Annotated in this window: 129 protein-coding genes and 1 pseudogene (1 of these 130 only partly in view); 57 read left to right on the top strand and 73 right to left on the bottom strand. The window is 50.9% G+C overall.

Going from position 1 to position 112467, the window contains the following annotated elements; translation table 11 throughout:
• Window positions 1–291: 291 nt before the first annotated feature.
• A complete protein-coding gene (locus BMX55_RS10690) occupies window positions 292–513 on the bottom strand; it encodes a hypothetical protein (protein ID WP_091457313.1) in 222 nt (73 codons plus the stop codon).
• A 2638-nt stretch (window positions 514–3151) separates the two neighbouring features.
• On the opposite strand from BMX55_RS10690, the gene BMX55_RS16440 reads away from it, so the two are divergent.
• The 3 genes from BMX55_RS16440 to BMX55_RS10700 are packed head-to-tail and all read left to right on the top strand — an operon-like array spanning window position 3152 to window position 5215.
• A complete protein-coding gene (locus BMX55_RS16440) occupies window positions 3152–3379 on the top strand; it encodes a hypothetical protein (protein WP_177172873.1) in 228 nt (75 codons plus the stop codon).
• An 8-nt stretch (window positions 3380–3387) separates the two neighbouring features.
• Entirely contained in the window at window positions 3388–3942 is a 555-nt protein-coding gene (locus BMX55_RS10695) for a nucleoside monophosphate kinase (RefSeq protein WP_177172874.1), read from the top strand.
• Between the two features lie 37 nt (window positions 3943–3979).
• On the top strand, window positions 3980–5215 hold the full coding sequence (locus BMX55_RS10700; RefSeq protein ID WP_245751401.1) for a Rha family transcriptional regulator: 1236 nt from the start codon (window positions 3980–3982) through the stop codon (window positions 5213–5215).
• Between the two features lie 475 nt (window positions 5216–5690).
• Here the strand turns inward: BMX55_RS10700 and BMX55_RS10705 are convergent, their stop codons facing one another.
• The 3 genes from BMX55_RS10705 to BMX55_RS16445 form a co-directional block, all read right to left on the bottom strand.
• Window positions 5691–6341, bottom strand: a complete 651-nt coding sequence (locus BMX55_RS10705; RefSeq protein WP_091457320.1) for a DUF6927 domain-containing protein — start codon at window positions 6339–6341, stop codon at window positions 5691–5693.
• A 44-nt stretch (window positions 6342–6385) separates the two neighbouring features.
• Window positions 6386–7810 (bottom strand): recombination directionality factor, encoded by a 1425-nt coding sequence (locus tag BMX55_RS10710; RefSeq protein ID WP_091457323.1) that lies wholly within the window; start codon window positions 7808–7810, stop codon window positions 6386–6388.
• A gap of 318 nt (window positions 7811–8128) precedes the next feature.
• Window positions 8129–8659: a hypothetical protein gene (locus BMX55_RS16445; protein ID WP_177172875.1), complete on the bottom strand. Its 531-nt coding sequence runs from the start codon at window positions 8657–8659 to the stop codon at window positions 8129–8131.
• On the opposite strand from BMX55_RS16445, the gene BMX55_RS10715 reads away from it, so the two are divergent.
• Window positions 8640–9998, top strand: a complete 1359-nt coding sequence (locus tag BMX55_RS10715; protein WP_177172876.1) for a DEAD/DEAH box helicase — start codon at window positions 8640–8642, stop codon at window positions 9996–9998. The genes BMX55_RS16445 and BMX55_RS10715 overlap by 20 nt on opposite strands.
• A 42-nt stretch (window positions 9999–10040) precedes the next feature.
• Here the strand turns inward: BMX55_RS10715 and BMX55_RS16145 are convergent, their stop codons facing one another.
• The 6 genes from BMX55_RS16145 to BMX55_RS10745 all read right to left on the bottom strand — a co-directional run bounded on the left by BMX55_RS16145 (window position 10041) and on the right by BMX55_RS10745 (window position 18640).
• Window positions 10041–10283 (bottom strand): hypothetical protein, encoded by a 243-nt coding sequence (locus BMX55_RS16145; protein ID WP_143059619.1) that lies wholly within the window; start codon window positions 10281–10283, stop codon window positions 10041–10043.
• 11 nt (window positions 10284–10294) lie between these two features.
• A complete protein-coding gene (locus BMX55_RS10720; protein ID WP_143059620.1) occupies window positions 10295–10690 on the bottom strand; it encodes a hypothetical protein in 396 nt (131 codons plus the stop codon).
• 196 nt (window positions 10691–10886) lie between these two features.
• Window positions 10887–15872, bottom strand: a complete 4986-nt coding sequence (locus BMX55_RS10730; protein WP_143059621.1) for a DEAD/DEAH box helicase — start codon at window positions 15870–15872, stop codon at window positions 10887–10889.
• A gap of 239 nt (window positions 15873–16111) precedes the next feature.
• Complete coding sequence (locus BMX55_RS10735; protein ID WP_245751403.1) at window positions 16112–17083, bottom strand: DUF932 domain-containing protein; 972 nt, start codon at window positions 17081–17083, stop codon at window positions 16112–16114.
• Window positions 17084–17248: 165 nt separating this feature from the next.
• Window positions 17249–17521 carry a hypothetical protein gene (locus BMX55_RS10740; RefSeq protein WP_091457337.1) on the bottom strand — a complete coding sequence of 91 codons (273 nt, stop codon included), beginning with the start codon at window positions 17519–17521 and terminating at the stop codon, window positions 17249–17251.
• A gap of 570 nt (window positions 17522–18091) precedes the next feature.
• A complete protein-coding gene (locus BMX55_RS10745; protein WP_091457340.1) occupies window positions 18092–18640 on the bottom strand; it encodes a YcbK family protein in 549 nt (182 codons plus the stop codon).
• Between the two features lie 274 nt (window positions 18641–18914).
• Here BMX55_RS10745 and BMX55_RS10750 point away from each other — a divergent pair, with 274 nt between their 5' ends.
• Window positions 18915–19418: a hypothetical protein gene (locus BMX55_RS10750; RefSeq protein ID WP_143059622.1), complete on the top strand. Its 504-nt coding sequence runs from the start codon at window positions 18915–18917 to the stop codon at window positions 19416–19418.
• 60 nt (window positions 19419–19478) lie between these two features.
• Here the strand turns inward: BMX55_RS10750 and BMX55_RS10755 are convergent, their stop codons facing one another.
• Genes BMX55_RS10755 through BMX55_RS10775 form a run of 5 tightly spaced genes read right to left on the bottom strand, consistent with a single transcriptional unit; the run spans window position 19479 to window position 23601 of the window.
• Window positions 19479–20456, bottom strand: a complete 978-nt coding sequence (locus tag BMX55_RS10755) for a phage integrase N-terminal domain-containing protein (protein WP_091457348.1) — start codon at window positions 20454–20456, stop codon at window positions 19479–19481.
• Window positions 20453–20803 carry a hypothetical protein gene (locus tag BMX55_RS16150; protein ID WP_143059623.1) on the bottom strand — a complete coding sequence of 117 codons (351 nt, stop codon included), beginning with the start codon at window positions 20801–20803 and terminating at the stop codon, window positions 20453–20455. Before BMX55_RS16150 ends, BMX55_RS10755 begins: the two co-directional genes overlap by 4 nt.
• 3 nt (window positions 20804–20806) lie before the next feature.
• Window positions 20807–22084, bottom strand: a complete 1278-nt coding sequence (locus BMX55_RS10765) for a TraB/TrbI/VirB10 family type IV secretion system protein (RefSeq protein WP_091457355.1) — start codon at window positions 22082–22084, stop codon at window positions 20807–20809.
• Window positions 22085–22097: 13 nt separating this feature from the next.
• Window positions 22098–22907: a TrbG/VirB9 family P-type conjugative transfer protein gene (locus BMX55_RS10770; protein WP_091457358.1), complete on the bottom strand. Its 810-nt coding sequence runs from the start codon at window positions 22905–22907 to the stop codon at window positions 22098–22100.
• A 1-nt stretch (window position 22908) separates the two neighbouring features.
• Window positions 22909–23601: a VirB8 family type IV secretion system protein gene (locus BMX55_RS10775; RefSeq protein WP_091457361.1), complete on the bottom strand. Its 693-nt coding sequence runs from the start codon at window positions 23599–23601 to the stop codon at window positions 22909–22911.
• 129 nt (window positions 23602–23730) lie between these two features.
• On the opposite strand from BMX55_RS10775, the gene BMX55_RS10780 reads away from it, so the two are divergent.
• The 4 genes from BMX55_RS10780 (at window position 23731) to BMX55_RS10790 (ending at window position 27623) form a co-directional block, all read left to right on the top strand.
• Window positions 23731–24474, top strand: coding sequence for a DsbC family protein (locus BMX55_RS10780; protein WP_091457365.1), 744 nt, complete (start codon window positions 23731–23733; stop codon window positions 24472–24474).
• Between the two features lie 280 nt (window positions 24475–24754).
• A complete protein-coding gene (locus BMX55_RS16155) occupies window positions 24755–25360 on the top strand; it encodes a hypothetical protein (RefSeq protein ID WP_143059624.1) in 606 nt (201 codons plus the stop codon).
• A 75-nt stretch (window positions 25361–25435) separates the two neighbouring features.
• Complete coding sequence (locus BMX55_RS16160; protein WP_281242836.1) at window positions 25436–25798, top strand: type II toxin-antitoxin system YafO family toxin; 363 nt, start codon at window positions 25436–25438, stop codon at window positions 25796–25798.
• Between the two features lie 211 nt (window positions 25799–26009).
• On the top strand, window positions 26010–27623 hold the full coding sequence (locus BMX55_RS10790; protein ID WP_091457372.1) for a CAP domain-containing protein: 1614 nt from the start codon (window positions 26010–26012) through the stop codon (window positions 27621–27623).
• 2118 nt (window positions 27624–29741) lie between these two features.
• On the opposite strand, the gene BMX55_RS10805 is transcribed toward BMX55_RS10790, so the two are convergent.
• On the bottom strand, window positions 29742–30068 hold the full coding sequence (locus tag BMX55_RS10805) for a type II toxin-antitoxin system PemK/MazF family toxin (RefSeq protein ID WP_091457381.1): 327 nt from the start codon (window positions 30066–30068) through the stop codon (window positions 29742–29744).
• Entirely contained in the window at window positions 30065–30322 is a 258-nt protein-coding gene (locus BMX55_RS10810) for an AbrB/MazE/SpoVT family DNA-binding domain-containing protein (RefSeq protein WP_091457384.1), read from the bottom strand. The genes BMX55_RS10805 and BMX55_RS10810 overlap by 4 nt, the downstream gene beginning before the upstream one ends.
• Window positions 30323–30375: 53 nt before the next feature.
• Between BMX55_RS10810 and BMX55_RS10815 the strand changes: the two genes are divergently transcribed.
• Complete coding sequence (locus tag BMX55_RS10815; RefSeq protein WP_091457388.1) at window positions 30376–31320, top strand: Rpn family recombination-promoting nuclease/putative transposase; 945 nt, start codon at window positions 30376–30378, stop codon at window positions 31318–31320.
• 72 nt (window positions 31321–31392) lie between these two features.
• On the opposite strand, the gene BMX55_RS10820 is transcribed toward BMX55_RS10815, so the two are convergent.
• The 17 genes from BMX55_RS10820 to BMX55_RS10895 form a co-directional block, all read right to left on the bottom strand.
• Window positions 31393–32643 carry a hypothetical protein gene (locus tag BMX55_RS10820; RefSeq protein WP_143059626.1) on the bottom strand — a complete coding sequence of 417 codons (1251 nt, stop codon included), beginning with the start codon at window positions 32641–32643 and terminating at the stop codon, window positions 31393–31395.
• A gap of 69 nt (window positions 32644–32712) precedes the next feature.
• A complete protein-coding gene (locus BMX55_RS10825) occupies window positions 32713–33810 on the bottom strand; it encodes a hypothetical protein (RefSeq protein ID WP_091457393.1) in 1098 nt (365 codons plus the stop codon).
• An 80-nt stretch (window positions 33811–33890) separates the two neighbouring features.
• Window positions 33891–34475: a type 4 pilus major pilin gene (locus BMX55_RS10830; RefSeq protein ID WP_091457396.1), complete on the bottom strand. Its 585-nt coding sequence runs from the start codon at window positions 34473–34475 to the stop codon at window positions 33891–33893.
• A 502-nt stretch (window positions 34476–34977) separates the two neighbouring features.
• The gene (locus BMX55_RS10835) at window positions 34978–36210 is read right to left on the bottom strand and encodes a type II secretion system F family protein (protein WP_143059627.1); all 1233 of its coding nucleotides are present in this window, start codon (window positions 36208–36210) and stop codon (window positions 34978–34980) included.
• Window positions 36207–38039: a GspE/PulE family protein gene (locus BMX55_RS10840; RefSeq protein WP_091457403.1), complete on the bottom strand. Its 1833-nt coding sequence runs from the start codon at window positions 38037–38039 to the stop codon at window positions 36207–36209. Before BMX55_RS10840 ends, BMX55_RS10835 begins: the two co-directional genes overlap by 4 nt.
• A gap of 9 nt (window positions 38040–38048) precedes the next feature.
• Window positions 38049–38648 (bottom strand): hypothetical protein, encoded by a 600-nt coding sequence (locus BMX55_RS10845; RefSeq protein WP_091457407.1) that lies wholly within the window; start codon window positions 38646–38648, stop codon window positions 38049–38051.
• The gene (locus BMX55_RS10850; RefSeq protein ID WP_091457410.1) at window positions 38638–39930 is read right to left on the bottom strand and encodes a type IV pilus inner membrane component PilO; all 1293 of its coding nucleotides are present in this window, start codon (window positions 39928–39930) and stop codon (window positions 38638–38640) included. The genes BMX55_RS10845 and BMX55_RS10850 overlap by 11 nt, the downstream gene beginning before the upstream one ends.
• Window positions 39931–39941: 11 nt before the next feature.
• Complete coding sequence (locus BMX55_RS10855; RefSeq protein WP_143059628.1) at window positions 39942–41675, bottom strand: hypothetical protein; 1734 nt, start codon at window positions 41673–41675, stop codon at window positions 39942–39944.
• A gap of 4 nt (window positions 41676–41679) precedes the next feature.
• Complete coding sequence (locus BMX55_RS10860) at window positions 41680–42438, bottom strand: TcpQ domain-containing protein (RefSeq protein ID WP_091457416.1); 759 nt, start codon at window positions 42436–42438, stop codon at window positions 41680–41682.
• Complete coding sequence (locus tag BMX55_RS10865; RefSeq protein ID WP_091457419.1) at window positions 42432–43151, bottom strand: lysozyme family protein; 720 nt, start codon at window positions 43149–43151, stop codon at window positions 42432–42434. The genes BMX55_RS10860 and BMX55_RS10865 overlap by 7 nt, the downstream gene beginning before the upstream one ends.
• A 267-nt stretch (window positions 43152–43418) precedes the next feature.
• Window positions 43419–44027 carry a hypothetical protein gene (locus BMX55_RS10870; protein ID WP_091457421.1) on the bottom strand — a complete coding sequence of 203 codons (609 nt, stop codon included), beginning with the start codon at window positions 44025–44027 and terminating at the stop codon, window positions 43419–43421.
• 31 nt (window positions 44028–44058) lie between these two features.
• Window positions 44059–45240, bottom strand: a complete 1182-nt coding sequence (locus tag BMX55_RS10875; protein ID WP_143059629.1) for a type IV secretion system protein — start codon at window positions 45238–45240, stop codon at window positions 44059–44061.
• Window positions 45241–45306: 66 nt separating this feature from the next.
• A complete protein-coding gene (locus BMX55_RS10880) occupies window positions 45307–46062 on the bottom strand; it encodes a TrbJ/VirB5 family protein (protein WP_091457427.1) in 756 nt (251 codons plus the stop codon).
• Window positions 46059–48545 (bottom strand): VirB4 family type IV secretion system protein, encoded by a 2487-nt coding sequence (locus tag BMX55_RS10885; protein ID WP_245751405.1) that lies wholly within the window; start codon window positions 48543–48545, stop codon window positions 46059–46061. The genes BMX55_RS10880 and BMX55_RS10885 overlap by 4 nt, the downstream gene beginning before the upstream one ends.
• Window positions 48542–48859, bottom strand: coding sequence for a hypothetical protein (locus BMX55_RS16170; RefSeq protein ID WP_143059630.1), 318 nt, complete (start codon window positions 48857–48859; stop codon window positions 48542–48544). Before BMX55_RS16170 ends, BMX55_RS10885 begins: the two co-directional genes overlap by 4 nt.
• A complete protein-coding gene (locus BMX55_RS10890) occupies window positions 48856–49206 on the bottom strand; it encodes a TrbC/VirB2 family protein (protein ID WP_177172877.1) in 351 nt (116 codons plus the stop codon). The genes BMX55_RS16170 and BMX55_RS10890 overlap by 4 nt, the downstream gene beginning before the upstream one ends.
• On the bottom strand, window positions 49184–50185 hold the full coding sequence (locus BMX55_RS10895; RefSeq protein WP_091457781.1) for an ATPase, T2SS/T4P/T4SS family: 1002 nt from the start codon (window positions 50183–50185) through the stop codon (window positions 49184–49186). The genes BMX55_RS10890 and BMX55_RS10895 overlap by 23 nt, the downstream gene beginning before the upstream one ends.
• Window positions 50186–50354: 169 nt before the next feature.
• Here BMX55_RS10895 and BMX55_RS10900 point away from each other — a divergent pair, with 169 nt between their 5' ends.
• A complete protein-coding gene (locus tag BMX55_RS10900; protein ID WP_091457432.1) occupies window positions 50355–51041 on the top strand; it encodes a nuclease-related domain-containing protein in 687 nt (228 codons plus the stop codon).
• A gap of 96 nt (window positions 51042–51137) precedes the next feature.
• On the opposite strand, the gene BMX55_RS10905 is transcribed toward BMX55_RS10900, so the two are convergent.
• From BMX55_RS10905 to BMX55_RS11000, 25 genes are all read right to left on the bottom strand, one after another.
• Window positions 51138–52085: a ParB/RepB/Spo0J family partition protein gene (locus tag BMX55_RS10905; protein WP_091457435.1), complete on the bottom strand. Its 948-nt coding sequence runs from the start codon at window positions 52083–52085 to the stop codon at window positions 51138–51140.
• A gap of 189 nt (window positions 52086–52274) precedes the next feature.
• Window positions 52275–52658, bottom strand: coding sequence for a DUF7007 domain-containing protein (locus BMX55_RS10910; protein ID WP_091457439.1), 384 nt, complete (start codon window positions 52656–52658; stop codon window positions 52275–52277).
• A 186-nt stretch (window positions 52659–52844) separates the two neighbouring features.
• The gene (locus BMX55_RS10915; RefSeq protein ID WP_091457442.1) at window positions 52845–53738 is read right to left on the bottom strand and encodes a TRM11 family methyltransferase; all 894 of its coding nucleotides are present in this window, start codon (window positions 53736–53738) and stop codon (window positions 52845–52847) included.
• Between the two features lie 100 nt (window positions 53739–53838).
• Complete coding sequence (locus BMX55_RS16175) at window positions 53839–54048, bottom strand: hypothetical protein (protein WP_143059632.1); 210 nt, start codon at window positions 54046–54048, stop codon at window positions 53839–53841.
• A complete protein-coding gene (locus BMX55_RS10920) occupies window positions 54045–54410 on the bottom strand; it encodes a hypothetical protein (RefSeq protein WP_091457445.1) in 366 nt (121 codons plus the stop codon). Before BMX55_RS10920 ends, BMX55_RS16175 begins: the two co-directional genes overlap by 4 nt.
• Before the next feature lie 109 nt (window positions 54411–54519).
• Window positions 54520–54969 (bottom strand): hypothetical protein, encoded by a 450-nt coding sequence (locus BMX55_RS10925; protein WP_091457448.1) that lies wholly within the window; start codon window positions 54967–54969, stop codon window positions 54520–54522.
• Window positions 54970–55066: 97 nt separating this feature from the next.
• Window positions 55067–55324, bottom strand: coding sequence for a hypothetical protein (locus BMX55_RS10930; RefSeq protein ID WP_091457452.1), 258 nt, complete (start codon window positions 55322–55324; stop codon window positions 55067–55069).
• Window positions 55325–55327: 3 nt separating this feature from the next.
• The gene (locus BMX55_RS16450) at window positions 55328–55483 is read right to left on the bottom strand and encodes a hypothetical protein (protein WP_177172879.1); all 156 of its coding nucleotides are present in this window, start codon (window positions 55481–55483) and stop codon (window positions 55328–55330) included.
• A gap of 103 nt (window positions 55484–55586) precedes the next feature.
• On the bottom strand, window positions 55587–55748 hold the full coding sequence (locus BMX55_RS16455; protein ID WP_177172880.1) for a hypothetical protein: 162 nt from the start codon (window positions 55746–55748) through the stop codon (window positions 55587–55589).
• A gap of 24 nt (window positions 55749–55772) precedes the next feature.
• Window positions 55773–56114 carry a hypothetical protein gene (locus BMX55_RS10935; protein WP_091457456.1) on the bottom strand — a complete coding sequence of 114 codons (342 nt, stop codon included), beginning with the start codon at window positions 56112–56114 and terminating at the stop codon, window positions 55773–55775.
• Window positions 56115–56270: 156 nt separating this feature from the next.
• Window positions 56271–56531, bottom strand: coding sequence for a hypothetical protein (locus tag BMX55_RS10940; protein WP_143059633.1), 261 nt, complete (start codon window positions 56529–56531; stop codon window positions 56271–56273).
• Window positions 56532–56544: 13 nt separating this feature from the next.
• Entirely contained in the window at window positions 56545–56985 is a 441-nt protein-coding gene (locus tag BMX55_RS10945) for a JAB domain-containing protein (RefSeq protein ID WP_091457461.1), read from the bottom strand.
• Between the two features lie 239 nt (window positions 56986–57224).
• On the bottom strand, window positions 57225–57560 hold the full coding sequence (locus BMX55_RS10950; protein ID WP_091457787.1) for a helix-turn-helix domain-containing protein: 336 nt from the start codon (window positions 57558–57560) through the stop codon (window positions 57225–57227).
• Entirely contained in the window at window positions 57560–57907 is a 348-nt protein-coding gene (locus tag BMX55_RS10955; protein ID WP_091457784.1) for a type II toxin-antitoxin system RelE/ParE family toxin, read from the bottom strand. The genes BMX55_RS10950 and BMX55_RS10955 overlap by 1 nt, the downstream gene beginning before the upstream one ends.
• A gap of 73 nt (window positions 57908–57980) precedes the next feature.
• Window positions 57981–58436: a hypothetical protein gene (locus tag BMX55_RS10960; protein WP_143059634.1), complete on the bottom strand. Its 456-nt coding sequence runs from the start codon at window positions 58434–58436 to the stop codon at window positions 57981–57983.
• Entirely contained in the window at window positions 58402–58599 is a 198-nt protein-coding gene (locus tag BMX55_RS16180; RefSeq protein ID WP_143059635.1) for a hypothetical protein, read from the bottom strand. Before BMX55_RS16180 ends, BMX55_RS10960 begins: the two co-directional genes overlap by 35 nt.
• A 106-nt stretch (window positions 58600–58705) precedes the next feature.
• The gene (locus BMX55_RS10965) at window positions 58706–58942 is read right to left on the bottom strand and encodes a hypothetical protein (RefSeq protein ID WP_091457469.1); all 237 of its coding nucleotides are present in this window, start codon (window positions 58940–58942) and stop codon (window positions 58706–58708) included.
• Window positions 58926–59189, bottom strand: a complete 264-nt coding sequence (locus BMX55_RS16185; protein ID WP_143059636.1) for a hypothetical protein — start codon at window positions 59187–59189, stop codon at window positions 58926–58928. Before BMX55_RS16185 ends, BMX55_RS10965 begins: the two co-directional genes overlap by 17 nt.
• A gap of 110 nt (window positions 59190–59299) precedes the next feature.
• Window positions 59300–59494 carry a hypothetical protein gene (locus tag BMX55_RS10970; RefSeq protein ID WP_091457472.1) on the bottom strand — a complete coding sequence of 65 codons (195 nt, stop codon included), beginning with the start codon at window positions 59492–59494 and terminating at the stop codon, window positions 59300–59302.
• A 150-nt stretch (window positions 59495–59644) separates the two neighbouring features.
• Entirely contained in the window at window positions 59645–59908 is a 264-nt protein-coding gene (locus tag BMX55_RS10975; RefSeq protein ID WP_091457475.1) for a hypothetical protein, read from the bottom strand.
• A 91-nt stretch (window positions 59909–59999) separates the two neighbouring features.
• Entirely contained in the window at window positions 60000–61118 is a 1119-nt protein-coding gene (locus BMX55_RS10980) for a DNA polymerase III subunit beta family protein (protein ID WP_091457479.1), read from the bottom strand.
• A gap of 138 nt (window positions 61119–61256) precedes the next feature.
• Window positions 61257–61553, bottom strand: coding sequence for a hypothetical protein (locus tag BMX55_RS10985; protein WP_091457482.1), 297 nt, complete (start codon window positions 61551–61553; stop codon window positions 61257–61259).
• Between the two features lie 8 nt (window positions 61554–61561).
• Window positions 61562–61897: a hypothetical protein gene (locus tag BMX55_RS10990; RefSeq protein ID WP_091457486.1), complete on the bottom strand. Its 336-nt coding sequence runs from the start codon at window positions 61895–61897 to the stop codon at window positions 61562–61564.
• A gap of 149 nt (window positions 61898–62046) precedes the next feature.
• Complete coding sequence (locus BMX55_RS10995) at window positions 62047–62226, bottom strand: hypothetical protein (protein ID WP_091457489.1); 180 nt, start codon at window positions 62224–62226, stop codon at window positions 62047–62049.
• 112 nt (window positions 62227–62338) lie between these two features.
• Window positions 62339–62527 carry a hypothetical protein gene (locus BMX55_RS11000; protein ID WP_143059637.1) on the bottom strand — a complete coding sequence of 63 codons (189 nt, stop codon included), beginning with the start codon at window positions 62525–62527 and terminating at the stop codon, window positions 62339–62341.
• A gap of 313 nt (window positions 62528–62840) precedes the next feature.
• On the opposite strand from BMX55_RS11000, the gene BMX55_RS11005 reads away from it, so the two are divergent.
• The 22 genes from BMX55_RS11005 to BMX55_RS11100 all read left to right on the top strand — a co-directional run bounded on the left by BMX55_RS11005 (window position 62841) and on the right by BMX55_RS11100 (window position 74575).
• Window positions 62841–63524, top strand: coding sequence for a phosphatase PAP2 family protein (locus BMX55_RS11005; protein WP_091457496.1), 684 nt, complete (start codon window positions 62841–62843; stop codon window positions 63522–63524).
• Between the two features lie 84 nt (window positions 63525–63608).
• Window positions 63609–64133, top strand: coding sequence for a hypothetical protein (locus BMX55_RS11010; protein ID WP_091457500.1), 525 nt, complete (start codon window positions 63609–63611; stop codon window positions 64131–64133).
• A gap of 67 nt (window positions 64134–64200) precedes the next feature.
• Window positions 64201–64947: a hypothetical protein gene (locus tag BMX55_RS11015; RefSeq protein ID WP_091457503.1), complete on the top strand. Its 747-nt coding sequence runs from the start codon at window positions 64201–64203 to the stop codon at window positions 64945–64947.
• Window positions 64948–65127: 180 nt separating this feature from the next.
• Window positions 65128–65559, top strand: coding sequence for a hypothetical protein (locus BMX55_RS16460; protein WP_177172881.1), 432 nt, complete (start codon window positions 65128–65130; stop codon window positions 65557–65559).
• Between the two features lie 22 nt (window positions 65560–65581).
• Window positions 65582–66004, top strand: coding sequence for a hypothetical protein (locus BMX55_RS16190; RefSeq protein WP_143059638.1), 423 nt, complete (start codon window positions 65582–65584; stop codon window positions 66002–66004).
• Between the two features lie 66 nt (window positions 66005–66070).
• Window positions 66071–66562, top strand: coding sequence for a hypothetical protein (locus tag BMX55_RS11025; RefSeq protein WP_091457506.1), 492 nt, complete (start codon window positions 66071–66073; stop codon window positions 66560–66562).
• 25 nt (window positions 66563–66587) lie between these two features.
• Window positions 66588–66821 carry a ubiquitin family protein gene (locus BMX55_RS16195; protein WP_143059639.1) on the top strand — a complete coding sequence of 78 codons (234 nt, stop codon included), beginning with the start codon at window positions 66588–66590 and terminating at the stop codon, window positions 66819–66821.
• A gap of 12 nt (window positions 66822–66833) precedes the next feature.
• Window positions 66834–67211 carry a hypothetical protein gene (locus BMX55_RS11030; protein ID WP_143059640.1) on the top strand — a complete coding sequence of 126 codons (378 nt, stop codon included), beginning with the start codon at window positions 66834–66836 and terminating at the stop codon, window positions 67209–67211.
• 39 nt (window positions 67212–67250) lie between these two features.
• The gene (locus tag BMX55_RS11035) at window positions 67251–68135 is read left to right on the top strand and encodes a recombination-associated protein RdgC (RefSeq protein WP_091457513.1); all 885 of its coding nucleotides are present in this window, start codon (window positions 67251–67253) and stop codon (window positions 68133–68135) included.
• 68 nt (window positions 68136–68203) lie between these two features.
• The gene (locus tag BMX55_RS16200) at window positions 68204–68872 is read left to right on the top strand and encodes a hypothetical protein (protein ID WP_143059641.1); all 669 of its coding nucleotides are present in this window, start codon (window positions 68204–68206) and stop codon (window positions 68870–68872) included.
• A 29-nt stretch (window positions 68873–68901) separates the two neighbouring features.
• The gene (locus tag BMX55_RS11050) at window positions 68902–69153 is read left to right on the top strand and encodes a hypothetical protein (RefSeq protein WP_091457521.1); all 252 of its coding nucleotides are present in this window, start codon (window positions 68902–68904) and stop codon (window positions 69151–69153) included.
• Window positions 69153–69281, top strand: coding sequence for a hypothetical protein (locus tag BMX55_RS16860; RefSeq protein ID WP_281242835.1), 129 nt, complete (start codon window positions 69153–69155; stop codon window positions 69279–69281). Before BMX55_RS11050 ends, BMX55_RS16860 begins: the two co-directional genes overlap by 1 nt.
• Window positions 69282–69371: 90 nt before the next feature.
• A complete protein-coding gene (locus BMX55_RS11055) occupies window positions 69372–70028 on the top strand; it encodes a DUF7168 domain-containing protein (RefSeq protein ID WP_091457524.1) in 657 nt (218 codons plus the stop codon).
• A gap of 73 nt (window positions 70029–70101) precedes the next feature.
• The gene (locus BMX55_RS11060) at window positions 70102–70887 is read left to right on the top strand and encodes a DNA cytosine methyltransferase (RefSeq protein WP_091457528.1); all 786 of its coding nucleotides are present in this window, start codon (window positions 70102–70104) and stop codon (window positions 70885–70887) included.
• Between the two features lie 84 nt (window positions 70888–70971).
• Entirely contained in the window at window positions 70972–71484 is a 513-nt protein-coding gene (locus BMX55_RS11065; protein ID WP_091457530.1) for a hypothetical protein, read from the top strand.
• A 322-nt stretch (window positions 71485–71806) separates the two neighbouring features.
• The gene (locus tag BMX55_RS11075; RefSeq protein ID WP_091457536.1) at window positions 71807–72070 is read left to right on the top strand and encodes a hypothetical protein; all 264 of its coding nucleotides are present in this window, start codon (window positions 71807–71809) and stop codon (window positions 72068–72070) included.
• 3 nt (window positions 72071–72073) lie between these two features.
• A complete protein-coding gene (locus tag BMX55_RS16940; protein WP_091457539.1) occupies window positions 72074–72505 on the top strand; it encodes a beta barrel domain-containing protein in 432 nt (143 codons plus the stop codon).
• A complete protein-coding gene (locus BMX55_RS11085; protein ID WP_091457542.1) occupies window positions 72493–72762 on the top strand; it encodes a hypothetical protein in 270 nt (89 codons plus the stop codon). The genes BMX55_RS16940 and BMX55_RS11085 overlap by 13 nt, the downstream gene beginning before the upstream one ends.
• A gap of 137 nt (window positions 72763–72899) precedes the next feature.
• Window positions 72900–73253 carry a hypothetical protein gene (locus BMX55_RS11090; RefSeq protein ID WP_143059642.1) on the top strand — a complete coding sequence of 118 codons (354 nt, stop codon included), beginning with the start codon at window positions 72900–72902 and terminating at the stop codon, window positions 73251–73253.
• Window positions 73254–73492: 239 nt separating this feature from the next.
• On the top strand, window positions 73493–73957 hold the full coding sequence (locus BMX55_RS11095; RefSeq protein WP_091457550.1) for a hypothetical protein: 465 nt from the start codon (window positions 73493–73495) through the stop codon (window positions 73955–73957).
• A 19-nt stretch (window positions 73958–73976) separates the two neighbouring features.
• Window positions 73977–74165: a hypothetical protein gene (locus BMX55_RS16205; protein ID WP_143059643.1), complete on the top strand. Its 189-nt coding sequence runs from the start codon at window positions 73977–73979 to the stop codon at window positions 74163–74165.
• A 137-nt stretch (window positions 74166–74302) separates the two neighbouring features.
• Window positions 74303–74575, top strand: a complete 273-nt coding sequence (locus BMX55_RS11100; protein WP_143059644.1) for a hypothetical protein — start codon at window positions 74303–74305, stop codon at window positions 74573–74575.
• A 304-nt stretch (window positions 74576–74879) separates the two neighbouring features.
• On the opposite strand, the gene BMX55_RS11110 is transcribed toward BMX55_RS11100, so the two are convergent.
• From BMX55_RS11110 to BMX55_RS11140, 7 genes are all read right to left on the bottom strand, one after another.
• On the bottom strand, window positions 74880–76034 hold the full coding sequence (locus BMX55_RS11110; RefSeq protein WP_091457559.1) for a DUF7146 domain-containing protein: 1155 nt from the start codon (window positions 76032–76034) through the stop codon (window positions 74880–74882).
• Between the two features lie 44 nt (window positions 76035–76078).
• Entirely contained in the window at window positions 76079–76555 is a 477-nt protein-coding gene (gene ssb / locus BMX55_RS11115) for a single-stranded DNA-binding protein (protein ID WP_091457561.1), read from the bottom strand.
• A gap of 72 nt (window positions 76556–76627) precedes the next feature.
• Window positions 76628–77479: a hypothetical protein gene (locus BMX55_RS11120; RefSeq protein ID WP_091457564.1), complete on the bottom strand. Its 852-nt coding sequence runs from the start codon at window positions 77477–77479 to the stop codon at window positions 76628–76630.
• 88 nt (window positions 77480–77567) lie between these two features.
• Window positions 77568–77753, bottom strand: coding sequence for a hypothetical protein (locus BMX55_RS11125; protein ID WP_091457567.1), 186 nt, complete (start codon window positions 77751–77753; stop codon window positions 77568–77570).
• Between the two features lie 16 nt (window positions 77754–77769).
• Window positions 77770–78174: a hypothetical protein gene (locus tag BMX55_RS11130; protein ID WP_091457569.1), complete on the bottom strand. Its 405-nt coding sequence runs from the start codon at window positions 78172–78174 to the stop codon at window positions 77770–77772.
• Window positions 78175–78267: 93 nt separating this feature from the next.
• Complete coding sequence (locus tag BMX55_RS11135) at window positions 78268–80700, bottom strand: AAA family ATPase (RefSeq protein WP_091457572.1); 2433 nt, start codon at window positions 80698–80700, stop codon at window positions 78268–78270.
• A 118-nt stretch (window positions 80701–80818) separates the two neighbouring features.
• Entirely contained in the window at window positions 80819–82123 is a 1305-nt protein-coding gene (locus BMX55_RS11140; protein ID WP_091457575.1) for a metallophosphoesterase family protein, read from the bottom strand.
• A 133-nt stretch (window positions 82124–82256) separates the two neighbouring features.
• On the opposite strand from BMX55_RS11140, the gene BMX55_RS11145 reads away from it, so the two are divergent.
• From BMX55_RS11145 to BMX55_RS11190, 8 genes are all read left to right on the top strand, one after another.
• Window positions 82257–82940 (top strand): hypothetical protein, encoded by a 684-nt coding sequence (locus BMX55_RS11145; protein WP_143059646.1) that lies wholly within the window; start codon window positions 82257–82259, stop codon window positions 82938–82940.
• 173 nt (window positions 82941–83113) lie between these two features.
• The gene (locus BMX55_RS11150; protein ID WP_143059647.1) at window positions 83114–83623 is read left to right on the top strand and encodes a hypothetical protein; all 510 of its coding nucleotides are present in this window, start codon (window positions 83114–83116) and stop codon (window positions 83621–83623) included.
• An 18-nt stretch (window positions 83624–83641) separates the two neighbouring features.
• Complete coding sequence (locus tag BMX55_RS11155; protein WP_091457578.1) at window positions 83642–83932, top strand: hypothetical protein; 291 nt, start codon at window positions 83642–83644, stop codon at window positions 83930–83932.
• Window positions 83933–84262: 330 nt separating this feature from the next.
• Window positions 84263–84481, top strand: coding sequence for a hypothetical protein (locus BMX55_RS11165; protein ID WP_091457580.1), 219 nt, complete (start codon window positions 84263–84265; stop codon window positions 84479–84481).
• Window positions 84482–84661, top strand: coding sequence for a hypothetical protein (locus BMX55_RS11170; RefSeq protein WP_091457581.1), 180 nt, complete (start codon window positions 84482–84484; stop codon window positions 84659–84661).
• 16 nt (window positions 84662–84677) lie between these two features.
• Complete coding sequence (locus BMX55_RS11175) at window positions 84678–85103, top strand: hypothetical protein (protein WP_091457585.1); 426 nt, start codon at window positions 84678–84680, stop codon at window positions 85101–85103.
• 98 nt (window positions 85104–85201) lie between these two features.
• Window positions 85202–85498, top strand: coding sequence for a hypothetical protein (locus BMX55_RS11180; RefSeq protein WP_091457588.1), 297 nt, complete (start codon window positions 85202–85204; stop codon window positions 85496–85498).
• A gap of 655 nt (window positions 85499–86153) precedes the next feature.
• Window positions 86154–86522, top strand: a complete 369-nt coding sequence (locus tag BMX55_RS11190) for a hypothetical protein (protein ID WP_091457595.1) — start codon at window positions 86154–86156, stop codon at window positions 86520–86522.
• Between the two features lie 76 nt (window positions 86523–86598).
• Here BMX55_RS11190 and BMX55_RS11195 read toward each other — a convergent pair whose 3' ends face one another.
• The 3 genes from BMX55_RS11195 to BMX55_RS11205 form a co-directional block, all read right to left on the bottom strand.
• Window positions 86599–87225, bottom strand: a complete 627-nt coding sequence (locus tag BMX55_RS11195) for an IncC plasmid conjugative DNA transfer DtrJ family protein (RefSeq protein WP_091457599.1) — start codon at window positions 87223–87225, stop codon at window positions 86599–86601.
• On the bottom strand, window positions 87222–90047 hold the full coding sequence (gene traD / locus BMX55_RS16210) for a conjugative transfer system coupling protein TraD (protein WP_143059648.1): 2826 nt from the start codon (window positions 90045–90047) through the stop codon (window positions 87222–87224). The genes BMX55_RS11195 and traD overlap by 4 nt, the downstream gene beginning before the upstream one ends.
• Window positions 90048–90116: 69 nt before the next feature.
• Window positions 90117–91388, bottom strand: a complete 1272-nt coding sequence (locus BMX55_RS11205; protein ID WP_091457601.1) for a TraI domain-containing protein — start codon at window positions 91386–91388, stop codon at window positions 90117–90119.
• Window positions 91389–91909: 521 nt separating this feature from the next.
• On the opposite strand from BMX55_RS11205, the gene BMX55_RS11210 reads away from it, so the two are divergent.
• The 10 genes from BMX55_RS11210 (at window position 91910) to BMX55_RS11250 (ending at window position 100040) form a co-directional block, all read left to right on the top strand.
• Window positions 91910–92989: a hypothetical protein gene (locus tag BMX55_RS11210; RefSeq protein ID WP_143059649.1), complete on the top strand. Its 1080-nt coding sequence runs from the start codon at window positions 91910–91912 to the stop codon at window positions 92987–92989.
• A gap of 29 nt (window positions 92990–93018) precedes the next feature.
• Complete coding sequence (locus tag BMX55_RS16470) at window positions 93019–93420, top strand: hypothetical protein (protein ID WP_177172882.1); 402 nt, start codon at window positions 93019–93021, stop codon at window positions 93418–93420.
• Entirely contained in the window at window positions 93417–93980 is a 564-nt protein-coding gene (locus tag BMX55_RS11215) for a FlhC family transcriptional regulator (protein ID WP_177172883.1), read from the top strand. Before BMX55_RS16470 ends, BMX55_RS11215 begins: the two co-directional genes overlap by 4 nt.
• Window positions 93981–94114: 134 nt before the next feature.
• The gene (locus BMX55_RS11220; protein WP_091457609.1) at window positions 94115–94330 is read left to right on the top strand and encodes a hypothetical protein; all 216 of its coding nucleotides are present in this window, start codon (window positions 94115–94117) and stop codon (window positions 94328–94330) included.
• Window positions 94331–94472: 142 nt separating this feature from the next.
• The gene (locus BMX55_RS11225; protein WP_091457612.1) at window positions 94473–94871 is read left to right on the top strand and encodes a hypothetical protein; all 399 of its coding nucleotides are present in this window, start codon (window positions 94473–94475) and stop codon (window positions 94869–94871) included.
• A 17-nt stretch (window positions 94872–94888) separates the two neighbouring features.
• Entirely contained in the window at window positions 94889–95485 is a 597-nt protein-coding gene (locus BMX55_RS11230; RefSeq protein WP_091457616.1) for a hypothetical protein, read from the top strand.
• A gap of 45 nt (window positions 95486–95530) precedes the next feature.
• Window positions 95531–95728 carry a hypothetical protein gene (locus BMX55_RS11235; protein WP_091457620.1) on the top strand — a complete coding sequence of 66 codons (198 nt, stop codon included), beginning with the start codon at window positions 95531–95533 and terminating at the stop codon, window positions 95726–95728.
• Between the two features lie 200 nt (window positions 95729–95928).
• The gene (locus tag BMX55_RS11240; protein ID WP_218144478.1) at window positions 95929–97098 is read left to right on the top strand and encodes a ParA family protein; all 1170 of its coding nucleotides are present in this window, start codon (window positions 95929–95931) and stop codon (window positions 97096–97098) included.
• A gap of 18 nt (window positions 97099–97116) precedes the next feature.
• Window positions 97117–98028 (top strand): ParB/RepB/Spo0J family partition protein, encoded by a 912-nt coding sequence (locus BMX55_RS11245; RefSeq protein WP_091457627.1) that lies wholly within the window; start codon window positions 97117–97119, stop codon window positions 98026–98028.
• Window positions 98029–98426: 398 nt separating this feature from the next.
• Window positions 98427–100040: a hypothetical protein gene (locus tag BMX55_RS11250; RefSeq protein WP_091457631.1), complete on the top strand. Its 1614-nt coding sequence runs from the start codon at window positions 98427–98429 to the stop codon at window positions 100038–100040.
• A gap of 678 nt (window positions 100041–100718) precedes the next feature.
• Here BMX55_RS11250 and BMX55_RS11255 read toward each other — a convergent pair.
• Entirely contained in the window at window positions 100719–102470 is a 1752-nt protein-coding gene (locus BMX55_RS11255) for a tyrosine-type recombinase/integrase (RefSeq protein ID WP_091457634.1), read from the bottom strand.
• Between the two features lie 762 nt (window positions 102471–103232).
• On the opposite strand from BMX55_RS11255, the gene BMX55_RS11260 reads away from it, so the two are divergent.
• The gene (locus BMX55_RS11260; RefSeq protein WP_143059650.1) at window positions 103233–104123 is read left to right on the top strand and encodes a DUF6236 family protein; all 891 of its coding nucleotides are present in this window, start codon (window positions 103233–103235) and stop codon (window positions 104121–104123) included.
• A gap of 274 nt (window positions 104124–104397) precedes the next feature.
• A pseudogene (gene tnpC, locus BMX55_RS11265) lies at window positions 104398–105477 on the top strand (IS66 family transposase); the annotation flags it as partial.
• On the opposite strand, the gene BMX55_RS16215 reads toward tnpC, so the two are convergent.
• From BMX55_RS16215 to tnpA, 3 genes are read right to left on the bottom strand one after another with little or no spacing between them, the layout of a single operon-like run.
• A complete protein-coding gene (locus BMX55_RS16215) occupies window positions 105396–105782 on the bottom strand; it encodes a hypothetical protein (protein ID WP_143059651.1) in 387 nt (128 codons plus the stop codon). The pseudogene tnpC and the gene BMX55_RS16215 sit on opposite strands and share 82 nt — an antisense overlap.
• A 34-nt stretch (window positions 105783–105816) precedes the next feature.
• The gene (gene tnpB, locus BMX55_RS11270) at window positions 105817–106152 is read right to left on the bottom strand and encodes an IS66 family insertion sequence element accessory protein TnpB (protein WP_091457643.1); all 336 of its coding nucleotides are present in this window, start codon (window positions 106150–106152) and stop codon (window positions 105817–105819) included.
• Window positions 106149–106532, bottom strand: a complete 384-nt coding sequence (gene tnpA, locus BMX55_RS11275; RefSeq protein WP_091457646.1) for an IS66-like element accessory protein TnpA — start codon at window positions 106530–106532, stop codon at window positions 106149–106151. The genes tnpB and tnpA overlap by 4 nt, the downstream gene beginning before the upstream one ends.
• A 635-nt stretch (window positions 106533–107167) precedes the next feature.
• Between tnpA and BMX55_RS11285 the strand changes: the two genes are divergently transcribed.
• The 4 genes in view from BMX55_RS11285 to BMX55_RS11300 are tightly spaced (at most 7 nt apart) and all read left to right on the top strand, a layout consistent with a single transcriptional unit that may run on beyond the window.
• Window positions 107168–108460: a GTPase-associated system all-helical protein GASH gene (locus BMX55_RS11285; RefSeq protein WP_091457651.1), complete on the top strand. Its 1293-nt coding sequence runs from the start codon at window positions 107168–107170 to the stop codon at window positions 108458–108460.
• A 7-nt stretch (window positions 108461–108467) separates the two neighbouring features.
• Window positions 108468–109421, top strand: coding sequence for a TRAFAC clade GTPase domain-containing protein (locus BMX55_RS11290; protein ID WP_218144480.1), 954 nt, complete (start codon window positions 108468–108470; stop codon window positions 109419–109421).
• A gap of 3 nt (window positions 109422–109424) precedes the next feature.
• Entirely contained in the window at window positions 109425–110261 is an 837-nt protein-coding gene (locus BMX55_RS11295; RefSeq protein WP_091457653.1) for a TRAFAC clade GTPase domain-containing protein, read from the top strand.
• A gap of 1 nt (window position 110262) precedes the next feature.
• A protein-coding gene (locus BMX55_RS11300; protein ID WP_245751408.1) for a GAP1-N1 domain-containing protein crosses the window boundary here: on the top strand, window positions 110263–112467 show its 5' portion. Its footprint extends 282 nt past the window's final position; the window shows 2205 of its 2487 coding nt (coding positions 1–2205); its start codon is at window positions 110263–110265; the stop codon falls past the right edge of the window.

Raw genomic sequence — 112467 nt, forward strand, 5'->3', positions numbered from 1 at the left:
ACCTTGACGCGCCACGGCTACCGCATCAAGGACTTGGTGGAGCAGTTCAACGCCAAGCCGGCTGAAATCAAAGCCCTGTTCGCCAACCAGCTCGATCCCACACGCACAGCCGAGCTGCGTGCAGAGCTTCAGATGGCTGGACTGCCGATTTAAAGGAGGCGTTCAAGGCGGGTTGGTGAAGGCTCGGTAGTTGCACTTAATGTTGGCCGGCGGCCATGCAATGCAGGCCTGCGCCGTCAAACGCAAGTTCAGTTGCACTTAATGCTGGCCTGAGGGCGCTGATAGACGCAGTTAATGTTGGCCCAGAAATGCGCTGAATGCAGGCCTGACGCTTTTCAAATGCAAGTCCCTACAGGTAACGGTCGTGCTTTGCGTTGTATCTACCGCTAACGCAGCCGCAACAACAGGATTGCTGGCAGATTGAACGGACAGGGCGAGGTCTGCAACCGCTTGAAGTTCTTCCATATCAGTGGCAGCCTGATTCAGTTCTGAGGTAGCAGTAGGGTCATTCATATCTCTTGGCCAAAAAATGTTGAGGTAAATTCATTTTGTGGGGAAAATCTTTTCATTGCCAACCGAAAAAATAGGAAAAAGCGGAAACATTTGGAAAAATCAAGAAATGATTATTGAGTAGCTCACTGCACGCCCATTTAATTATTCGCAAATCTGCCGTAGCTTTCGGACTACTGGCGGGTGTCACCTCGCAGCATCGCTCCGCCTGTGTAAGCGCTCAGGACTTTTTTGTAGCGGCTCTGGCTTGCTGCTGGTCGGCGAGGAAGGCCCCAAATAAGGGCTTTGGCAGCGAGGGTAGGGCTTGGCCTCAATTGCCAATGTGTCGCCCGTTTTAGGGCCGTTCTAGCCCTTCTTTTGGGGGGCTGCCCCAGTTTCTTTTCCAGTGCTTCTATGCGTGCGTTGAGCTTAATGCCTTGGGTTTCCAAATCGGATGTGCAATCCCCGCGCAGAGGATTGCAGCCGCCGCAAACTCGCAGAAAAAATCTGCGGAACTGGCGTTGCACCAGCATTTTTTGTGGTAGATTCCCGCCCCAATGGTGCCATGTTGCTTTGGGCGCATGAACTGAAAAGTCGCGTAGCGGCTGCTAGGTTCCCCGGAGCAAGATAAACGCTAGTTAGTTGCCAGAGGCTTAGGCCCACAACAGCAACAGACGGCGGCGCGGTTTTGCTTATGCGTCATAGAGTGGAAAGCCGCTCTATCCCGATTCGGCAAGGCTAGTACCAGCAGTGCGAGAATGGGAACCCTTGGTAGCACTGGCCCAATCCTAAGTCGAGACGGGCAGGGGGCGGCGATGGAGCCGTGAACTCGATAACAGTTGCCATCCATCTGTGCGACTGGGCCTTGAAGCGACTTCCGTAGTCCAAAAAAGCAAGGTTGAAAGGCTGTAAACCTGCGTTCAAGCGGGTAGGGTCTCCTTTCGGCCTTTCGCTCCTAGCCGAATCCAAACCTGCTGACTAGCCTTAAATTCAACCCTTTTATAAGAAATTCTTATGTATTAAGACGCGCCCGTGTGAGCGCGTTTTTTTTGGAATTTTTTTAAGAATACGGAATTTTTTTCGGACAAGGTAAACCTTGGCCTCAAAAAATTGGCTCAGTTTTAGAGATTTTGAATCTTTAAAAAAGCGGTTAATTTTTTAAGATTTTTTGGCTTTTCCGCTGAGGATGATCTAAGAAGACCGTTTTTTATTCAAAGAGCGTGCGCGTCTCAAAGGTTTTTCGCGTGCGCGAGCGTGTGCGCGCGTAGGCGCGAGCATCGTAGCCCGCGATCAACTCTAGCTTCCGACCGGCCAAATTTGGCCGGTGGTTCTTAGAGGCACGATCTCCAAACCTTCACCTACGGAAAAGCCAAAAATCTTTAATAAGTAAAGAGTCGTTAATAAATAAAGAGGCTTAAAAAAAGAAAAAGAAAATTCGTTTTTAATTGAAAATTAAAAACAACTTTTTATAAAATAAAGCATCAAAAATTTTTAAGAAACAAAAAATTTTTAGAATTTTTGTTCTTTTAATTTTAATGAGTTTGTAAAATCAGTCCATAAAAAAGAATTTCTTATAAAACAAAGTCTTTTTCGAAAATTTCTTTTCGGTGATTAGATTTTTTTAGATTGCGATCTAAAAAATCATCTATCTCCGATTCGATTTTTTCTAATTCCGAGATTGGCATATCCGGGCTGCGCGTGAATGGGTAGGGCTGGCGCACTGCTCCACGACCGGCCAAATTTGGCCGGTGGCTTATCCGGGATCGCGTGAGCTAGATACGCGCCCGACACCAACCCTCTGCTATCGACCGACTTGCGACCGGCCAAATTTGGCCGGTGTTTTTGGAGGAGAGATCGCATGAGCGCGCATTGCCCGCCAAGGCCCATCCCAAAGTTCTGTCTGTTCGCCACCGCTCCACGACCGGCCAAATTTGGCCGGTACTGCCACTAGGATCGGTATGGAAACTCTCTGTTGGAGCATGGCAGGCCGCTAGGATTGAGCAATTTCTAGTGGGCTAGAAGGCCACAAATCGATCAAGGCAAGGGCTATATAGCCCGAACCCCTTAAAACGGCTCTAAAGCCCGCTAATCGCGTCCAACGCAAAAAATGAGGGTTCTTGGCGACCCAGCCTTGCCGATCCAGCGACCGGCCAAATTTGGCCGGTGTTTTCCAAGGATCGAAAAGACTCGGAAAGCACAAAAACGACACTATCGTGAGACAGTGCCGCAATGTAGAGAAGCTATGCAAACGCAAAAAGCCTCAAAGCATCAAAGAGCCAGACCAGCAGCGCGGATAAAGCCAACGCAACTTTTATTATCGCGCAATAAAGCCCCTAACGCGGATTTAGCAGATTCTTACGAATTGCGCTTCCAGCAGTGAGCGGTGCGATGACGTACCAACCCTTCCTCATCCTCTCCATCATTGTCAGATCAGATGGTGCAATCCTAACACAGCAAAAACGCAATTTTTCGGAAAAAGTGAATTTTTCTGATTTTTTAGCAATTTCCGCGAACAAACCCCGTGCAGCCGCCGCACGAACTCGAAAACTCAGTTCTTAACGCGAGCTTTCGACATCGAAGCACCGAAGCTACAAATTCTAATCGGAGCAAGCAGTCTCTTACCAAAATTTGATTTGTTCGCTTTGAGTGCGACCATTTTTGCATGGAAGACCTCATCGAGCAACTCAAACAAACAGTCCCTCCTATCGAGGGCAAGTGCTGTGGCACTCAGCTAGAGCTTTCACGGGCAATCGGCTTTTTGGGCCGTGCAATCAAAGAAGCTGCAATAGAAGAATGCCGCAGCCACGAAGCATTGCGCCGAGAACTCAGTGCCATGTGCGAATCACTGGAGCTGTGGCGGCAGTTTATCGCTATCGAAAGAATTCACTAAAGGAAAAAATGCAAAATCCGGTCATCTTTCTCATTGGCCTGCATGGCGTAGGAAAGTCCACCATCGGCAAGATTTTGGCTGCCAAGCAAGGCTTCAAACACATCAGCATTGGTGATCTTGGCCGACTGCTGCGCAAGAATAAAATTCCCAAAGGGTATAGCTTGCGCTTTTTACGCCTGTTGGCCAAGCACGAGCGCGGCGAGCGCATGGCCCCTGAGCTGGTCAATGCGCTAATGGAAGAAATCCGGGCTGTGGTGCATCTGCGCGGCGTAGTAGTCGATGGCTTCCCAGCCGAGCCTATGCACGTTCTATCGCTGCCCACGGGTAGCACAGTGGTGCATCTGACCTGCCCGGAACAAGAGCGCGTGCAGCGACTGGCACACCGGAGCGAATGCACAGCACGCAAGTGGCACTGTGGCATCGAAAGCCGCCGCGACGAGCAAGTTGAGGCCGTCTTCAGTGTGGCCCAAGAAAGCCGCATTTTGCGTACACAAGTGATTGCCAGCGAGGGTGATCCGCAAGCCATCGCTGGACAAGTGTTGGCAGCCAGCTTCCCCATCTAAACCACAGATATTCACCCCCCCAACCAGGGAGCATCCTATGTCCACCACCCTCGAAACAACATCAATCAGCAGCTTGGAGCTAATCCGCTTAGTCAACCAATGCCGCGAGCGCCAAGCCCATGCCAGTGGCGTTTCTTTCCCGTCCCAGACCTTCCAGCGCATTGAGCATACGGACATCGAGAAGAAGGTGAAGGAATTGCTGGAAGGCTTTTCCGATAGCAGTATCTACATCTTCTCGCAACGCCAAGCGCACATGGTGTCCGCTGGCTATGGCCCGTTTGTTCAGGATGCTTTATTCGACTTTTTCGAGCAGCGTGCAACCATGCCCACGGTTGTTGAAAGTAGCGCTAATGGTCTTGTAGGCAAAGCCAAAATCCAGCTACCTGTTGGGGGCGGTGATAGCGTGAGCATGAGTAGCTTGGAAATTTCTGAGTTGACTGAATCACGCCACGACAACGTGAAAGTGACGATTGATCGACTGGCTAAGAAGGGCGTAATTGTCCAACCTGCAATGCAGGATGAACAAACTACAGACAAAATGGGCCGCCCTCGCACCACCTCGGCCTATGTGTTCAGCGGTGACAAAGGCCGCCGCGACAGCATCATTGTGGTTGCCCAGCTTTGCCCCGAGTTCACTGCCACTATCGTTGATCGCTGGCAAGAACTGGAGACGCTGTACCAGCAGCAGGCACAGGCCACTACACCCTACGGCCAGATGCCTGTGCCCATGTCCCAGATGTTCGCCATGTTCTCTGAGCAATATGGGAAGCTGGAGCAAGAGTTGCAGCGCCAAGCTCAAAAAATTGATTCCCTCAGCGCCGCAATGCAGCTACTGCAACGCCCGACACCGAAGCAGCGCACGAAAGACCCTCACCGCATTCCTGGCCCTCAAGACTGGCAGACTGCAAGAATAATCGATTCGATTCGCTTTACTTTCTCTATTGGCCCGCACGAGATCGGCCTTGAGCGCTTCTACCTGTACTTGCACAGCCTTGATTCGGACGTTGCGCGACGCGAAGCACTACGCCAAGCACTGCACTTCGGCATCGCGCTAGACGCATCAATGCCAGCGAATTTTCCAACCGATGCAAAGACAATCACGTTCAAGTTCACGATTAGCGAGAAAGATTCGGGTCTAAAAGACGCACTGGACATGCTGCTGGTATTGCCTGACGACAAACAGCGCCGCACTGCCATCAAACGTCACTTGGTAGCCAAATCGCAGGCAGTGAACGTGTCGGTTTCGCTTGTGCAGCAGCCAGCACTGTTCTAGCGGAGTCCAAGGCGGCACAGAAAGCCTCAGCATCGCTGGGGCTTTTTGTTGGGCCAGCCATTTTGGAGCGGCCAAATTTGGCCGGTCGTCCAAAAGTCCGCTCCAGCCAGCGCACTTGTACTGTAGCAAGCAAGATGGAAGCCGGGCTGTTTTCCAGTGGCAATTAATGTGCCAGTGACTATGAGTGGACGGGGAGCTTTACGAAAATTTTGTAGAGGCCCCCAAGACAGCCACGACAGGCCACATCCCAGCTTTTGCCTTCGCGGTTTCGGCAACATCAGCCGCCGCCAGCACCAGCCGCCACCCCGGTCAGCCCTATCTGTTCTGAACCAAACCCCTGCTCTACGCGAACCGCCTTCGGGCGGTTTTTTTTGCCGCCGCTACCGGCCAAATTTGGCCGGTCGTACTCAGCAGCGCGAACGCACAAAAAAAGCCCCCCAACCGAAAGGCTGGAGGGCTTGTGCTTCTTGGTTTTTTAGGCGGCAGCAAAAAGATCGAGAGTTTCCTGCACAGGGATAGGTGCTGGTGCAGCCACCCGCTCAGAAAGGATGGTCAAATCCTTCAATCCCTCTCTTGGCAGTCGAAACAGCTTGTCTGTCTCGACATTCCGAATAACCCATTGCCTGTTCTGCTTTCCAACCAGTCGGAATTTTGCTCCCCAAAGGGAGATCAACACATCTGGCCGAAGGTTCTTCTTTAGCTCCTTTTTGCGCGCATCGAATTGAAGCACTTTTTCACGCCACTCCCGCGCACACTCAGTCTGCGGCGGGTCACACTGTTCGATAAATGCAATTGGGCAGTCAAATTCGCCGGGGTAATAATCCTCATCTACGCCTTTGTACCCCCAGCCCTCGTCACTTCTTCCTCCTGGCTGTAGCAAATACAGCCCAATGGATTTGCTTCCATCTGGACGGGAAAAAGTATGCCAAAGGTGGTTGCCAACGACTTTATGTTCGAGAAACTTATAGCCGCTCGACAACTCGCTACCGATTAGCCGTTCGACTAGCTGCTTTTTATCTTCATTCCAACTAAAACTCCATCCCATTTTTTTACTCCTTAAATTTGCCAAAACAATGGCGTTAAAAACCAAGGAGACAGGTTTTCTTATGCCTTTAGTGTGTGGCATAAGAAAACCCGCCGAAGCGGGCCTTGTTTCATGAAATTGTGAAATTATGGAATTTCATTTTTCATTACCGAAATGGCAGAGTCTGCGCCTTGTTCAAGCAGTTCATCCAGATGATTCAGTATCTGGTGCAAGGTTTCACCAGTACCAAACCCACCGAATTTATGCTTGATGTAGGGCAGGGCCACATCTTGATAGGGAATGCCTTTGTCCTGTACCAGAATCTGCAAATCAAGGAACTGTGCAGTATTGACACTGAACTTGGCCTCGATTGCAAAGAAGTTCTCACAGACCAAATTCACCTTGTCAGAAGCATTCCAGCCTTCACCGTAGCGCATGGTGGCCCATTCCTCCACCTTGCGGCGGATTCCGTACACATCAGCGCGTTCATTCAGGCGGTCAAGATCACTAAGCGGCTTCTTGGGTGGAGCAATCTCTGGGGCATTTTCCAGCATGAACGCCGGGGCTGCACCATAGACCTGCCCACCCGCATCATCGTAGTCCTCATCATCGCTTTGCAGCCACGACGAAGGAAGCACGACTTTTTGCGGAGCCTTTGGAGCAGCCAATAGCCGCCGCTCTTGTTGTTGTCGCACCTTGGTCAGATCGATCTCAGTTTCCAGCACCACCACCCACTGGTCGCCTTGCTTTTTTACCCCATTTTCATCGTAATGCACGCGAGGCTTTTTGGCCTTGGTGATGTAGAAAACGGGGCTACCATCAGGCGTGAAGTTGGGCAGTCTGCCGCATTCTTGCAAGATGGACGTGAGGCGCAGGTAGATTTCCGATGCAGCTTGGGTACTTCCTGTTTCCAGAGAGAACACGCCAGCACCAGACATACCGGGGATGTAGAAACGCAGGGTTCCCGCAAAGCGGCAAGCTCCCGTAGCGTATTCCACACACTTTTCAGTGTCGCAAACGCTACGAATGACGAATTGACGACGAACGAATTGCTTGCGCTTGGTGTCTGCATTGGGCACTACAGGCGGGAGGTAAACGCAGCTACGAACACCATCATCACTGTATTGACTGCGATAGCCAATCATGCCGGGGCCACGCACTGCAAGACCCGATCCGAGGATCGTATCAATGCCATTGCGACCCACATCAGGAAACACTACTGGGAAGCGGTAGAGACGCGGCTCTTGATCGTTATCCCGCTTTTCGCCATACAGTTTCATCAGCTTATCTGAGGCAATTTTTCCACTTTCCATATCCCACGGATGGGCATGAAAATGCGGGGTATTGCGCGGATAAAAAGGGTTACTGATCCCAGTTTTCTGTTTGATTTCATTAGCAGCTTGCTGAAAAGACATTTTGCCTTCTTGCACTTTGCGAAAAATCTCTACAGCTTGGGCGTTTTCCAATGTTGCCTTCGTTGGTGCCTTGAATCCAGCGCGAATTTTCCCAGAAACAGAAAAACCAGCGGCCACGTTATTTTGCGCGACCACTTCAGCCAAAAAGGATGCCATTTTTTCTCCTTGAGCAGTTACCCGCTCAACAAAGTTATCCCAGCCAGAAGTTGGCTGTGATCTTCTCTTGCCACATGCGCGGCGTTGAAGTCAGTAAGTGAGGAACGGAGATGATTCCTCTCTACAGGTGTGCCCTTTTTCCCTTGCACCCCTATAGCGCCACGAACCAAACCAAGGGAGAAGGGCACACCTGTAGCTACTGACCAGCCGTAACGATACAGCGAAATGTTGTCTCCTAGGTGATCGAAAGATTGCGATTTTTGCCAATCTTTTGAGTCAGTGGATAATCGGTTAAATTGCTTTAATCTTGGGCATGATTCAAAAAACTAATGAAATCTTTGCGAGTCTTGCTTCACTGGGTTGTGATAGTGCAGCGACAGCACTGTTAGCGCTTCCGAGAGGGTTCGTTGATAAATCTAGGTTCATCAGCGCCATAGCATCCGCACCCACCGAAGAAGTTGTGCTTTTCCGTACAACCTTGAGTTCGTTCAAAATGATTGATCGCTCAGGTAACGAAACCAAAAATCCGAAATCAGACATTGCAAGTTTGAGCATCAATTTTGCCGATGTGAAGGGCTTGCAGATACGACTATTCGGAGTCAACTTGGATGAGATGCAAAAGCTTCGTGGGGGCGAAATTTTCATCCAAGGTCTTTTGCGGATGACAGGCAAAGGCCCGTTGATTTTCAACTCAGCACTTTCTGATTTCACGGGGAGAGTAGAGCCGCAGTATTCGGGAGTGCCCGGACAGGTTGCCGGAGAAAAAATCCAGCGCGCCATCCAAGCGGCATTAGACGAACCGGATGCGATAGAAGAAGCGGCAAAGATCGTGGCGAGCACCCAGCCCATTGCGGAGCTGCTGCAAGCCCACGGCATCACCCCCAGCCAGCTCATCCGAGATTTGCACGCGCCCAGCACACTGGCGGCTGGCAATACGGCTTTGGCAATCGCCCGAAAATCCGTGGTGGCCGAGGTACGCCATGCGGCAAAGAACGGCACCGAACAAGGCCCAGACGAGCCAGCGCGCTACAACGTAGACACGCACCTGATCGCAGCAGTGAAGGCGCAAAAGGAAACACTCAGCCCGGATCAGCGAAAAGCCCTCAATGCCATCAGACTCGAATTGAACCGCAAGTCCGGGGTACGGATTCTGCTCAATGGAGATGTTGGCACTGGCAAGACGCTGGTGTTCTTGCTGGCAATCGCTGCCGTGGCCCGCACCAGCCGCAATCCTGTGGCTGTGGTTGTCCCCAGCGACTTGGTGGCAAGGCAAATCCACGATCAAGCCCAAGCGCGCTTTCCCGACCTCAAGCCCGGCCTCATTGTCTCAGGGGCGGCAGCGCCTGACACGCACTCCAAAATGCTCATCGGCACACAGGCCATGTTCAGTTCGCCAGCCATAAAAAAACTGGAAGCACTGGTGATTGATGAGCAGCACAAATTTTCTGTGGAGCAGCGGCAGATGCTGGCGCACGCGCAGACCCACGTTATTGAGGCCAGCGCCACGCCCATCCCGCGCTCACTGGCGTTGGCCATCTTTGATGGCTGGAAGCAAATCAAGCTCATCAATGGCCCGGTGCCCAAGCAAATTCGCTCTTGCATTGCTACACCAGCCAATCGGAGCGGCGTGGTGGGACTGGTTCGCCAGCACCTCAAGGCAGGCAAAAAAATAATCTTCCTCTACCACCGGGTCACAGGCGCGGGTGCGTCTGTGAAAGATGCTGGCCAGCGTTTGTCAGAGCATTTTCCGGGCCTTGTCAGCATCCTGCACGGCAAACTCAAGCCAACAGACAAGCAAAAGGCGCTGACCGCTTTTGCCACAGGCGAGCAGCCCATCATCGTAGCCAGCACAGCGGTAGAAGTGGGGGTGGACGTGCCCGATATTGGCCTGATGGTGGTGTCCAACGCCGACAGGTTTGGGGTGGCCCAGTTGCACCAGTTGCGTGGGCGCTTGGCCCGAAATGGCGGGGCGGCAGACTTTGTGATGATGGTGGATAAAGAGCTTAAAGGCGACACCCGCGAACGCTTGCAGGCTTTGTGCTGCCATGCTGATGGTTTCTCCCTAGCCGAGCGGGATATGGAGATTCGAGGCTTTGGTGATGTTCTTGGCGAATTCCAAAGTGGGAAATTTATCGGGACATTTAAGCTATCTAGGCTGGACGTTGCAGATTTTATTCCCGAAAAATAAAAAAGGGTGGCTGCCGCAGCAACCACCCTTTCTATCCGAAGCTCAGGTACTAAATTTCTCAGCCTTGCTAGAGTTTAGTAAGATATCCAAGACTTCATTGCAGTTTTTGGAAGTCACATTTTTTTCCAAGAACTCAAGCCAGTTTTTTTCCAAATCATTTGTGTTTGTAAAAAAGCCTAAATCTTTAGCCACCGACACCATGCCTGACTGCCGGTATCCAACGGATCGGCAGTTCATCATTGCAGCCAATTTGATTCGGCAGATTATTATTGCGGTATTGCTCATCGCTTGTTGCCTCAGTTATTTTCTACCAAGCCCAACTCTGCCAAGGCTTCCTGATCCCAATTTTCCAGCACGTTTTTAGCATCGCCTTCAATTTTGGAAATCCAGTCGTAAATAGCCTTTGCCTGTGTCCATTCGTGAATACAGGCAACCACTTCATAGTAGCGGCCAAAGTCATGGCTGAATCGCTTGGGTTTTAGAGTGCCAAACTTACTGGGGGCAGGGTAGTGGCGCAGGATTTGGTTAATGAAGGCACGGCACTCAGCAAGGGCACGAGCGCTGTAGTTTTCTTCGCCAACTTGCGCGCATTCCTCACCCCAAGGGCTGGGGCCAATTTCATAGTATTCCATCGGTATTTCCTTCTTAAATTCCCGCAAGCGCGGTGTTGAAAAAAGGAAAGGCGCTTTCAAAAGGCAGGCGCTGGCCTTTTGAAAAATCTATCCGCTTGTCAATTTCCCGCAAAAATTTGGCGCATTCTTTCCAGAATTTGGTAGGTTTCCGCCAAAATTTGGCGGATTTTTGATAAGTCTGGCGGGTTTCTGCCAAAATTTGGCAGGTTTTGGAAAGATTCGCACACCCACCCCTTTCGGGGCAGGCGTTGCGTTTTTAGTCCTCAGTCATCGTGACCAAAGACATATCTTGCGAGTCGATTTCCAGACTTGCATCAATTTCCTCTTGACGGGCCAGTGCTGCATTCAAGGCATTTTCATGCTCGAACTCCACAGCGCATTGCACCGTCAGCGTTTGGATAGTGCTCTTTCCATCTTCGATAGCCACCAGATTTTTTTCTGCAATTTCTTGCAGTTGTTTTTCTAGTGTTTTATCGGTCAGGTAGTAAGCAATACTTTCTGCACCGTAAGGGAGCTTAACTTCGTAGCGTCGATTGTTGATGCGAACTTGCGTGCGCTTGAACCCAAAATTAACAATTTCCAGTGCGGCATTGCCAATTTTGCAGATACCCATAGACGCATTTTTTTCCTCCTTCATGATTTCTGAAATAACAGCGAGGCGCTGCATAATCAGCTTTCCAGCTTGGACTGCATCTTGTGGATCGACACCATTAACGATCACTTTCGTGGTATCGCCAAGAGTATCAATATCAGCAACCAAGTTACGACCGAGATTTTCCCGGTAATCGAGAGTTTTCTTTTCATAGTGCAGATCACTCGAATACTTCCGCTGCGCGTTCTTATGCACACTTTTCAGTGCCAACAAGCGCGTAACTTCGGCATCGATACCAGCTTTCTCAATCACCAATGGGTTCCCGGAAGCCAAGGCTTTCACCTCTGCAAACGAAAGTGCCTGACTGGTGACATCCTCGACCGACCGTGCATCGCCGGAGTGCTCCATCACTTGCGAGATGAAGCCCGCCTTGCGCTCTAGGGTCTGCCACATATAGGCATCGAAGGTCTGCTCAGTAACGTAGCGGTAAATCCAAACTACTTCGTTTTTGTTGCCTTGACGAATGATCCGGCCATCACGTTGCTCCACATCACGGGGCCGCCAAGGAGCGTCCAAGTCATGCTTTGCGATCAGGCGGTCTTGCACATTGGTGCCAAAGCCCATCAGTTCCGTAGAACCAATCAGCACACGCACCATCCCTTGTCGCACCTTGCGGTGTAGCTCGGCCTTGGCTTTGTCAGTAGAGTAGTCTTGCGCGAACGCAATTTCCGCCGCTGGCACGCCACGCTCCATCAGCTTTTGCCGAATGTCGGTATAGACCGAAAACCCGGTATTGCTTGGCACGCTCAGATCAGAGAACACCAGTTGCGTCAGACGCTCCTGTTGCCCTTCTTTCCAATGCTCAAACACTTTTTCGACACAGGCATTCACCTTGCCGAACGGGTTATCAAAGGCCATCGGGTTCATGCAGCGCATATCCAAGGCAGCCTTGCGGCCATCGTTGGTTATACAGAGCATGTTGTCCTCGTTGGGCTTGACTTGGCCGGAGCGGATCAACTCTGCACGTTCGACCAGACTTTGCACAAACTGCTTTTGCGCGTCCGAAGCCGCAACAGAAACCAGCGTATGCTTGCCACCAGCCAGAATGGGATCAGGCAGGGCCAGGTCTTTCTTGGTACGAATCTCGGCAATTTCGCGGAACAACAGCATCAGCTCAGGCACGTTCACAAACCGGGCGAACCGGGTGTGCATACGGAAACCCGAACCTTCAGGCTTGACCTCGATGGAAGTGATCTCCCGTGCGAAGTTGGCAGCCCAAGCATCGAAGCTATCGATCCCTTTTTTCTCCAGAGTGAATGGTTGCAGATAGGTTTGCATAATGAACATCTCAGCGATGGTGTTAGCAATAGGCGTAGCCGTTGCGAACATCAAGCCGAAGCCGTCAAAATTACGCCGTTGAAAAATCATGCGCGACTTCAAATACAAGTCCAAGGCACGCCCAGAACAAGTATTCGACAGGCCAGCAACACGAGTTTTTTTAGTGTGGAACCACAGGTTCTTAAACAGGTCAGCCTCATCCACGCACAGCAGGTCAACGCCCAACTGCTCGAAGGTCAGCATCCCAGCATCTTTTTCGCCTTCACTCATTTTCTTGAGCTTTTCCTCAATGAGTTTTTTCTGGCGCATGGCGTCACGAACTGCGTTGTCGTCAGTCGCTCCCATGATGGATTCTTCCACTTTGCCTGCCATTTCTTTGCAGAACTGATCCAGTGCCTTCGTCCCTACCGACAAGCGCCCGAAGGAGCTATGGGTAATGATGATGCAGTCCCAGTCGTGCGTTGCCGCACGCATCAGCAAAGTTTTGCGACGATCTCCTTGTAAGTCTTCCTTGCTTGCGGCAAGGATTTTTGCTCGCGGAAAGGCCCGCAGATATTCACCGGCAAAAGCCTCTAGCATGTGATTTGGCACCACTAGCATCGGCTTGTTGGCAATACCTAGACGTTTTGATTCGTGCGCGACACAAATTTGGATAAGTGTCTTGCCACCACCAACCGCCAAGGCATAGAGCGTGTTACCGCTCACCAGACCACGCCAGATGGAGTCTTTTTGCGCTGCACGTAGCTTGATCGCCGGATTTAACCCCGGAATGACCAAGTGGCTACCGTCATAGCTGCGATTGACCCGACCGTTGTAGGTTCGGTTGTAGATGTCTTCCAGTTCGCCAACTCGTTTTTCGTCCTCGAAAACCCATTCGGCAAAAGCCGTTTGGATTTTTTCAGCCTTTTCTCTGGCAGCCAGAGTTTCATCAGCGTTCAGAACCATCTTGACCTTGCCATCTTCCAAAATCAACTTGTCGTGAACTTCTGTTGTCTTCTGATTCAATAAATCCTCAAGAAGCGCAACAAAACTTCTACGGGTGGTTCCCCACTTCGTATTAACGTCCAAGTCTTTTTTGGCATAGCCACTCACCGTCCAGCTTGCAGCGCTAGGCAAGTGCGTAATAGAAATGCGCGATTTTCCAACGCCGATCACCTCAAGGACAAATTCCTCAAGCATCTCAGCACGAATCCACGACACCCCCAAGCGCACAGCGATAGCACGCAACGGAATCCGGGTGGGCACTACAGCCTGCAATGCGGTTACATTGCGCTCAAAACGGGAGTCCCCCATCTGAGCAGCCTTGGCCACATCCAGTTTTTCGTACACGTCACCACTCAAGTAGCTTTCTTTGTCTTCCCATTGCAGCGTCAGCGGATTTAGGTAAACCCGATCTTCAGCAATCAATTCCTCCAAAATGCTTTCAATGCTACGACCCAATGCTTTCGCAATGAATTTCACATCAAATCTAGCGAACTTGTTGTAGGACAGGGCAATTGCTTCCCCCATCGTTTCAGCGCGTTCTGCCAAGATGGCGTGAGAGACAGTAGATTTAGAAAAAATATCTGCCTTGACAGCAGTTTCTTTTTCTTCGTCATACATTTCCAACGACCACAGCAAAGGCGAGTGCGTATCAGCAGAAAACAGACGACGATTGTGTGATGTCATCAAGAAGCCGTGGCGCTTCACAAACGAGTCGTAGTACCGATTGAGTTTTTCCCGCTTCGCAGCAGCACTTTCGCACTGCATAGAATCGGCCTCCAATACCTCCAACACCGCATTGCGAATATGCGTCATACCTTCCAAGCGCAGCAGCGTACCAGTAGGCAAATAGCTCAAGGTTTTCACCTCGGAGCATTCATCCAACTGCATGAGCTGACCGTCATCATCGAAGAAGTAACCATAGGCCACCCCGGTTTTGATCCCGGTTTTGTCCCTAGCTACATTTCTTTGCTTCTCAATACGAACATTCAAGGCTGGGTCAAAGCGTCCAGCAAGCTCCTGCTGGTGGGCAAGAACATCGCTAAGTTGCTGTTGCCAGTCCTGATGAGGCACCACGCCCACAGTTTGACCGTACCGGGCTACCAAGTGTTGCAGCTTGCCCAAGACGTTCTGCGGGTGATTCACGAAATAGCTATTGACCGGAATTCTTGCGTATGCGGTCTGTAGTATTGCGGGCGTTGCCTGTGTCAGGTGTTGAAAATTGGATTTTTTAACAGTGGGGTCATACTCTTTCTTTTGGAAAACAAGAATGTCTGCGACAACATCTGTCGAACCAAGGCGCTTAAAGGAACCAGTGGGTAAACGGATAGCTGTGAGCAGGTTTGCACGTTGCGCCAGATATTCACGAAATTTTGCTTCGTCTTTATCCAGCGTTCCGGTAGATGTGATCAAACACATGATGCCACCCACCCGCAAGGCACTCAGACACTTCGCAAAGAAGTAGTCGTGAATTACCAAACGCAAGTGGTCAAAATTCCGATCTGTTACTCGGTAGTTGCCAAACGGCACATTCCCAACGACCAAATCGAAACTATCAGGCTGGATAGGCGCATTTTGCAGGCCGGTGTGGTACACCAGTGTCTGTTCATCGGCATAAACGGTACGCGCAATGGCAGCCGTTGTGTCATCAATTTCCACCATCGAGATATGCGATTCTTGGCGCAGGTCTTGGGGCATGGCACCAACGAAGTGGCCTACACCGCAAGATGGTTCCAGAACGCGACCGCCTGTGAACCCCATGTGCCGAATCATTTTCCAGATGGCCCGCACCACAGCAGGCTCGGTGTAATAAGCCGATAGAACCGACTCCATTGCACTGGCATAAGCATCTTCACCCAAAAGCGCACGCAAGCGTTGCTGCTCCACAGGGAAGTCGGTGTTTTTGGCAAACACATTGGATAAGCCACCCCAGCCGCTATACGCAACCAGTGCCGCTTTTTCTTCCACGCTTTTTGCCGAAGTACCAGACTGCAAGATTTCGATGGCCCGGATGTTGGCACGCACCTTGGTGCGATCAGAACCCAAGCACATCAGATGCGAATCCAGCAACTCGAACAGTTCGCGCTTGCTTTTCACTTCCTCCTCAAATGCCTGCTCAATGCGCTCTACCACCTCCTTCTTTTCGGAGATGATTTTGGGCACTACCACAGGGGCATCGATCACTGCAAAGTCGCCGCCGAATAAATCCAGTTGCAAGGCGCTCAGGCTAGTTTTCTTTTTCATGATAAACCTTTCCAAAAAATGGTTAAAAAGGCTTTTGTTTTTGCACCAAGGAACAAAAGCAAAAGCCGCCATCAGGCCCACTTGCATCGATTTGGCTTCAGAACGGATCAATCTACGTCTGGCAGGTTCTGTCCAAAATTTGGCTGGTTTCGGCCAAAATTTGGCTACTTCTTGAAAGGTTTGGCAACTTCCTACCAAAAATTGGAAGGTTTCTCCAAAATTTAGGAAACTTCCCGCCAAAGTTTGCCCAGCATCACGCTGGGCTACCCCCTTACATGGAAAAACCCACCGAAGTGGGTTTTTGTTTTGCAGTTAGCGGTTAGCGGTTAGATAATCATTTCGCACAGCAATTGTTCGGTGGTCTCTTTCAGCAATGCGCCTTTACCGAACCATTGATTATGGAGTCGGTTTTCAGAATTGTGAGCGCGGGCATGATGATCAACATACTCGGTCATTGCATTGAGAAGACCCCAAGCCGTTCCTTGAATACCGGGCAAGGTTGAACCTTTACCAGTGCCATTGAACAGGCTCATGATCTGAACAAAGCCTTTGGATTGCGTGATTTCTTTCTCGCCAGCAGGCTTCGGAAGAAGCGAGCCAACAATGCTGATGGCATCGCTTTGCGTGATTTTCACTTTCGTCAAATCGCGCATTTTTCCGAGGAAGTTCTCAAAGGCTTTCGCACCGATCAGTCCCATTTGGCCTTTCACCGCATCAGGGTCAAATACAGTGTTGTGCCGTACCTTGACTTCTTTACCGCCTTCACCCAGAGCAATAGCCTGCGTATTCCAGCAGACGACGCGAACGCTGGTAAATTTGGCTGTAGTAGCCAAAGAACCATCGCAGGAGGTAATCAGAAGGACATAAGCCTTGAGACGATCACTTCCAACGACATCGTTTTGGATATTGGTATTAGCCAATGCCCAGATACGACGGCCTTCTTTCAGGGTGCCAATCGTTTCGATGTTGAACCCTTCGTTTTCCACAAGGGAGCGGAAGAAATCAATCATGTCCTTGGGCTGGACAACCTTGTAGCGATCAGAGACAACCGATAAGGCTTTCCCGTTGTCGCTGCGATAGAGAACGTGACTATCAGGATACTCGCACATCAAATCAGAATTTGCATTCTTGAATTGAACGGGTGCGCGATTGATACTCCAGTTCATGCGTGCTGCATCCATCCATTCCTCCAAACTTGCGTTCGGATTCACTTCCTGACCAAAGCCGTGCCAAGGCTTTGCACCAATGTAGGCCATTTCAGCTTCACCAGCACCATTAAAAGACAGTTCGTGTGCCATAAAAAACTCCTAAAAAATCCCCAAAATAGGGTGTTAAAAAAGGAGTGGCCGATAGGCTTTCTAATGCCGTGAAGCATTAGAAAACTCACCGAAGTGAGTTTTTAATTCATCGTTTATTTTCGATTGAAGTCGATCCTTTCAATAAGTGAGTTTTCAAATTGCTGATCACTTGCGATTGAAGTCGATGCCTTCAATGCCTGTTTCGGTGCCTACATAGTTGCGACCAACCATGCGAGCGGTGCCCATGTTGCTAGTGCGGGTAGCATCAGCAACATAAACAGCATGAACGATGTTCTTTTTAACAGCGTTTTTTTCTTGAATAGCAACAGCTTTACTGATACCGGGTTGAACAATGATGCCATTATTTTTTTGAGCAACTTGTGCGTTAGCAACAGAAGCGAAAGCAATAGCGGCAACGATAGCGATAGTCTTGAACATGATGAAACTCCTAAAAAATCCCGCATTCGCGGTGTTGAAAAAGGAGTAGGCCGATAGGCTTTCTAATGTGCAGCGACATTAGAAAACCCACCGAAGTGGATTTTCAATTTTTATTTAACTCAGTTCATGAATCGAGTCGAAATAAGACCCAAGATGAACATTACAACAACCCAAGCTGGTGCAGACCAACGAAGGATGCTGTAACGAGAAAAGGAAGACTTTTTCTGTTGATACGACGAGTAAGAGCGCATGGTTTAAGCCTTAAAAATTGCCAGATTCCCGGCGTAGAAAAGGCTTTGAGCAATTTGCTCTGCAAATTCTCATTTGCACAGCAAACATATCCGTGGCTCGTCCTCAAACAGCAAGCGTAAGGCGCAAGGCTGCTCGCTTTGTGTGTCAGTTCCGCAGTTGCGGTGTGGTAGAGGTATTTCAGCATAAAAAATGCTGTATTTGCACATCGAATGAATGCCTGTTTGGGGCAGCTTTCGCAATCCAGCCCCATCAGGGCCACCAGCCGCCAAAAAAAGACCGGCCAAATTTGGCCGGTCGCAGTTTGCCGCCGAATCGCCGTCAGCCACGCCAAAACCGCAATCGCCCGTCATCAATGTGAATGAAGCCCCGCCCCTTGTAGAGTCCCACGCCGCCACCTTGCAGGTACAGGGCTATCTGAGCCATAACATCGCCGGAAACCCCCGGCATCCGCCCATCCCAAGCCCTACCGTGCATGTGCATACTGTTCCGAGAGGCCCCTTCCGTGGCAGCGTTTGTAGCGGGGCTTCTGTAGCCCGATGTTGTGACCAGTGGGATGCTGTAGCCATGCGCCCCAAGAAAGCCCTGTATGCCGCAGAGAATGTCCAGCAGGACTGGCGACATTTGCACGGCCTGACCAGCTCGCACATCCCGCAGCAACCGACAGGCTTGCACATACCCATCAGGGATGATGCGCCCATCAGCAAAGTAGATGTTCCTTACTTCCTCCTTTCCATTGCTGGTTTGCCTCTGAAGCCAAATTCCACGGGGTTGTGACCAGTAATCGGATTGCGCCCAAGCACTGGAGATGCCTGAGAAAAATGCGGGTGCAATGGTGGCTGCTGATTGAAGAAATTTGCGTCGATCCATCCCTAAATTGTTGAGACTGGCAAGGCAATATAGATGGCAAAAACTACTAGAAAATTGCAATCTTTTGTCTGGAATTCTGATTGCACCAAATTATCATAGTGCAATGGATGTAAATTCTTCAACAATCAAGTTGCTTACCAAAAATAAACAAAAGCTCATAGTACGCCTGCACAAAAATGAATCCATAAATTCATTGCTCACTGCTACAGCAAAGCACTGGCGACTACCTGTAAAACGAGAAATCACTTTCAAAAATAAAAAAACTGAGAAATAAATGCTTTTGCTAAATTCTTATCCCCATCAGGATTTTTTATTAACTATCAATAAGCCTCTAACTTTGTGGATTGGAACCCACGAAGCCATTGTTAAAGTGAGAGGAAAAAACCTCAACTACGTTATTTTTTCACCAATCACTGCCGATCCAAACTCTGAAATTCTGGTTGACAAGGCCAAGCAAATTTTCTGGAGAAATCAGTTTAGTGCGCTGGGGTGGTTTCCTGCTCGGATTTACAACATTGCTTTGAATCCTAGCCGTTATACAACGGTTGCCCCTGAAAGCGACGAATCGACGCTATGGCGGGTGATGCCGTTTGAGTATTGCTTGTCTAATGGGTTGATTTTGCAGAAAAAACGACCAGCATACCATCAGGTGGTTTATGCCAAGAGAACCATGATGGCACCGGATCAGTGTGAGCGTTTGATGGAATCTGCTGATTTACTCACCACGCCCAATGCGCCACAGGAATTGCAGTGGCTTAAGCAATCGGAATTCGATTGAAGCACAATCTCCGCCAATAAAAAACCGCCTTAGCTGGCGGTTTTTTATTGGGCCGAAGGCTTATTTTTTCGGTCTGAAGGAGCCGTAGTAAGCGCCTGTTACTTCGGGCCGATGGTGCCCCATGTTTTGGGAAACGATGGCCTGAATTGCCAACCGTGCCTCTTTCTCCATCTGGTTCGGCCTCCCGCCCAAGACAGGCGGCACCAAACCATTCATCAGTGAGATGTTCTCGGCATACTCAGCACGCAGGCCATGCCCAACGCAGCCACTCTCACGCGCAGATATGCCAACTTTCCGCATCAGGTAGTTGTAGTGGTCAACATTCTGCTCATAAGTTCGACCGGGCCAACCCAGATGCTCCCCGCCTTTCACAATGCGCTTGGCATGTTCCAAGCACACGCGCTGGAAAGGATGCTCTACGGGGATCATGCGATCCTTGCCCGATTTTGCCATGTTGCTGTTGATGAGCAGCACGCTACCCCCATCCATAGCGTAGGGCTTTGACCGAAGCTGCTCTTTACGCCGCAGCCCGAAGGCCAAGCCCAGCCGTAGCATGGCCCCAAATCGGGCATCGATCTTGTCCGCTTGGAGTATTTTCTCCAATACGTTGACGCCATTCTCAGTCCAGCTTTTCGAGTTTTCAGCCACCGTCTTCACCCGTAGCTCCCCAGCATCAGCGTCAGGGAACATCTGATCCAATAGGCCATGTGGAATCATGCCGGGCTTGCCAATCCACTCTGCGACCCGTCGCAAGCGACTGACATGGTTTTGTATTGTTTTGATAGCGTAGTTATTTGCGCGCCAATCTTTAATCAAGCCCTCCACATGGCGCAGCTTCAAATCGTGAATGTCCCGAATTTGAAAACCCAATGTCCAAAGGCGCTCACAGCAACTCATGAGGACTTCATGCGTGAGCTTCTTTGTGCGATCAGAGGCAATAGCTCCGTTGATGCGGAACCCGCCATGCTTTTCCACTAAGGCACTGGCTGATTTTTTCAAAATGGCCAAATGCCTGCGGCCAACATCTTGTTCTCTCAATTTTTCTCCTTCGGCAAAACCAGCTTTGACCAACGGCCATCAGCTTTTACTTCCAAATTGCGGAAGCCAGCCCGCACCAGTAGGTAAGAACCGTGTGCAGACCACGGCACAAGCTGGCTGCCATTACTGCGGATGCCCTCAATGAGATAGCCCCGCTTAGGCACCAGCCACACTTGCCCCTGTGCATCGCGCCATGCCACGGAAATGCTTTCCGGCATTTCCTCTACGAATTCCAAGTTGTGATTGCTTGAGAAGCTAGGAAGCCAGTTTGCAATCACCCCGCACCCAGAAAGCCCAGATACAGCCAGCAAGGCCGCAGCAAGTTTCAAGATCAGTTTGCTAGGCACGGATTACCTCCCGGTATAGGGTTCCATCTCCACGTCGCGGGAAATGGTGAGTGTGAAGGGGGTTCCAATTTCAACCGTGCCTGTAGGCGGGATGCGTGCGTTGCGCTGCAAAATGGTTGTGATGGTGTCGTGCAACGCCGTGCCCAGAATTGACCCGCCCTTTTCCTGCGAACCGTTGGATGAAGAAACGGTGATGCGCTGATCTTTGTCGGGCAACAACAGCGATGCAGCCCCCAGCATGAGGGATGTGCCAAACATCTTGAAAAAGTGGTTATTCACGTCCGCTGGGAGACCCGAAGCGCCCTGCATATCGCTGGCAGGAGTGGACATGAGGGAAAAGCTCTTTCCGTTGGGCAGACGCAGGCGCTCGCAGGCCGCCAATACAACCTCTTGGCCCACCAGCAGCTCGGACTGATAACGGCACGTTACTTCGGAGCCGCGAGGGATGAGCATGGTTTGCATCGTCACGCTGTCATAAACATCGCTCATGACCTTGGCTGTCACCACACCCGGTAGATCGGTTTGCACCTTGCGGGTCAGCACGGTACGAATCAGGGTGCCCTCATAGATCGTGTTGGGTTTACGCGCATCCACCATGCCTATGGGAGCCTCAATGCCCTTCGACTCTTTCAAGAAGGCAGCATGTAGGCTATCGGGCTTCTTCTTTGCGCCATCAGACTCGGCTGCGGCTATCGCTGCCATCATTCGCTCTTGCTGTCGCATTGCGTCTTCCGCAATTTTGCTGCTATCAAAATTGGGCAGCGCATCAGCAGGGGGTGCCTTTTCCTTGCTGGTTTTGCTGCTACTGGACAACTGCACATCCGTTCCCATAGGAGAAGCAAGGATGAGGGCCATCTTCTCGTCATCCCTGTTGGTTGCAGGCTCAGTCGCCATCTTCACTATCGGCGGTGGCGAGGGTGGTTGAGGGACTACGGTTTCTTCTAGCACCGTCACCACTGGCTTGGATCGCTCCAATTCGTCGGCGATGCTGGCCTCTGACTGCTGCTTGGTCGTCACCGCCTTATCTTTGCTGCCCTGAGACTGGGGCCACAGCATGGAACCAGCTACAGCTAAACCCAAAATTCCAATGGCCCAGTTTTTGAGATTACGCCCCGGCATACCTCTCTGAACAGAATTATCATGTTCATCGTGGGGCAAATCTTCCTCTGGGGGGCGAGCCGTCTTCTGCTTCGATTTTTTATATTGAGCAGGAGACTTAGGCAATTCGTCCAAATCATCCAGCGGATTCATGGACGGATGTGGCATGTTATTTTCTTGCATGGCACACCCTTCTTTAATCGCGCACTAGGCGAACTTCCACGGATTTTCCAATACGCAAAATCCAATAAGGAGCAAAGCGATCAATAATGATGACATCGCGGTCGCGGAGATTGGCGCGATCCGCCACCGTGTAGTTCACCGGCATGAGATTTTCCTTATCGCGCTCATCACGTTCAACCATAAAAACGGCAGGGAGGTCTTGAATACCGGGTGGCAGGCGAATCCATGTTTTCAAACCATCAGAGTAAGCATGGACTCGCTTGTAATCTTCATTTTTCGTGTGAATAGAATAAAAAGACAGCAGCGAAGAATCAATCGGCTTGGGCGCAAGATTCTGTGCATTCAGATGCTGTTCATGTGCTTTTTGTTCGTTCTGTGTTTCTTCAATTCGGTTACGCCAAGCCATTTTGATGCCCGCTTCTTCATCAGGGTAGGTGAACTGCGCTTTCTGGATGCGCTCACTCGACTTGGTAGTGGAAACCAGCTCGAATTGATAGACCCGCTTGTTGGTCACTAGCGACAACGATGTACGCACATCCGGTTGTAGGGCCTTGATGTAGAGGTTTTTTTCGTTGCCCTCAATGCGCCAGCGCACCTTTTCACCAATGCGCGGGGTTTCAATCAATTCCTCACCCGGCCCCATAGGAATGTGGGTGTGCATACCCACCGTCACTGGCAAGCGGAAAACCACATCAGGCGTGTAGGCGAAAGTGACAATGCGCGAATCCAGATTGCCCGGAATGGGTACAGAGATTTCCGGCGTGGCCTGCGCCGCACCCAAACTGCACATCATCAGCAGTGAAGCTAAAATTTTCTTGCTCATCTTAATTGCCTTTATCTTCGGAAATACTAAAGTTCAATGCTGCCAGCCCTTCCGGGTTTTTGAAAACATCGTCCCGTGTTTTATGACCAATGTTGGTCAGCGAAATCGACATGGAGTACGATTTCTTTTCTGGCTGTGCATTCGGAACGATTCGAGAAATTAACTCGTAGCGAATCAAGTAAGTGTTATTCGCAATCTTGTTGATCGACTTGCGCTTGAACTCACGAACATATAATTCGTTTTTGCTCAATAGCCCCGCAGGATTGCTGGTGGGCTGCTGTAAATACGCACGAACCTGATCTTGCGAAATCCCAACGGACAAGCTCATGGTGCGATCTACGTTGCGCCGCCAGATAGCAGGTGTAATTTCTGTGAGCGTTTGTGCGTAGTTCAAGGCCCAAGCCATCTGGGCTTCCTCGTCAGCCTCAAACTTGCTTGCCACTCCACCCACCTGAAGCTGGCCAGAGGCATCTTTGCTCACCTGCATCACATAGATGTCCTGCCTAGATGCCATGACGACGATCCCAGCCGAAAGCATCATGACCGTGAGTAGCGCACCAATAGCCGTGACGCGCCATCGGTTTCCATCCACTGCCTGCTTCGAGCCGCGCTCATAGTAGGCGCGGACAGCAGCTTCTTCCATTGGGCCAGGTACATGATCGGATGGTGGGGTCTTCTTGGGCGATGATTTCATGCCCTCATTTTTGCCAACTCTATCCAGACATTTTTATCAAATGCTGCATCAAATCATGCACATTTCCCGCTCAGATTGCTTTCACGGAATGCGATATTTAGCTTCTCTATTTATTCGAAGCTATCGCACATGCACTTCCTCCGTACCCCCAAGCCTGCCAGCCTGTATTTGGCCTTCTCCTTCGTTGCGTGTTTCGCAGGGCCAGTAGTCGCCCAAGCAGCAACACCGGCAACTGCCCCCACACCAGAAGCGGTATCCAAGCAGTTACCCAATAATCCGAAAATTGAGGAGGTTCGTGCCTTGCCGAATTCCAATCTGCTAGAGCTTCGTATGGGCAAAAGCGAGCTTTATTATGCGGACGCCAGCTTGAAATATCTGATCAAAGGCGAAGTGATGGAATTGCCCAATGGCAAAAATCTCACGCAAGAGCGGATTGCTGCGCTGGAGGCTATTCCATTCAAAAGCCTCCCGCTGGCAGATTCATTCACTATCGTGAAAGGCAAGGGCGAGCGTGAATTCGCAACCTTTGAAGACCCTAATTGCGGTTTCTGCAAGAAGCTGACCAAATCGCTGCTTGACCTCGATAACGTCAAGATTCACGTTTTCCTCTACCCGATCCTTGGCCCTGATTCGGTGAAAAAGAGCCAGAACGTCTGGTGCGCCAAGGACAAGGCCGCAACTTACGAGGCGTGGATGCTCAAGGGCGTGATCCCGCCTGACGCCACCTGCGACACATCAGCCCTTGATCGCAACAAGCAGTTCGGCTTGCAGTCCTCTATCCGGGGCACGCCCGCCATCGTGTTCAAGAGCGGCAAGCGCATCAACGGCTTCATGGAAGCGCCCCAGATTGATGCGGTCTTAGCCAAGCCCTGATCAGCCCCCTCCCCGCGCACAACGACCGGCCAAATTTGGCCGGTCTTTTTTTGGCAATTGCCGGTCAGGGCCGTGCTAGGGCCGAACGCTGGAGAGATGCCAAAGCTCCTACTTTCTTGGCACAATGCGCGCGTACTCTTGTACGAGACATCGTTATGTGTTAAAAGCGGCAGCAGTTGTGAGTGGCAATCAACTGTTGGCATGTCCACACACATCTGCGATGTGTACCCAGTGCTCTAACCGATGCGTAGAGAAAAAGGTAACACCAAAAGGAAAAAAAGTGGCCTATCCAGAAACCCTATTGGACTCTGTTCGATCAGAGGCAGCTAAAGATTTTGAGACGCAGGCTTCTGCCGTGAGTCAGTCTGTGATTACATTTACTCACGAATTATTGCTGCGAATAAAACAAAATACATCCAAAAAAAATGGCAGCACTTTAATTAAAAACGGCTCCCATTTAATTCTAACGCTGAATAGTGTTCTAATTAAACTGAAATCAATTAGCGTTAATGAAAAAATTTCAATTTCTTCAAATCTTACTCCGATTGGGAAAATAATAATCAGTTCGTTGAATGAGCTAGATAGTGTTTTTTCTGAATTAGAAATTCTATATGAATCTAGTTCAAGAGAAGAACGTCGAGCAAGAAGCAAAGACCATAAAGAAATAAAGACTGTTATGTTGTATGTCGATAAAATTAGAGACATCACGTTAGATATTTTAGATGAGCTGGCAATAAAAGATAGCCATGACAATTTAATATTTTTTAAGGGTGTAGCTGATCGCCACGGACTTAATGCTGAAAGCGTTGTTCATTGTCTTCAAGAAATATCTTTATCGAATAATTTTTCGTTAGAAAATTTCAAGAGCCGTCATAACTTGCAATGACGGGGATTATTTTGATGAACTTAATTTTCAGTGATTCACTAAAAAATCAGCTATCAGATAATACAAAAAAATATAATAAAAGAAGAATTTTTATGGTGGAAGTCGGATAAAAGAAACGAATTCATCAGTGAAATTTTTGGTAAAGATTCTGCACTTATAACACCAAAAATTAATGGTAAACCGTATGTTTTGCGGCATTGTCATTTGCCTCCATTAAACGATAAAAAAGCCCTTGCGAAGTGGAAACAGTGCCACAGACTTGGCTCAAGAAAAGTGAGCGACAGGGTTTTGATCTATGCCGAAAATAATAGTGACTACTATTTAATCGATATTCTTGATGATCCTGGAGCTCATGAAATTATGAAGATGAAGGATGTAAAAGGTCGTTCATTCATGCTCAAATGTGCTGAAGAAGCAGATATTTTTCTCAACAAATGATCAGAAATCCTGTGCAAACCTCGCCGTTCACAGAATATATAGACCTAGCGAAATCGCTGAGAAGCACAAAAAACAATCGGATTTTCCGTACAAGCATCTTAGAAACCGCCTCCGGGCGGTTTTTCTTGGCGTAACTTTTTGTTCGCACATTTGACCGGGGAGAGGCACCTGCTACGATCAAGCAAAGGAAACCAAAAATAGGAACTTTCCAATGCTTACCACCTTCGCTCCCCGCTCACTTTCTATTCTCGCCCTTGCTTGCTACGCCAGCATTGCGTCTGCCCAGTCCACGCCTGTCGTGCCTACAGACCTAGTGTTGTCCAAGCCCAGTTGGACGACTGAGACCGAAGACCCCAAGTTCTTTCTGCACCAAGGCTATGCGGGCGCTATTGAAGCTATCGACATGGCTGGTTGCGTATTCAGCCAGCCCAAGGTGCTCAAGTTTTCCACTGCCACGCCGCCAGTGACTAACTACGGCTTGGTGCTGATCGACCCCAGCGAGGCCCGCAAGCTGCCTCGTGGCGAGAATAGCATCACAATTGATTGTGCTGGAAAAAAAACTAGCTTTGTCGTGAATAACAGCTATCCAGATTTAACAAAAACCGTAGCCCGTTTTGATGATAGTGATCGGCAGGCCATGAAACTCATAGTCACGCGCCCCCCAGCAGAGGTATCGGCCAGCCTTCGTGGCGTTACTTTCTGGGTTGCAGCATCCGTCCCCGGTAGTGTTTTTGGTGTCCCCGATCAGCAACTGTTTTTTTTGGTGCCAAAGGCTGGCGGCGGCACTGAGTGGCGGCAGTTGACCAGCGATGTGCTGTCCGTGGCCTTCGCAAAAAACCAAAGTGCGGCAAATCCTTCGCACGAATTCCCAGTGAATTTCGGCTTCACCAAAGAAGAAATGGCCGCGATCAATGCCAAGGTGCTTTTTGCCTACCAGATCGACGGTAGTGATATTAAAGTTCTCGACTATTCTTACGACCCAAAGATCGAAACCATGATTGCTGGGAAATATGCAGAACCGGGGCGACTCCACGCTTACGAAACACTGAACAGAGTTCGGGCTATTACTGGACTTGGTTATTTTGAGCAAGATGTAGCTCTTGATAAAGCGGCGCAGGCTCATGCAGATTACGTTAAGATTAATGGTGGCGGTCAGTATTATAGCCATGATGAAGTCCCCGGTCTTCCGGGTTTCAGTGGAATTAGTCCAAGCGATAGAGCCTTGAGCGCTGGATATTCCAGCACATTTGCAGTTGGCGAAGTTATGAGTGGAAGCAATGGCGGTAGTAATTCGTCGGTTTGGGAATTGCTCGGTGGCCCATACCACGCCTTTATTATTTTGGATAAATTTCGGTATTATGGCATTGGTTTTAATGACAATGTTTACGTTACCGATTTTGCAAACAAACCCAATAACCCTCAAAAAGTTATCGACAAAAGCACTGTTGCTATTTACCCATGTAACGACATCGTTGTCAACGTGCAATCGCAAGGATACGAAATTCCAAGTCCATCAGTATTGAATGAAAAACAAGATTTTGGTTATAGCAGTACGGCGATTGTGTCCATCGGGCAAAAGATCACAGTTGATTCTTGGGAGTTGCGTGACGCCAGTAAAAAAATTATTCCTACTGTTGTCATGACAAAAGATAACGACACAAGAAATCTAACGAGAGAATACTTTGCCTCGCTAATTCCACTTAATCCACTTCCTCGCGTCGAGACAAGTTATACCAGCGTGCTGAAAGGTAAAAATAACGGCATTCCATTTGAGAAAACCTGCACTTGGCGCACAACGGCGTTCAGGAATTTTTGGGCGAACTAAGCACTTTTGAAATAGAAAAACCGCCCGAAGGCGGTTTTTCTATTGGACATTGAGGCTGGAAATAATGCTAACCGCCGACGCATGCGCCCAAAGAAATATACGACGATTCATAGCACGTTGGCCCAGAATCCTCTGGGTATTGGATGCAATATCCCGGTACCAACTGATAACCGCTGGTGGCGGTGATGCTGTAACAAGTCGCGCCAGCGGCGGCGGCGGCAGCTTCTGCACCAGATACTGTAATGCTGCCACAGCCTATAGTGATCGGCACGCACGTTGCCGCGATAGGCGTAGGCGTCGAACAAGTAGCACTGGCAGGAATCACCGAGCCATCAAGACAAGTTTTGGTTGCTGCTGCTGGAGGCGGTGTCCAGCAGGCAGCGCTGGCGGGAATCACCGAGCCATCTGGGCAGATCTGGGTAGGTGGTGGCAGCGTTGGGCAAGTATCAGTAGCCAGAACGACCGAGCCGTCAGCACAAATCTTAGTTGGTGGTGGCAGCGCTGGGCAGGGCTGGGAAAGTGGCACTACCGAGCTGTCAGGGCAAGTTTTTGTAGGCTGCGGGCAAATTCCGCTTAGGGGCATCTCGGTTATACCGTCTGGGCAAATCTGGGTAGGATTTGGCACAATCGGGCAGGCTTGTCCAGCAGGTACCACCTTGCCATCGGGGCAAACCGTGGGCGGAGGTGCTGCGGGCGTGCAGGAAGCAACGACATTGACCCACGCCCCGTCATTACACGTTGCAGACAGCGTACCCGACACGCCGTTGTTCGATGCAACCGAAGCTGTGCCATTGTGGGCGACACTGCCCCAGACGAAATTGCACGACTGATAGGGAGTGCTACCAGCGGGGCAACTCAATTTGGGCGGTGTTGGCGTCGTCGGTGGCGTTGGTGTTGTCGGCAGCGTCGGCGGCGCTGGTGGCGTTGGTAATGTGGGTGGCGTGGGCAGCGTCGGTGGTTTTGGCGGCGTCGGCAGCGATGGGGGCGCTGGCGTCTGCGGGGGAGCCGTGGGTGGACTATCGGCTACACACACCGTGTTCCCAAGCGAATCAGTGCTGCACTGCGGCGGGCAGGCTTGGCTAAAGAGAATGCGCGAGCCGTCCCAACAAGTTTTCAAACATAACCCGCCCTCGGGGTGGGCACCGCTGCTAACGCAAATCAAATCTTCTGGATCGCGGCAGCCGTTGCCGCCCGAAATGCCGCTGGGGTCGCCGCGTGGTTCGCGGCGGCAGTACGGGACGAAGATGCAAGCATCGACGCCGTTCGTGCCCTCCGCAAGGCAATGAGGGGGTGGGCCGCACCAAAATGGCGCTGAATCGCCTTCGTCGCGGTCGGTAATACGGGTGAGGCCCCCCGGCGCGTTGCAGCCTTCAATTGGCTTCATCTCACGCAGATCACGCATCCCTTGAGTGGAGGGATCATATGACCAACCACCATTCGGCTGTGAAGTTGGATTGAAAATGGTAGCGGGCATCGCTTGAGCGACAGCGTTGCCCGCTGTGACAAGCTGCGCGACGAGCGCAACGCTTGCAGCGAGTTTTCGTAGAAAACGCATGATTTTATCCTCCAGAATTAGATTTCTAATCATGCCTTTTTTTTCTGGGAAATTGGAATCGAAAGATTCACTAAAAATGTTAGGAATCGAAAAGAAAAAACCGCCCGGAGGCGGTTTCTCTTTCTAAGCTGCCTACACGGCAGGTAACACGGGGGCGCTGGCGTTTGCGGTGGCGCTGTCTTTCTAAGCTGCCTACACGGCAGAGAAGTGCGCGACTTACGCGAACTGAAGCCAATCGAATTTCTAAGCTGCCTACACGGCAGGTAACTCGGTGGCGTTGGCAACGCTGGCGGCGAGGGTTTTCTAAGCTGCCTACACGGCAGGTAACTAGACTTTTTCGAGTCTAAGCCTATGTTTTTGAAGTAATTTTTTGCTATTCCGTGTTTTTACCCTTTTGTTTGAGCCACAGCTACCTGAGCGGCGGTGACTCCGGTTGATGAAATTTCCGCAGTTGCGGTGAAGATGGGTAGATTAGAGCACACGGGGGTTTTAGTTATCAATCGAAAGATGCACGAAAAAAGCGAGGAATCGAAAAGAAAAACCGCCCGAAGGCGGTTTGGTTTCTACTCAAAAATTGTTGATACTTTTGCCAGTACCTCGTCCATTATGGAATCTGGTAGCGACTCAATCTTTCTTCCATTACGCGCAGCTAAATCAAGCACTCGTGGTTGATCGCAGCGAATAATTCCTGTAGTCTTTGTTCCTTCTAACGAAACAAAAAATCCTAACCGACGAGCAAAATCGCCACCATTGGTAATTGGCAAAACCACAGGCAATTTTGTGGCTTGGTTAAATGCTCCGGGTGATACAACTAATACGGGGCGACTACCACTTTGCTCATGCCCAGCAGTCGGATCAAGCGACACTAAATATATGTCGCCGCGCTTCATAATAACTCGCCCCCGGCAGCGGGAGCATCGACCCATTCACGCTGATCTTCTGGTTGCGGCTGTGTATAGTCCGATCCAGCCAGCAGTTGTGCCATTGTGTAGCGCGGACGGGGTTTGGGCTTGACCAAAAGGCAGCCATGATCGACGGTCAAGCCCACCGTTGTACCGACTTGCAGATGAAGCTGCTCAAGGAGCAAAGGCGGTACGGCCAGCATGATTGAGCCGCCAACTTTGCGCAAACTGGTTGTATGCATAGGGCACCCCCATTGAATTTGTTATATTTAAGTATAACAGATACAATCGAGCCATGTCCAAAGACAACGATGCCTCATACAAGCTACTTTTCTCATCGCCCGAACTGGTGCGCGACTTGGTTCTGGGTTTTATCCCCGACGACTGGCTGCACAGCCTAGACTACAGCACGTTGGAAAAAATGCCCGGCAGCTACGTCACCGACGACCTGCGCCACCGCGCCGACGATGTGGTTTGGCGCGTCAAGGTCGGACAGGAATGGGTCTATCTCTACATCTTGATCGAGTTTCAGAGCAAAGTCGATCCGTGGATGGCCGTGCGCATGATGAGCTATGTGGGCCTGCTGTACCAAGACCTCATCAAGGCCAAGCAGGTGCTGCCCCATCGCAAACTGCCGCCCGTGCTACCCATCGTGCTCTACAACGGCGACGCGCCGTGGACAGCGGCCACCAACATTGCCGATTTGATTCCGAAGGTGCCGGGCTTAGTAGCGCAGTTCTTGCCCAGCATGGAGTACCTGCTGATCGCAGAAAACCACTACACTCAGGCGCACTTGGCCAAGATGCACAATCTGGTGGCGGCAGTGATGCGCTTGCAACGCCCAGACAACCAAGCGGCGGTGCTGGAACTGATCGATCATCTGAACGATTGGCTGGCCGACAACCCCGAACTGATGCGAATTTTTGCCATCTGGATACGCGCGGTACTGTTGCGACAAAGCAAAAACGAATTGGTCTTGCCAAAGATACAAGATTTGAAGGAGTTGAAAATGACACTGGCTGCACGCTTTGAAGAATGGGCACTTGAGTCTGAGCAAAAAGGCCGCAAAGAGGGCGAAGCTCGCATCCTGCAACGCCTGCTAGTCGCCCGCTTTGGCCCGCTCTCGCAGGAAACCATTGCCACCATCGAAGGTGCCAGCACGGTGCAATTAGAGGCTTGGACGGATCGTTTTCTTGCCGCCAAAACTTTGGCGGAGGTGTTTGCTGTTCCAGCGGACTAAGCCTTCCCAGCACCACGGCAAAAAGCAAAAAGCGGCCCAATTGGGCCGCTCGTCGTTTCGGGCACAGCTTGCTCAAGGATTGCAAAAAGCCAGCACCAGAGCCATTGCACTGCTGCCCGCAGGTTGCCCGCTAGAGCCAGTGATCGTCACGCGCCAAGAGGAATCGATGGATGCTTGGAAGCTGCCCGAATTGTTGCCGGGGTTATTCGATCCAATGATGCTGCTTGCCGATACGGCGGCAACCACGGCTGATGGCGTAAGTCCCGGCGTACAGGCTGGAGTAGGCACAACACTACCGTTCTGATAATAAGATGCCGTGCGCAAGCCGCTGCGTGCCTGCGAGACCCACTTGTTGTTGGAGCAGACCAAGGCCACGTTGGTAGTAGTGATCGCAAAATCCCGATCCTGCGAACAAGCTGCGCCTTCGGTGGCGTAGGTCAGGCCATTGCCCGGTTCCCATTTACCTGCCTTGCATTGCAGCCATACAGGGTTGCCTTCAAAGTTCCCCCACATGGCCATGCCATCAGTTGGGCAGGCAGCGCCATAGGTTGCCGTCGATTTCACATGCAAGCCACCCTTGAGGGTGACGTTGTTCATAAAATTGGGATCGCGGCTATCGCGCACGCGCAGAAAATTCCAGTATTCAGCGACACCGAAACCGAAGCGGGCGCAAACAACCCCCGCTGGAGTACCGGGAATCGGGTTCGGCGCTTTCCAGCTTGCGCCCGTGCTGACGATTTCCCCGGTGCCCCCCAGCATACTAGCCCCAGCATTGCCGCCGATACGCGAGAGCATCTTGCCAATGCCGAAGCCATCAACCTCCCCCGCAGGAGCACCAAAATCCTGCACGGGCCTGTCGGTGCAGACTAGCCCAGTGATATTGCAATCGACCCCAGAGGGAGAGGTTTCGCAGCCAGCGGGGGTTCGATTGACGGTGATGCTGTAGCCGCCTTGGGTGAGAGATTTGTAACTGCCCACATCAGATGCGCCTTCAATGCCCAAGTTCATTTGCCTCAGTTGCGCTACCGTTGGCCGCAACGCCTGCCCCGGCGAATTACCAAATGACAACGTGGTTCCGCCACGGGTGATAGGCACGCCCTCTTGGTAGTCAACGTAGTGCTCAAAGACAAGAATTTCTGCGGCGGTACGAATAGCTGAGAGTGCATCCGCTTGGGCCACGGCGCGCTCACCCATGTCTTTCTGGGCCTGTTCGCGGAAGGCATACAGAGACATGATAGAGGCGATGACCAGTGCCATTGAGGCCGACAACATCAGCCAGCCGCCTTGTTTTTTCTTGGGCGTTGCATTTTGGCGCAGCAGCATGATTTTCTCCAAAAAAAGCGCCTTGGCTTGGATGGCCAAGGCGCGGTTGTTACACCAAGCAGGGCAAAATTAGTTGCTACCGACAGGGTTGACCCGCAATGGGACGAAAGAAGTTTTGCTTTCGGTGTAGGTGCCGGATTTCACCGTGGCCTTGACCGAGAAAAGCAAATCGCCGGGGGCGTCGGCGGTCACGAAAACAGAGCTGCTGTTGGGATTGATGATGAGAGCAGTCGGGCCAAGCAGTTGTGTCCATTCGTACTGAATGCTATCGACTTGCCCCTTGGGCACCACGGCGGTAGCGGTCAGCTTGGCGGGAGCACCGGCAAACACGCTGGGTTGCTCAGTTTCAGTATTCAGCGTAAACCCGATAGGGCTGACCACAGAGGATTCGTCGGCGTTGAGCGTGACGTATGCAGTCTTGGTGACGCTATCAGCACCGTCAGTAAACTTGACCGTGACAACAAAGACATACTTACCCGGTGTCGTGAGCAGCACCCCAGCTTCGGAATTGGTGCCCAAGGAAGTTCCAGCCTGCAAGGTGCTGGCGTTGCTGGGGGCATACAACACCTTCCAGTCGTACTCAAATTTGTAGCCATTGGACACGGGCTGAGTCGTAAGCATTGGACTGGCCCGCAGACGAATCGGTGCGGTCAACACGGCAGGATCGAGAGCAGATGCAGCAAGCTGGAAGTCACGAACCACCGATTTTGGAATCACAGTGACAGTGAATTTTTGGACACTCTGCGAGCCGTCATCAGCGGTAGCAACACTGGAGACGTTGAAATCACCTTTGGCCGTGGGAGGAATGATGGCATTGGTTTCACAATGGGCGGTGGCAACAAAAACGCCGGTACTGCCTGGGACGGCGCGCGACGACATGGCGGCATTGGCGCAATGGGCATCAGCAATGTTCAAACTGCCCTGAGTAGCCGCCGTAGCCGCTTCGCTGGCCCACGCAACGGAGGTGATTTTGGGGCCGAAAGTTTCAACGCTGGCCGCCAAAGGGAGCGTTTGTCCAGCCATAACGGAGACAGTTGGTGTGCTAGGCGTGAGTTCATGCTTGACGATGGTGTTTTTCGCGCCTTCCTCGCCACCACCGCCACAGGCAGCGAGAGAAGACAGCAGCAGGGCGGCGGCAGAGAGGCGGAACAGGTTGTGAGTTTTCATGGAGAAGGGGTGTTTGCGTTGGAAAAAATGGCGCTCGTAGGTGCCCCGCCACAATGGCTAGAGCGCCTATAAGCAACCGATCAAGAACGACCGATCCAAAACTTCAGGGACTGAGCAGGAGCAGATTCGCAGGCGGTTTCCAGAGCAGCCAAATCGAGCGTGCCGTTGTTACTCTTGACGCTGGTGGAACCCACAGAAATTTGGCGCATTTCGCGCTGTACGTTGGTCACGAGGTCAGAGCATTGATCGGCAGGAACATTGGGCCATTCGATTTCCAATGCGTCATTCGCGCCAGTGAGGGTGGCAGGCGCTACAGTGATGGAACCACCAAAGCTGTTGCTGGCCGTGGCCGCCGTGCCATCACGCAACGCAGAGGGAATCGACTGCGAACGCACAGCCAAAGCAGTTGTTACGCTGCCATAGAGGTTGGCTTGCCCGTACTTTGCCCGTAGATTCGCAGCAGTACCAGAGATTTGCTGGGTGTTGTTGTTGATGGAAGTTTTGCGCAAGTTGTCACGGTACGAAAGCACTGCTGCAACAATAGCGACGGCCACAACCAAAAGCACGAGGCCCAGTTCCAAGCTCAAAAAGCCTTTGTAGCAGCTTTTGAGCACAGCGCGATTACCGCGCTTGCCAGTACGACGAGAAACGGAAAACAGTTTCATCAGTTTTAGCGTGAAACCTCGGCATTCATGCCGGGGAGGTAGAGCGCGGAACGCATAGCATTCCTTGCCTTGGGCCGTTACCTGCTCACGTCCATTTAATAGCCCGGTTAAAAAATAATCAGTGCAAGGCTTTTCACCTCCGCTGGGCCTTTCGGCTCTGCCTGTAAGGGCCTAGTGACGCACGCCTTGCGGCGTGTCTCCCTTCGGGAATGTGCATAACCGGCTCCAGCCTTTGCAAGCTGCGATCTAAACCTTCGGGCCTTTACCTTTGCCCAGCATGATCTAAACCTTGCAGAGCAGCAAACTGAGGAAGCATTTGCTGGTGCGTCTGAACGACCTATTACTCACGTAGCGGATTGGCTACCGCTTTCCCTGGTCAACCCGGCTTGGCGCTTTTCAGCTCCAAGCCCCATTCTTTAGGGTGGGGTGATTGACTAAAAACTCCTTGGGTATATCAGACTGGTGATTAAAAACTCCTTGGGTATATCAGACTGGTGATTTATCAGGGCCTAGTGCCCTGTGGTGGTTGCGCCGATAGGTCAGGATTAACCTGATCGATGCGCAATTGCTTCTGCCGTTGCCGCTCAACTTCACGGCGTGTTACTGCCGATGGACTATTGGCTTCTTCGATAGATTTGATAATGGTGGCTTGTCCACCGTAGAAAAAAACAATCACGCCCAATGTGCTTGCAAGCAAGATTGAACTAAATCTGGTAGCACTGCGACCCAATGCCTCTTGTGCTTCTGCTTGACCTTTGCTGCCAATATCGACAAGCACGTTAGAGAACTGACCGGAATCACGACGCACAGCACTGTGCAAGCGGCCAGCAATGAATTGAGAGAGCACACCTTGGCTGAATGCGCCAATATGATCTCCGGGGGTGGCTTGGAGATGACCCAGAATCATCACTAGATGCTTACGCATCCAAGGTGTCGCATCTTCTAGCATGATAAATAATGCGTCTTGAAGCAACATTCCTGACTTGAGCAAGAAGGACAAATCAGACAAGAATCGGGTGCCCTGAATATCACGGTACATTTGGAAGACCGGACGAAATGGAAAAACCAAATTCCAAATGATTCGATCCATGCCTGTAGCACCCTCAGCTTTGTAACGCCAATCAGCCGTCATATTGGGAAGCGCCCAGATCAGAATCCATGCGGTAAGAGCACTGATCCCGGCAAAAACGCCCAATCCAAAACGATCAAATGCTTCCGCAACAACCCGGACAAATAGGTTGAAGCCCGTCCAAACTTCAGGTGGTGCAGTTTTGACAAATTCTGGTATGGCTACAGTTGCTAGGACGTAAGAGAAAACAAAGCCCACAGGAATCAAAACCAGTGGTGACAGCAGCGATTTCATAATCAACTTGGTCATGGCCTTTTGTTCGTCCACGTTTTTTGCCAAGTTGAGCAATGCTTCCACTTGATTTTGGCTTTTACGCAAGATGCTTAGGGCCATGTGGTCTTTTTTGGGCATAGTCCCAATGAGTACATCAGCCAATGAAACCCCGCCAGCATCGAGAAGCCCACGCATGTGCAAGAGTCCTTTAGCACGAACCTTGTTCATGGTCTGCTTAGACATAGCGATAGCCAACTCACCTTCGATAAAATCACGCAAAAGTTCCTTGCCCTCAATGGAGCGAGAAATATCGCGGTACATTTCAGCTCGCTGGCCCCAGAAGCCGTTAGCTCCTAAGTGAAGCCATCGCTCAATGTCTTTTACAAAGCTCACGTTAAAATCTCCAGAGTTTCCAATTGACCGAAACGCTCTACGTTGCGCGGATCAATCAATCCGACATGGGCCTTATAAAGTGCGTGTTCAATCACAAGTTTTCCACTCATATTTTCAGAGGTTGGCTGGCGGTCAGAGTATTTGTGCCTCCAGCGACGCATGGCTTCTCGGTCTTTTCCTTCTGCACTGCAATTGAGCCAGTCGTCGTCGGGCATCAAAACCTCAGCACAAATGGTCAATCCTTTTGTGCCCCGCTTTCTGCAATGATCGCAGCCATTTGGATTCCGCCAGCGCAGAATGTTTGGCTCTAAATTGAATCTTTTGCTCATTACATCGGTCAAGTAGCTGATGTAACGCACTTCGCGCAGTGAGTTGGCGTCCCCAATGCGTTTCAAATCGGCAACCAGTTCATGTTGCGTCAGGCTGCAATGCGAGCACAGCAACGGCACCAAGGCTTGATAATCGAGTAGGCCAATCATTCCACCCCCAGCCAACTCCTCTCTGGTCAACCCTACCTTGGGGTCGGTGAGACGGTTAATTGCACCAGCAATAGAATCGACGTGCAGGGTAAACATGGACAAGTGACCAGATTTAGCAATGTTGGCCATTGCACGGGCACTGAGCACATCGCGCACTTCGCCCACATCAACCAAGTCTGGGTCATTACGAAGCAGCGCCTCTACCACTTCGCTGTACGGGTCTTTCTTTCCCGCTTCATTGAGCGTCATCAGATTGCGCTGCACATAAATTTGGTGCATCTGGGCAATCGGGTACTCAATCGGATCGGCCACCTGATAGAAGGCTGCGCTGCCGTATTTCGGGTGGGTTTCAACAAATGTTTTTGCCGCTGTTGTTTTGCCCGATCCCGTGACACCCATCTGACCAATGGCACCAGCATCAAGGCGCTGGGCACGCTCAAATAGCTCAACATGACTGGGTGCAAACCCCATTTCTGCGAACGACATAACCCTGCCGTTGATATTGGAAGGCAACAAACGCACCACCGCTTTTGGCCCATACAGCCCGCGCAGAGAGGCAAAACGCAGGCGGATGTTGGCAATACCTAGCGCAGAATCGATCATGGATGACAGCGTGCTCGTCTCGCTGAAGGTGCCCATGTTGTTGCTGTGTCGGTCGGACAGCACCTCATAAGCACTTTTCATCGCATCAAGCGCATCGCGGGCCGTGAACAATCCCCGATCAGAGCCTGTAATAGGTTCGAGTTCACCATCCACGCGCATCAGCACCTCGGCTTGACCACCATCGAGAATTCGGATGTGAACGTCAGTCGCCTTTTCTTCTTTCGCCCCGCGAATCCACTCCTGAAACAAGACAACGCCACCAGATTTAGAGCCAATAGACGATGACTTTGCTTCTGAATTCTGCTCGGCATTAAGGCGAACGGAGCGAATCACGCTAGAGTCCGCGAACAACGGCTGACCACCAGTAGAGAAACTAGCCTCGCTTAGTGCGGACTGAATCGTGGTCACATAAGGCATCACCTGCTCAGAAAATGCAGGGTCATAGACGATACGCGCACGAGTAGCTTCCAACTTGATAGCAATAATTTGGTCTTGCAGTTCTGTTGGAATGCGCAAACCGATATTCGTTGAGTTCGGATGCGTCAAGACGCTACGGTGCGGTGGAAAATCAGCAATTTGCTGCACCACATTGACAGAAATATCGTTATCACCATCGACTGTAGCTACAGCCTCAGACGGGAATGCCGCATCAACGCGAAACCTGCTTGTTTCACTTCTTGGTTTAGCCAAATTTGTTTTGGATTTGGCTGGCTTTTCTTTTTTCTTAAATATATTTAGTAAGCCCATAAGATCACCTCAGCGTGTCCATTCAACTGACTCACCCGCCAGCAGATGGAAATTTGGCAGTACCGCTGGCTTGCAGGTTTTTTTCTTAGAGGACTTGCATTTTTTTACAGGCAATTTTTCTGCATAGGCCACCAAATTTCCTTCGACATTTTTTTTAATAGACACGACTAAGCGGTCACTTTTCAAGATGCTTCCATCATTTACCGTAGCGACTACCCCATCAAAAACCACATCAGCAGAAGGCGCACGCTTCACTCCGTACACGGCCCGCACTTGTAAGTTGTGTGGCGGCGGTGGCAACGGCTTGGGCTTGGCAGCATTACTCAAGACCGCTTTGGGCTGCTCTTGAGTGGTAAAGCCATTTTGGGCAAGAAAGTCTTCAGCCATTTTCTTTCGATGGATTTCAGACATATCTCCGACCGTCAGTGGCTTGCTTGCGTCCCAATACTGGAGCTTTTTTTCTTCTTTTAGTGATACAGGGGCACCTTGAACCACTTGAGCACTTTGGCCTTGATTCATCAGGTTAGTTTGAGCTTGTGCCAAAAAAGAAATGGAAGCTGATGCAGCAATCGTAAGAGGCAGCAAAAAGCGCTTCAGATCATTTTTCATAAATAAACCCTTTAATCACAATAGTCATTCCTTGAGCGGCAGAAAGCGAAAAGGTTTCTGGCACAAAGTTTTTTGGAAAAGAATTGATTGCTTCCGAAACGTGCGGCAACTTGTAACTCAAATCTACGCGAGTGCGTTTAACCACAACGTCAGGCTTGACGCCATCCATTGGCATCACGGGCCATGTCATGCTTTCGCCAATTTGACCCGTGGCCCCGGCATTTTCCAGAACATTCAAGGGGGGTTTCAATACCATGTGCAACGGTGTGCCGGATGGAGTCAGCATTTCATTGGTTAGGCGCATGGGTTCCCCTTTATTGGGGGTGTGCAGCACTGCTGTCTTGTCCGATTTTGAATCTTCTGGCTGATAGCTACTTTCTGGCCGCATTTGCACTAACTCGGTAATCAATCCCCCTTGACGCTCCCAAGTTTCGGTGCAGGCAACGGCGTTGCATTCCATCGTCTTGAGTGCCCAGCCTTTATAAAAATAGGGCATCGACTTGATGTTCTGTGTAAAAGATACCAGCGATGGAATTGACCACCCAACCTGCTCCATTGCCTGACTCAGAGCCTTCAAATAAATTGGCGTTCTATCCAACTCAGCTTGCCGTCGCGCTTCGGCTTCAGCCTTATTTGGAATAACCACAAGAACATGGTATGCGCCATAGAGACTGACGCTCAGAAAACCAAGGCCAATTAGCAAAAGGCGAGCAGGGTTTCGCGGTATTTTGTTACAGATATTGGATTTATCTGCGTAATCAATTAGCTCATCCCATTCAATAGTCGTGGAGTTTTCGTACTCATCCGTGTCGCAAAAGACACGAAACTGAATTTGGCGTGCCCGATATTCATGGACGATTTCAACCGCCCTAGTCCGGTTTTCAATACCGTCATGCACAACCCGGCCTGCATCAATGACGATCACTGCGCGAGTTTCACCTTGGTGGTCATTGGGTGGTGTCGCAACCAGAATCGCATAGAGCAGCGAACGATCCACGTCTGAAGACTGCTGCATCGCATTGATAAAAACCAACGCCAGCGAGTGAATCTTGTGTTTTTTGCTGCTATTCTGAATGTCACTGGCACTGATGCCTTCAGTGTAAAGACCGAGATAACTCGTGTCGTCGCATTGGTCAATCGCAAACCGAGAGGCATCGACGGTTTGCGACGCTTTGCGGATGGCCGCATTGACCTTGCTGGTTTTTCCGGTTTCCGCCAGCACAGACCAGCGCAAGCCACAGGCCAGCGCCGTATTTTTCCCATGAAAAACAATGGTGCTCATTTGGCTGTCCCTTACAAGGGGGTTGCCCGAACGAGAATGAGGAAATGCTCACGCTGGAGATCAAGCTTGCGCGAGCCGCCCATTGCGATGGGCACGTCCTGACCGAGGCGGGCGTCATCACGCTTGGCAATGGTGCGTGACAGGCCCGTGATGACAGCGGTTTGACCTGGCATCAAGGAGATGGTGGACGAAGCATTCAGAGCTTCAATGCGAGGTGTCTGCACCTTCTGCAAAGTTTGGCCACTACCCGTAGTGACATCAAACATACCCAGCAAGTCAGACAGGGTGATCGAATACTTGATGACAACACTGTTGTCCTGCTGGACGTAAGGCACCACAGCGAACTGATCGCCAGTGGTGATCGAATCGGTCTTCAAACCGGGGGCACCAGCCGCGCCAGAGGCTCCAGCCGCACCGGGGGTTGTTTCCTTCAAGTAGCCATCAGTGGACAGATGGGACTTGGTATCCCACATGCCATTGAGCGTGGTGATGGAGACAGGCCGATGTTGAGAGGTTTCGCCGTACTGACTGAGCAAGGCCAACATCGCCGAGGTCGTGGTCGTGCCGCCACCCCAAATCATGTTGCCGCCAAGCACCCCAGTCGAAGCGCCAGTCAGCAAGCCCGGAGAACTGAAATTGATACCATACTTGGCGTTCAGCGATTGGAAAACGCTAGTCCAATTGACACCCTTTTCATCCGACTCCTTCGTCTTGACCGAGTAGAGATCGAAGGTGACATTCACCATCGTGCGCAGCATCTTGTTTTCTTTGCGCAGGAATTCGCGCACGGACGATTGGGCCTCTTTCGATGACACCACGATCATTCGGCCCGAACCGTCCGCCCAAGTGGCGCTGCTACCGGGAACCTTGGAGATGAGTTCCTGCACCGTCTTGAGCAGGCTTTGGCGCATGTCCATGCTGCCTTGCTGAGACACCGTGGTGGAGTTTTGGCTAGTCATGCCAGCATCACTACCACCCCCCTTACCGCTGCCACCGCCACCTGCGGACATACTGAAGTTCTGCACACCGGGGAATGTCGCAACTTCATAGGTTTCCGTGACCAGACGCATAATGACCACCGCACCATCCTTGTATTCCCAAGACAGCGATAAAGTGTTGGTCAGGTGATCCAAGAAATCACGCAGGCGGCCATTCCACTTCATATTCACTGCATCGACATTGATTTCAGTCTCTGCGGATACCGCACTTGCAGGAATAGCCGCTGACAAGGGAGGAAGCATCGGAGGCTTGCTATCAAGCACCTTGGGCAAAGCCGCCCCCGTTTGCAAAATAGGGGATGGAATTGAGGAAGCGCGCGCAACAGGCGAACCAGCCCCTTCTTCTTTCTTGTCCATGCGCAGGCGCACCGGGATATTGGTCAGTTTCGTCAACCGCGCAACAACAACTGGCAAGGAAACTTTGCTGGTTCCAAAATCGAGCACGAAGTTTTCGTGGAAGATGGCTGGCAGCTTGTCTTCCGTGCGGGCCACTGTTTGGATGCCGCCAATCCACGGCGATGAGGCATGGCGAACCAGTTGGGTACGCTGAAGCTCACCCGCACGGGCTGCAACATGACCCGTAGCACCATAGCTATTTGCATGAGAACCAAGTGGCGCAGAAGCCGCTCCATCAGGAACGCCTTGAGCGTAAGTAATGCGCTGATCTAAGTTGCTTGCGCAACCAGAAGACGCCAGCACAACGACAGCGCAACTCATCGCAGACAGTTTCAAACGGTGTGAATTCATTTTTTTACTCCTTGGTGGACTGATCACCCAAGCGGGTAATGCGAATGACTGGTGGTGTGTTGGAATAGAAAACCGCTTCAAGCGGGTAATCGCTATCACGAATAGCAGGGGAGTTGAGTACCCGGTTAATAGCGTCAGGCAAGGTGCCCACAAATTGATCCGTAGCAGAAATCAAAACGTGGCGGTCAGCATCCCAAATCAGGCGGTATCCAGCATCTTTGGCCCAGCGTTCCAGCGTAGTTTCCAAGCGAATATCGGAGGTAAGAACCGCCCATTGCTGACTGGGTGGAGCACCTGGAACATAGCCATAGCCATAGCCATAGCCATAACTAGCTTGTTGGTACTGAGGCGGCTGGTACTGAGTTTGACCATAACTGCCAACAGGATCGCTACCTACCTGCAAAGGTGCTGGAGAGGAAATAGCCCCACCTGTGCCTGAGTGCAAATAGAATTTGCGAGTGTTCCAGTCAAGGCGAGCAGACAATTTCTCTTGTGCCAACCAACGATCTAAAGCGCCAAGCCAAGGTTCACCGGGCTGAATACGCACTGCGCTGGCACGGCGCACGTCAAGCCCCTTCTGCGCAAAGCCATTCCACGCTTGCGGGAAAATGGTTCGTGCGGCAGTCAGCAGATCAGTCCTCATTTCCACGGGTGACGATGCAAATTCGCCACCAGCGACAGGGCCAACATGCTCAATGCGCTGTGCATGGGCCTGAGCAACAGAAAGAAAAAGGACGGCAGCGCCGACCAGTGGTTTCAGCATATTCTTTTCTCCGGGGTTTCAAGGTTTTTTTTCTGCAATTCGCCCATCTTCTGTAATACGTCAGCAAGATAAGGTTGATTACGTGATGGGGTTTTCGAGTGATAACGGGCAATTGCATCCCGCCACGAACCCGTAGCATTGAATTGCTCAACAAGTATCTGTTCAGCAATCCGAATGTTAGTGACCGGATCAAATGCAGCATCTATATTGGCAAAACGATGACCATGCCACCGCCAATTCACCTGCATGACCGAGGTATCGAAGTTTGTATAGCCTGCTTTAATGAGCTGCTTCGCAGCCTCAATAGCGTGTTCACGGCTTTCAAGGTAGTAGCTTTTTCCAGCCCAGTTGATTGACCAAGGCCAGAATCTTTCTTTTCGTCCTGTCTCTTTAAGCGCAATCGCAGTGAGTATTTCTGGTGCGACTTGAGTACCTGCCACTTGCATGAGTGTTGGCAGTGGGGCGGCAAACCAAATGCCACGGCCCTCCGCCATTGCATCAATCGTGTATTTATCAATCGTTCCGCGACTCCAAACAGCCTGCCCAGAGCGCAACAGCGTAGCTACTGATTCAGAAGTGGACTTTTGTGTGGAGAACTCTTGCTGGATGAGACTACCGTTTTCACACGAATAGACCGTCAAAGATTCAGCACTACACAGCCCTGAAAATAGGAAAAACGTGATGGTAGAGAGTGTTCGGATGCCTGAGTGCATGGTCACATTAAAAAATAACCCACGCACTTTTTTTTATCGAATGAACTGGGTTATTTGCAATCTTTCACGCCAGAACTTCAAGACGGCATCTTCGGGCGAAAAAAAGACCGGCCAAATTTGGCCGGTCGTAGAACTTCGAGCAATCGGGTGACAGGGGGTGGGGGGGCGGCCCTTGCGGTATCGAGCCGCCTTTTTGCCTTTGGTATGGGCGACTCGCTTTTTCCTGACCGGCCAAATTTGGCCGGTCGTAGCTGAACAGGGATCAGGCTAGAACATCGGCACGAACTCAGGACTAGAGGGCTGGATGCCCGCCACGCCGCGCACCTGCATCGGCTCATAGTCCGCTGGATTGAAGGATGCAGTCGCACCGCTCCCGAACATCGCGGCGGGCGGCTGGTGTTGAACGGGTGCTGCTGCCATCGGGGGCTGGTAGCGCTGCTGGGCGGCCACCGCTGGATAAGCCGGAGCAACCACCGGCTTACTGGCCACTTGCACCCCAGCGTACTGATACTGCACAGATTGAGAGGCAACGGGTGCCACTGGAGGCGGGTTCTGGGGCGCGGCAGCCTGATAGGCAGGCATTGCCCCGACTGCCGCAGTGGGTTGCACTGGGTACAGATACTGCGCAGACTGCTGATGCACGCTGGCAACGATGGCGGGGCGCTGGGTTTGCTGCTGCGCCACAGGGACGGGGGCTGTGCGGCACAAGGCGTCAGCGCGTTCAGTGCCCAGCGTGTTGCGCCACACTAGAGCAGCCTCAAGCTGTCCATTCGGGCCTAACGTGCATTGCACACTGGATTGAGCGTGCGCCGCGCCAGTGCCCACAATGGCAATGGCTGAAATCACAACCGCTTTAGAGATAGATCGAGTGATCATCAGATTTCCTTTCGACAAAATTCGATAGTTATTAGGGGGCTGAACTTTGCCGCCCAGCTTTGCGCGCCAGAGCCGCCCCGGTTTGTTTCCCAGCGTTCTGCATTCCTGCGGCAGCCCGGTAAGCGCCATTAGCAGCATTCGACGCGCCCTTGACGGCACCTTGCGCTGCATTGGCAATCATGTTGCCCGGAGCACTCGACATGGCGGAGCCAGCACCTGTACGTCCGGGGAATAGCGCATCAGCAAACGATGGAATCGCTTGGAAGACCTTGGATAGTGATGCTGCAATCAGTGCCAGAGCAAGCAATTTACCAACCGTGCCTGTCTGACCCACCATGAAACCCTTCATCGTGTTCAGAATGGCATTCTGAATCAAGACCATGACAATGACCGCCAGCGCAGTGAGCATGGCCGCATTTATCAGGAAATTGATCCACTGGTCAAACCAGCGACGAGTAGCAGGCATAGGCAGTGTTGCAATAAAAAGTGGGCCTACCGCAACGCCGATACCCAATGCCACTGGCCCGGTCAGAAATACTGCAACAATGTCCTTCATCGCAATCAAAATCAGAACGCCCGCACCAGCCAAAATCACCAAAGCAATAATAGCTTCCAAAACGATACTGAAAATTCCCCAACTAAATTCAAACCTATTCAGTACCGAAATGAAGATGTTGATAAAAGACCCCACGAACGTATTGATAAAATTCGTAAAGGCTGCACCTACCGATGTACCACTAGCTGCAATTGCTTTTTGCCCAAGATCGACCACATCGCCAACTATCATTCCATAGTTTGTTAAGAGCATGGCTGTCAATGCAGAAAATATGACAGGCTCCATCATTGCACTGAATGCTGACTTCTTAGAAATCATCGCAATAAGTAGTGCCCAAAGCAAAGCTATCAACGCTAAAGCACCAGCAATACTCATAGCTAATCCGTTCAGGTTAGAAGCTATAGGCATACCAGCACCGACAAACATATCTATAGCGCTTCGCCCCAAAACGTCATCAATAACTTTAGCAATCAGCCGCAGTGATTCAACTTCATTTCCAGTTCCGTTTCCTGCCCCCGCTCCATTTTGCGGAGGGGCGGAACCAAAAGTTTCACGGAAAAAATCACCGAAGGCACCAGCAAAAGCGTTTGTAGAAAACAAAGAAGGGAGTAGAAATAAAAATATCCTCCCAATTTTTTTGTGAGAAAAGTGACTCATTGATTTATTCCGCTGCACCTCCAGTTGGAGGATGCTATAAATTATTATGCAATTTCTCGCCCAATACTAGCGAGAGCCAGTCGCCCCTATTTGCGCCCGATCAGCCTCTAATGCGCGATATGATTCCACGAAATAGTCAGCGAGAGACTGCTCATGCTGTTGTTCTTTTTTGGCCTCTTCTGCCATTTTTTGAGCTTGATTTTTATTTTGCGTACTCATTGCATAAAGCATCGCAGAATTCTGATCGATGATGATGCTGCTGGCATTAACGCTGGCTTGCAAGGCTTCTGTTGGGCCACTAACGTAAGGCATTTTTTGCAGCAACGCTCGATTGGCCTCATAAGCATTTTTAATTTGCCTATCAGCATGGGCTGCTGCATCAAATAAAGCAAGGGCCTGTTTATCACCCGCATCTTTTCTACGTCCAATATCAGCGGCAAACTCATTCCAATTATGAAATCGGCTGGCACCAAATACATTTTGCAAATCATTCAAAGCCTGCTGACCCTGCCGTATCGACCCCTGAAGTCGCTGTGACTCCCGCATCACATCACCAACCAACGCACGGATTTCAGATGTATCCGCTATCGAATCGGCCAATTCAAATAATTTTTTGTTTGATAATTGAGTTTCAATGAAGATTTTTGCTTGGGTAATAGTTTGCGCTGTTGCTTCAACTGCTGACTTCAAATTTTGCACATGGTTCGTTGGATCATAAACAATCCGCCCACCACCACCAAACAAGGCGTAAGCGGGTGCAGCGGTTGTGCTAATGGCCGCAGCCACGAAAAGGCCCATGATTTTTCTGCGTGTACTTTTCATTTATTTTTCCTCAAAAGTGCTTGTTGAATGTACCAATCGCGCCAGTCTTCGCCACCCCGCGCTTGGGCCTCGTCAAACAAGTCCTGAAAAATTGGTTCTGACCGTAGGTGAGCAAGAATATGATCGTCGAAGCCGGTTCGCATCGTTCGGCAAGTGCCGTTGAAAACACGTAAGTAATCGCGTTTTGGGGTCAATTCACCGATCATCGACACCTGCTCATTGCTCATGCCGAACATGGTGCGATAAAGTTCGCGGTGATTTTCCAAGCGGGGGTTGTAGCCAAGGATCAGATTGGGTACGTTATCCGCCAAGGTGGCCCGGATGCGCTCGTTATCCACGCCAGAAACGGATTCTGGGGATTGGACGGTCATCCAGACCATCGCGTTGAGCTTACGGAAGGTTTTGAGCCAGCCATCGATGGCATCAAGGAATGCTTCGTTGTTGAGTAAAAAGCTGGCTTCTTCCAAGTAGATGAGGGTGGGCCGCCCCGTCAGGCTACGCATGATCGAGGTCAGCATGTGATCCAAAAATGCCCGCGACAGGCGCTCCACGGCCATGATTTCGCGCATCTCAATGCACGTCCAAGAAGACATTTGAAAATCGTCTTCCACGGAGTCGAAGTAGCCGTATGGCCCACCCTTGACCCATTCGGACAGCAGTGTTTGCAGCTTGCGTGGCATCAACGTCCACACGGTTGAGAGGCACAGCTTTTGAGAAGATTGGGCCACGTTGTCCAGAATGCGATAAATTTCCTGCCGATCTTCAGCAGTTACAGTATCCCCAGCCTCTGCAATGCGGCGCAGCAAGAATTCGCGCGCCTGCACCTTACCCAAATCGCCCTCGCGCAGATGGGCCATCGGATTCAGGCGAATAGTGTTTCCGCGCAAGTCCATGTGGGTGCCACCCGCCAGCCCGGTGATGATCCGGCACGACCTATCTCGGTCAAAGATGACGACCTGTGCATCTTTGTAGCGGGTGAACTGGGCCAAGCAGTAGTTCACGAAAGTAGTTTTACCGCCACCCGATGGCATCACCATCAGCGTGTGCCCCAGTTGGCCTACAAATGGATCGAAATGAACCTCAGTGCCTAGCACAGACTGGAAGGTGGCCAGTGAGCGGACAGGCTTGCCATAGACCGTCTTGGAAAGATGATCGCAGTCCTTGGAGCCAGTATCCGCAGTAATCAATGGCAGGCACTGGGCTACCAGCTCAGAGTTGGCCAACATCAGGCGCTTGTTGGTAGCCCACTGACCTGGCAACATCGACAGGAACGCAGCTTTCAAGCCTACGCGCTCCCGAATCATGGGTACTTGGCTCAGTGTGCGCGATACCTCATCAATGGTTTGCTCAAGCTGTTTGGTATTGTCGGCCAACAGTATCAGCGTCATGGAGTGGTGTACGAACCCCAGACCATCAGAAAGCTGGCGGCCCATTGCTTCAAGGCATTGGGCGTAGAGTTCTGCCTTACCCGGATCGACTTCGGGTTCACTGCTACCGCTGGCATAGGCGGCAAACCGCTGCGCCACTGTGCTTTGCGTCATGCGATAGAAGCGGGTGGCCTCATCGAGCGTAGCGCGCGTGGTGGCCTCACTCATGCACTTGACGATATGCACCAAGCGATACTCCACTTGCAAGCCCAAGATACTAGACAACGCAGTTGGCAAGGGATAATTTCTCAGCGAGAGTACGCCGCCGAAAGTAGTTCTGTCAGGCCCGTAAGAAATAAACGTATCACGGCCAAATTTCAAGTCAGACAAAGCAGCCGCGCTATCAAGAACCGATTGTGGGCGAATTTGGTAGCTTGTCTTTTCGCGCAAAGAGATGTTTGCCATGCGAATCAGCGCATTGTCCAAATCCCACCCAGACAAGCGGCGCATGGTAAGCGTATGGCTACTGGCAACTACCTTTTTGATACCAGCGGTCGCTTGACGGATGTTTTCATCTAGTTGACGTGCATCGTGTAACACCGCATTTTTTCCGCTCTTGGTGGGATTGAGGCTTTCAATGATAGCGACAGGCAAAGATTTTCCTTCGTCTGCCATGAGTCGCTGCACCTTATCCATGAAAGCGAAAACGCCTGTTTCGCCCAAGTAGGCAATAAATAGATGGAAACTGATTGTGAAAACAGTCCCAGATTCATAGCGTGATTTTTCTCGCGCTGCAAAAATTTCTTGTAGCGTATTTTTTTCGTCGCCTTGGCTCAGGTCTGGCTGTGTTTTTTTTCTTTTATCAATAACCCACCAAGTATAAAACCTTTCATCCATTGATTGGAAGGCATTTTGCACTTCATTAACCGCATTTTCTATCTCATGCGGTTTGTCTTCATCAATATCTACGCCACTGTATTCAAACCCAGCCAATAGCGAACCGTCTTTGCACAGCACTAGATCAGGTGTTGTATGTATCAACCAAGGCAAATGCTCAGAAAGCGATTGTCGATTGATCGCAGACTCTGGATTTCTAGCGGGGATTTTTTTGTTCAAATCGCAACTCCCTTGCCCCAACCTTTAGGGCGTGATTCTGATGGCTCACCGTGCGAAGGCTCTCCCGATTTTAAATCGTTCGGCACATACTCATGAATCATGTAGAGATTCACAATCTCTGGATCAATACGAAAAAACCACGAAGCAGCCTTGTGGATAATCGCTGCAATGGGGAATGTGGATAATCCCCAAGGCAGCCCAATTGTCATAGCAATCAGTGCTGCTATTGACCAAATCATTGACGCCGTTTTTGCCCCCACCCCGGCAGTTAAGCGAGGGCGGCGAAAAACCGGATAATCTGGTGCTGGCGTCACGACGACAGGCTACAGCTTGAGGTCAGACCTGTTTGCTGCACAATATAAACAGCGGCAGTAGCTATCGCGCAACCAATCATGACGTACATAACCAGATCACCGACGATGGAGGACTTAACGAAAAAGCTATTCGCCACAAAAATGAGAACAGCAATAATTGCCGCGCCTGTCACAATGGTTTTCATAAACGAGGCAACATTACACAAGCCTGTCGCAGCAGACCCAGAATTTTGTGCCATTGCATCCGTCCCAAGAAAAAGCGTCAAAAAAATCAACGCCAAGAACTTCATTGCTGGTGAAATTTTCGGAAATTCTAGCGAAAAGCTATTTTGTGAGAAGGTAGTCAATTTTATATTCTCCATTTTCAACACCATGAACTAAGGCAATTTCTGCCACTCGACGAACGCTCTTATGAACGTCGCCATCTTTCACATAGCGACGTTCACAAAAAACGATGAGATTGATACAGCTAGTGATGTATCGTTGTGCAGCGGCTGGAGACATTTGTACTCCAGAAGGAAGGGACATTTGGAATAGCATTTCCAGCGTACTCAATGCCCCCAAAGCGGAAGATGCGTGAAGGGTGGTTACGCTTCCATTGTGTCCAGAAGAAAGGGCACGCAGCAAATCGTAAGTGTCATCGCCGCGAGTTTCAGACAAAATCAGTCGATCAAACCGCGACCGCATGGCGTGCTGGATCAATACCTTGGCCGTCAACCCCGTTTGAGGTGTAGCCAACATGCACTCTTTATTTTCTACACGCAAAGCCATTTCTCGCGCATCTTCAATTAGGCCAATGCGCTCATTTTTCGGCAGCCCCATGAGAATGGCATTTGCCAACGTGGTTTTGCCGCCAGACGTTGGGCCAGCAAATACGCAATTCTTTTTCTGGTTAATAATCAGATCGGTCAGCAGTTCACCTTGCTCGACCGTCAGCATGTCCCACTGGACAAGCTGATCCAGTGTGGGCCGCATCTCCGGCTCCAAGTGCTTCCGAATGGTGATCGTCGTACCACGCGAATCAACGCCCTTCAGGGCACCAGCAAAGCGCAGGCCACCGACTGAGGTACTGACAACGGCTTGTTCAGTACCTGGCGTCATGTCAACGCCCGCACCTCCGTTAGCTTTCCCCACGGTAGTCAAAGCAACGCTTCGATCAGCCTCAGAAATGCAGATGTCGGTAAGGGCAATGGCACCTTTGCGCTCAACCCAAACGCAACCATCTGCCGTGACCATGATCTCGGTTACGGTGTCATCTTCCAAGATGGAGGCAATAGGCCGCAGAGAATCACTGATGATTTGGTTGATTGTTTGAATATCGATCATGTGGTCAATGATGGCAACCAATTGACCTTTTATCGAAGCGAAAAACATCGAATTTTCGATAGATTTCGCATCTCTGAGACGGGTGAAGCTGGCGAAGGTTATATGGTATCTACAGACTGATTTGATTCTTGAACTTACTGCCTGATAATAGTGTCAACAGGAGATTCTCATGAAACAAGAACGCCCCACATTTTTCTCAGCAGCGATGGTAAAGCGAATCCTCGATAAAAACTCATCGACCGCAGATACAACCGAAACAACCATTCAAAATTTTTCTGCCGAAGATATTGGTTTTGAAAACATCCAAAAATCGTTCAAGAAAATTTTTCCAGAGGCACGGCTCCTGAAAAACGTCATCCTGCCAATGGAAGATGATGGCCTTGTAAAAACGGCAGAATACGATGTGATGGTTGTTTGTGCAGCGGGCATCCACATCTTTGAAATCAAAGGCTATCCAAAGGGCAAGGTTTGGTACGAAAAAGGTGAGAATGGGTTGCGCCTTTGGAAAATAGATAACGGCACTACCGTTAGTGAAATCCACGACCCGATCAGTCAAGGTCTAGGCAAGCTGTATTACATCCGAAAATCGGTGCAATGCTTCTCCAAATATTATGTTTACTTCACTGGGGATGAAATCGATCTTGAGCCAACCATGCCAGCTACTGTCCTGACTACGGATGAATTGCCTTATGTTTCTCGACTGGCTTACAGCGATGCAAAATTCCGAAAATCAATGATCAAAAAAGAAGAAGTCGATGTAATTGCTGATGCCATCCTTGAGATTTCGAGCCAATACACAATAGTCGAGCATATCTCCAATTGCCGCGAGTTCCACAAGCACAAGCACGCCGCTTGAGTCGTGATCGACGGACAAAAAAAGCCCTCCCCCGAAGGGAAGGGCCTTGCTGGAGTAGCAGCGAGATTCAGACCGGCCAAATTTGGCCGGTAGCTCTCACGTAGGTGTCAAAAGAGAATCCTCAATATCACTCTGTTTGAGCAGAAATTTAATTTTCTCGACATCAGTACCTGTCAGGAAAGCTAGGAGCATTTCTGCTCCCGTTCCGTCTGGGCCGTTCTTTTTGATCCACTCAATGCCGCGAGATAGAAGGAGGTCGTTCTTTTTTTCAAAGTCGTCTTCCTGCATCGGCAATTTTTCTTGGGCCTTTTTCTCTTTCTTTTCTTTTTTATCTTTCAGGTGCTTTTCAGTCACTTTGGCCTTGCCAACGGATTCAGCATTCGCCAAACCGTCTTTGAGAACTTCGATAGCTTTACTACCGTGGGTTTTTAGAGTTGCGACAGCCAGTGATGCGCTCACCTTACCTTCTTGGACAAGGTTGCCAATTTCACGAGGCGCAGACACCAACAGAAGCAAATTTGCTACATGCTGCTTGGACAAGCCAATACGCCGAGCAACTTCAGCCTCATCCATGCCGTAGTGAACCAAGCGTTTGCAAACCAGCGCAGTTTCGTAGGAAGTCAATTGCCGCCCGTTGTTAGAAACAACCAAAGCAACCGTCAAATCTTCCATCGACGTTCCCTTTGGCTTAATCACCATCGGGATACCTTGCAGTTCTGCGCCTTCACTCATCGCCAGATCGTAAGCATCCAGCCGAGTGTGGCCATCGATCACATAGACGACATTGTTGCCATCAACTTCTGCCACGAAGCCCGCAATGGGCTTGTCTGGGAAAAATCCATTGGCTTTCATCGAATCAGCAATCACACGAACTTGCGCCAAGTAATCATCGTTCTTGATGCGGACGTTAAAGCCCTCAAGCACTTTGATTTTCTCGCGCTGGACTTTCCACAAGTCGGTGCGCTTGGCATCCTTCAGACCTGCGGTAGTGCTTCCTGGAAAAAGCATGGTATCAAATTGGATTTGCATTTCAGTATTTTCCATTTCAATCTCCTTTCCGCATATAGCGGGGTTAATAGGATGCCAGCGCAGAGGCTGTCTTCAGAGCTGCCGCTGAAGACAACCCCCGAAAGGGCTGCCGGTATCTGTGAACCGGCCAAATTTGGCCGGTCGTCATTGTTTCATCTTATCACCCAGCCCATCAAGCCAGCAGCAAATTCTATTGATCTGTCTTTAGCTATCACCAAAGCCGACAGACTCAATGTGCAGCAGGTAGGAATTGGCGGGCGTGAGCTTCACACCATAGAGGGCTTCGTAGAGATCGGGATGCCAGTCGCGTAACGTATCAATCGCATCCAAAAAGCGATCTCTCGTTTTTGCTATGAATGGAAAGGCGATAACGGGAATGCAAAAATTCTGATCTCTCTCAAACCAGAAATACTCGCCATCCTGCAATGCCCAGTCACTTTCCAGCAGCCGCTGGAATGCCTGTGGAAATTTTTTCCGCAGCGAAAATGGAACACCTATTCCGCCATGAACGAGTGTTTGTATTTCCAGAATTCCGAGGCCAAGCTGATATATTTTTTGAGAAATACCCCAAGGAGTGGATATTAGCAAACGGAACTCCTTTCTGGAAATGCAGCGATCATCAGAGGCTGTCTGTAGAGGTATCCCTACAGACAACTCCCGAACGAGTTGCATTTTTCGATCAGGGCTTTCTCATTTTCTTTGCCAGCGCAAGGCACACCAGTTGGCGTACCTTGCGCGGCTTTTTGAAACCGGCCAAATTTGGCCGGTCAATCATCAAGCGGTCAGTGCCCAGATGCCACGCTGGCAAGAGGCAAAGTATTCGCTGTTCTGGTTAAGAACTTGCCTCACCTTGGCCTTCCAGTTCGGGTTATTCGCCAAACGCTCTGGAGCGTTTTCAGCAACCTTCGTGTAGATGGTTGCCAGATCGGCTTTACCACCAAGGGCCATCAGCACCATTCGCACCAGTGCTTTCCACGTCGATGCAAGGCGGGCGCTTTGTTGGCGGGCCATGATGGACAGGTCAGACAGGAACGATGCAATCACCTTGGGCTTTTCCCATAGCAGGATGTATTCGTGCAGGATTCGAGGCATCTTCATGCCTGTGTACCCACGCGAATTCGATACCGTGTTGTGCTGCTGTTTGATGAGAACGGCAGCCAGCTCATCGGCAGGCATCCGAGCAATGCACTCAGCTTGGTAGCTGGTGTAGCGCCCATTGCGCCGCCAATCGCCAATGATGGTGCCGTAATAGCCACCGCCTTTGGTTGCTTCGCGTTGGTTCATCAGCGCTATGTGCAGCTTTTCGTGGAAATCTTGATCATCAATGCAGCGCGAAAGATCGTCTGCATGGGGCGATCCCCACACATTGCCGGAGTAGAGAATCATCCCGCCGTAAGGTGGATGCGACACCACCAAATCAGCAGGCTGACCTACAACCGACAAGATGCTCTCGCGCAGCACGTTAAACCCGCTGTGCAAATCAAGACCAAAAGCCTTAATGCCCATCTCGCGCGCTACTTCGACCGAAGTGCCTGAACCGACCATAGGATCGACAAAGACGCTAGGCCGCAGTTGCTCGAAAAGTGACTTATAAACATGGCCTGAGCAATTGCCCCGCCACGATGATTGACCCCAAGGGCCGCGATCAGGGAAGGAAAGAATACTCATTTTTACCTGAAAATTTTTTCAAACTAGCAAAATGACGCTTTATGGTTAAAGGCAACTCCCGAAGGAATTGCCTTTGTTGATAAAGTTCGTGAAAAATACCTTAAATTTCTAGTGCAATGTTTTTAGCAACCTGAAAATCAAAGTTTTTACCACACTCATGCGGATGCAGAAGTTCAAGCATTGGGCTTGTCCTCAAGCATTCACCTGATTTTTCACATTTATCAGCGTTGGAACACCCGGCAAGACCCGTGCGCTTTCCATTCACCATAGCGGTATAGCTATCAATAATCTGGTTATCACCACGGTTCATTTGACGTTCCGCATCATAAGAACAGCGTCGTCTACACCTTCCGGCATCTTCACTTCTTCTGGGCCGTATATTGTGGCTAAATCCTTATCTGTCCAACCGTATTCCTCAGACCAATAACCATTGCTGCGAATCTGGTTTTTCGTTGGTGAAAAAATTACCCAGCCGGACTCGAAATCACCAGCCTGATAAGTTCCATTTGTGACTAAATCGTCAATGACAGTATTAGTCTTAGAGATTCGTTCACTTGAAAAGTCTATAACAGACGCGCCAACAAATGGTTCCACTAATCCTAGGAATGTGGAGTACGCATCGAGTTCATTAGCTTCATCAATCAAAAGTGTTGCTGTAACAATGTAAGCCATAAAAAATCCTTTCCTGCATTAGCAGTTAAAAAAATGGCTCAACAAAAAGTTGTCCCAATTACTTGATTAAAAGCAATTGGGACAACCCTTTCAGGCGGCTGTCTCTTTTTTATGCAGAAACCTTGCAGTTGTGATTGTTGATTTTCTCAGCAACTTCTGCGGCGCTCATGCTGGCACGGCCTTTGAAAACAAAGCACCCCTTTCCTGTTTTGCAGTAAATACTGGTGACATTGCCCCAGTAATACTCCATAAACTTGAAAGATTCCACACCATTAACGCGCTTCCAGTCTTCTGGAGGCAGCGCTTCCAGTGCGTCTTGCCACTGTTCTTCGGTAATGGCTGACGGCTCTGTGCAATGGCTTTCCTCAATCATAGCGGAGACTACACTCCACTTTCCGATGAGAATTTTTTGCTTGCGTTCAGCCTCCAAACTTTGATGGGTTTGGTTGCTGTGAAAGCCAAAGACTTCCCCAGATTCAGTACGGCGAACCGCATCGATCATTCGGGCTTTAGAATTTTCGGTTGCAGGGGTGTAAAAAACGTCGAAATCGTGTTCCATGAGAAATTTCCTAAGAAAGGTTAAAAAACCAGTCAGAAACTTATCCAAACCCTGTTGAGCTTGGATAAATCCCCGGAGAGATTTATCTTATGAAGATTTAGCGATTGCTAACAAAGTCATCCAAACTGATAACTTTGGCATCTTCCTCAATGACACCAATTTTCTTGAGGAATTTCTCAAGACCATCAATGTCATTCTTGTGTTTCATGCCGTACCCTTTGAAAAAGAATACACCCTCTCGTTCCCAAGGAGCAACATCAAAAACAGGATCATCTCCGAGATTTTCACTGTCCAGCACTTCGGCATAGAAAGTGGCGTTCTCATCGAAGTTGATTCGGTAAACGTAAGTTTTCATAGATCATTCAACCCCAATGATTTCACAGTCAATCAAGGTGTCATCATGATTTACCTCGCCATCCGTGGATTCTGCTAATTTCTTCGCTTGCGTAGAATTATCAGCTTCCACCTCAACTTCTTCGGTATATTGGAAGATTTTTCTTACCGTGAACTTCATGGTTTTCCTAAAAAAGGTGTTAAAAAACCACTCAGAAACTGACTCAAATCCTCATCCATAAAGATTTAAGTCAATCCCCGAAGGGATTGGTCAGTGTGCTTTCTTACTCTTGGCTCAAGGCCAATTCAGTTAACTCACCTTTTTCATTAACATAACCTTTATCCTGAAAAAATTTCAGAAGACCGGGTGATGCTCCTTTATGTAGTTTCTTGCGGAACTGCATAACTTTTGCAAACTCTTTTTTCTTTTTTTGTTTCGGGGTCATATTGGCCCTTCCTTCTTATTAAAATTAAATGAGGCCAGCGTGAGCAGCAGCTCGTGCAAGCTGCCCGTATTTGCGCTGTGGCAAATCACCTGCGATGCACTGATTGCGATTCAGGGTCATTGCTATACGCACTCCCAGATCGAACCGAGTGGGTCGGTTCAATCCGCAGTCCATCAAGTCTTCCTTGCTGGCGATGACAACTTCGCCCTTGAGGGGGAAGGCAGCATCAACTTTTTGAGAAGACCCGTAGGCGAGCAGGAAACGATTGTCACCCAAGTCCTCAAGGACTAGGGCTGGTCGCACCTTGTTTTCAGCAGCACCTTCAGCGAGGAAGGGAACGAAAACGATGTTGCCAATTGCAGCCATGATTAGCTCCTTGAGAAAAAGGAGCCAGCCCCAAGGGACAGATAGCCCCTAGGGTGGTTAAATTCCGCAGTTGCGGTGGTGAATGACGCTATTTCAGCACAAAAAGCACTACTTTTGGGTGATGAATAAATGCTGTTTTAGCTTGCGTTTTGCTTATCAATCTGACCGCGTGATAGACAGATCGTAGTAGAGCACCAGCCTATCGTCGAGGTTCAGCACACCTTCTGGTAGCTTCTCGGCCACAGTGATGATAGTTGCGTAGTCTTTGACAATCCAAGCATTCTTAAAGCCTTCTAACAAAGCCTGAACCTCTATCTGGCCTTCCTTCAGGCGGCGACGAGTGCGGTAGCCCTCGAATTCCTTCAGTAGTGCCTTTTGCGTTGCGTCTGGATCAAATAGGTCTTGTGTTACAAACATGGATTTCTCCAAATCAAATAATACCTTCTTGGGTCATTGACAGGCAACTTCTTCCGGAGGTGATAACATGATCTAGCAGCATCACATCCACTAGACTCAGCGCCTCTTTCATTTTTTTGGTAGTAGCAATGTCTTCTGAAGACGGTATCGTATTTCCATTTGGGTGGTTGTGTGTAATAATTACAGCCTCGGCATTTTTTTGCAGTGCTGCGCGAACTATCTCTCTTATATATATAGACACCCCAGCTATTGTCCCAAAAAACAGATATTGAAAATCAATAACTCTGTATTCCTTATCAATAAACATTACTCCGAATACTTCACGGCCATCGTGTTTCGCAGCTTGGATAGTAAGATATTTTTTTACTGCATCTGGGCTAGACATAACCGTATCACGACGAATACGACCATCGAGAATAGTCAAAGCCTTTTCGATAATTTCATCATCAGTCATAAATCACTCCATTCCAAAAAGTTTGGTTAAAAAGGAGTGGGCCATAGCAGGCTTTCCGATGGCATCGATATGGCAGCCATTGGGAAGCCTGCATACCTAGCCCTGTGGGGGCAGGGCGGCAAGGCTTGGTGAAAGGTTAGACCGGCCAAATTTGGTCGGTCAGTATCGAAGGTAGCAATCTACGAGCAAGCAAAGCTGCCCGTGGATGGTCTTTTCTGCTGTAACCTGGAGGGCAGGCCCTAGTCAATTACAGAGAACTCAACATGCTTTCCTGTCCGAGCAATCATATCGATCAGGGCATCGATGCTGAATTTCACAGATTTTTTGTTAATCACATCAGAAACTCTTGGGCGCGTTACACCTAAGATTTCCGCCGCATCCGACTGCCTTAAATTTTTCGCTTCGATCCATTCCGCCAATTCCGCCATCAATGAATTCTTAATGGCTAATTTTTCAGATATGATTCGCTGCGACTCTGCTTTTAAGGATGCTGCTTCTTCCGGCTCAAAACCCAAATCTGCAAAAATGTTTCCATCAGCAGGGGTGATGTGTGCTGATTTAGTATCAATGTTCATCATTTGCTCCTTTCTTGAATGACAGCTTTATAACGGACGGCTGCAATATCCTTGTCATGCTTACTGGTCGCTGTTGTTTTCTTCTTAAAGCAGTGCAACACATACACTGCCTCTGGAAACTTCGCCAGATACATTACACGAAACCAACCATCGCCAATGTTGATCCGAATTTCCTTTGTTCCAGCACCCACCACATCAAATGGCTTCCAATCATCAGGTTCCAAGCCAGCCTGAATCCGATTAAGCTGAAACCCAGCCTCCTTCCGCGCATTAGGCGTGAAGATGCTATCGTCCTTGATGTCTCGGAACGAAGAACCTCGCCAGTCGATAGGCTTTTCTTTCCTCACTTTTATCTCCACATGATTGTATCAAATCTTATACAGACAGCGTACCTTTTCCTTCGGAACGCAGTCTTGTAGCTCACTGCTGCGTGCTGCCGCACACCCCAAGATCGTCCACGCGGGCGACGATGACGCGCCCGTCAGCCACAGCGAGTACGCCGTGGTTGGGAAACCGGGCCATAAACGCGTTCGCATCGCTAGTGCCGTCCTTCGTATCGGGAAACTCTGCGACGATGGCAAAGTCCAGACCGAGGTGGCGATAGTAGTGCGGCTCCAGATGAGTACCTGGCAGTCCGTAGGTTTTAGAAAGTTCCAGCGGATTGCCCTGCGGATCAGGTCTGCCGAACATCGTCCGTTTTGCGATCCAATCAGCACACTTGCGACACAGACCAAAGCCCGTGTCTTGGTTATGCCATTGTTCCCATTGACCTGCACTTTCACCACAGCAGGCGCATGTCAGTTCACGTTTTGCCATTTCTTTACCCTTTTTTATTTCGACATTAATGCCAATGGTGGCTTTCAGTAGAGCTTTCATGATCATTTATTTCTTGCCACCAAGGATCAGGATTCCATCCCGAATCAGATTCAACCTCAATACAAAGCCCGAACTTTTCTGAGGTTCTTACAGCATATCGGATGATCTCTCCAGCTTTAACAGCATCCTCTGCCATTTTTTTAGCCACATCAAAACTTACCATAAATCACTCCATTCCAAAAAGTTTGGTTAAAAAAGGAGTGGCCTAAATACAGGCTTTCCAATAGATTAAATCCATTGGAAAACCCGCAAATTGGGTTTTCTTCTAATCAAACCCACATTCTCATGTGTGTTGAATAGAATTGTCGATAATAATTTTCCTGCAATTCATCGTACAACTCTGGGTTTTGATGTCCATCAATGACGAATGCCTTTTTGGGGTCGCGTGTCATCGTGCCATCCAAATCCATCAAGTAGCGATCATCAAGGTCTTCTTGCTTGCCTTGCAGGAACAAAGCCCAGCCCGGTATGTAAAAGCGCTGATTTTTCTCAGTTAGCTGAGTCATTGCAAACACTCTTTTTTTGTGAATTCAAAAACATTGCATCTTCACTTCCGTCTCGATATGCCTTTATCAAAAAAGGATCACAGCGAAATGTCGAGGGAAGCGGTTCGTTATAAAATCCAGAAGAATGAGCGTACTCGTATGCCAACTCACGATCTCTGTCAGCAGCTTCCAGTTCATTTATCGCTTCAAGTGCCTTTGAGACTTGCAAATGACAGCGTGCGTTCATTTGATTTCCTGTATGGATCATGATGTTTAACTCCATTCCAAAAAATTGGTTAAAAAGGAGTGGGCCGTAGTAGGCTTTCCAATAGAGCAATCCATTGGAAAGCCCGCAGAGCGGACTTACCTAGCAATCAATTAAATGCCACAATACAGATCGTAAGCAGCACCAAGCTCCTCACTGGACACCCCGGAAGCGTAACTCACCTTCCAGATTGCATCTGGGTATTCTTGCCCTTCATCAATGAGTTTCAAAAGACGCTTCAGTGCAGCGCAAATTTTCTCATCAAGAGTAGAGAGAAAGCTTTCTTCATTAAGATTGAATTGGTTCATTAAATTTACTCCATTCCAAAAAGTTGGTTAAAAAGGAGTAGGCCATGCTAGGCTTTCCAATAGACTGCAATCCATTGGGAAGCCCGCAAGCGGGCTTTGTCTAAGAGGTGCTGATGCTTCGATGGCTGACCGGCCAAATTTGGTCGGTCGCTACCGGGGCACCCGCAGGAGGGATGCTTTCCGTTCTAGCAATTCGGCCAAAAGTTGATCGAGGGTTCCACCGGGCAGAGACTTCAGCAGCCCGTCCGCTAATTCCTTAGCTTGGGCTGCATAAATCTCTTTGGCGGCTTCAATCGAAAGATTGTCCGGCATTTGCGACTCCCCTACGATAATCTTCAGATTGGGTGGTGAGCTATTTCCCCCCAACGAAGCGGCACGCAAAAGGTGAATTTCCTTAGCAACGACTGCATTCATTTTTATCCCCTATTCGATTAAGACAAAAAACTTTCCAATTTACCAACGGTGAAATCCCAACGAATGGACTTTCACCGTAGCAGTTACGCCATCACTTTGTCACATCAACCCGGACGGGCATCATAAAACCAATCCAGTCCTTCATTACCTTATCGGTATCGAGCGGATCGGAATGCAATACCACCTTACCTTTCAGCACATCAGCATCATCGATATAAATATCAACCTTGCCTGTTTCGACACAAGAAACTGCGTTGATCAGCATCTTCCCGTTGAAGGGAAAAGTAACCTCACTAGCAACCAGTGTTGATTCAACGCTGAATTTTTCGCGCTGCTCACCATCGACAGATTGCACCGTAACCCCATCTTTGGAAAAGACAAGGGCGGCGTATGCAGAATCTGAAGCGGCAGTGACTCTATTCACCGCACGAACCAGCTCATCCCGATCTAGGACAGCTTGTGCATAGCGATTTTTACCGGGCATGGCTTTGCGCCAAGTTGGGTAAGTACCACCAATCAGCGTCACCAGCCATTTGGTTCTGTCAGTGCTAAACAGAAGGCGCATTTTGTCACCCTGACCAATCATTTCCACCGAGAATTCACTCTCACCGAAGACGGTGTGAATGGCCTCAGCGGTAGAGATAGGCAGAATGAAGTTTGCGGATGGATGCGCTGCAATGTCAGTTTTGACAGTGCAGAGCCTAATCCCGTCTGTACCAACGAGCCGCAAAACACCCTCGTCTGACTCGAAACGCACGCCCATCAAGAAGACACGCACATCGTTTTTCGCAGCGTAGTTCAAAGGGCCATCCAGCAACTTCGACAGTTTGCTTCCTTGAGTAGAAAACAATTTCTGTTTAAGAAGCGGAACAGTGCCAAAGAGCGAATCTGCTTCGCCATCGTAGGGATGAAGAAGCCTGATTCTTGCACCAGCAAAGCTGATAACAATTCCACTATCCACTTTCTTAAAGGTGCAGTCCGTGCTATCGGACACACCATTGAAAATAGCGAGAATCTGTTTCTGAGACAAAGATGCACTGCAATTTTCGACAGAACCCTTCGTGGGTACGTCAATTATTACAGCACCCTCCATTGAGGATGCCTTCACATAGACCGAGTTGTGCTTGATTTCAATGGCACAGATTCCTTTGTTGACAGCCTTCATCGCCTGCTTCATAGCGGCGCGCAAATTACCAATAGTTGTTTTCATAAAAGCCTTTCAAGAATTCCCTACAAAGGGTGTTAAGAAAGGATTGGCATTCGCCTTTTCTGTAGCCTCGACTGAAAATACAGAAAAATGAATGCGGTGTTGAAAGCAAGGTTTTTACACCTTGCTTTCTTCGATAAATCAAGTCGCCAGCCGTTTTAACTGGATGGACGACTCTTTCACTGGCATCCAGTGCGAACTCCACTTGAGCATGTAGCGGTAGCCACTTGCATAAAGGGCAGTCATTGGATTGGGCAGATAAAGCCCCGTGACCAAGAACGTCCTCTCCATGTCAGCAGCTTCGTCACCGTCACAGCCCAAATAGATCACTTCGTCACCGACATTGAAGGCCAGTTCTTTTCCGTTTTCAGGAGCGAATGGCTTTTTTTTATCATGCTCTTTTATGACTTCTAGTATCCAGTCGTGGTGGCTACTCATAAGGCACACTAGAGCAGATTCGGAAGGATCAGATCAGATTCAGCACAGCGAGCAATTGATGTTTGCAGTGCCATCTTGCTTTTTGCACGGTGAATCTTATTGATAGGTAGGCGGGAGCCAGATCGCATAAAAGTCGCATCCGAGTGAAATTTCGCGTTCACCCGAATCTCGTGCATTTTTTCAGAAGAAACCCCACCGTTGTAATTCCGAGGCGAACGCACAACTGCTTGTCCACCCGAATGCTTGCTGCGAAAAGTGATTTCCCCTTCGATCATTTCAAACCCATAGCCAAAGAAAACTACCTTGAGCCACTTTTCATTTTTCCGACGAATTGTTCGAGACATATTTTCCTTTCAAAATTTCCCTAAAAAGGGTGTTGAGAAAGGATTGGCATTCGCCTTTTCTGTAGCCTCCAGTGAAAGATACAGAAAAATGAATGCTAAAAAGGCAAGGCATAAAAGCCTTGCCCTTTCAAATCAAAGAGTCGTCAGTTTTATTCCGACGATACTTTGCTCGACATGAGATTGGATTCCCAAGTCAACATGAGGTCTTGTCCACCAGCGAACAAAGTGGTCAGCGCCCCCGGACTTTGCAATCCTGACAGCAAAAGTGCCATCCCAAGATCATTACGGGTTGTTCCGACTTCAGCATTATTTTCTTCACTCTGACTCATTATTTTCTCCTTCGACTTTCAAAAGTACCTCATATGCAAACACAGAGGCATCGGATGTTGAGTCACCCAGTTCGTTCAGCAGCTTTTCGACTACCTCAACGAGTTTCGGAGACTACGCGATCAGACGAGCGTTAGCTTGTCCTAGCCCCATAGTCTCAGCAGTGTGGATGCAATGTCCATTTGCAGTGGTGATCTGTGCAACAGCCACACCACCAACGACAGGCCCAACGGCAACATCAATAGCTGATTCGCCGTAATTCCAGACAGCCCAAGGGTCAGCCGTGAATTTCTTTTTAACCATAAGTGGCATTCCTTTCGGTGCCCCAGCGAAGGGGGGTTGAGAAGGGATGGGCGCAAACGCCTTTCCTGTAGGCTCACAAACAAGCGAACACACAGGAAAGACAGATTGACTTGGGAGTAGCAGTGGACGCGCAGCACACCCCAAGCGGGATGGCTTGCTTCTATTGACATTCCGCAATTGCGGATAGCTGTATTGAACCAGAAAAAGTAGCAATTCCGCCGGTCGAAAGATGCTTCATTCATAGCACTTTTCGCGTCGTTTGAGTGCTTTACTGCACAGAAGATACGGGGCATCGCAACCGGAAAAAATTTCAATGGCATCACATCACCGCATCTTGGCAGCCGCCACAGTGGCCTTTACCGCGCTATCAGCAAGCGCGCTTGCACAAGCTGGCTGTATCACGACAGGGTTCACTCCAACACTGCCCGCCCCGCCCGCAGACGACTGGGCGGATGCACAGCGATTGAAGTTGATGCAGGAATTGCGAACGCCAGAGCGGGTTGCCGCGATCAGAGCAGAAGAATACGACCCGACACCCAAGTTTTGGGCTGCTGCCGGGTTGCAAGCGAAAGATCACCCTGAGCTTGAACGCCAGATCACGGTGGCGCAAAAAGAAGCGGAAAAAATCACTTTGATTTTGAAAGATTTCTATGCCCGCAAACGTCCCAACACCGCTGATAGCAGCTTGAGCACCGTGGTATCCGTGCCCTGGCACGCATCGTACCCCAGCGGCCATGCAACGCAGTCCATGCTCACGGCGTTCGTACTAGGGGCCGCCGTACCCAGTGCAGCCCCAGCGCTCAAGCACCTAGCCATTGATGTGGCCCACGGACGCGAAATTGCTGGCCTGCACTACGCCAGCGACACGCAAGCTGGCTTTGAGCTGGCACGGCAAATCTGGGATGCCTTAGATGCAGCTTGCAAACCCAAAGCATTACCGAAATACCACATTGCAGAGTTTGAGCGCGACGCCTTGCCTCAAATTTTTCAACCTTGAATGCTTGCGTGAAGAGCATTTGACTTCACTCCATCGTCAAGTAATCTTGATTTGTAGCCACTTTATTCACTGAAAGGAAACCTCATGGCCGACAAAATTTTTCATCTGATTGAACAAGATGGCACCCGCCGCCTGATTCAGGCCCAAAACGAAGGTGCGGCGTTGTTGCACGCGCTTGGTGCGAAACTGAAAATCGAGGCAGCTAGTGCTGTAGATACCGTCAAACTGATCGGCGAAGGTATCTCGCTGGAAGTTGTCCCCAGCGAAACAGTTGCGCGCAAAATTTTTCAACTGACTGAAGAAAACGGCACCCTCCGCCTGATTCAGGCCAAAAATGAAAGCGTGGCGCTGCTGCACGCGATTGGCGCGAAACTGAAAATCGAGGAGGCCAGTGCTGTAGATACCGTGAAACTGATGGGCGAAGGTCTTTCGCTGGAAGTTGTCCCCAGCGAATCCGTCACGCCCCGCAAACGCCGTGGCAGCAAAACCGACGAGCAGGCATCTGCACAGGATCAAGGCCAAACACCCGCACCGGCACAGGACAACTTGCTCAACCCCGTGCCCGAAGAAGTTTCTCAGGCTTCTGGTGATTCGGAAAATCAACAATAAACACCACGACAACCCGCTTAGTAAATAAGCAAGGCCCGCAGCTAGGCGGGCTTTTTTTTGAAAAAATATGGAAAACCCCACAGCAAACTTCAAACCCTGCATTGATTGGGAGATGGCGGAAGAACCCTTTGGCGAGGCCCACCAGCCCGAAGAATCTTCTCAGTCCGCTGACACCCAGCCTTTTGCGCCCCCTCTATTTACCAGTGTTGCCACGCGCAAGCTGCAAGAGCTTCTAGCCGAAGGCTACAAGATCACTGGCTACTCCGTAGAGCGGCAATCCGACGATCCCACAGCCGTGGAGCCTAAGCGCGGTTTCTGCACCGCTGGCGGCTTTGTCGGCTGGTGGCACCGGAATGCTGACACCGGCCAAATTTGGCCGGTCGTTGCTGAAGGTGATGGCACCGAAGATAAGCCCTCAGCTTATTCGGTAGGCAATTCGGCTGAAGACTACTTTTCTCCATCCACCGAACCCACCGCCGAACAAGCTGCTGCCAAGCGTCTACAGGCAAATCCTGAACTGGATCATGTTTTTGTTGGCGAAAATTTTTATCCAACGGCACATAAATTTGTGGATGGATCAGGAATCCTTGAAGATGCCAATGTGAACGCCTACGACAATATTGGCGAGGAAGGTCACGATTGGCTTTCCGAATTGATGCGCAACGAAGAAAAATGTAGTGAACTGGAAAAATTAGTAGGTGATTGGATTCAAACCCAAGAACCACCATTATTTTGCGAGTTGAAAAACATCAAAAAATTCACCCGCGCAGAATTGCTGAAATCTGGTCATTTCAAAAATGAACAAAGCAGCTAATAAGCCTGCTCTGTGTGCAGGTATTGATCCCAGAAATGGCGATCAATACCCCATACCAGAATGCAGAGATTGCCTGCGGCACACATTGCCAATCAAATTTAGCAACGAGTGGATTGCGCCACCAGAATTCGACACAGATTGCCCGGAAAAATTACCCAACAAAGCCAAGGAAGTCCAAAAATGCACAAGTACATGACCATTGCAATGCCCGACAAATCTATCTGGGCAGTGCCTGTGGAAATGATCGCGCGCCACCGCGCCGAACACTACGCCAACGAATTCGGTGGTGACGTAGAAAAAAGCCTGAAAGAAGACACCGTTCCTATTTTCGAGTCGGATACAGACGAAATCAAAGATTGGGCCGTCAATAACATGAATTGGGCCGATTTCAACGGGCACCAGATAAAGATTAGTAGCCCTTCCCCAGTGGACTTTCAATCCGGGTGGGTTGATGGTGAAAAAACCTTCATTGATGGAATCATCAATATTTCGGCAGAAAATCAAAATAAATTTGCGGAAGCAATTCTCGGAGAAGAAGGCAATTTTACTGGACTTGCTTTGGCAGCAAGCCGCCACAAAGAGCGGAAACTTCAAAAAGAATCCGACTCTTAACTTCAAGAAATTGGGGCCAAGAATGCAAACTGCTGATTATTTTTCACGGATGATTCGCATCAATGAGCTTGGCCCCAATATGCCAAGTTCAGCAGGTGGCGATGCCATGTCCGTTTGGTTCTGCTCATCCTGCAAAAAAGACTACGAGGCCCAGCGCGGAGCGGACGAGTGTTGCGGTTCTTTTAATTCGAGTCTCGAATACTTTTGCGTTGAATGCAATAAACAGCACGCATCAGAATCGGAAGCGAAAGAATGCTGCGCACGGGCCACTGCCCCCGCCGTCTGCCCCGTGTGCATGAGTCGTGCCGAATCACACGAAGATGCCATCGAATGCTGTCTGCACACACACCCCGCATTAACGAAGGCAGGAATGAATCGAATTTTGGCTGGAGTTAAAAGTGGGAAATCTTGGTCGGAAGCGTTTTTCGCAATCGTGAACAACTGAAACTTGAATTTGCCTTTTTCCAAGGTAAATTTGTAGAGCCAAGAGCATTTTTCACAAGGAGATTTCATGACCGAGCAATCTAATAAAGTCGAATCCACCGATAGCGCACCAGAAGCCGCTCCAGCAAACAGCTTTTCTGCGCCTACCGCCAAAATTGTCAAAATCCTGAAAAAAAACATTTGGATCGAAGGCGACTTCTTAGGCGACAAGCACGTTGTTGTTCAGTACGAAGGGATGGAGCCGTTCACCTATGCGTCGTTCTACTATGACTACGCATACACCAGCAATGCGGGCATCCGTGATCAAGCAAATGCACTAGCGGTTTCGCTGGGGGCCACAGAGCCAGTCCAACAGCGCAATCGTGAGTTTGGTTTCCCTGAAAAAGAAGAAGTTGATCTGGCCTTGAGACTTCTGAAATCTGAATTGCAAAAAGACAAATTAGTCTCCATGCTGAAATTGGCTAAGAGCCACATTGAAGGCGGGCAAGGCCAGTCTGATTTTTCCATTGAAAAACTCGACGATCTCTTGAAAGAAGTCGAAGAAGCCATGCGTAAATAAATCAGCAAAGCCACAAGGAAATCAGATGTGTCATTGGGCTGATGTTCTTCGGAGTGGCAAAAAGGTTCGCTGTAAGTCGGTGGGTGAATTAGCAGATGCGCTGAATATCCAGTCAGAACAATTAAGCAGCGACCCGCCAAACACCCTGTTGGCAGATAAACACAATGCGCGTCTGCGCGAGCTTGGGGCCAGAATCGCAACGATTAACGAGGGCTGGCCGTTCCCTTATTACATCATCACACCTCCAACCTACCAGTAAGCGTACAGTGTCATGACCGCCATTAAAACCACCGTCGAAGCTGGAACAAGCCTTATCACACTCGACGGGCAGCAGAGGAATTTTGTTGTCGTAGGTATCCCGAACACAAAGAAGATTTTGTGCTTTACCGGGATTTGTGAAAGTCCGTATTTAACGGAAAGCAATGAAGATGCCGAGCGCCTCGCCACCCTTTGGAATTTCGGCAAAGGCATTCTGACCCAAGAACTAAAGGGCCGCTCTCTGGCAGCAGAACGCATCAGCAGCGAAATCTATCGCACCGAACTTCAGCAAGAACTTGCCAATTTGCGAACTGCTTTAGCCAAGGAAAAAGAAGCCCACACAAAAACAAAACAAACACTGGCCTCCTTCCAATCCAAAGCCAAAGCCTAAACCTATTTCTTCACCAAAACTTTCCACAGGAATAACACTATGTTCAAGAATCTTATTATTTACCGTATCGCTGGACTGACTGTTGATGATTTCCAACGCGCAGAACAATCCTTGAATGAAAGCGCCTTCACACCATGCAAGCCAACCGAAGAATCCTCTCACGGCTGGATTCCCCCGCGACGCGAAGAAAACGGGCCATTGATCGAATCCGTGGGTGGGCAATGGCTACTCCGGTTTAAGACCGAAACCAAGCTGCTACCCGCCAGCGTCATCGCGGAAAAGGTGAAGGAGAAGGCGGCCCTGATCGAGCAGGAAACAGGCCGCAAACCGGGCAAGCGCCTACGGGACGAAATCAAGGCCGAGGTCAAGTTGGACTTGCTACCCAAGGCATTCACAAAGCAGAGCGAAGTGATGGCTTGGATCAACCCCAAAACGGATTTCTTGGTGATTGACACGAGCAGCCAAGGCAAGGCGGATGCGGTCACAACGGGGCTGGTTAAGGCCATCTCTGGGATTGCTCTATCGCTGCTGGACACCCAGACCAGCCCTGCGACTGCGATGGCGCAGTGGCTGTCCACGCAGGAGCCACCTGCCGACTTCAGCATTGACCGCGAGTGCGAACTCAAGAGCGCCGACGCAGACAAGGCCGTGGTGCGCTACGCCCGTCACCCGTTGGACATTGCTGAAATCAGCGCTCACATCGAGGAAGGAAAGATGCCCACCAAGCTGGCGATGACCTGGCGGGATCGTGTTTCCTTTGTCCTGACCGACACGCACCAGCTCAAAAAGATCGACGTGCTTGATGTAGTCACCAACGACAAATCAGACACTGGATTCGATGCGGATGCCGCAATTATTACCGGAGAACTGGAAAGCCTAATTCCTTGCTTGATTGCCGCATTGGGTGGTGAACGCGCCGAGTAATTCCAGAAAGAGTTTTTCACGCCTTCGCGCCAAGTCTTTGCTAATTGAACCTCTCCACACTTCCGAAAATGCAAAATTCACCAGACAACACATCGCCCGCCACCCACACCGCTGGCCGCCTGAGCCTTCAAGATCGGACGGTTTATATGTGGGAACCTGTCGCAGAAGGGCGCAAAGGAGAACATGAAAATATGTGGATCGCAACCGTTCATGGCCGCCCTAGCGCCAGCGAAGCCGAACTGAATGCTAACGCTCATCGTCTTCAGGTGTGCTGGAATGCTTGCGAAGGTATCCCCACGGAGAAGATAGAAAATCATTCTATCGCTGAATATGTGGCTGGAGAAGCGTACATTAACGGCTTGAACCTTGATGAAACTGGATTGAATTTTCACATAAAAGGTATTGCGTGCCAGATGCTGGCAGCATCTTTTGCCGGTCAGTTCAAGGAAACTGGTGCTGTCAATTACCTTGAAATGCAAATGCACCATCCAGAAATGGGGCCGTTCTCTGTTATTCTCCAACGCAAAGAAGGCCAGACCCCTGCTGAAAAAGCCAATCAGTTAGCCAAAGAAATTGATCTACTCAAAAACAAGGTTCTTGGACTGAAGAATTTTCAGAAGGCTGTGAACGAGCTAAAGCAATACTTCACCAGTCACAACGGTGTTCCCGTGGACAAGGCCACCATTAAGGCGGAAGATTTTTGGCGCATTGCAGACAATGCACAAGCCGTCCTTTGAAACACCGAAAAATGAAGTGAAATTTCAAAATGAAAAAACGATACTTGGAACCGGGCGAAAGCATCCATCTACACTTCTATGGTCGCGTTGGTAAAAGCGGAACATTGGTAGATGTGCAGGCCGATTTGACGGAGATGGTGCAAGCCTGCGGAAATGACCACACTCAAAATAAACCTGACATGGGAATAGGCACTATCGTTCGTGGCAAATGGACGTCAGATGTTTTTGTGGAAGTCGAAACAGGCAAGTTGTGGCACAACGAAGATGATGGATGGTATTGATGGCAAACAACGAAATCTTAACTGACGAAGAAATCGCCATTCTTGCCTATCGCAAGGCTTTTCCGTACAAGCAGCAGTCGGCGCAGGCTTGCATCAGGCCAGAGATCGAAAAGTCGATCCTAAAGTAGATTTTTCGCTCCCGGTTGACAAATTTCCGCCGGTGACAATTCACCGAAGCGCGCTAAACATACCGGAAGCGGCGAAAAATCTTCACTGAAATGTCCACCACTGATGCTGAATTTTTCTCAGAAATCAAAAAGTGCCTTACCCTACGCGACAAGCCCGATCCGCAGGAAGCGGCAGTCGCAATGGGACGGGCACAAAAACTTACCTGCAAGCACGATGCCTGCACGCAGGAAATTGGCGAATCAATCATCGATAGCCAAACCATTACAAGCGATCAAGTAGCCAATTGGGAGCTTTCGCTTGTCTCGATGGTGAGCAAAGCATTTGGCTGCCAGATGCTTGTCAGAAAAGTTTTTTACTCAACCGAAGGCAGTAGCCAAACAACCGCAGGCCAGTTCATTTTTATCGGGCAACAGGCACAGCCCGAAATCGCAGCCTACACGGCAGAAGTGCTTGCGAAGAAGTGCAAGTTTACACAAGAAAATTGGATAGAGAAGAATTCAGAGTTTATCCGTTTGGCGGGAGGAAACCAGTCAACTATCAGCAGCATGAGCAATGCCTTTTCCGAGGGCTGGGTACGGGCAGTTGGGCGGCTTGTACGAGATTTATCGAATACGCCTGACACTGAAAAGGCGATTGCAGCTACTGCCAGAAAGAGAATAGTAAAAGGAGCCACGGAATACATCGCACGACAAGTTACGAATGCTGATGACCTCAGAAAAAGAAAACTTGAAATTGGCTTGAGCTAATCTAAGATCAAGTAAAAGTTTTAGATCGAATGTCAGAATTAACAAAAAACCAATCAGCGGAAGGGCCAGTAAATTGCACCGCCTCAGAACTCTCCACTTATTTGCAGGCGCTGGCGGAGGGGTATTTGCCGACCTTCTACTCGGACACCAGCCAATCTGCGCCGTCGAAATCAATGAGTATTGCCAGCAGGTCTTATCAGCGCGTCAGGCGGATGGTGTCCTTCCGTGGTTTCCCATCTTTGCAGATGTCACGAAATTCGATGGGCGACCTTGGAATGGAATCGCAGACATTGTGTGCGGCGGATTCCCGTGCCAAGACATTTCCAGCGGTGGAAATTCCAGTGGTGGAAAAGGGGCTGGGCTGGACGGGGAAAGAAGCGGACTTTGGCGAGAAATGGCACGGATTATCTCTGAAGTTCAACCCCGCTACGTCCTGGTGGAAAACTCACCACTGCTTGTTTCCAGAGGACTTGCCACAGTCCTCGCTGACCTTGCCTCAATGGGGTTTGATGCTCGGTGGGGAGTTGTGGGAGCCAGTGATGTTGGAGCGCCCCACGAACGCAAACGCATTTGGATTGTTGGATACAACACCCACAAAGGTTATGCCAGTGGAGCGGGAATTACCACCCGAACGAGTCACTGTCCAAGCCAACGGAAAGCCTCGCAAAATAAGCAAAAAGGGCAAGTCTGGCAGCATGAACTGGGCGCAGTCGATGTTGCACAAAGGGCTGATTCCTACGCCGGAGCTTTGCGAGTATTACATGGGATGGCCGATAGGCACAACCGCCTTGAGGCCCTTGGAAATGGGCAAGTTCCAAGAGTGGTTGCAGAGGCATGGTGGCGCATGACCACCCCCTGACCAGCAGCAGCGACGACCGGCCAAATTTGGCCGGTCTAAAAATCCCGACCGCCCCCACCAACCACCAGTATCAGGATAGAAAAAATGCACGCAGCCACTATCGCCCAAAGCCTCAAGGATCGCGGCTTTGCCATCAAGAGCGCCCAAGAAGGCACCGCCGAGGCGGATGGCATGGTTGCGCTATCAGAGCTTGTCCACGTCCAAGTTTCAACCTACGGGAGCAGTGTCAGCGTTGTAGCCCAAACTGCCAGCGACGAATCCCTCCAATTCTACCCAGCACGCGATGCCAGCGACATTGATGGCCTAGCCAGCGATATTGGCAAAGCAATGGCTGGCACAACAGAAAAAGCACCCGCCGCCAGCAAATACGAAGAACTGGACGAGGCTATCAAAAACTATATCAAAAAAACCCCTGAAAAACATCCGGTTCATTCCCAAAACTTGCTAAACATAGCGGCATCCAATCTTGGACGCGATATGTACCGTGGCGATGACAAAGAATGGCGCTTGATTGACCGTCGATTACAGGTGCTAAAAAAAGCAGGGCAAATCAAATACTCGCGCAAACTTTCTCGCTGGACATTGGTTCCTGCATGAGCGCGAAATCTCTGCCACTAACCTGAGTTACTGAAATGCCTGATTTTGAGAGAGTCTTAGACAACTTGCGCGAGCAATGTAGCCCCACGCCGGAATCCCGTTCTTATGCGAAGGGATACACGGAAGGAAAAACCAAGGCCCGCATTCAGATACTGCTTGTTTTGATTGCCGTCACGCTCATAGTAGCTATTTCTGAAATCGGTTTTTTAATGTCGTCGTAGGCTCAAGAAATTGACCATCTTAAAACTTGCGCTATTATCACGCCAAGTTTCGGCAGGTAATAATTGTTCTGCCTTTTTGAAATTTTCGCCTTGGAGAGAATATGACGATTGATGTTATCGCGGTCAATATGTGTACGAACAAGGTTCGCTTGCTTGCTGAAAACAAGAGCGAGCGGAATGCGGAAAGTATTATTTTGATGGCTGTGCAGCGCCTTGGCTGTGATACAGAGTTTTTTGCAGATGCTCCAGCAGGAGCCTACAAGGACGGTGACACTTGGCGTGAGCTAGATAAGGAAACGTCTGAAAGCACTGACAGTCCAGATGACAGTCTTACCAATAAAAACTCCAATCTGAGTGTCGAATAAAGAATGTTTACTGTTGGTCAAAGACTCTGGCTGGTGCCGAATAAGTATGTGGGCTATATGGGTGAGCCACGCGAGGTAGAAATCGAGAAAGTGGGGCGTGTGTGGCTCACAACCAAAAATGGGCAGTATCGCATTTCAGCCGAAACCCTCACGGTTGATGGTGGCCAATACTCATCACCGGGCCAGTGCTACTTGAGCAAAGAAGCATGGGAGGCGGAAGTACAGCTTCGGCGTGCGTGGGAGGCGTTGCGCGGTGAAATCAGCTCAGAGGGTAGTCCACCCAACAAACTGACCGTGGAGCGAATCAAAGAGGCGCGTGAACTGCTGTTCGGTGGGTGCGGTGCGTGCGGGGATGCGTGCAAGTCTCGCGGGTCGTGCCGCTTAGGCGATGAATCACCGCCGCCGCCTAACTGGGAGAGAGCATGGCGAAATTGAAGGTATTTGGAGGGCTGGTGCAGATGGGTGCGCGCGGGCAGTGCCGTACCGTTGTTGCGGCCACCAGCCAAGCCAAGGCCGCAGGGGCGCTTGGTTGTAGCCTGCACGAGTTACGCGCGTGGTGGAGCGTAAGCGGGAACAAAGACGATCTTGCCGCCGCGCTGCCGAACCCTGGGCAGGTATTCATGGCGAGCAGCAGCATGGGCCGAGACTTTCGACCCGTGGTGCAAGTAGGTGGCGCGTGGGTTGATGCCTAGCGCCCGAATCACCAGCGACCGGCCAAATTTGGCCGGTCTAATAAAAATCCCGATCAACCCCAGACCACCAGCACCTGATTGAGCGGCCAGCCAAGCCACGCAAGTCCGCCTAGTGCGGGCCTTTATTTGGAGAGAACATGAGTTACACACCAACACCGGGGCCACTGCCGGGAGAACAGTGGCAGCCAAGCAATGGCGATGTCGGCTATAGCTTTCTATCAGACTGGTGCGGCAACTGTGCGCGCGATTCTGCAATGCGTGACGACTGCGCTGTCGAAGACTGCGACGACAACGAAAAATGCGAAATCATCGGTGCCTCCTTCCGTGGCGAGGCTGTGGAGTGGCGGCGTATGCCTGAAGGCGAAGTGAAGTGCATCGCCTTCGTACCAGCAGGGCAGCCAATTCCTGCCGCGCGCTGCACCAGCACCAGCGAACTTTTCAATATCGATGGATGCGCTGCGTGCGGGGATACGTGCAAGTCACGCACTTGAAACCACTGCCCAGAGAGGCTACCGAAGGATTCTGCAAAATGACTGAACAAAGCCCCCAATATCTAGCCCCTGCCTCTGCCAGCACCTACAGGCATCGACTCCCCATTCAATAGGAATGAGGCGGTGCGCCAGCCACTGACGGATGGGCGCAAGGAGCAGGCCACCATCGCCCCGCGTGAAACCAACAACAACTGAATAGAAGTTCAGGCTCAGATAAATAATAGCCAAACTTTAAGATTATGAAAGTCAAAGAAACATTAATTCAAGTTATCGCAAGAGTAGCAATCATTATAAGCGGCTTATTCTCTCCTGCCATTATAGCTTTCTCAATAGTGACTGGAAATGAATGGCTGCGAAACACAACTGCAATTGTTGCTGCCACATTGATGTTTTTTTATTTTGTCTCGCTTACGCTTCAGTCTTCCACTCAAGGCACGGTGACAAACCAACCGAAAGAATCTATGGACACATCCACCATCAGTCAATGCCAATGCAGGCGGTGCCTACGGGACAGGAATGAAGGAACTACGCTGGGGCCACTATTTTTGCCAGCAGAAGCCACGCAGATGATTGTTTGCCCGGTGTGCGGAGACAAGCGCTGCATTCATGCCCACGACCACGAAGCGCCCTGCGCCAAGGCCGATTTGCATGGGCATAACTTATGGGTAGCGCACCATTTATCAAGACCCGACACCAGCAATTAAATTACCAAGGAAATTTATAATGGAAATTGTGCCAATAACTATGGGTGAAGGCGATATGCACTGCGCCCCGAATTGCCCATACCTATTGACCGACCCTGATCGGATGTGCTTTGGCACTTGCAAACTCGATGGACGCGCCTTGGGATACTACGACTGGTATCTGGCCCATTGCAAAGGACAACTTGAAGAAGAACATGGGCAGGATTAAATCCTAAAGTGCTAAAGAATTCCGTTATTAAATTTCACGGAATTGAACCTCGTGAAATCAATGACAATATAATGTAAATGCCAGACAGGCGCTAAATACCATGCTTTTTTGTTCAGAATTAAAAGTTAATGAAATTTATGCCTACTGAAATCAAAATCAACAAATACAAAGAACTCGACGATGCTATCAAAGAGCACATTCGGCAAAACCTAGGAATTCACCCAATTTGGGTAACGAAATTACTCAATATCGCGGCAATTGAGCTTGGGTTCGATTTTTACCGTGGAGGCAATAAGGAATGTAAGTTGATTGAGCAGCGAATTCAGGCGCTGCGGGAAGCGGGGCAGGTGATGTATTCACGACAATTTTTTCGATGGGAATTAGTATCCGAACAAAACAAGAACGCATAAGGGAAAGCAAATGGTAAAGAATGGATTTGTTCTGGCCGTGAAAAGGGGAAATGGCTGGTTTTTTAAGAGCTTCCATGAGCGGAAAGAGTTTGCTGAAAATGCACTACACCGGACAATTGACACAGATGCACTCCGCGTCTTTCCAGCGTTGGTGAGGTTTTCATTCAATGGCATGGTACAGAAATGGATTGAAGCCGCTAACCCCAGCTAGGTGAGGTGACAGTCCACCAACGACCGGCCAAATTTGGCCGGTCATAAAAAAACCCGCCACGATGGGCGGGTTTGGTTTTGGAGGGTTTGCATTTCAGGCAACAGCTACAGCAGCATGGCTTTGGCGCTCAGGGATGACAAAGAACTCGTGCTTTCCGTCAATCCAGAGATCGTCAAAATCTACCCCGGCAACCGGAGGCATCCGCAGATCAACTGTCAAACCGTCCTTCTCGGCCCGCTCTTTCAGTATCAAAGCATAGTACAGACCCGGACGAAGCCCGGACTTCGGATTGGGATGGTCATTATCCCCAGCAATAATGAGATGCTTAGTATCTTTTGGCCAAATGAATTTGGCCAAATTGTAGCAATTCAGTGCTGCATGGGTGGAATATTGATTTTCTGTAGCAGCAACCCATGCAAGACCATTTTCAATCCCCTCTGCCACTATCGCGGTGCTGGACTTGCAGCGGTTCAACTTGACGGATTCACCTGCAATTTTATTCACCGTAGCAGTCATCATTTTTTTGACTTGCTTAGGTGAAACAGGTGCTTTTTGCCCCGGCATCTTGGCAGACAAGTAGGTTCTGTGAATCGATACAGCTTTACTCGGATCGCCCCAATTCACTACATATCCAAGCATTGCTGGGTGTCGAGATGTTGCGCCCGTATCTTCATCCTTGTGGAATAAAGAAGGGTGAAATCTCAAAAACCGCGATACCCATTCCGAATTTAACCCCGGTATTCTGGTTTCCAAATATGCTTGTGCCAAACTCCCTTGCAAATTTTTGCTGCCACGAGACACCGAAATCAAGTAGCTTCTTGCCTTCTCGATTTCTTCCGGTGTTTTTTCTGTTTCAGTAATAATTGGTGTTTTTCTTGTGTAGGAATTTGCAGGTGCGCCGTAAAGATGATCTCGAATCATCCGCACAGCATCCGCATCCGAGATACCATGCACCAGTGCAAGCAATCTCACCCCATCACCAGCACCACAGTTACAAATCCAGTCACCTCTCCCTTTTTTATTGATAAATCGAAAACGCGAATGACCAGCCCGCTCTATTGGGCAAGGGCCACGCTTTTTTGGATTAGCTATCAAAGCAGCATCTACTCCCAAGTGGGGCAAAAGATGAAGCCATTCTAAATTTCCGAAATCGATCTCCGGATATGCTTGTTCTTCCATAATTTCCTTTCCCCAAAATAGGGTGTTGTAATAATTACAACGCTTATCTATGGATTTCAGAAAATCCATAGACAAGCCCTGTTGGGCCTGTCTCCTTTATTAAAACCTATGGTTCAGAACGGAATATCATCATCACCAAAATCTCGTTCAGTAAAGTGTTCATCTTGGTTTTGCGATGGTGCCGAGGAATGACGAGGTGCCGGAGCAGAATTGCCACTACCATATCCATCATTGCCACCATCAGTGCTGTCACTATTACCCCGGTTTCCCAGCATTTGCATAACGTCAGCGCGAATTTCAGTCACGTACTGTCTAACCCCATCTTTCTCCCAGCTTCGTGTGCGCAAAGAGCCTTCCACATAGATTTGAGAACCTTTGTGGAGGTACTTTCCTACAATGCCCGCCAAGCCACCACTGAACACAATACGGTGCCATTCAGTTTGTTCTCTGGCATCGCCAGTTTGCTTATCCCTCCATTTGTCAGTGGTGGCAATGGTCACGTTAGCCACCTGACCACCACCTTGGAAAGTACGAATCTCAGGGTCTTTTCCCAAATTGCCGACGATAATAACTTTGTTGATGGACGCCATAAAAATTTCCTTTCAGTAAAATGATTTTGCACCAGCGACAAGGGCTACTTATCACTGAATGCTTGCTAGTTTTTAGATGATTTCAACTTCGTAGCTGTTACGCACGCCGTTTTTCGTCACACCACCTAATTCTTTGGAAAAGGTTTCAACCCCTTTCTTCAGAACCACGTTATCCCCAACCGAGAACTTCCCAGCCAAGAACAATTTTTCAAGTTCAACACCACTGTATTGCACATCTGACCCATCAGCAGTTTTCAAAACAACCGTAAAGGTGGTGTAAGCACCACGACCTTGCGGCCTGATAACTGCTTTATCAGCAAAAACAACTTTTCCTTTTGTGATTTTCACCACGCCCGGATCGTTATTCACTTGCTGGTTTTTGCTATTGATTTCCCATTTCTGGGGCGGTGTTACGCTAGAAAGAAAATCAGCTTCAGATGCCGAATTTCCTTCTTTCATAACAGGCCCGGCATCAGTGGCGATACCGAGTTCACGCTTGGTAAACTCGATTGCACCTGCCATTGAGAAGTCCATTTTTTCTTTGTGTGCAATATCTGGTGTGTAGTCCCGAAGGGCAACACGCTCAAATAACTGCTCCGTGGTAGTTTCCCAAGAGTAGTTTGGGCGTGGTTTTGTCATGACACGCTCGACTCTATTGTTATAGATGCGAAGGTACACATGGCAATCACCAACGCGAATCATTTTGGTTAAACGAGCAATTTTAAACTCATGATCTACACCATGAGCTACTGCTTCGCCAGCATTCAGTGCGTCCTTAGAAATCTTTTCCTTCAGTTCGCTCAGGGTCATTTTTTCCTCAACAATCACCGAGGATTTTTCAGAGGAGAATTGAGCCATCACTTCAGTGAAAAAACTTTTGGTGATAATTCTTGCAACCGAAATTGCATTTTGTAAGCGTTCCATACTTTTCCTCAAAAGAGAGTTGATAAAACCGCTTCCTCAATGCAGACGTAATCTGCACTCAGGAGGCAGCTTTTGCTACCTCTTTTTTTTACGCCTCAATAGAATCTGAATTCTCCGCAGCCTTTTTTCCTTGGAGGAAGCCAATGGCAATTCCAATAAAGAACACTGGAATGCCAAGAATCAGAATCATCAAGAATGCACCGAACATTTCCCCGAAGCTCTTTTTGGGAGCAGCTTGGACGTTAATGTGGCTTTGTTTTTGGAATTTATTCATTTTCTTCTCCTAAGAGTTATTTAAGTTTGATGTAGCGACCGAGTTTGCGTGAAAATTCTTCCTCGCATTCCGGCATCCGGGTAGTTAGAACTTCGCACATAACGCGAATTTCATCGGAAAATTCCCTACTAATCATGCAGCGGATGTTTTCTGCGTCAGCATTGGATGCTTCACATGCCTTATCAAAAGACAAAGCTGCTGGCATTCCCAAGTCGTAAATCCACAGAAAATCCTCCCATGCAACCTTGCGGGCTGGGCTGATTTTTTCAGTGGATTTTTGAGTTTTCAATTTTTGAAGATTAACGCCTACCTGTGTGATAAGCTCACCTTCAAAAAAGATGTTTTCAACGAGATTGTCCAGCTCCGCATCAGAAAGAACTGGCCTTTCTTCTTCGACTTCTGTTCCAAAAAGGTCTTGCATTACGTCCCTTCCGTATTAACGGCAAAAAAAGACGACCTTTCCCTGTACCACTTTTGAATGGCACTGGGAAAGGCATTGCTGCCTTCCATTTTTCTAGAGTATCGAAACGTCGATCACCGCATCACACAAATTCAAAAGCTCAGGAGTTTGGGTAATGATGTATTCTCTCGAATAGCCACCACGTTCCACTACTGCTCTTTGCATTTCCATGTATTGCCGCTTGCGTTCCGGGTCTAATGCACCATCGCTTTCGTCCGAGAACAAGGTTTCATACTGAACATCAGCCGCTTGGGCGATATACAGTGCAATTCCACGCACCAGACATTCATTGATCCAGACTTTCTCACCACCAGACATATCATCCAGCAGCTTGATTTCACCTCGATGCGTGTCTTCGACCTGAATCAAAAGCGCTTCTTTGGTGATGCCTGTCGCTGTTTGGGCTTGCGTTACCAGAGTGATCTGGAACCGCCCGCCGTAGCAGTCTTGCAGCAGCGTGTTGGTGATACCGGCAATTGCTGGGCCTGCATCATCAATCTGCATTGCCACAATGCCGTCAGTGCCAAGTGCCTTGGTCAGCAAAAGCCATTTTGAGATTTCTTCGCTGATCTGATTGACCCGCTCCTGTGCTTGCGCCAGTTGAAAATCAATGTCCTGCGCCCTACTCATTTTGGTTTGCGTATCCAACATGGCCTTGTTCAAACCTTGTAGCTGCGCCGCGATGGATTGCTCCAAACGGTTAGCGTCATCAAGTGCTTGCTGCGCGGCCTGTGCATCGTTGCTGTTGCTGATCGCGGGCAAACTTGCTTTCGCAGCTTGCAAGCGGGCAACTTCACGTTGGCACTCTTGGTTCAGTTCTTCGCGTTCGGCAGTTTGACGTTGCTCTAGCTGGCTCAACTGTGCTGCGACTTGGGCTTGGGCTTGTTGGGCACCATCCAATTCACTTTGCGCCTGTTGGGCTTGCTGTTGCAATAGCGGTAGCTGCTCCACGGCGGCATCGACAAACGGCTGGCGGGCCAACGCGCTGTTGCAGGTGCTGATGGCTGCATCAATTTCCACCAAGGCTTGCTTGGCTTGTTTGATCTGGCCTTCGGCCTCTACCATTGTGGCGATTTCCTGCTCTCGACTGGCTGTTTTCAAGAAGATGTCTTTGTACTGCGAGCGAGCGCGGGTGTACTTGACTTCATCAGCAGGTATTTTCTGGGCCGCATGATTGGATTCAGCGAGCAGCTTGCAGCATCCCGCCATTGCTGTACCGTGACATGGAACTTCACCGAGCAGCGAGGCCGTTGCTTTAGCTTTGTTCAACACATCAGCAATATGGCGACCGTCAGTTTCAGCTTTGGCCAGCGCTTGCTTCAGACCCATCAGCTCCTCACGGATGCTGTTGAGCTTGAATACCGCAGGTTCATTCCGCTCAATGATGGCTACCTGTGCTTTGCGCTTATCGTCAAGCAGAACCAATTTTTCACGTTCGGCATTCAGTGCTGGGGCTTGGGCCACCAATGCGCCTTGGGTATCAATCTGCTTACGCAAATCGCTTGCCCGCTGGCGCGCAACATTGACCGCCGAAGCAGTCTGATGCACTTGGCTATCGAGCATCGCCTTTTCTTGCGAATGCCTGTGGGCCAATGCCTGCTGTTTGCTTTGCGCTGCCTCAGTCGCACCATCGAGCTGCTGCTGAACTTGCTGATGCTGTGCCAGGATGCCTTCTTGCTGCGCTACTTGCTGCTTGACCACCGAGAGATGTTCAAGTGCTTTGTCGCGTTGCTTGCTGGCCTTGTCCTGTTGATCGTACAGACGCTCTAGCTGGGCCTGCTGCTGCTGGTATTCCTGCTGTAGCTGCTCCAGATTGGGGCGATCTCGCAACAACCGAGCGATCACCTCTTGGGCGGCGTTCAGGTGCGGCTTGAGTTCTTTGGTCACGGAGTTGGCCTTAGCTCCAAGAGCCACGGTTTGTTCCATGCCCAGCATTTGCCCCAGCAAGGTTTTTACCTCACCAGCGGTCATGCGGCCAATCGGTTGCTTTCCCTGTGCAGAAAACTGCGCTGTAAAAAACACTTCCGGCTTGCCCAAGATGGCCTCTACGCACTGGTCATAGTTTTCAGCTTTGCCATCGCTGGTCAGTCCGGTAGCTGGATCACTCCAAGGCTTGGCCTGACCATCGGCACCGACTACAAACAGGAAGCAATCCTGCTTGAAAGTTTTTGGTGTCTGGCGAAATGAGAACACGGTTCGATAGTCGATACCATCGTGCGACCACTCAAATTCCTTTCCAGAATCGCCCATGATGACCTGATCTTTGTAAGAAAAGGCAGACGGGACAGCCCTAGACGAACGCGAGGGCATGACACGGAACGGGTGCATGTTATCGATGATGGTGGACTTGCCAACACCATTGGGGCCAGCCAGCGCAACAATCTTGGCTTCCGGGTTAATCCCTGTGAAGTCAATTTCAACTTCAGATTTACCACGCCCAGATGCAATGCCCTTGAAGCCTTTTAATTTCAGTTTCTTAGGTTTCATGAAAACTCCTTTCCCCATAAAGGGTGTTAAAAAGGAGTAGCCGACAGGCTTTCGTGTGACACATTCTCGAATGTGAAATCACAGGGAAGCCCGCCGAAGCGGGTTTCGTTATTGAGGATTAGAAAAGTTCTACGATCAGTTCTTCGCCTGTTTCTGCATTTTCAGCAGAGACAGGTTCGGCTTCTGGAGGCTTACTTTGTTTTTCCAATTGATCCAATACAGTTTTTGTAATGGCAGCAGGATCGTTGTTCAACAAAATGCTCAAACGCTGCTGTAATTCATGCACGTTCAGCGTATTGGTAGCGGCACACCACAGCGCCATCTTTTCTTCCAAGCTGGCAGTGGAAATGCCCGCTGCCCGCTGACGCTGCACGATCAAGGTTTTGCCCTCAATCTGCACGTCTTTGACACCAGCTTCTTCCAAGACAGCGCGCAGAGCAGCACGATCTACCTTTTGCCGACTTTCCTCATCGACCTCATAGCGCAGGCGCACATCAGCACCTTTGAGGCCCGCCGATAGCTCACGCAATTTTTCAAGGTCAGGCACACCATCGAACACCAAGTCCACCGTGCGGCGGGCGGGTGTTGGGCATTTTTCGATTTCAGCGCCTTCGGCATCCAGCGACCAGAGCAGCCAGTGCTTTTCCCCAAGCTCACCGTGGTGGAAGCGCCCAATGGAACCCGGATAGGCCACCACTTGACGATGACCACTGCCGGTATCCACCCAGTCTTGTTGCTTGTGGATATGCCCAAGGGCAACACCAGAGGCATCAGAGGCGAATAGCGCCCCAAGATCGAGTTCGTGATCCGTTCCAGACATGGGGACACCATGCTCGGAGACGCTGTTGAACACCGTGCCGTGACTCAGCACCATCGAAGGGATGCCTTTGCTGCGCAGCGCTACGTTCACTGGTGCCCAAGACTCCAGCAATCGGGCAATGATGGCCCGCGCTTGAGTATGAACCGCACCATCAGCAACCTGACCGGACAAGGCAGCCAAGGCCGCTTTGTTCAAGGTAGGCAGCGCATGGAAAACCAGTTTGTAGTCACCACCGCTTCGCATTTTTTCAATCGCGGAACCGTCCGACAGCAAGCCAAAGGAGGCCACGCCATCAGCAACCGTGATCGGGTATTTCGATCCGACCATTGCCAGCATCCGCAAGAAGCCCGGAGGCTCATGGCTGAAAGTGCCTTGCAACATCAACACCGGGCAGTGATCCGCCAAGCGCTGAACTTGCTGGGCCAGCGCACGAACGACAGGCTGGTGTGCATCTAGTGCATGGTCAGTGCTATCGCCAGTGATGACCGCGCATTGAACGCCACTGGCAATCGCATCGGAGACTGCGGCATCAAAGCACCGATCTGCTTCTTCTAGGTTTTTAGGCCCATAGTGCAAATCTGAAAAATGTGCAACTTTAATCATGATTCCTTTCCTTCCCAAATTTTGGGCATTAATGAAAGGTATTACGCATAAAAACCAATGCGAAATATCTTTCGCGGAATCTGGGATTCGCAAATTCTTGATTTTTCCGTAGATAACGGCTTGGATTGAAATGATGCCACCAATTTCCGACCTTTTTGGTATCGAATGTTTAGCGAATTCGCTCATCTTTCACGCTGCGCCAGATCGAATTGCGGGAAACAATGTTTCGGTGCATACACCTCCGATACAAACCATTTCCATCGACGACAGTTTGCTGACCGCCACCAGCGATGACGGTGACAGCGACTTGGTTGCCCTCAAAAACGATCATCGAATCGAAAACTTACGAGCAAGGCAACGTGCATACGTTGACGCGACGTTTGAAGCCTCACCCATTGCGCGGGTGATACGCAGAGACTGGAACATCCTCAGTGTCAAGCTCTACATCAACGCTTTGTCGCACTCTTACAGGCAGCAGATTGAGGCCGACATGACGGAGTTCGCAACGCAGGTGCATGAGACTGCTACGGACATTCGCCTGATGCCCTTCGGTCACTTGGAACGCTCTTGGCTACGCCCGCGCAGTATGAAGATTCAGGTTGTACACCCGATCACCGGCATGTGGCTGCGCTCCATGCGGACGCTGGACGAGATTTATGCCATCCTCATTTGTGCAGAGAAGACAGGACTTATATCTGCCCGCAAGCGCCAAGCTATTATGTTGCCGTGCCACCTGTCTTATCTGGCATTCAAATGCACAGCAATGAAAATTCAACTCAAAACGAGTGACGAATTACTCACGGCAGAAAACTTGTGAAGAATCCCCTTGGCTCAATCGAAATCAGCAACTTGCTGGAGGGAAAATGGCAGCCGCAGACTTCATCTTGGTCTAACCGGGCCTCAGCGTTCTGCAAACGACCGGCCAAATTTGGCCGGTCTTTTTTTGACTTTCGTGCGCCAATGGTTAGCCTGAACGCAGACTCCAAAAAAATGAACGCTACTACCCCACCCCACCGCGCCAACCAGATAGAGTGGCAAATCTGGGCCGACGAACTGCGTCACGCCCCTCAGCAAGCTGTGAGCGACTTGCTACGAGGTGCGGCCTGCATCAGCCCTTTTGAGCGCGCTGCTCCGCACGAGTTTTTGTTGGCTATCCTGCCCCGCAGCAGCCGCTCAGTATCACGCGCCCTGCTGGGAGAACCTACTCCCACGCCACCAGAACCCGATCCGACTGCGGATTTACCATCCTGCTTGGATGCAGGCTTGCACGCTTGGTTGCTGGCCCAACGCCAAGCGCCCTTGCCCCCCGCACACAAATTGGGAGCCTATGCCGCCCAAGTGTGCGAAGCCTTGCAATGGCCGCTTTATTTCACATTGCCCCAAACCCGAACAGCGCTCAACGCCGACCAAGAACGCTGGCTGCCGTGGCTGCAATCACTGGTGATCACCCCCTGCCGCGCCCCAGAGCGTGACTACTTGCAGCTACTCACTTTTATATAACTTAGGTACTGTTGAATAATGAAATTGACCGACACAATGCGCACCGATCCCATAAGCCTTGCTGCTGCCAAGAAACTCGGCGGCGTGCCTGATGGATTTTCCTTTTTCAGGCTTGAATGGCTGGGAGCCAAACCTGAAGACTGGAAGGTGATGAAATGCTCAGGCGCAGTTTTCAGAGAAGCGAAGTCTGGGCCACGCAAAGGCCAGCAGTGCATCTTGGTCAAAGGAACCGAGCGCACCGCTTTTGTGACCAGTGCAGAAATAAATGCCGAAGCCGCCGCGATTGCACCGCCGATTACTACGACTTAACCAAGAATCACAGAGAAAATATTCTCTCGCAAACAAATGAAGCGCGAAAAAAATAATCCGCGAAGATGGATTAACTATCAAGACCACCCCAATGTCCACCGCATTGTTTTGACGCGACTCCAGAATGGCGTTACGCTTGACCAAGCGCACGAGATTTTTATGCGGTTTTTTGTAAGAAACCAGTCCGCTCCCGCTGTAGCCACTGAAATGAGAATCGACTATAAAACCACCTGCGATATTTTATACGGAGTAGTTTGGCCCCAAGCCTACAAACAATGGTCTAGCGACCCATTCAATTAGATTTTCAGCGCGCAGAAAGACTCAGAAACAATGGCGAAATTTCTAACCGGAATAGCATTTGGCTTTTTGCTGTCATCTTTATTTGCACCGTTTGATACTATGAAAAGCCCCAGCCATAAAACCGCTAATTGCGAAACAGCAGGCTTTTTTACCGGGAAGAAATGGCAATGCACGCCAGAAGAAAAGGCCGAGCTTACACTAAAGCAAGACGAAAATAATATGGCAATTTTGAAATGTCAGGGGAATTAAATGACACAGCAAGAAGCAGACGAAGCACAAAATTGGCGAGGGATGGATGGATCAACAGCATATCAGTTGATTGAGCGTCACGCGAATAATTGGGATGAAATCGGCTTGATGATGAACGCATGGCTGCGTGCAAACCGTACCGTAAACCCAGATTGCGCCACCCAACCCACCCCAAACTAATCTCAGGAGCGAAATCATGATTCGATTTGAAGGCCACAAAGCAGCGAACGGCACCGAAATCGTGCTTCGTTTGTTCAATACACGAAAGGCGGCAAGCATTGCTGGTGGCCCCAAATGCGCGGTCATTGGTATCGGCCCCGGATTCGCATATCTTGGTGAATACGGTGCCTATTTCGACGAAGATGGCGAAATTCCATACTGGTGGGCGCTGGACGATTCTTTGCGAACGCACGACGAGGAACCTGATGCCACGCACTTTCGACCTGGTGATTGGTGGACTGCGCCACGGGGTACCCGCTATCGCGTCACCAAAGATGTGCGGCACGTCCACTCCGAAAGGCAGGTGGCCTTGCAGCCAGCGGGCAAAGGCCCAAAAAAGTGGGTGCAGTGGAGCGCCATCAAGCGCGGGTGGCATCGGGAAGCATGGGGCGGGCAGCCGTAAGCGCCCATTTCCAGCTCAAGGCGCGACCGGCCAAATTTGGCCGGTCTTGATTTCCATGCAACGCCCAATTTTTACGGGCTGATTTTTAAGGAAAAAGAATGGCAGATATTCTTGAGCAATTGCAGCAACGGATTCTTGTGGAGCATGGCGGCCCGAAAGGTATGCAGTTCGGCTGGAATCTAACGGAGGGCGACAGCCTCATACACCGCGAGGCTGCACTTGAAATTGAACGGCTTCGCAAAATGGTTGACCGACTGCTTACGCATTGCGAGGACGGCGAATGCGCGACATGCGGCGCAATCGTGTGTAAACACGGGGACGTAATGCACTTTCATCACGACGGGTGCCCATCGTGCTCAACTGACCAGACTGAGCCGATTTTTCAATCAGCTTGACTACTAGGTTGCACCACAAGGAGAAAATCCCATGCCCTGCTACACCATGTACGACAAAGATCGAAACCGGGTAGGCCACATTTGTGGCAACTTGGGGCCGCATTGTTCCGACTGCGGAGACACGGGCGACAACCTATGCGATTACCCAGTTGGTGACGGCAAGACCTGTGACCGCTCAATTTGCGAATACCACTCCAACGAGGTTGCTTCAAACATGCACTACTGCGACCAGCACTATGCTGAGTGGCGACCATTCCGCGACTCTGGTGGTGTGAGGGCAGCGCTTGAGAAAGTAGTGCTGCTTCGTGGGGAATAGAACCTGAAAGAGGATAATAATGGAACAGCAGCCATAGACACTGAGAATGAAAAACCAAAAAAGGTTAAATAAAACACAAGCGGACTGGGTAGATATGTGCAAGCAAACAATTGGTGATCCTATTGGTCTTGACAAATTTATCAGCGGCGAATCAACTGATTTTTATAATGATGTTATTTTGAAAACTTGTCGGTGGTGGGAAATGCACTCAAGCGACATACTACACAAACTGCAAGATTTTCCATCTAACTAGCTAACACCCGAATTCACGGGCGACGTGCCATCCCTGTAACAACGGGTTGGGCGACTGGTGAACAAAGGTGCGACCAGAGGACAGATATGGAGCAAAAACCACAACTGATGAACGTGAGCAGCATGATCGGAGCCACCGAGCGCGCCCAGCAGCGCGTGCAGGCGTGGATTGACCATGCCACCAAGGTGCAAGCTGATGCAGGGAAGTCCGAACGGCTCGCGCGGCTGGAATGCAAAGCGTGCTTCTACGCCAGCCGCATAGGCGGTGCAGCGATGACATATCGCCCGTGCATGTGCTGCGGCAGTCGTGAGCTTTACAGCAGTACGGCGACGGACGTACTGTGTGCGCCGTGCGCCACCGCTGGCGACCTGTGCAAACGATGCGGCGGCGACCGCGAAATCCGCGCCCAGCGTAAGGGATGGCCTGCGGCGTACAGCGAGACGCCCAACGCCTGAATTCAGGGGCGGCTGGAGGCTATCCCATTCGACCGGCCAAATTTGGCCGGTCTGTCTGGATCGAAGCAAACGGAGCCTAGCTTCCGGTCTGGAGGTTTGCCGCCGTCACCCAGAGGGCCATTGCGATAACCCCTACCGCCCCGTACAGCACCGGCATACTGATGGTGTAGGGCAGCAGCGGCAGCAGGACGAACACGCCAACCACCATCACCAAAGAATGCCCTGCGCCCCAAAAAAACACTGGGTTATGCGATTCAAAAACATCGACCTTCTTTGCGCGTACTACCAAGCCATCGACCAAGGCAGGCGCGGCGACAGCAAGGGCCAGTGCAAGAAATGTGGGCCACAGCCCCGCCAATCGCCAGACCGCACGATAAACCATGTGCCACAGGTTTTCATGGTATTTGACCGTAGCAGCAGCAGTGCGCTTGATGCCGCTTGGGTCATCCAGATGAGCCGATGATGTGAAAAGTTTTTTTGAAAATTTCACTGCATCAGAAAACACCACAGTAAAAACATGATCCGCCCTTTCATTTATCTTTTGAATATCTTGCCCTAACTCTTTCATGAGCGCTATTTCTGCTGATGGAATCCGCATTTCCTCTCGACTCACAAATGCAGGCACCAATAAAAATATGGCAAATGGGAGTACCCAAATCCAGAATAATCCGTGGCGGACAAATTGATTTTTTACTTCGATCATGGCGCTTCCCGTTTCGCTTCAATAAATTCCAAGGCTCCTTTATAAATTCCCCGACCAGCAAGGAAAGCAAAGAAGTGCAGTGGTGGCAAACGCATTAAAAGTGCAGCCGATACCAAGGCTGTTTTTTCCGCTTTCAGTGAACGTGACGTGTTGCTTCTAAATTCGGTAAATGCTTCGCTGGAGCCAGCGCCAGAGCTATAAGAAACTTCAAGCTGTCTTGTTTGCACTTCACCAAAAAGATCAGAAACATATTTGGCAGTTTCTGCGCTGCGAATCCGCAGACTCAAAATGTTGTTCAGGTTCGCTAAAACTTGCTCACACTTATCTTTGCTACCTAAGCGCACCGTCAAATCTGCAATCGACTGCATAGCCAAAAACGCTTTGATGCCAGCACCACCACCCTTATTCAAAATCTGGATAAGCTGGTCATTTGCGACTTCAGCCACCTCATCGACAAACAAATAAGCATCTGTCGGTTCCGAGAAGTTATAAATTGCACCCAAGGTACTACTCAAATCCGCCAGCAAAATAGAACCAATGGCTGAGGCAATAATCTTGTTTGATAGCGAATCCAAGCCGATGTAGAGAACCGCTTTTTCATCGACCACGCGACGCATATCGTAAATGGGGCGGGTATCACTCAAATCCTGTGGATCAGGCGAAAGCAGATCGCCAATTTCATCTGAACCCAGCATTTCCAAGATAGGCTCCAACACCTGCACCATCTTGCTGTAATGCTCCTTGGAATGCTTCACCATCGAAATAATTCCTTCGATAGTATCGTCCGTGTCACCTTCTTGCAGGTATTTGGCAATACACCAATCAAGGCGCGTCAGCGGGGCATTGTTTTTTCCACCACCGCCACCAGAAGACCCAGAAGGCATATTTTTCAAATCCCGATCCCACTCAGGCCCATGCTTTGCAGCAAAGTGGATAGTGAGAATTTTTTCTGCCAAGCCTTCGACGCCCATTTGGACATAGCGCTTGGTGTTGCGAATGGTGGGCCTTTCGCCCGCAGCGATCAGCGCACGATGGACGCGAAATAGCGTTTTCCATGCGAACGCAGCAAAGCTCCCATCCGCATCAACCAATTGCCCAATCCGAGTGGCAGGCTCGCTTTTCCCGTTCCAGTTTTGCAGTGGTTGCAAACGGATAGATTTTTCTGGCTGTGCCGGATCAAAGTAGAGAAATTTGCGACCCGTCAGGCGACATTGCAGCTTGAGCATCGACACCCAATCAATGTCTTTCTTCGGGTCAATCACAATCAGCGCCGAACCCATGTCAACAATTTGCGCGGTAATCAGCTCGTACAGCCGTGTGTTGTGGGTCACGACATAGCCGTCTGTGATGTAGAGATGCTGCGGGTGGTCAATCAAAATGCACTGCGCTTCTTTCAGACCGCATTCCTCAATGCGCTCGATGGCAACAGCTAATTCTTTGCCACCTGGCCTGTATTCGGCGGGCGCTATTGCTTGCTTTTCTTCGCTGTAGAAAAGTTTTTTGGGATTGGGAAATCTGATCGATAGCGTGTAATAGGCTTTGCTTTGCCCACCATCCTGATCTTGCGCGGGGATCACTCGCTCTTTCATGATTGAGAAACCACCCAAGGAGCAGATGATTTCAGCAACATCCATCGCCAAGATTTTGTTGGTAGTGCTGTAATAAACAGCGCCTGTTTCAACAACCTTGCCATCGTTATCGAACAAGCCCCGCAGAATTTCAAAGCGATCTTCTATTGACGAATCCTTGTATTCTTGAGGAATGCACTTTTCCCAACTTTCAACTTCAGCGCTATTAAAGCCATCACTTAGCATACAACCGAAGATGTAGGGGTCGATAGGGGTAGTGACTTTCTTCTTGTAAACAGGTTTGGGCAGCCGAATGTGAAAGCTGCTCAAGCCGTCTTTCATCGACTCGATAATCTTCTCAGTCGTCAGCACTTGGAGCTTGTCAGACTCTTTTTTCAGCAAGCCGACCTGATATTGCAAAGGTACTTTTCGCTCAATAACTTCCCACAGATGGTTCCCGCAGGCTTCAACTTGCCGCCCGTCTTCTAGCGTGATGCGGTAAATTTTCAATTTACCTTGGGGGAAAATTCTTAGCACTTTGGAACGCCCACCATCCGGGGTGCTCACCAGCATTCCCGCTCTAACATTCCCCATCCGCATCCAGCCAGTAGGCGTATGTACTTTCGAGTCGAGCGGCTGGGCCTTGCCAGCGCGCGTGGTTCCGGTAATCAGGGTGTGACCGGGAAGTGAGGTGAAAGGGATGCCTATATCTTTTTCCTCGGCAATTCCAACACCATGAATCCACGGCGCACCAATATCTGAATCACGCACCGGCTTGCTGTTTTTAGGCAAGATTCCATCCAGCACCGCTGCTTTGATGTTGTCAGATCGCGTACGTTTATTTTTTGGGACTTGCTCCAGCCGCTCTATTTCATCGCGAACAAACTCAGGTAAATCTGGCAACTCATCCACATTCCGATTCAAAATTTGCGTGGAAATTTCAGCGTGCTTTTGTGACCAGATAAAGCCACGGCCCAGCGATAACAGACCTCGCTTTCGCTGCAAACGTGAACGACTCATCAACAGCGGCAGAGTAATCGTCCTCATGCGCGACAGTGACAGCGCCAATCGGAACTCCCACAGCTTTTTGAGTTGTTGCGCGCGAAAAGCCGCCATCACCAAGGTGCCCAGCATCATTAGCCACCACCACGGCGGCTGCATGACCACCAGCACTACCGAGCCAACAAGCCAGCCGATAGACGCATAGCCCTCGTAGCCGCGACGAAATAAATCCTCGTATGACCTAGTACCCACAAGACTCTCCCAAAAACAGACCGGCCAAATTTGGCCGGTCGAACAAACAACACCAGCCCAGCCTCAACCCTAGTTCTTGGAGGCTTTCGCGTGCTGATAGATGGCCCCCAACTTGGCATTGCAGATGGCACCGCCATCGGCCTGCCTTTCCAGCACACACTTGGCTTCATAAAGCGCCATGTAGTTAGCCGCTGGAAGCGAAGCGAACCCCAACGCCTTGCGTCCAATGTGCAAATTGCCGTTCTCCAGCACCTTGACATCGAGATTCGGAGCAAACGCCAAGGCCCGAACCCACTCCACCACCTTGATCGGGATGCCCTCAATGTCTGGGGCCGCAACCGCAGGCTGCTGTGGTGCCTGTGGCTGGACAGGCGCGGCAGGGGGCGGCGGCGAAGCATTGGCGCTGGCCTGACTAGCAAGCGGAGGGGATACGGGGGCAGCCGCCTTCGGAAGCGTTGCCGGTGCGGCTGCTGTAGTTGGCGCGGCACTGGAACCAGCCGCAGCAGTGGCTTGAGAACTAGGTGCCGGTGTCGAAGCTGCTGGGGCTGGCGGCACAGGCGCGGTAGCGTGCGCTGTATATAGCTCAGGGCGCAGTGGATCGTGAACAGGCCCATTGTCTGAAGCGACCGGAATATCCGCCATCACACTGGTGGCCTTGTCCCCAATCACTTTGGATTCTTGATCACGCAAGAATTCCAAAACCCGTGATAGCGACATACGCACCACTTTAGCGAGTGGACTTTCCGTGCCGCTCATAACCATTGCGGGGTTGATGGCCGCACCCAACTGATTCAAAAGGGCAGGCGACAGATGGCTGAATTGACCGGGGTAAAAAAATGTCTGCACATAAATCAATCCCGATTGCTGTGGCAATGCCGGTTCATTGCACCATTTAGCACTGAACTTGGTATCTAACTCCCCCAGCGGAAAACGCCCAGCAAAACTGTGGCGCTGTCCATCGCCCAGAGTAACTTCCACGGCCCCCGCGCACATCAGGTAAGCGCTGGCCAGTGTGGCGCAATAAGCGCACCAGCGATAAAGCGGATCATCGCGTTGCCGTTCTTGGGCGGTGGCCTTGGGAGCAAAGATCACCGCATCGCACGAGCGCACCGCCAATAGCCCCGCTTGCAATCCAAATTGCAGCGCACCACCGGGGTGGCTGCAAACAGTCGGCGCAAGCGGTAAATCTTGGACACACATTGCCAAGCGATCCGCCATCGGAACGTACTGTTTTAGGAAAAAATCACGCGGGATTGCACAGGCGGTCAGTAGGTCAGAGAAATGGCCTCGACCAATCAGCTCTGCGAACAAAATTTGTGGAGTTTTCGTTTTTGAGTGCATCCGCACAGGTTGCACTTCCTAGAGGCGGCTTCCTGAGCGAAAGATTGCTGCAATCGTGAATTTTTCAAAACTTGACTGGGGTGCTTCTTCGGTCATGCTTGAAAAGTTCGTCTATTTCTGTTTTTTTTGTCACTTCAACGCTGTCAATCACCCCACCCTGAGGGATGGGGCTTGAAGCCGAAAGGATTCAAGCCGGGTTGACCAGGGAAAGCGGTAGCCAACCCGCTACGTGAGTAACAGGTCGTTCAGACGCACCAGCAAATGCTTCCTCAGTTTGCTGCTCTGCAAGGTTTAGATCATGTTGGGCAAAGGTAAAGGCCCGAAGGTTTAGACCGCAGCCTGCAAAGGCTGGAGCCGGTTATGCACATTCCCGAAGGGAGACACGCCGCAAGGCGTGCGTCACTAGGCCCTTACAGGCAGAGCCGAAAGGCCCAGCGGAGGTGAAAAGCCTCGCACTGATTATTTTTTAACCGGGCTATTAAATGGACGTGAGCAGGTAACGGCCCAAGGCAAGGAATGCTATGCGTTCCGCGCTCTACCTCCCCGGCATGAATGCCGAGGTTTCACGCGCAAATCTGATGAACTACTCCCCTGCCATTTTGCAAGCATTCCAAAAGCCCGCCATGATTGATATGTTCGCTGTCTTGGAAGACGAGGGGCAGGATCGCCAGCAGCTCATCATGCAGCACGCGATGGCGGTGATTCAGCATTACCAGACCCTGAACATCTCTGCGATGCAAATGTGCGTCCATCTTTACCTTTGCCGCGAGGAATTCAAGGCCAGTGGTGAAACAGGATGGGAACAGTTTTGCACTACGAATTTCGAGTCGTATGGTTTGAGCCAAAGCAACATTCGACATTCAATCCGTGCGGGACGCTCTTTGCTTTCAATGATTCAGCGAATCGAAAGCACAGGCGAAAAGATGCCGGATTTGCGCCTACTCAGCCGCAGTGCCTTGCTCGTTTTGGCAGATGCGCCGCCAGATCTTCAAGACCGCATGGTCGTCGAGATGGCATCAACCAAAGCCAAAGCGGCAGAGGATGAAACTCAAAACAAAGGCCCGACAGCGGAAGAACTGCGCCGCAGGCTGGGAGAACTGGAAACTGAAGTCAAAGAGCAAAAGCAGCAAATTGATTCCAAAGACAATGCCCTGCGCCGCATGAATCAGGCCATCGATGCGCGTGAAACCGAACTCTCAGCAGAAAAAGAGAAGTTCAAGCGGCTTATGCAAAAGCAGACCACGCCTGCAGAGCATGTGGTTTACAAACTCCCTGATGGCATCAAAAATCAGATGGACACGAAAGAACGCTTAGAGGATGAGATCGCTTATCGCCTACGCGAAATCGCTAGATTGGAAGAAGATGCCCAGCGCCTGAAAACCGAAAAGGCTCAGTACGAAGCCGAGATGGCGGCTAAACGACAAGTCAAGGATGTATTAGAGTCACTGAATGAAGACATTCAAGCCATGATGACCAAATACACTGACGCCTTAATGCAAAAACTATCTAGCACAGACCCTGAATATGCTACCCCACTCCTAGTTTCAGCCGCCCAGCGCCTGCGGATTTTGGCAAATCAACTCTCCCCCTCTCTGGTTTAAGCAAGAACGTAGTTTTTATTTGAAACAAAATGTCAAAAAGTAACGATACGGAAAAGAAAAATCTGGCTGAAACTGCGGTGCGTCCGCCCGACATTAACCGGGTTTGCGGCCCCGCGATGCAAGAGGCCATCGAAGAAGTCAATAAAGCATTTATGAAACTATGTTTGACTGCTGCACGCTTGGGGGATTCGGAGCCTCTGGCACCGGCACTGCTGGGGGTGAACCGCGAAGTGCTTGACGAACTAGCCAACACCGGGCGGGCGGGGATGCTGATGGCACAAGCCTATGGCCTTCCGCTGGTCGAATGCCGTTTCAAAGATGCCTCGGTCTTGCGACAAGTGATCGATTCAGGACTGGGTTCAGCGGAAGCGGTTGCTGCCATCACCAAAGCTATGCCACTCGATGTTATTACAAAAGGGAGCAGGCGTTGACGATCAATACACCTTCAGCCGATGGAATCCAGTCTTGGGTTCTACTGATGGTCAAAATGCAAGCAAGGGCCTGTGTGATCAGCCGTATCACGGGCATCTCACTGGCTGATGCGCGCAAGATATGGCACGCCCAGAACAAGCGCAGTTCTCCATCGGGTCAACAGCCCAACGACTTGAGCTGGTTTCTCAAAACAACAGTGCGGCGCTACCACTCGGCGCTTCTCTTGAGTCTGTACGCGCAGGCCAAATTGAAGCTACCCGACTACGCTGCGTTTGCACACGCTTACTACCACTACGCTCGAATCACATCAGGCGACCCTCAGCGGCACTATGATGAAGCTACTGATCCAGCATTCCGACCCACAGAGAATGACTACGCGATTCCGTTCAGTCGGGCGCACTACCTCATCACGTCCTACACGGACGAAGTGGGTCTGATCGGGAATCGGAAATGCCCGTTGCAACTGCGCCGCTGCAAGTGCTGCGATGGCGTTTACCTCGCTGACGAGTCGGAAGTGGAACGCGCCTGCACACTCTGCGCCAACAAAAAAACGCGATAGCCTATCAGGCTAGCGCAGACAAACTTGCACCAAACGAAGCCACCTTAGTTGCACGGTGGCTTTTTTGCTAATTTGCATCCTCGCTTCTTTGCAGTAGGATAGTAAACACGAATTAACATTGAGAGGAATTTCTAATGCAAACCCCTAAGCTAAACGAAGCCATCAGTCACTTGGAAAAGGCATCCGCAGCGCTTTTAGAAGTTGCCATGACATGCAAGGCCGATGAGCCGATGCTGACTCTTTTGCTAACCCCCATTATCGAGGTTATCGGGCCACTGGCAGCACGCATCCAACTCATCGAAGAAGCAGCAGAGTCCACAGAAAAACCCACGCCAATCGTTAGTCACTAACACCAATCCCCCCGACAGACCGGCCAAATTTGGCCGGTTTTTTTTCGCCCATTTGCAGCGAAAAAACTCACTATCACACTATCAATCGAAATTGACTATCCGATAAAGAATGATGAAATAGTCTCATCACAAGGAGATTTCGATGCCTCATAAAACCATCACAGCACCCATCCTGCGACCGCGACTCGCATACCCTGCGCTTATGCCTATGGGATTGGAAATTGCGATTCCGCGCGCGAACACTTTTTTCGCCACAAGCGCCGATGTGGAATTAAGCGAATCCGGCAACTTCCTTTTGGCGGGTAAATGGCCTACGCATCTGGATGCAATTGGTAATTTATGTCCGAGTGAGTTTTCAATTGTTGCGAATAGTGACGGCGTTATTGCCGGTATCGAAGTAAAAGGCGCAGGCAAATCAGACTGGATTGACGTTGATTTGCTGGACAGGCGCACCCTCTCTGTCCTTTTGAACGCATGGACTGACGAGCAGATCGCTAAATCTTCTCCGGGTTTATTTGAAGGGCAATCGGAAAATTCTTGAAGAAACGAAGGATTTTTATGCACGCAGAATCAGCCATTCCAAAGCGCCCGCAACTCCACTGCGCTAATTCAGGCACTACCCTATTCGCCGATTTAGAAATTGCAATTCACCGCGCCAATGCCTTTTTTCAAAATGGCGCTAATGTTGGATTGAACAATGCAGGGGGTTTCTTTTTAACCGGCAAATGGCCCAGCAGCCTCGACAAGTTAAGCAAGCACGGTGCAACTGAATTTGCAATTGTTGTCAATCAAAACGGGGCCATCGGGGAGATTCAAGAAAAAGACACGGATCATTTTTCTCGAATTCATATTCACCCTTTGAATCAACGCAGTCTTACCACTTTGCTGATGGCTTGGGTAAACGAGCAAATCAAACAGTCTTCACGCAGTTCACTGGAATTGCCTTGCCCAATGCCTTGGGACTTTGATCCTACCTTTGCTATTACTGTTCAAAATGGACACTGTATCGGCCTTTCTATTTTGGAAAACATCAAGAATTTGCCAAATGGGGTTCACGTTCTTTACGTGGCTAAAAACCACAATAACCCAAAAACCGAAAAATCTTCTCTCACTACTCTGGAGGAATTACCACACCCCACAAAAACCACCCAGTAAAAAAACTGGCCTTATCACCCACTAATTGAAACGAAAAAAAACATCATGAGCACCAAAGCTGAAACCCTCATTCAATCCATCCAAGACTTTTTTGGCAATCCCAACCAAACCCGCGAAGAAACCATCAGCGGTCTTGAGCGGGCCAAGAACCACATCGATCTGCTCTTGGACACACTGGTGGAGGATGAAGATGGCGAAGGCGCTGCTACACCCAAAAACGGAGGCGCAGACACCAGCCAGTAGCCGTAAGGCCATCCCCAGCCGCTAGGACGGCAACACCAAAAGCCCAAGTACAGCAGTAAGCTGGCTTGGGCTTTTCACCCTCAATCCACCCAATCAGAAGCTCTATTCGGCACGAATAATTTTTTAAATCAATGAGTTAGGAACTTTGATCCGGCTATAGGATTCAAGATTGATGTTCCACAAGAATGCGTTTACCGAAGGTGAAAATTCTAATTTTTCTTTTTCCTGCTATATTTTCCACAAAACTGATAGAATTCCGCAACCAAATACAAGGGGAAGAAATGCGCGGAACAATTCGTCAGAAGCAGGCTGTCGATTTTTGCAGATGGTCTGGATCACTCGTCACATTCAAAGCACTTTTTTCACCGGGCGAACTGTCTGTCAGTGGCGAGGGCCAGCATCGGGTCTATAGGGCAGCCGACATTCGTAAGGCTAGACTCGCACTCATGGATGTCCATGTTGAGCCTCGACGGGCTAACACATTGCCACCCATCATCTACGTCAGAATGGCTAAAGGGGGCGTGGGAAAAACCACCGTTGCTGGGAATGTGTCGGCCTGCCTAGCAATGCAGGGCTACAAAGTGCTGATGATCGATACAGACCCTCAAGCATCTTTGACTAGCCTTTTCGGTATTGACTGGGCTACCGAAGAAATTCTCCACATAGGAAAACTTCTACAGGCCCACTATGAGAACAAAAATCCTCTGGATAACGAAACCTTAGAGAAGGCAATCCGCCCTATTTATCCAGACGGGATGCTTGATCTAATCGCGTCTGACATTACGCTCACCAACCTAGATAGCTGGCTTATCAGTGCGGTTAGGCAGCGGGAAAAGCTGGTGCAGAGATTCTTTGATGCCCATGTGAATCTCTTGAGCAGATACGATGTTATTGTGATCGATGGCGCTCCTAGCACCAGCCAGCTTTCTTTCTCGCTGATGTATGCAGCACGAAACTTACTGGCTGTTGTCGGTTTGGATGGACAGTCCGTAAAAGCAATGGAAGTTATGGCCTCCAACATCCAAGAGATGAGCGAGGAATTTCCAGAGGTAGAGTTTGATTTCAGGATCATCGCAAACAATTTCGTTTCCAATATATCTACCTGCACGGATTCTTTAGAAGCCCTACGCAAGGCTTATCCAGATAAAGTCGATCCAAATATCATCCCACGCGCGGCCAGCTTCATGCGACAAGTTTCGCTTGAAGATGACGACATGAGTGCTCCTGTTATTGAAAAGGAACCCAACAGTGTCGCTGCGCGGGCGATGGTTGATTTATCACAATCACTTATTGGAGCTTATGGAATCCAGTTGGCTGGACTTTTGCCACTTGTTTTGCCGCGCTCCAGAGGCCCGAAAAAGAAAACCTAAGTTTTTGGAGTTTTTGCAATGAACATAGCCAATAATCGACAAATCATCAAAAGATCGGGTCTAGTCACAAGACAGGATTCTGATGTAGCAGCGGCAAATTTACCCAGAATAGGTGATGGAAATACAGGGGGGAAACCTTTCTTGGTGCCTATTGCACTGATTCACGAAAGCCCTTATCAGTCCTACCCGATAAATCCAAAAAAGGTTGAAGATTTAGCTGAAAACTTAAAAAAGAATCCGCTGTCTTCTCCTATCGTTTTAAGAAGAAAAAGCGATGGGGAACTAGAGATTATTGCTGGTCGGCACAGGCTAGCTGCATATCGTCTACTGAATCGTCTTGAGATCGAAGCCACGCTGCGGAGTTTAGATGATGATGAAGCCGAACGTCTGGTTTTTTATGACAATTTACTTGGCCCAGAACTCACCGACTTTCAGAAATACTTGGGGTTCGCCCAGCGAAAAAAATCAAAAGGGTTAAGTCAAGAAAAGCTGGCAGAAGAAGCAGGCGTTAGTCAGGGAACGGTGTCCCGCATTATGTCATTTGACGGACTGCCAGAATCGGTGATGGCTGAGTTAGCCCGTGTGCCTAGTGCAATCGGTATGAACAGCGCGTCAGAATTTGTTGCGCTGGCTAAGACTAACGAGGCACTAGCCATCCAGGCCATTCAAGCTATCGCAGCAGGTAGCATGAATCAAAAATCGGCTATCGAGTGGATGAAGAATGGAGGCAAGGAAAAAGAAAAAGCTGCGCGAAATGGCATCAATTCCGTAATCAAAAGCGGAAAGAGAAATTACGCGAAGATGGCTCTTTCCCTCAACAGAATGACAATCGTTTTTTCAGACGACAAAAGTGCGATGGACAACTGGACGAAGATAGAAGAAATGCTGAAAGAAACTTCCGAACAGGCGAAGAAGCAACACACCGACTGAAGTTCGGCGGCGCGGCATGGCTGCGGAGGCTCCACGCGCACATCTCACGATGCAACAGACCCATCCAATTTTCGGCAGCCGCTTTTACCACAAATTTCCACCAATTCTGAAGCAAATGCTTCACCTTGACCCTGCTGCATTTGCGCTGCGAATTGCATCGCAGCCCAGCACAATCCTCCCCAGATCAGCAAGGAGACATCGCCACACCACCTGAAGCCAGCGTCACCGCACCCCGCCAACGAAAAAAGCCACTTCCGGGAAGAAGTGGCTTTCATCGGGTTGCCCATGCTGCCCCTCAAGAACAAGTCCTAGAAGAAAAACAGCGCTAATAAGATTGCGCCGATTTTAGGGCTTTTTTGGGGCAGTTGGCAACACGGGGATTTTTTCGCCCTAAAAAAATGACTGCCACTCTCGCATCCAATGAATTTGCGCTGCCCGCACCCTACCCGCCGAGCATTGCCCGTGCGGCAGACCGTGCCACCGATTGCCGCATACCACCCATCAACGCCTTAAAGCCCTACGCACGCCTGCTGCTACAAGCCTTGGTTCGCAGCATCCAAACGAAGGACATTACCAATTCCGTTCGCATCAGCAACGAATGCTTCGCGCAGACGCTGCATGTGAGCGTGAACAAAATTTGCAAAATCAAGAAAGAACTCGAAAGCAAAGAATGGATTGTTCGCACCCAAGTGCAGTCGCGCAGACTGGGAATGCAAGTCAGCGACATTTGCTTGACCCCTTGGGCCTTGCGGACACTCGGACTTGTCAGTGGCCGTGTTAAAGACCATCCGGCAATGCCCATTCCCAGCGAAGATCAAATCGCTATTCGCGCTGCCGTGGTGCAGGAGCCAGCACCGCCCCAGCACATCGAGATCAAAACAGGCGGCGACCAGCCCGCTCCCGCCACCAGCGATGCCACCGTGGCGGCAACCAAGTCCGATCCACAGGCGGCTTACTACGCCAACAACCAAGTGCCTGATGACCTCATGCCACTGCGACATTTGGGGTTGCGAGCATCTGCGATCCGCAAGCTCATGGGCATGGCAAGCAAAGCGGGGTTGATGCTGGGCCACATCGTTGAATTGGCAGAGGATTCGATTGCCAAGGCCAAAAATCCTTACGCTTACACCGTCAAGTTACTCAGCAGCAATATCGACTGGCAAGGCCGACTAGCAGCCAAACGCAAGAGGGAAGCGCAGCAGCAAGAGGATACGGCACAGGAGCAGCAAACCGAAGACGATGCCAGCACAGTGCGCCAAGCCTTAGCCAAGACGGGCCTGTTGTCCAGCGAAAAGCGCCTCTATGTTTGGCAATGGGACAGTAGCAGCGCCGTACTGAAGCGTACCAATATCGAAAATTTCGTGTGCGATCCGCTACTGGCGAAATGGGCTGTGGCACTGGACACTCACGCTATCGCACAGGCCATCCGCGATGGATCGATTTTCGCGGTAACGAAGGAGCAATTGGAGCAATGGCAAACGGCACCATCGGATGATGCAAGCGCAGAACCCTTGGTGTTCACAACACCGCCAACCCCGCCCGCCTCACCAACACCGGCAAGCAAAGCAGGTGTGCAACCTCCAATGCAGCCAGCAAAGCGTACCCACCCTTGGCATGGCACACCCGTAGCGGCAGACATGGACGCGCTGTTTGCAGCAGCGAGCGCATCGCCAGAGCGATGGCTGTGCAACCCAGCGAAGAAAGTTTGGCTTTTCCGGGCGGACAACGACTTGATACGCATGGCGAAGTTGCAAGAAGTGCAGAGCAAAGAAGCACACAAAGTTGAATGGCGGGCAGTGCCCACTGCCGACATTACCAAGGTAGCCCAGCTCCTGCAAGAAGGCCAGCTTATCCCTGTCGATAAGGTCACTGTGCAAAGCTGGGAACCATCCCAGCCGCAGCGAGAAACGGCAGCGCCAGAGATAGCGGGGGCACTGCCTCCCCCTACCCGGCAATCGGGCTGGCAGGGATTGGGATTGGACAACGGGCTAGGGTGCTTCTTCCCGACATAGCACCGAGAAAACTACGACCGGCCAAATTTGGCCGGTCAGCAAAAAAACGGACTGACCCGCACCAAGGGTAAAAACAGGATCGGACGAAACAGCCGAGGTTTTTCTGTGCCCGCCTGTTGCGTTCACCAGTCCAAATTTGGGCCGCCAAAAGGTTACTCAGCCTAAAAGTACGACCGGCCAAATTTGGCCGGTCAAAGAAAAGCGAACCGAGCCGCATCAAGGATAAAAACGGCGTCAGCGAGAGTAGATGCCTCAACTTTGGGGCATCCCAAATTTTCTCAATCCCAAAGTACGACCGGCCAAATTTGGCCGGTCGGGGGAAAACCGGCGTTCCCAAGACCCAGTACCAGTGCTAGCCGTGTTTTGCGGAGTGCAAAGCCCGATTCCGCGCTCCATAAGCCCGGTTGTAGCGCGTACAGGCTCCATAAGACCCCGGCTCAGACCGCCCATGCCCACGGCACCAGCCCCTCAAAAAACTTCATATAGCGTTCACACAAAACAATGAACGCTGCGTTCACACAAAGAAAAAACGCCCTAATAACTATCTCAGTCTTTCAGAGAACAGTCCCCAAGGGGAAGAACAGGCTTCGCGGTTTGCTTCAATGAAGCATGGAATCCAATCCAGAACACCCGTCCTGCAAACCACGAACAGCCCGACAAGCTGCTGTGGCACAGCCACTAGCTAAACGCCTTGCCCAACTCATCCATGCGACGCTGGATGGGCGCACGACCGTAGATGTTGATGGTTGTTTGGATACTGGAATGACCCATCTGCGCCTGAATCACGTCCAGCGGCACGCCCTTGGCAATGGCCCGCGTACCAAAGGTGTGGCGTAGCCAATGCGTAGATGCTTGGGCCAGCTTCAGGCGTTCCTTTTCTGGCAGGGCTGTTGCGGCTATGGCCTTGGATAACCAGCCACGCACATGCTCATACAGGGCTTGGTAGCCAACGCTACTCATTGGATCAAGGGTGCTGGCCAACACGGGGGCTTGCGCCGGTGCCGAGGCTATATCGTCGCCCAGCCCCCGTGCGTGCAGGTAGTCGTGCAGGGCCAGCAGGGCAGAGGGCGGAATGGCCGCAATGCGGTTCTTAGCCCCCTTGCCATGCACTTGCAGCATCCAGCCTTCCTGCTCATGGTGCAAATCTCCCAGCTTGGCTGCCAGCAGTTCGGCGCTGCGCAGGCCCACCGTGCTGGTGAACAGCAAGATGAAACGGATACGGGCGCGTGAGGCCGAGGGTACTTGCTGCTCGATGTAGGCCAGAATCTGCTCCATTGCCGCTGCGCTCAAGGCTTTGCTATCCAGCAGGTGTTGCTCCTTATCGTCACCCAGCTTTTGATTGACCAACACCCAAGGATTAGCGCTCAGGTAACAGGCCGATTGCAGCCACGCGAATAGGCTGGCAACGATGGTGATGGCTTGCTGGCGGCTGCGCAAACTCAAGGGGCCGCGAAACGGTGCCCAACCCACGCCCCCAGGTTGCGCCCGAACTCTGGAAATCCAATCGGCAGGAATGTTGGCCAAGAAGGCCATGTAGGCGTTGCAGTCCTCCACATTGACCGATGAAAGTACCTTACGAGATTTTTCTGCTTGCAGCCACAGCAGCAAGCGTTGTGCTTCACGCCGGTAGAGTTTGGCAGTGGCATCCGAGCCGCAGCGGGCAGCGATCCAGCTTTCTATGGCTTGCAGGTCATTGTCGGAGTTGAGCAGGCCCACGGCAGCGGGGTCGTTGATGGCTAAGGCCGTCACTGTGCTGGCAGCTTGCAGCCGAAACAGCCTTTGGGCCTGAACCGGCAAATCGGGCAGCAGGTTGCGCAGGTGGGCGGCGATGCGCTGTGCCTTGGTCTGGCCGATACCGGGCATGGTAGAGAACCAGCGGCCCCCACGCCCAATGAGTTGGTGCAACTCCCCAAGGGTGTTAAGTCCAGCCCCCAGCAGGCGCTGTGCCGTGATTTCATCGAACCAGCCTGTGACCAGATCATGGTGCAGGGGTTTCTCTGCGGCCAGCCCTTCTAGGCTGCGCAGCAGGGCTAATTGTCGCTGCCGCAGACGGGCACGGCGTTGCTGGCGTGGATCAGCAGGATAGGCGTCCTCGTACATCTGGAGGACTTCGGTCTCACTCCAGCCGTCCAAGCCTTGCTCCAACATGAAATCTTCCAGAGTTGGAGCGGCACCAGCGGGGGTCAAAGTAATGCGCAGGCCGATCAAACGCCAGTCGCCCATACCGGCATGGCGGCGGGCCACGGTGCGGACGGCATCCACGGTCTGCTGATGCGCGGTGGTGGCTTGGTGGCCGTGGTCAATGCCAAGGTAGCGGCGAGCGCTATCGAGCACCGGCAGACCTTCGGCCACGGCCCGTAGGTGAGCGAAGTGGTGCAGGCCAAGGCGGCGAACGAAGCGCGTGGGCTGGGTGCTGGCAAGTAGAGGCATAGCACATCCTTTTCAGCAGTGGGGTGCAAATGATTGATCGAAAAAGCAATCTTTCGATTCTCCACGGGGCACCCACTTTTGACCAGCCTTTTTTGCCATAAGATTATGTGATTTATCTTAGGGCTATGATTGAAAAAAAGATGGCCTAGACCACCAATCCCGCTCACACAACTAAATTTGATACTACTTTTCAACTAAATTTGATGCTATCGCCCAGCTCTCATGAGCGCAAATGAGCAGACCGGTACATCAAACTCCTCACACTACTCCGGCCCGCCAGCCAATGGAACTATCGAGCAAGTCGAGGTCTTTATAGACTTGCCCAATGCTCAGGCTTTGTTCTCGAACCATGACACACCAGTACCGTGCTTGCCAATGCAACTACCGCAGCAGGGGGCTCACCCCGCCTTCGTCGAATACGGCTGTAGTACTAAACAAACATAGCACCATTTGCTAGTGTTTCGCCGAACTCGTCAAAGCCCCGGCTACGGTGCAGCGTGCGCAGCGACCCTTTTTCAGAGCCAGCTCCCTCGCGGTAGGCAGTGCCTCGAGAGGTGAGTGCCGTCCCACAACTGTCATGGTCAATATCGTATAATTTTTTCGGCACCTTATCGGTGGTGAGATCAGCAAAGGCAGAGGTTCTATCGCGGGCACAGTCTTGATTTGAGGCACATGGGGAGGGATTGAAGAATGGGTGAGAGCAAGCGACGAAAAGAATCAGATCCGAGTTATGGAACTCGGCCTAAAGGTGGGCGAGGCATAATGCTTCTTCCGGATCTTGTTGAAGAGAAGAATTCCAGTCCAAAGGTAACTGCAAAGGGGATAGAAGGCCCAGTAATAGCCATTCCCTCGATGTGGCGCCCAGAGCAATTGAGATTTGGATTGTGCTTTTGGGATCGCATTGCTTGGCCATCCATAAGCGTCTTGCCTAGCCATGGCAGCACTGACATGGATTTTCTGGAAAGTGAAGGAGTGCTGGTTCGGCCAGAAGCTAGTTTGGTGCCAAACCTAACATCGCCAGGAAGAGGTTTTGCCGATACTTATTTCAGGGCATATCAAGACTTGGAGAACAAGGAACCTGGTCGGTGGTGTTTGTCTGCATCCGCCGAGCACGACCTTAGGTCATTTCTAGGAGACCATATAGCGCCTGATAGAGGCATTACTGTATCCTTGCACCATGCCGTACCTATCCCAACACGCAATGTGGCGCTGCAGGATCTACTGGAATTCAAGCAAAAAAGGAATTCAGAACTGGAAGCACTGCGAAAGGAGCTTGACAGCTACAAACAACTGATTACCAGCGCCACAGATCGCGCAGAGGTCTTTGCGACACAGCGAGATCGTATTGATGCCGCATGCGTGGACTTACTACGTGTGAGCCGTGAGCAGAGAATGCCTATCCATATCTCTGATATGTCATTGGAAATTGATTTCAAAGGATCTGCCGCTTTAGCTGTAGCCGCCGCCGCCAGTGTCTTTTCCGACCACCTCAATCTTCCTGGGGTGGAGAAGTTTTTAGCCTCCGCGGGCATGATCGCTTTTTCGAGCATAAAGTTTAAAGCCGGATTTGGGATAGGAGACAACAAAGCGAAACTACGGCAATCTCCCTTCCGCTATGTCCACTATCTGCATAAAGAGCTAGATTGGCTCTGAAGCGATCAGAAGCACAATCACTTGACGAGAGATTAGCCGCCTGCCTCACTATCGTTGATAGGTATGTTTCGCTTTAGAGCGGCTAACCCAACCAAAAAAAAAGTAGGTTTTCGGCAGGGACTAGGCATAAAAATCAGACAGCACACCTAGTACGGCAAAGCAAAAAAAACGAACTATCAATGGTCATGTTAGCCCATGGAATGGACGCCCCTCCTTTACTAGGGCACAGTGAGCGCTCTGTCACAGCTGTGGCGCAGCCCTCATTCACCACTGCTTGTTCAGCGTGCAGCGCCATATCCGGGGCAAGTGGGTCTGTCGCGCCTGCGAAACCATAGAACAAGCCCCCATCCCGGCGCACATCATTGACAAGGGCCTAGCCAGCACCGGGCTGCTGGCACAGGTGTTGGTGGCCAAGTACGCTGACCATGTGCCGCTGCATCGCCAACAGAGCATCTTTGCGCGCAGTGGAGTCGAACTGGCCCGCTCAACCTTAGCCCAATGGGTGGGCAGCTGCGGCGTGCAGTTGCAGCCCTTGGTCGATGCGCTTAAACAAGAACTGCTGCAAACTTCAGTGCTGCACGCCGATGAAACACCGGTGCAAATGCTCAACCCCGGTCAGGGCAAGACGCAACGCGCCTACCTGTGGGCCTACAGCAGCAATGTGCTGGGCGAGCTGCGCGCCGTGGTCTATGACTTCTGCCACTCACGTGCTGGACAGCATTCGTGTAACTTTCTGCAGGGCTGGTCGGGTGCGCTAGTATGCGACGACTATGTGGGCTACAAACAAATCTTTACGGGCTCCAAGGTGACAGAGCTGGGCTGCATGGCCTATGCACGGCGCAAATTTTTTGGCCTGCATGCAGCCAACAAAAGCCTGATTGCTGGCTTTGCACTGGAGCAAATCGGCAAACTCTACGATATTGAACGCCAAGCCCAAGGGCTCAATGCCAAGCAACGCCTGGCACTGCGGCAACAATACTCACGCCCTATCTTGGAAGCGCTGCAGCAATGGATACAGCGCCAACGTCAACAGATACCCGACAGCTCGGCCACTGCCAAGGCCTTGGATTACAGCCTGCGCCGCTGGGCGGCATTGACGTGCTTTGCCGACAACGGCCACTGGCCTATCGACAACAACTGGGCGGAGAACCAGATGCGCCCGATTGCGCTGGGGCGTAAGAACTGGCTGTTTGCCGGTTCGCTGCGGGCATGCCAGCGGGCTGCAACCATCATGAGCTTAATTCAATCGGCCCGGCTCAACGGCCATGACCCTTACGCGTACTTGCGTGATGTCATGACACGCCTGCCCACGACCAAGCAGAGGGATATCGCCAGCCTATTACCCCACCACTGACAGCCCAGTGAATTTGCTACTAACCCCTGAATTCGGACTCGGTCAAGGTTGGGGTTAGCTGGACACTTACCCTGTAAGTCTGCGTCAATGCTTTCTTCGAGCTCGCGTTGTTCTTCGCCACTGCGGTGGTGGCGCTCACTTTGCAGGGCAAACTTCAACCGCTTGAGCAGCGCCATCTCATGCGTGAGACGCTCGATGAGTTGCTGCATCTGGCCCATCTGCTGCGACATCGTCACTACCAGCTCACGCAGCTGTGGTGCATCGAGCAACTCCAGATGGGCAGGCGTGTGCAGTCTCACGGTCATATTGGCGGGCAGTATAGCCACGGCCAGCGTCTATTTACACCAGCCGTATGGCACCACCCGGCTCCACACGCTGCCAAGGCAAACCCAATACCAGGGCCTCCAATTGTGGATGGCTAAGTGGTACCTGTGACCCTGCCTGCACATCTGCACAGACAAAGCGGCCTCGGTGCAAACGCCGCGCCGCCAACCACAGACCGATACCGTCATGCACCAGCACTTTGAGTCGTGTGTGGCTGCGGTTGGTAAAGACGTACGCATGGTGGGGCTGCGCCGCGCCAAAGACCGCCACCACCCGCGCCAGAGGGCTGTCGATACCTGAGCGCATATCCAAAGGCTGTGTCGCCAGCCATATTGCCTGCACCGGTATCATGCTAGCAGCGCACGCAGCCAAGTCGCACACTCGGATGCCGCAGCCACCGGCCAGCGCAACTTGAGCACCGTCTTGCCCTGGTGCAGTTCGACCTCAATGTGTGACGAGGCCGCTGTGGTGGGGTCAGGGCTCTGTGCTGGCAGTGGCAGTGGTAAGGCGACAAAGTCCGTGCTACTGATGCGCTGTGCCGCCAGCGTGAGAGGGCTTTCTCGACGCCACTTGTGCACCAAGTTGGCATTCACTCCGCAGGCATGGGCAATGGCAGCCACCGATGCACCGGGCCGCTGGCATTCGGCCACGACCTGGGCCTTGAAGGTAGTGCTGTGACGTCGGCGTTGGATGGCCGGCGTGACAGGTGAGGTGAGAGAGTAAGTTTGCATAGGTGTCCACTTGAAAATAGGTGGACACCATCGTCTCTTACCTCACACCAAAACGACAGATGACTTGGATGGACGCTTACAGTTCAGCAGCGATGACCGAGACCAGACGCGGGTTGAGCGCTCGAGCGCTAGCCAGAAAGAGAGCAACAGCGCTAGGTTGTCGACAGGCCTCCTTGACCCACCTCTGGAACTCACGGCTATCACGCTCCTCCGCCATCAGCTGTTCGACGCAGATAAGTACTACGACCGATCCGAAGACCTGCGCGACTGACTTGATTGAAGTCTCGTCGTGAAGACCTAGAACGGCAGCTACGAGCTGGGCCTCGGTCTGCAATTCAAGGCCAGCCTGCTGGATGTCGGTGGCTCTTGCTTGCGTTCGGCGCCAGAACTCTGGTCTCTCTGTAAGATCTGGCCGAATGGCCAAAATTGGACGAAACCAATTTGTCTCCGCTTTCAGATTCTGGGCGAGAAGGTTAGCGTCTGTGTACTGAGAGGTCGTCTAGCCATGGTGGCTGAAGCATAACGCTTGGTGACCCACCAGAACAAGTTGTGTTAGCCACTCTTAGTGTGGTGCGCCAGTGTTACAGTGCGTTAGCATTAAAGATTGCAAAGAAAAAAGTCAAGAAAGATTGTCGATGTTGCAAGAATTTTTGATGAGGTTCCTCGAGATCGGGGCAATTAACCTCAACGGCGATGACTCCAAACTGGAGAAGTTGCGCTCCACCGCCAAGGATCTGTCTGCTGAGCTAAGAACAGTGCCATCTAAGACGCTCAGCTTCACGATGGTGGCCGCTGATCCATCGGTTCCGGCGGCTGATCCTGTCATAGAGGAAGCCATGGCGGCGCTTCGCCAGCGCTGGGAGACCGTAGCCAATGCGTTCTCGGGACGCCCGGTGAACGTTTTACGAGCCGTGCTGCTGGATGCAATTGTCCAGGCGGCACGCGAGGACGACGCTATCGCGGTCGCCTTCGTGAGCACGGCGCGCAATGCGTTGGCTCACGCTGAGACGGCCGACGAAGCTCCAATTTGGCACGATGCTGTATGCGAAATCGAGACCAAGGTCGATGCGCGTGCAGAGGCCGAGTGGGCAACCCCGGATATGATCTCTGTTAAGCCACTGCAGTACAAGGCACCGGACTTCACGATTGAAGAACAAGCAATTCCTGTTGTCGACCGAGTCGCACTGAAGACCAAGCTCCAAATACCATACCCCTCCCACCACCAAAACAACCCGCAAGGGTGGGTTCAAGAGTTCTCTGATCGGGTCAGTGCTGCCATAGGCGATGTAATCGACGAGTTCGCGAAGGGAATAGTTCCAGCGCCAATCGATTTCTCCACACCTTCATCCAATCTAGCAAAGGCTGTAAGCGCACACGTGGATAAGGCTCTGGCTAGTTTTAGCGGTGCTACAGCTGGCCTGCAGCGCCGCACCAATCTGCTGTGGTGGAAAGAAGCACTATATTCACCAAGCGCCCATCAGAGCTATCTTGAGATGCCCGTTTTTCAAGCTTCCGCGTTGATGGCGCTTGATCTTCATGAGCAAGTGCCAACGTTTTCGCCTGCAAGCGTTTCGGCGTTTCTGAAGGAAGCAATTCGCTGCTTGCCCACAGAGTCAGGGGGCGAAGGCAATGGTCGGCGCAACATCGCTGCGCTGGTTCGTGAGGCCAAAACGGCTGTATTCATGCAACCGTTCCGCGCCTTGGCTGGGCAGTACACGCCTGTGCCGGTTGGGCGCGGTCCTCTAATCTCCCTGATTGGGCATGGTCACGATTTCGTGGCTACTGAACCTACATCCCTGCGAGCCCTAAGTGGGGTAGATGAATCGGCGATGATGACCCCTGATGAATGGGGAACCTTTTTGTTCCGTGAGCTTCAGGCTGCACGCGCTACGAGCGCCAACTCTGGTGCGCGAGCCAAGAAGAGGTAGATTGGCTATGGACAAATGTCCTCACCCTGATTGTTTCGCTGATGACAACACCACCTGCACCCTTGGCCACCTTGAGCGGCGCCTGTGTCCAGAATGGAAGTGCATCGCTAATCCAACGAGTGACTCCAATTTTTCCTCCGACAAAATGCTCCTGCCGTGGAGTGGCCTGGCGATGGGAGAGTCAGACCTTAATTTCGTCAGCGGACGAGTCAAACCCATAACCGTCGGCATCGTAGGGCCGGAAAGTGCTGGCAAGACGACCATTCTTGGCTCGTTCTATCTCCTGCTTGGGCGAGGCACCCTGACGACCGAAGACCACGCGTTCAGCAATTCATACACGCTGACAGGCTGGGAAGCGGTAGCGGCTTCCATGCGATGGAAGCCGGGCCCACTGCCACCTTGCTTTCCGCCACACACACCAAGCGGCAAAGCTCGCGCGCCAGGCATGTTGCACCTCGCATTTCGCCGCAAGGACGGGACACTGCGCGATCTGTTGTTTGCCGATGCGCCGGGCGAATGGTTCAGGAAATGGGCCATCAACCAAGAAGCACCGGACGCAGAAGGCGCCCGCTGGATCGCTCGGTACGCTGACGTGACGCTTCTGATCGCTGACCGACAAGCGCTTTCTGGCTCAAAGATGGGAACGGCTCGGAACGACTTCCAGATCTTAGCGCAGCGTGCCATCGCCGAAGCCAGCGGTCGCCCTTTGGCATTGGTTTGGACAAAGGGCGACGTCGAAGTAGCTTCAGCCATGGAAACACAAATTCGAAGAGCTGTCGCGTCCATGTCGCCCCCCATCCCGGAGTTCACCGTAAGTGTGGCTTCGCGTAAAGAGGCGGATACCACAGATGGCTTTCGAAGACTGTTCGATTGGATCGTCACAACCAAGCGCCATGGCGTGGAATTGCCCACGATGCAGACGGCTGGACAAGATCCCCTTTTCCGTTTCGGCAGAAGATAGCCCATGACTGAGCAACACACCATCCTGCTGATCGGCGAGTCCAACGTTGGCAAAACCCACTATGGAGCCCAGTTCCTCAAGCGGCTCATGGCTAAGGCATGTGCTCTGAAGATGCACGGCGCACCAACCAACCTGGAAGCATTTACCACTGCACTCGGCTGTCTGACCGAAGGCATGTCGACTGACCACACACCGGCCAGCAGCTACGTGGAGAGCGTCTGGCCGATTCAAGACGACTCGGGTCGCTTGGCTGAGTTGGTCTGGCCGGACTACGGCGGCGAACAGGTTCGAAATCTGGTGACTGACCGCCGTATTCCCGCAGCTTGGCGCGAACGCGTTTTGAATGCCACGGATTGGGTTGTCCTCATCCGACTGCACTCGCTGCGATCTGAGGAAGATCTGTTCTCGCGACCGCTGCAATCCTTCGCTACCTCTAAAACCCAGAGCGAGCCCGCAGCATTCGAGCCATCAGACCAAGCTCGGATGATTGAACTCTTCCAGATGCTGCTCTATCTGGCACAGACCTCCCTGGAAAGCCCGCTTAGCAAGCCGCGTTTGACTATCCTGCTCAGCTGCTGGGATGAGATTCAAACAACCGAATTGCCCCCGGATCTGCTGGCGGCTCGGTTGCCAATGTTGTGGTCGTTCGTGCGTAGCAACTGGATTTCGCCAAGCGTCATCGGTCTTTCTGCTTTGGAAAAGGCTCTGAGTAAGACCGTGCCTGATGTGGACTACGCGATGCGAGGCCCAGAAGACTTCGGCTACGTGATCCTGCCCAACGGAGAACGAAGCAACGACATCACGCTGCCCATTCAGCAGTTGATGACTGGGGCCGCTTGAGATGCGTGTCGAACAAGCGGTGTATGGTGAGGTCGAGGGCCGAGGACACGGCCTAAGAAGTTCGAGCACTACGTCGTCGTTCGCCGCAAGTATTGCTCCCCAGCTGGATCTTCCGGACGGAGTGCCACTAGGTGTCCAGACATGGTCGCCTTTCGTTCGTGGCTTCCCTTGTGACGGTTACTACGTTTTGGCTCGAACGTTCCTAGACTCGGGCTCATCGCGTGGGGGTATGGTGCTGACTCACGCCCTGATCGTCAATTTGGAAGGGATCTGTCAAGTCGAAGACCTGACCGTATTGTTTACACAATTGGCAGCTTCAGCAAAGGCCATTCCCGCCAGGCTATCCACCCTAGAAATCGAAACTTCTCCAGGGACTGCCGAGCTACCGATTGACCTGATTGGTGCGGCCAATGCCCTAGCTGACCAGCAGGGGCCAGCGATTCGGCTGAGCGTGGCTGGGTTTGAAAGCTTGGTGACTGCGCTTTGGCGCAACCTGTGGCCTTCCATGCGAAAAGCATTCGCTTTCCGACTGAGCTTTGGTCCCCAAGACCTTGAGGCCCAGCCTGGGTTGGCGATTGTTTGCACCCCCGAACAGCTTCGGGCGCGCTGGGCCAAGTATCGCGTTGTTAATCAAGACGATCAAGGTGCACAGTCCCCGTCTGCTGCAGTGCTGTGTGGTCAGCAGAGTGCAAAGCCCTTTCTGGACTTGGCTAGGGAGCTTGGCCTCGAGGCCACTATCATCAAGGATCTGAAAAAACTCGAAAGACTGCATCGCCTCGTCACAAGTGTTGATGACTTTGACGATCTACTCAAAGCCATACGCTTGGTGGACGGCTTTTCCAATCGGGCCGAGCTTGGCGCAGAGTTAAAGGATCGACTCATTCAGCGCATCGCAGCTCAGGTTCCGGCGGCCAGTTGCAGGCAGCTCATGCCGATGCGAAATCTGGATCTTCCGAGCTTTGCAAGCACGAAACCACTTTGGTCAGCTGTTGAGCATCGAGTCAGCAAACTCGACTTCGCCCAGGCAGAGGATACAGACCTCGTTGCGCTATTGGAAGCGTCTGCCGATAGTAACCTTGCTCTCCCTGCGTGGCGCACTGCGGTCATGGGTGGGTTGTCCACGGCTGGGCATCAAAAAGAATCTGGTCTCTGGAGGGCCATCTGGCGATGGTCCGAGCTAAGTCGTGCTGCTTTCTCCGCCATCGTGGCAGTTCTGCCACCTGGCGTAGGAACTGAACAACTCTTGGTACAAGCCGCCCCCAGAAAACTCGATACTGCAAAGGTAGTTGCAGTTCCTTCGCTTTTGTTAAAAAAGGGATGGCTGACGGCTCACGGTGCAGCCCTGGCTGCAATGATGTTTCCCCGCGAAGCAGTAGAGCAACAGCTTAAAATGGACAGGCAACTGAACCACACCGCTGGGCTGTGGGCAGCACTTCGGCACGCTACCCCGGACGACATGTTGACGGTGACGCTGGATCTGAAGGATCAACGTCTGGTGGAGATGTGCGGTGATCTGGCGGTTACTCATCCACAGATGCTGTCTGGCATCCGCTGTACAGACCTCACTGAACAAAAAGTGTGGGCCTACGCCATCGGAAAGAACAACTCGTTGTGGAATGCGCCTAGCAACCCGATGGAAACTCGAAACAGCGTACTCGCTCATCTCGGAAAAGGATCAGGCGCTTTTGCTGGCCTTGTTGAAGCACTTGCTCGGACGCCACTCGCCGATTTGACTGAAATTCCAGATCGAGCGCGACTTTGGTCGCATCTGCCTGCTTCGCACTGCGACTCGTACTTGCGCGCAACTGCCAGTGGATGGCTGACTGCCGCAGTCAACAGCAGCGCTGTGAACACACCAGAGCCAGAGCTTGAACACGCAGTGCTGGAGAGCTCCGCTCTCCAGTCAGCACTTCAAGAGTCGTCAACTCCGCTGAGGACGCGTCTAGCCATCGTGAGCAGCCTACCATTATTCGATGAGGCGGTGTTTGTCGGCTTTTTGATGCACCTACTGCGGCAGAGTCGATCGTTGTCTGACGCTGATGCCGTTCAACTAGGAACGCTTGTGGCGAGTCGGCGCTGGGAATCCGCGATCCAGTGCCTCTGCGACCAACTCGCTAACCGCCGCTACGACCTAGTGCCCGCCCTGCAGCAATGCGCAAGTTTTCTGAGTATCTACCAACGATGGAAGCTTGAAATCTCAAAGCCA

This window comes from Giesbergeria anulus, assembly GCF_900111115.1.
Classification (GTDB): domain Bacteria; phylum Pseudomonadota; class Gammaproteobacteria; order Burkholderiales; family Burkholderiaceae_C; genus Simplicispira; species Simplicispira anulus.

Coding starts and splice junctions, on each gene's coding strand:
- BMX55_RS10690 (WP_091457313.1), bottom strand. CDS start 513: ATGAATGACCCTACTGCTACCTCAGAACTGAATCAGGCTGCCACTGAT.
- BMX55_RS11035 (WP_091457513.1), top strand. CDS start 67,251: ATGTTCAAGAATCTTATTATTTACCGTATCGCTGGACTGACTGTTGAT.
- BMX55_RS10845 (WP_091457407.1), bottom strand. CDS start 38,648: ATGAAAAATGATCTGAAGCGCTTTTTGCTGCCTCTTACGATTGCTGCA.
- BMX55_RS11180 (WP_091457588.1), top strand. CDS start 85,202: ATGGCAGATATTCTTGAGCAATTGCAGCAACGGATTCTTGTGGAGCAT.
- BMX55_RS11120 (WP_091457564.1), bottom strand. CDS start 77,479: ATGGAACGCTTACAAAATGCAATTTCGGTTGCAAGAATTATCACCAAA.
- BMX55_RS10945 (WP_091457461.1), bottom strand. CDS start 56,985: ATGACTGATGATGAAATTATCGAAAAGGCTTTGACTATTCTCGATGGT.
- BMX55_RS16440 (WP_177172873.1), top strand. CDS start 3,152: ATGGAAGACCTCATCGAGCAACTCAAACAAACAGTCCCTCCTATCGAG.
- BMX55_RS11255 (WP_091457634.1), bottom strand. CDS start 102,470: ATGCCTCTACTTGCCAGCACCCAGCCCACGCGCTTCGTTCGCCGCCTT.
- BMX55_RS11050 (WP_091457521.1), top strand. CDS start 68,902: ATGAAAAAACGATACTTGGAACCGGGCGAAAGCATCCATCTACACTTC.
- ssb (WP_091457561.1), bottom strand. CDS start 76,555: ATGGCGTCCATCAACAAAGTTATTATCGTCGGCAATTTGGGAAAAGAC.
- BMX55_RS11100 (WP_143059644.1), top strand. CDS start 74,303: ATGCCTACTGAAATCAAAATCAACAAATACAAAGAACTCGACGATGCT.
- BMX55_RS16940 (WP_091457539.1), top strand. CDS start 72,074: ATGTTTACTGTTGGTCAAAGACTCTGGCTGGTGCCGAATAAGTATGTG.
- BMX55_RS11190 (WP_091457595.1), top strand. CDS start 86,154: ATGGAGCAAAAACCACAACTGATGAACGTGAGCAGCATGATCGGAGCC.
- BMX55_RS10830 (WP_091457396.1), bottom strand. CDS start 34,475: ATGAAACTGTTTTCCGTTTCTCGTCGTACTGGCAAGCGCGGTAATCGC.
- BMX55_RS10975 (WP_091457475.1), bottom strand. CDS start 59,908: ATGAATGCAGTCGTTGCTAAGGAAATTCACCTTTTGCGTGCCGCTTCG.
- BMX55_RS16190 (WP_143059638.1), top strand. CDS start 65,582: ATGCAAACTGCTGATTATTTTTCACGGATGATTCGCATCAATGAGCTT.
- BMX55_RS11110 (WP_091457559.1), bottom strand. CDS start 76,034: ATGGATTTTCTGAAATCCATAGATAAGCGTTGTAATTATTACAACACC.
- BMX55_RS10710 (WP_091457323.1), bottom strand. CDS start 7,810: ATGGCATCCTTTTTGGCTGAAGTGGTCGCGCAAAATAACGTGGCCGCT.
- BMX55_RS16195 (WP_143059639.1), top strand. CDS start 66,588: ATGTGTCATTGGGCTGATGTTCTTCGGAGTGGCAAAAAGGTTCGCTGT.
- BMX55_RS10940 (WP_143059633.1), bottom strand. CDS start 56,531: ATGTTTGTAACACAAGACCTATTTGATCCAGACGCAACGCAAAAGGCA.
- BMX55_RS10695 (WP_177172874.1), top strand. CDS start 3,388: ATGCAAAATCCGGTCATCTTTCTCATTGGCCTGCATGGCGTAGGAAAG.
- BMX55_RS10925 (WP_091457448.1), bottom strand. CDS start 54,969: ATGGAACACGATTTCGACGTTTTTTACACCCCTGCAACCGAAAATTCT.
- BMX55_RS10995 (WP_091457489.1), bottom strand. CDS start 62,226: ATGAGTCAGAGTGAAGAAAATAATGCTGAAGTCGGAACAACCCGTAAT.
- BMX55_RS10965 (WP_091457469.1), bottom strand. CDS start 58,942: ATGACTCAGCTAACTGAGAAAAATCAGCGCTTTTACATACCGGGCTGG.
- BMX55_RS10750 (WP_143059622.1), top strand. CDS start 18,915: ATGCTTTTGCTAAATTCTTATCCCCATCAGGATTTTTTATTAACTATC.
- BMX55_RS11135 (WP_091457572.1), bottom strand. CDS start 80,700: ATGAAACCTAAGAAACTGAAATTAAAAGGCTTCAAGGGCATTGCATCT.
- BMX55_RS11170 (WP_091457581.1), top strand. CDS start 84,482: ATGACACAGCAAGAAGCAGACGAAGCACAAAATTGGCGAGGGATGGAT.
- BMX55_RS10825 (WP_091457393.1), bottom strand. CDS start 33,810: ATGAAAACTCACAACCTGTTCCGCCTCTCTGCCGCCGCCCTGCTGCTG.
- BMX55_RS11295 (WP_091457653.1), top strand. CDS start 109,425: ATGACTGAGCAACACACCATCCTGCTGATCGGCGAGTCCAACGTTGGC.
- BMX55_RS10790 (WP_091457372.1), top strand. CDS start 26,010: ATGCTTACCACCTTCGCTCCCCGCTCACTTTCTATTCTCGCCCTTGCT.
- BMX55_RS16215 (WP_143059651.1), bottom strand. CDS start 105,782: ATGACCGTGAGACTGCACACGCCTGCCCATCTGGAGTTGCTCGATGCA.
- BMX55_RS11085 (WP_091457542.1), top strand. CDS start 72,493: ATGGCGAAATTGAAGGTATTTGGAGGGCTGGTGCAGATGGGTGCGCGC.
- BMX55_RS16470 (WP_177172882.1), top strand. CDS start 93,019: ATGTCAAAAAGTAACGATACGGAAAAGAAAAATCTGGCTGAAACTGCG.
- BMX55_RS11235 (WP_091457620.1), top strand. CDS start 95,531: ATGAGCACCAAAGCTGAAACCCTCATTCAATCCATCCAAGACTTTTTT.
- BMX55_RS10740 (WP_091457337.1), bottom strand. CDS start 17,521: ATGTTCAAGACTATCGCTATCGTTGCCGCTATTGCTTTCGCTTCTGTT.
- BMX55_RS10905 (WP_091457435.1), bottom strand. CDS start 52,085: ATGGAAAATACTGAAATGCAAATCCAATTTGATACCATGCTTTTTCCA.
- BMX55_RS11150 (WP_143059647.1), top strand. CDS start 83,114: ATGAACGCTACTACCCCACCCCACCGCGCCAACCAGATAGAGTGGCAA.
- BMX55_RS10985 (WP_091457482.1), bottom strand. CDS start 61,553: ATGAGTAGCCACCACGACTGGATACTAGAAGTCATAAAAGAGCATGAT.
- BMX55_RS10775 (WP_091457361.1), bottom strand. CDS start 23,601: ATGAAATCATCGCCCAAGAAGACCCCACCATCCGATCATGTACCTGGC.
- BMX55_RS11075 (WP_091457536.1), top strand. CDS start 71,807: ATGACGATTGATGTTATCGCGGTCAATATGTGTACGAACAAGGTTCGC.
- BMX55_RS10970 (WP_091457472.1), bottom strand. CDS start 59,494: ATGAACCAATTCAATCTTAATGAAGAAAGCTTTCTCTCTACTCTTGAT.
- BMX55_RS11090 (WP_143059642.1), top strand. CDS start 72,900: ATGAGTTACACACCAACACCGGGGCCACTGCCGGGAGAACAGTGGCAG.
- BMX55_RS10770 (WP_091457358.1), bottom strand. CDS start 22,907: ATGAGCAAGAAAATTTTAGCTTCACTGCTGATGATGTGCAGTTTGGGT.
- BMX55_RS10960 (WP_143059634.1), bottom strand. CDS start 58,436: ATGAAAGCTCTACTGAAAGCCACCATTGGCATTAATGTCGAAATAAAA.
- BMX55_RS10880 (WP_091457427.1), bottom strand. CDS start 46,062: ATGAAAAGTACACGCAGAAAAATCATGGGCCTTTTCGTGGCTGCGGCC.
- BMX55_RS11230 (WP_091457616.1), top strand. CDS start 94,889: ATGCACGCAGAATCAGCCATTCCAAAGCGCCCGCAACTCCACTGCGCT.
- BMX55_RS10815 (WP_091457388.1), top strand. CDS start 30,376: ATGTCCAAAGACAACGATGCCTCATACAAGCTACTTTTCTCATCGCCC.
- BMX55_RS10745 (WP_091457340.1), bottom strand. CDS start 18,640: ATGGATCGACGCAAATTTCTTCAATCAGCAGCCACCATTGCACCCGCA.
- BMX55_RS10990 (WP_091457486.1), bottom strand. CDS start 61,897: ATGTCTCGAACAATTCGTCGGAAAAATGAAAAGTGGCTCAAGGTAGTT.
- BMX55_RS10820 (WP_143059626.1), bottom strand. CDS start 32,643: ATGCTGCTGCGCCAAAATGCAACGCCCAAGAAAAAACAAGGCGGCTGG.
- BMX55_RS11065 (WP_091457530.1), top strand. CDS start 70,972: ATGCACGCAGCCACTATCGCCCAAAGCCTCAAGGATCGCGGCTTTGCC.
- tnpB (WP_091457643.1), bottom strand. CDS start 106,152: ATGATACCGGTGCAGGCAATATGGCTGGCGACACAGCCTTTGGATATG.
- BMX55_RS11005 (WP_091457496.1), top strand. CDS start 62,841: ATGGCATCACATCACCGCATCTTGGCAGCCGCCACAGTGGCCTTTACC.
- BMX55_RS11130 (WP_091457569.1), bottom strand. CDS start 78,174: ATGCAAGACCTTTTTGGAACAGAAGTCGAAGAAGAAAGGCCAGTTCTT.
- BMX55_RS11220 (WP_091457609.1), top strand. CDS start 94,115: ATGCAAACCCCTAAGCTAAACGAAGCCATCAGTCACTTGGAAAAGGCA.
- BMX55_RS16200 (WP_143059641.1), top strand. CDS start 68,204: ATGCAAAATTCACCAGACAACACATCGCCCGCCACCCACACCGCTGGC.
- BMX55_RS11140 (WP_091457575.1), bottom strand. CDS start 82,123: ATGATTAAAGTTGCACATTTTTCAGATTTGCACTATGGGCCTAAAAAC.
- BMX55_RS10850 (WP_091457410.1), bottom strand. CDS start 39,930: ATGAGCACCATTGTTTTTCATGGGAAAAATACGGCGCTGGCCTGTGGC.
- BMX55_RS11145 (WP_143059646.1), top strand. CDS start 82,257: ATGCCACCAATTTCCGACCTTTTTGGTATCGAATGTTTAGCGAATTCG.
- BMX55_RS16450 (WP_177172879.1), bottom strand. CDS start 55,483: ATGAAGTTCACGGTAAGAAAAATCTTCCAATATACCGAAGAAGTTGAG.
- BMX55_RS10855 (WP_143059628.1), bottom strand. CDS start 41,675: ATGAATTCACACCGTTTGAAACTGTCTGCGATGAGTTGCGCTGTCGTT.
- BMX55_RS16145 (WP_143059619.1), bottom strand. CDS start 10,283: ATGAGCAATACCGCAATAATAATCTGCCGAATCAAATTGGCTGCAATG.
- BMX55_RS10920 (WP_091457445.1), bottom strand. CDS start 54,410: ATGGCTTACATTGTTACAGCAACACTTTTGATTGATGAAGCTAATGAA.
- BMX55_RS10980 (WP_091457479.1), bottom strand. CDS start 61,118: ATGAAAACAACTATTGGTAATTTGCGCGCCGCTATGAAGCAGGCGATG.
- BMX55_RS11210 (WP_143059649.1), top strand. CDS start 91,910: ATGCGTTCCGCGCTCTACCTCCCCGGCATGAATGCCGAGGTTTCACGC.
- BMX55_RS11030 (WP_143059640.1), top strand. CDS start 66,834: ATGACCGCCATTAAAACCACCGTCGAAGCTGGAACAAGCCTTATCACA.
- BMX55_RS11155 (WP_091457578.1), top strand. CDS start 83,642: ATGAAATTGACCGACACAATGCGCACCGATCCCATAAGCCTTGCTGCT.
- BMX55_RS10935 (WP_091457456.1), bottom strand. CDS start 56,114: ATGGCTGCAATTGGCAACATCGTTTTCGTTCCCTTCCTCGCTGAAGGT.
- BMX55_RS11260 (WP_143059650.1), top strand. CDS start 103,233: ATGCTTCTTCCGGATCTTGTTGAAGAGAAGAATTCCAGTCCAAAGGTA.
- BMX55_RS10895 (WP_091457781.1), bottom strand. CDS start 50,185: ATGATCGATATTCAAACAATCAACCAAATCATCAGTGATTCTCTGCGG.
- BMX55_RS11125 (WP_091457567.1), bottom strand. CDS start 77,753: ATGAATAAATTCCAAAAACAAAGCCACATTAACGTCCAAGCTGCTCCC.
- BMX55_RS11010 (WP_091457500.1), top strand. CDS start 63,609: ATGGCCGACAAAATTTTTCATCTGATTGAACAAGATGGCACCCGCCGC.
- BMX55_RS16460 (WP_177172881.1), top strand. CDS start 65,128: ATGCACAAGTACATGACCATTGCAATGCCCGACAAATCTATCTGGGCA.
- BMX55_RS10950 (WP_091457787.1), bottom strand. CDS start 57,560: ATGAACATTGATACTAAATCAGCACACATCACCCCTGCTGATGGAAAC.
- BMX55_RS11175 (WP_091457585.1), top strand. CDS start 84,678: ATGATTCGATTTGAAGGCCACAAAGCAGCGAACGGCACCGAAATCGTG.
- BMX55_RS10735 (WP_245751403.1), bottom strand. CDS start 17,083: ATGGCACACGAACTGTCTTTTAATGGTGCTGGTGAAGCTGAAATGGCC.
- BMX55_RS10870 (WP_091457421.1), bottom strand. CDS start 44,027: ATGATCACTCGATCTATCTCTAAAGCGGTTGTGATTTCAGCCATTGCC.
- BMX55_RS10840 (WP_091457403.1), bottom strand. CDS start 38,039: ATGGGCTTACTAAATATATTTAAGAAAAAAGAAAAGCCAGCCAAATCC.
- BMX55_RS10780 (WP_091457365.1), top strand. CDS start 23,731: ATGCACTTCCTCCGTACCCCCAAGCCTGCCAGCCTGTATTTGGCCTTC.
- BMX55_RS10765 (WP_091457355.1), bottom strand. CDS start 22,084: ATGCAAGAAAATAACATGCCACATCCGTCCATGAATCCGCTGGATGAT.
- BMX55_RS10900 (WP_091457432.1), top strand. CDS start 50,355: ATGAAACAAGAACGCCCCACATTTTTCTCAGCAGCGATGGTAAAGCGA.
- BMX55_RS10805 (WP_091457381.1), bottom strand. CDS start 30,068: ATGAAGCGCGGCGACATATATTTAGTGTCGCTTGATCCGACTGCTGGG.
- BMX55_RS11015 (WP_091457503.1), top strand. CDS start 64,201: ATGGAAAACCCCACAGCAAACTTCAAACCCTGCATTGATTGGGAGATG.
- BMX55_RS11095 (WP_091457550.1), top strand. CDS start 73,493: ATGAAAGTCAAAGAAACATTAATTCAAGTTATCGCAAGAGTAGCAATC.
- BMX55_RS10705 (WP_091457320.1), bottom strand. CDS start 6,341: ATGCCACACACTAAAGGCATAAGAAAACCTGTCTCCTTGGTTTTTAAC.
- BMX55_RS16180 (WP_143059635.1), bottom strand. CDS start 58,599: ATGGTAAGTTTTGATGTGGCTAAAAAAATGGCAGAGGATGCTGTTAAA.
- BMX55_RS11245 (WP_091457627.1), top strand. CDS start 97,117: ATGAACATAGCCAATAATCGACAAATCATCAAAAGATCGGGTCTAGTC.
- BMX55_RS11025 (WP_091457506.1), top strand. CDS start 66,071: ATGACCGAGCAATCTAATAAAGTCGAATCCACCGATAGCGCACCAGAA.
- BMX55_RS11195 (WP_091457599.1), bottom strand. CDS start 87,225: ATGATCGAAGTAAAAAATCAATTTGTCCGCCACGGATTATTCTGGATT.
- BMX55_RS16185 (WP_143059636.1), bottom strand. CDS start 59,189: ATGATCCATACAGGAAATCAAATGAACGCACGCTGTCATTTGCAAGTC.
- BMX55_RS16445 (WP_177172875.1), bottom strand. CDS start 8,659: ATGGGCTGGGTGCTCGCCACGATCTTTGCCGCTTCTTCTATCGCATCC.
- BMX55_RS16860 (WP_281242835.1), top strand. CDS start 69,153: ATGGCAAACAACGAAATCTTAACTGACGAAGAAATCGCCATTCTTGCC.
- BMX55_RS10865 (WP_091457419.1), bottom strand. CDS start 43,151: ATGCACTCAGGCATCCGAACACTCTCTACCATCACGTTTTTCCTATTT.
- BMX55_RS10915 (WP_091457442.1), bottom strand. CDS start 53,738: ATGAGTATTCTTTCCTTCCCTGATCGCGGCCCTTGGGGTCAATCATCG.
- BMX55_RS10860 (WP_091457416.1), bottom strand. CDS start 42,438: ATGCTGAAACCACTGGTCGGCGCTGCCGTCCTTTTTCTTTCTGTTGCT.
- BMX55_RS10810 (WP_091457384.1), bottom strand. CDS start 30,322: ATGCATACAACCAGTTTGCGCAAAGTTGGCGGCTCAATCATGCTGGCC.
- BMX55_RS11055 (WP_091457524.1), top strand. CDS start 69,372: ATGTCCACCACTGATGCTGAATTTTTCTCAGAAATCAAAAAGTGCCTT.
- BMX55_RS11165 (WP_091457580.1), top strand. CDS start 84,263: ATGGCGAAATTTCTAACCGGAATAGCATTTGGCTTTTTGCTGTCATCT.
- BMX55_RS16175 (WP_143059632.1), bottom strand. CDS start 54,048: ATGAACCGTGGTGATAACCAGATTATTGATAGCTATACCGCTATGGTG.
- BMX55_RS16205 (WP_143059643.1), top strand. CDS start 73,977: ATGGAAATTGTGCCAATAACTATGGGTGAAGGCGATATGCACTGCGCC.
- BMX55_RS11285 (WP_091457651.1), top strand. CDS start 107,168: ATGTTGCAAGAATTTTTGATGAGGTTCCTCGAGATCGGGGCAATTAAC.
- BMX55_RS10930 (WP_091457452.1), bottom strand. CDS start 55,324: ATGAAAACTTACGTTTACCGAATCAACTTCGATGAGAACGCCACTTTC.
- BMX55_RS11000 (WP_143059637.1), bottom strand. CDS start 62,527: ATGGTTAAAAAGAAATTCACGGCTGACCCTTGGGCTGTCTGGAATTAC.
- BMX55_RS10875 (WP_143059629.1), bottom strand. CDS start 45,240: ATGAGTCACTTTTCTCACAAAAAAATTGGGAGGATATTTTTATTTCTA.
- BMX55_RS11250 (WP_091457631.1), top strand. CDS start 98,427: ATGACTGCCACTCTCGCATCCAATGAATTTGCGCTGCCCGCACCCTAC.
- BMX55_RS11290 (WP_218144480.1), top strand. CDS start 108,468: ATGGACAAATGTCCTCACCCTGATTGTTTCGCTGATGACAACACCACC.
- BMX55_RS16455 (WP_177172880.1), bottom strand. CDS start 55,748: ATGACCCCGAAACAAAAAAAGAAAAAAGAGTTTGCAAAAGTTATGCAG.
- BMX55_RS11205 (WP_091457601.1), bottom strand. CDS start 91,388: ATGCACTCAAAAACGAAAACTCCACAAATTTTGTTCGCAGAGCTGATT.
- tnpA (WP_091457646.1), bottom strand. CDS start 106,532: ATGCAAACTTACTCTCTCACCTCACCTGTCACGCCGGCCATCCAACGC.
- BMX55_RS10700 (WP_245751401.1), top strand. CDS start 3,980: ATGTCCACCACCCTCGAAACAACATCAATCAGCAGCTTGGAGCTAATC.
- BMX55_RS10730 (WP_143059621.1), bottom strand. CDS start 15,872: ATGCAAGTGGGCCTGATGGCGGCTTTTGCTTTTGTTCCTTGGTGCAAA.
- BMX55_RS11225 (WP_091457612.1), top strand. CDS start 94,473: ATGCCTCATAAAACCATCACAGCACCCATCCTGCGACCGCGACTCGCA.